The organism is Phytobacter sp. RSE-02, assembly GCF_040578655.1.
In the GTDB taxonomy this organism is placed as follows: Bacteria; Pseudomonadota; Gammaproteobacteria; order Enterobacterales; family Enterobacteriaceae; genus Phytobacter; species Phytobacter diazotrophicus.
Map to the genome: position 1 here is coordinate 57,672 of NZ_JBEULY010000003.1, position 112,989 is coordinate 170,660.

Sequence of the window (112,989 nt, forward strand, 5' to 3'; positions counted from 1 at the left end):
GTGGTTTGTTATTACGCTTACTGGCACGCCACTCTTTCTCAATGCACAGATCGAAATAGCGACGGTTCCCCACGGACGTCAGTCCGTCGGATAACGATTGTGAGAGCAGCACATGTGCCTGTTCGCGTAACAGCGACTCCCGGCGAACGGCCATGCTGACATCGACAATCTGAATGAGGCAGTAACGCTCCACATCGCCCAGCGGGACGATAGTGATCGCCTGGCTTAAACGCTCACCGGGCTGTGCGGGTTCCGCAAACAGCGGGAAAGGCGAACGATGCAGCGATTGCGACAACAGAGCCGGTAAGTTGTGGCATATCGCTTGTTTAATCGCTACGCCAACCCGATGGTTACGCAAATCCGGAAAAACCGCGAAAAAATCCTGACCTTTGGCTTCGCTTGCCGCACGACCTGTATGTGCTTCTAGCCACGCGTTCCACAACGTAATCTTGTAGTTCGCATCAACAACAATCACGCCCAGACTCAGGGCGGAAAATGCATCCAGTAGCAGCTTGTCATTCATGGTTATCAGAGCCCGTCGGAAGCAAAACCAGATTCAACGCGTTCAATATAGAGGCTGATTTGTTCGCGCAAATCACGCAACGCCGACATGTCCAGGATAAAAGCCAGATACCCTTCAATTTCCTGACGTTCCAGCGAAAAATCGATGCGCAACATTAGCACCGACGGGTCGCTGGGGTCGTGCGACGGGTTCAGGATCTGCTCACTGGTCCCCACACGAAACACGGGCAATGAACCCTGTAACTCTTTTTGAAACATATTCGCCAGCGTGCCCACACAGGCATTGAGCACAATGTTGCCGATTTCGCTCATCGCTTCGCGTTCCATCTCACCCAGTTCATGGGCAGGGATGAGATCCCCTACCATCATGCGGACGATTTCAAAGCTGGCGGTCTCCGGAAACATCAGAATAGCTTCGGTGGCGTACGCCCCTTTGTATTGCTGGCTGATGCCACACAATGAGAGACCGGCCCCGAGCTCATCGGCCGCTTCCGAACGGGTGGTAATGCGCACCGACGGGACAGACATGCGGACTTCTTCATTAACGATGTCACTCATCGCGGCAGCCGCGTGACCCACACCGATATTGAAGATCTCCATCAGGCTGTCTGCTTCGATTTCGCTCATATCCGTCAAATCGATCATCAGTTCGACTCCAGGTTTTGCAGCATGGCGCGAATTTGCGGTTCTTTAATCGGTTTGGATAAAAAGCCCAGACCAAGCTGGTCGGCCTGCGCCTGCACGGAGTTCTGCACGTTAGCCGTCAGCAGTACGATGTGCATATCCGGGTGCGTCTCACGCAGGATAGCCGCCGCCGCAAGACCGCCCATTCCTGGCATATTGACATCCAACAGGATCAGATACGGTTTTTTGATGGCCGCCATCTCAATAGCCTGCTCGCCCGTCATCGCCTCTTCAATCTGCCACTCAGGATGCTGGCTGAGCACATACTGCTTTGAGATCATGCGTGACAACCGGCTGTCATCCACGATGAGAATATGTCTGGACATAATTTTACTTTCTCTTTTATTTATTCAACTGGCATAAAAATCACCCGACTAGCTGTGTCGGTCTTTGCACGCAGTACCGCTTATTCTCACCCTGATTGCGCAATATTTCCGTTAGGTAACACTATTCATCGGCAACAATGACGAATTAATTAGTGCCAGATTGTAAGAAGTTGCATATTGCGTGCAGCTTAGTCTGCTAATTGATGTTTTATTCGCCACAACGCCATTCTAGTGCGAAAACAGGCGGGCAATGCGCAGAAAAAAGAGGCATATGTGCAAGGCGGAAATACATTACGCAGGGTACCTCGCCGTTAAAAAGAGAAAAGCGGAGCATGGCGGCCCCGCTTTTCCCCGATGTTGACGCAATAGACGCGGTATTAGTAGAAGCCCATCGCCTTACCGCTGTAGCTCACCAGCAAGTTTTTAATCTGTTGATAGTGGCTCAGCGCGAGTTTATGGGTCTCACGCCCTACGCCGGAGTTTTTATAGCCACCAAATGCCGCATGGGCCGGATAGAGATGGTAGCAGTTGGTCCACACGCGACCGGCTTTAATGTTGCGCCCCATGCGCCATGCACGATTAATATCCAGCGTCCACAGCCCGGCCCCCAGTCCATATTCCGTGTCGTTCGCGATGCGCAGCGCTTCCGCTTCATCTTTAAAGGTGGTGATCCCGATAACCGGCCCGAAGATCTCCTCCTGGAAGCAGCGCATATGATTCTCGCCTTTGATCAATGTCGGCTGGATATAGAAGCCATTTTGCAGATGGTTATCGTGCGCAACGTGCGCGCCGCCGGTGATGATTTCGCCCCCTTCCTCTCTGGCGATATTGATATAAGAGAGGATCTTGTCGTACTGCTCGCGGGAGGCCTGCGCGCCGATCATGGTGTCGGTGTCAAAGGGGTCGCCTTTGCGGATGTTTTCCATACGCGCCACGACTTTTTCAACAAACTGCGGGTAGATAGATTCTTGTACCAGCACGCGTGACGGACAGGTACAGACTTCACCCTGGTTAAAGAAGCCCAGCACCACCCCTTCGATGGCTTTATCGATATACTCTTCGTCGCCATTGAGTACATCTTCAAAGTAGATGTTCGGCGATTTACCGCCCAGTTCGACGGTGCTCGGAATGATGTTGTCTGCGGCACAAGAGAGGATATGGCGGCCGATAGGCGTTGAGCCGGTAAAGGCGATTTTTTCAATACGCTTGCTGCGCGCCAGTGGTTCACCCGCTTCGGTACCGTAGCCGTGCACCACGTTCAGCACCCCTTTCGGCAGCAAATCACCAATTAACTCCATCAGCACGCAAATGCCGAGCGGGGTCTGTTCTGCCGGTTTCAGTACGATACAGTTACCTGCCGCCAGCGCTGGCGCCAGTTTCCAGGCGGCCATCAATAGTGGAAAGTTCCACGGGATAATCTGACCGACCACCCCCAGCGGTTCATAAATGTGATAGGCGACGGTATTGCTGTCAATTTCTGCTGCGGTCCCTTCCTGTGCGCGAATACAGCCCGCAAAGTAGCGGAAGTGATCCACCGCCAGCGGCAAGTCGGCATTCAGGGTTTCGCGGATCGGTTTACCGTTATCCCAGGTTTCCGTCAGCGCCAGCAACTCCAGATTCTGCTCAATGCGATCGGCGATCGCCAGCAGCACGTTGGAACGATCCTGCGCGCTGGTTTTGCCCCACGCGTCTGCGGCGGCATGGGCGGCGTCGAGCGCCTTTTCAATGTCTGCGGCACCTGAACGCGGGAACTCAGCAATCACTTCCCCGGTCACCGGCGTGGTGTTGGTAAACCAGCGCCCTTCTACAGGATCGACAAATTCACCGCCAATGTAGTTGCCATAACGTTTTTTAAAGGAGACTTTAGCGCCAGTCTGGCCAGGGTGAATGTATTTCATAAGATGTTCCTCTATTTTTATGGGTACAGGTGAGGCGTCGCGCCCTGTGCGGACATCTCTTCATAAGCAGCTCTTATGCCAAAACCTGCGCCGAACAGAGAAATTCTTTTATCTTTTTCTAAAACAACGCGTTACGAAATTAAAATTTTTATCATTGCTGTCGGGCAGGATAAAAAAATCGCACCGCCCTTCGCGAACTGTGTCGTCCATCGCTACACGCGGGACACTTTTATGCTACACAATTGTAACATCTCAGTTCTCCGGAGTGTGCCATGCCGCATCGCGTACCGTCTTTTACTCTCGCCCCGCAGACCACTGGCCTTCCCTGCCAACTGGAAGACTCCTGGCAGCGTAGCCTCAATTACGGGCTTCACCGCGACGACGACACCCAGCCGTGGGTGGCCAGGTCGATGCTGAAAGACGCGCGGGCGGAAAACGCCTGGATAAGCAAGTTAGTTGCGCCGCTTCTTGCCAGGCTGCAACCGGAATTGTCCAGCCATCCGTCTATTATGGTGATGTCGGATGCCACCGGCCTGGTACTGGAAACCCACGGCAATGCCGATTTCCTGCATAAAGCGCAGCGTTATGCGCTGGCGCCGGGCAATTTGTGGGGTGAACATGCACGGGGAACCAACGCCATTGGCACCGCGCTGGCTATGCAGCGCCACTGCGAGGTCTCCGGCGGTGAACACTACCTTAACCGCAATGCCGGGCTGTTCTGTTCCGCTTCACCGGTATTTCGCCCGGACGGCACCGTGGCCGGCGTACTGGACATCTCCACCCCGGCGCAACTGCCGAAACACGATGCGGCCGCCCTGATTCGCCGGGCAGTCTGCCAGATTGAGCATGCGTGGGCCGCCAGCACCGTCAGTGCCGATCGCTGGTTGCTGAGCCTGCACAGTGACGCCAGCGTGCTGGGAAGCGCTCAGGAGCTGCTGCTGATTTTTGAGCAGAACACGTTGCTGGGAGCAAACAAGCTGGCGATAGACGAGTTCTGTCTCACACCGGGACACTTTGGTGCGACAGCGATCGAGACACTGTTTCCCGGCATCACTCTTAATGCGGGTGAAACCACCCTGGAAGCCAGCAATCGTCAGCGTTATTACGCCCGCCAGACCACACCCACCCGCCGCTATATGGGGCGTGGCGTCGCCCACACGCCGGTTACGGTTGACCCGGAAAAAGAGAAAGCGCTGCGGATTATCAATGCCGGGATTGCCCTGTGTATCACCGGCGAGACAGGAAGCGGTAAAGAGCATTGCGCCCGCGAGTTACACAGCCGCAGCCAGTGGCGGGAGGGTAATTTTGTCGCCATTAACTGCGCGGCCCTGCCCGAGAATCTGATTGAATCGGAGCTGTTTGGCTATGCCCCAGGCGCATTTACCGGGGCCAACCCGAAAGGCTATAGCGGGAAATTCCGCGAAGCCCATGGCGGTGTTCTGTTTCTTGATGAAATCGGCGATATGCCACCGGGTCTGCAAACCCGATTACTTCGGGTATTGCAGGAGAAAAAAGTGACGCCGCTCGGCTCAAATACCGCCTACAGCGTCAATTTTGCGCTGATCTGCGCCACCCATCAGGATCTTACCGCACAGGTGGCCTCAGGGGCATTTCGTGAAGACCTGCTGTACCGCATTCAGGAGTTTCATCTGCGCATCCCGCCGCTGCGCGAATGGCCCGACACTCGCCAGTTTATCCATAAATTGTGGCAGGAGCTGGGCGCCAGCGCGCGTGATATTACCCTGAGCGAAGAGGCTATCCACGCCCTTGCCGCCCGCCCCTGGCCGGGCAATGTGCGTCAGTTGTTAAGCCAGTTGCGGGTATTACTGGCACTGGCGGATGACCATTCGGTGGTCCGGCTGGCGGATCTGCCCGGCGATCCCACTCCCGCCCCGGCGCCCGTTATGTTGTCTGCCCCTGCCGATGAGCAAATCGCCATCCGTGAGGCCCAGGGGAATATGAGCCTGGCGGCAAAAAAACTGGGAATTTCACGCAGTACGCTTTACCGGCGACTGGAAAAACGCCAGAGCGTCGGCAGCGTCTGAATTGCGCTTACAGGGGTGTTTCCCTTGCTCAGAACAGAGATTAGCTTTCCCTGACTGTCGGGTTATTAGAGAGGATGAATCGGTGAGCCCTGATGTGAATTGATACCTCAGGGCTCACCGTTGTGCTTAGCGTAGCGGTATCCGGTGGTGATAAACGAAAATCGTCATATCGGCGTAGACCAGCGTCTCGTCAGGTTTGCCCAACTGCGCTCTCACCGCCTCCAGGCGCGGATGGGGCGCCGTTTCCGTTTCGACTGCGGGGATCGCCACGAACTGGCGCTCCGGCGAGGTTTGCACGTAAGCATCGGTCAACCACGATCTCAGCGTCTGGGAACGGGTGCTGTCAAACTGAATATGGAAATCAACTTTATCAAACATCACCGGGGAAATATGGATTTCACCAAACGATAGCCAGTTAACGTTGTTAGATAATTTCCAGTAATCACCGTAACCGAAAGTCAGATTATTCTTTTTCAGGAAGGAGATGTAGTCGTACGTCTGGTTTTCCTGGTCGTACAACGGCTTAGTAGTAACCTGATAAGAATAGAGAGAAGAGGCAATATAAAGCGGGAATACCAGCGCAATCACGGCCTTCTTCGTGAAGGAAAAGGCCAGAACGACCATCACAATAGCAAAACAGACCGCGCTGACAAAAAAGCGGGCGCTGATATCAGCGGGAAAATCGTAGCTGATGATAAATGATGAAATAATGCCGGAGACGGTAAAGAAGCTGAACAGTGAGACAAAAATCGCCTCAGTGCCTTTCCTTAAACAAATAATAACGGCGCACAGGAACAGGGCCATCCAGATAACAAAAGAGGCGATATAGGCCAGCGGCGTGTGAACAAAAAAGAGATTCAGGCTCTTTCCTAAAAGCTGAACGACCCACGCGGCATTATCTGGCCATTGCCCCACAGGCATTAGTTTAAAACGCTGAATCGGCAAGCCCATCAGTCTTTGCAGAGCGTGGGACATGCTGATAATAAAACTCACACCCAATATGATACTGAACTTCTTAGGAAGAAGGCGTCGCCAGCTAAAATAGCCACAGGTCAGCAGTAACGGGAGAAAATACGTGGCCAAAAACCACGGGTCAGAAATAGAGGCAAAAAGCGCAATAAAGGTCGTCAGCCAGAGTACAGGTTGGGATTTTTTCTGGATATTGAAGAACGCCAGCGCAAAAACCAGCACCCCAAAGAAATTGGTAGAGTAATGCGAAAAAGGATGTGCAGCGAAACCAAAGGTGTAAACGTAAGCCGGGAGCAGAATCAGGCAAATAGCCACAAGCAGTGCGTGCCAGGCTTTCGACATCGTATAAACGACAGATGCCAGAATAAAAGCGCTTAACCCCACAAATGCTGACGTAGACAGAACCAGCGGATGAATGCCGTCGCTCCCCATCAGCGCAAAAAAGAGGAAATTGACGGGATAGGTGGTGAAATACCAGTTATCCGGCGTGGGTGCCCAGTCTTTAAAAGCGGAAAACCCCTCGGTAAGAAACGCCCGCCAGACCAGAGGACTATTGGCAGAGTCCGGGTCCAGGGAAAAATAACGCATTGTCAAAAAGTAAGAACCACCAAGGGCAATAATTAACAACAACAGAAAGAATCCGACTTCTTTCAGGCTAAACTTAAACATTACTTATCCTTTTTCGCGCCTTTTACAATATAGCGAGGCCTTTTTTTGGTCTCGATATAAATCCGACCAATATACTCACCCAAAACCCCAATACCAATGAGTTGCACACCGCCCAGGAACAGGATCGATACAAGTAACGACGGATAACCGGCCACCGCATTTCCCCATATCAGCTTATCGATAATCATCCAGGTTCCATAAAGGAATGAGAGCGCGGCGACCAAAAAGCCAAGATAGGTCCAGACCCTGAGCGGTAAGGTAGAAAAGCTGGTAAAACCTTCCAGCGCCAGGTTCCATAATTTCCAGCCGTTAAATTTCGACTCTCCGCGAACCCGTTTTGAGCGGGTATACTCGACCACCGCTACCTCGCCCTCAACCCAACTCAATAAGCCCTTCATGAACAAATTGCGTTCCTGTAGCAGCTTGATATTTTCGACCGTTTCACGTGACAACAGACGAAAATCCCCTACGTTCTCTTCAATCTTCGGTGAACTTATTTTGTTGTGGATCCGGTAAAACCAGCCGGCAGTTTTACGTTTGAAATGGCTGTCACTGCTTCTGTCGCTACGCTTGGCAAGGACCACGGACCAGCCTTCCTGCCATTTGTTAATAAGTTCAGGAATAACTTCTAACGGGTCCTGAAGATCCACATCAATTGGGATAACCGCATCCCCCGTGGCATATTCGAGCCCTGCCAGCAATGCGGGTTCCTTACCAAAGTTACGGATGAAGTTAATCGCGTTAACGCCAGGATCTGCCTTCGCAAGCGCATTGATAATCTGCTCCGTGGCATCTGTACTGCCATCATTAATAAAGACAATTTCAAGATCGTATTCAGAAAGCGTCTCTTTCGCCGCCTGATAGAAAACAGGAATGGCGTCTTCTTCGTTAAAGACGGGAACAACCAAAGAAATCTTCACTTTTTCACCCTGAAGACAATGAATCTGGAGTAGATAAAACCGAAAACCAGACTGATAGCAGAAAACGCTACGAGTGTAATCACGGGGTTAATATGCGCATGATCGGCCAGCTTACCGACGCCCGCCGCCATAGCCCCCATAAAAATGACATACAACACGTAGCGAACGGTCGTCGCCTGGGCTTTGAATGTCCAACGGGCGTTAACAAAAAATGAAAACGTCACGGCGACACAAAAGGCAGCAAGATTGGCTATCGTCTGGCTGGCACCTGCAAAGAACAGAATGGCGAACACCAGCCAGTGGAGAAGCGTATTGATCACGCCCACGGAGGTGTATCGGACGAACAGTTTTAGCATAAGAATAGCCAGGGTTACCCTGGGCCAGGTCAGGTCGCTGTTTGGGCAGGGATTTTAGCAGTTGCCGCCATAGAGTGAAAGCCAGGATCAGGTAGCACGCAGTATGACGAGGCGAGGAAATTCGTCGGGGATGGATGGTTTTGTGGGGTATAGAGGGTTCACAAAATGCTGCACTGTGTTATTCGCGATGGTCGATCATAACAGCGCTTAGATACGCCGGATTAATTTCAAGAGTCCCTCACAGATTTGCCGCTTACATACATCTTTCAAACAAATGTAAATCCAGGCTTGAACCGGTATTTCTTTTAAAAAGCGCATTTTTTTAATAAGTTATAAACTTACAAACATTTACACAAAATCGTTTTCACACAATTTTTGTGCGTGTAATAGTCAGCGGGCACAAGATGCTGACGCCAAACAAGAGGGATTTTATGTTAAGCATCAGAGCATTAACTTTTTTTGAAATAGCTCAGGTGAGTGGTGGTGGCAATGCGGCTGTATCAAACATTGGTGCGACCTGTGATTTCGATTCTCATTCCAGCTCACGCTCAGGAGTACCGTTTAGGTGATGAGCAAAATGAATTTTAATTTAACTGACTCGCTTACTTATCTGGCAAAAATCATTCTGGTTTTGCTGTTGAGTTACACTGTTTATAATCAGCTTAATAATGGATTGCAATGCAGTAACAGTCACAGCATTGCAAATATACTAATTTATATGTGCCTGGTTAGCGGTATTATTTCGGTATCAAATACAGTAATTAATACAGTAGCAATGCTATTCAACAAAAAATCGATCAAAGCACCTCCTCAGTAACAGATTTACCATAACATACGAAAAGCGCCCACATCATACGGACAAGTTCCCGCCGCTCCCTGATAGTCCCTTTATCTGCACCGGGCCACTCTAAAGCAGAACCCGCCACATAAACAGCAAAACCCGCATGACCACGTACTACTCACAACATTCCAGCTTTTATCTCAAAGGCGACGGGTTGAAAGAGGCGGGATTTGAGACCGGGCGCAGCGTAACCGTGAAGATCTCACAGGGGTGCATTATGCTGATGGTGAACTGTAACGAGGTACAGGAGTTGCGCGAGCAATTTTATCAGGTTAAACAGGTCGTTAAGGGGATTAAGAACGTGATTGTTTAGTGAATTAAACCAAAGCTAGCTAATTAAAGAACCGGGTAGATTTTATAATCTTCCCGGCTTTGGTTACTTATGGCATCAGTTTTTTAATATCTTCAACAGTCAAACTAAAATTATCCATAGTATTTTCATTCAATCCCAAACTAAATTTATTATCTATTTTTTTCAACCAACAATAAAACCCAATAAATATACTCTCATTTTCCCCTGTCAACTCCATAAAACCAGAATCAGTATGTGACAACTCTAATGATCTTATTATGGATTTAAAAACATCTTTGTTTTCTGTTAAGTCATCAGATTCAACGGTCATTAAAAAACTAATTATCAATAGCTCATCCGATATATCCATTACTGTAGGAAGAGATGAGACTTTATCCTTTATTTCTTGTAATTTCATATTAATATTTCAATAAGATGAACCATCAAGAGGAATATGGGCACCATTAGGATCTGATTTAAACGTTCCCCATGTACCATAAGTTCTAAAGACCTCTCCAGCTGAAGTATTTTTCATACTTACTGTTGGTCCATTTGCAGCATTGAAGTTAGGGAATTTGGCTGCCGCTAATGGATTAGCGCCACGACCATGTACGGTATAACTACCTGCATCGTATTTAAATCCAGCACTAGGGAATTTTACTGGATCATGTCCCCATGTATTAGGAATACAGACTTGACTTGCCCAGGCATCAATATCGGATTTATTAATTCTACCATTATTTACTAATTCAGAAGGATCGTTTGGTCGTTTAGTAAAAGGTCCAGTCTCATTATTTCGCTAACGATTTGATTTACTGTCAAAAGAACAACTTAATCCAAGCGGTTCGATCCAACTAAGCGGATTAGGCGCATCCGGCGCATACCGGTAAAGGTTTATCCCCCGCCAGCCCTGCCGGGTCCTGCCGGATAAACCTGACGCTCTCCGGGTCATAATAACGGATAACAACGAAGCATAGGAACTGCGCAGGTAACTTTTTTCAGTTTAAACAATTATTTAAGAGGATGTGGAACGAAACGTTTAGTGTGCCGAACGAGAGTTAAAAAAATAAAATCCGGGAGGTTTAATTTATTTCCCGGCTTTTATTTTAATATTATTTGTTTTATCCATGAATTAAATTCCTTTACTAAATAAGGATCTTGCTTTTCTAATAATATTTCTTGCAGATATAGACACGTATCTTTATTTCCCATCTCAATCACGTATAAAGCAATAGAGTCAACAATGTCGTTGTCAAAAGAATCAATAGCCACACAATATATTTTTATTAAATCTCTCAAACCATCATTAACATCAGCTTCTAGCTTATTTAAAGCTTCATTATATTCATGTCTGATATTCATAAAATCTCACATTAATTATACGGGAGGTATCCCAAAAATCTTGGAATGTGAGCATCCGCGTTATGTATTGATTATCTTGAATTAAAAGGCCTGCAGTTTACCATAGAACTTTACAAGCTAATAAGTTTCGCAACAATCATACCCCATTAGATAATGGGGTGAAATGTTTTTCAAAAAATCTTTTAAGTAATATCCACTTCCTTTACCAATCCATTAATAAAGTTTCCAAATGAATTTGTCAGAAACCTTTGAAGGTTTATGTGATTCTCTTGCACAGTCAAATCTTCATCAAAAGAATCGGTTGCATAATATATAATAGAGTAATTATCTAAATCTAAACAGAAGAAATTCCCACCCCAGTCATTTGCGAAAGGAAATAGATTTTTAGGGATGACATTTCTTTCCAACATAATGATGTAGCAACCATCGATTAAAGATTTTGGATCGTCATTTGTCTGATTATTATAAACAAATGGTTTAAAACTTGCCACTTCTATCGGCTCAAAGTCATCATCACTATCCCACCAATTTTTATCTGGAACACCACCATTAAATTGTAAATAATGTAAAACAAAATCTTCAGGAAGGATGATAGATAGTTTCTCCTCAACTTTGCAAATATCCGTGCGTCCAATTTTCTTTTCACATTTACTGAAATGATTCATAATTCTATACCTCAATTGTGGCCGCTTGTTCGTAATTTTTCGGAACACGTTCTTTCAACCGGCTCTTGGAGTGAGAGACATCAATAGCTTCCTGGGAACCATATTTAACACCAAAACGTTTTTCGAATTGTGAGACTGAAGCTTTATGTGAGAAAGTAGCTTGATGTGCAAATGTTTTCACTATTTGCATGGTTGTCTTTCGTGTGACCGGATCAAAATCATCGATATGATGCCATGTATATCCGGTCGCTTCACTTTTAGAAATACCAGCCAACTTGAAAGCTTCGGTGAAATCTCTATCTCGCGTTCCTTGCATTGCAATAGTTACAATATTCTGTTTTGTTCCATTAATTGGGAAGAGATCTGGGCTCCCTGTAAAGTCGCCCCCTTTAATGCCAACCCCCACGGATCGATCCAGCTCAACGCATTCGGCGCATACTGATAAAGGTTTATCCCCCCCGCCAGCCCTATCGGATCAGAACATACAATCTAACTAAGGTTTGGATCATACCGCCAGTTTCGGTCGTACATCCCTGAAATCACCACGTTATAGTTCATACGCTAACACCATACCCCGATAAATTGAACTATGTGAACAATGCTTATTTTACTATCTAATCAACATGTTAAATACAAAAATATCATACCCAAAACACAGCGCTGTCTTAAAGTCGGTTATGTCAGCATTTGCCGCACCAACCGTAAAACCAAAGTCCCTACCGGATATTCGCGCAGTCCCAGCCTGCACCTTAAAGGTGACTGGCTGAAAGAGGCGGGATTTGACACCGGGCGGGGCGTGACGGTGAAGATCTCGGAGGGGTGTATTGTGCTGATGGCAGAAGGTAACGAGGTGCAGGAGTTGAGGGAACAACTTTACCAGGCTGAACAGGTGGTTAAGGGAATTAAGGACGGGATGTTTAGTGTATTAAACGAGAGTTAAATAATAAAAGCCGGGAAGATTTAATTTTCTACCCGGCTTTTATTATGTTATTACCTCCATCTTGCTAGAGGAGAGTTGTTACAATATTTCTCCAGTGATTTATCATCGAGAATATTTTTTTCAAATAATGGTGAAATTATTTCATCCAATATTTCAAAATCTTCCTGACAACCTGTGTTGTCAAAAAGGAGAAGTAACGCATCCTGCACAAGACAAAACTCACTTGAGTCATTTGATTTTATAATAAACTCAATAAGTTCAGATTTTATCTCTTTATTTGCAAGATATTCATCCTCTTCAGATAGATATTCTTCACTATAAAAATCATTCAGTTTTTTTGATAAGTTTTTTAATTGAGAAAATAATTCTTCGTTCATTTAATAATCTCATACGAACCAGATGGGATACCGTTAGTCAGGATTACTTCTTTATCTTTCCTGGCATATCGAGAAGCCTTACCAGATAATCCTTGTCCATTACTAACATCAATAATTTCATTATCTGGTATTTTTGATAAATCTATTTTTACTTTACTGTCATTTTTATTATAAAAATCTGCGGTGCTTTCTTTTTTCGTAGTAGATATCAGTTGAGTTGATAGCTTTCCATTTTCAATATGCTCCTGTACAGAATAGTTGGCATGAGGATCTTTTGGCGGAATCTTCCCCCCTCCCTGCGCACATTTTTTCTGTCCTTTAGTCAACGCACGAAAAACATATCCAATATGAATTTTACTAAGACCTAGCGGATCGATCCACGATAACGCATTCGGCGCATACGCATAAAGGTTTATCCCCCCCGCCAGCCCTATCGGGTCTGGATGCGTAATCTATCCATTTTAAGGATCGTACCGTCAACTTCGTATATAAATCACCAAAACTTTTTCATCATAGTTCATAAATTATTTCCGTACCCTTATAGATTTTTCTATCGTACTCAACTATGGCGATCAAGCAGCACCACTAATGTATGAGAATCAGCGCATTAAATATGAATAATCATGCACTATTTAACCCAAAGTCGCATAATATTAGCTTTTCCATTTTTCACCTCTAACATAAGCTATCAGTTCATCTTTGTTTTGTGGTTCATCAGGAAACTTCATAAAAGAATCATAACTACAATGACCAATAATAGATAACTCTATATCTCCCAAATAGTCAAAAGCGGCCTCAGATATTTCTTTATAATCCAAATCAGACAGATTGTTTTTTATATATAAAAATGTAAAATTATAAATCCGTTCTCTATTCCATTTAGAGCATATTAATCTCTCAAAAAAAGAGTCCATCAGTTTTTGCGAGTCAAGGACATTATTCATGCCCCACGAATAAATTATTTTTTTAAAAGTAGAAAATGCTTCTTTCTCATCAATAATAAGCTTATTCATTTATACACTAATCCCATTCAATTTGGTTGAGTAGTTTTTGGTATTCACCAAATGTCATATCTCTGGATGGGTATATAGATATATGAGAACCATGATCGTTAATAGCTCCTAATCCATCTGGTAATTTATCCAAATCTGTTACAGCATTCACAGTGCCTCGTTTAGGATCAACAGGTAAAGGAACTTGACTACCACTTAAGCCCTGTTTTCCAGTATAACTTGGACCAACCATATCATCTGCACTATTTACGCCAGAAAAATCATGAAACTTAGGATTACTACCTTCTGTTCTGGCTCCTTTTTGGGTACCATTAGGAGCCCCATCTAACGGACTATTAACATAATTCCCATTATTATCTTTCTTCATTGTTCTAAAACATGCTGTCAACCCTAATGGGTCAATCCATGATAGCGGATTCGGCGCATATTGATATAAATTCAGGCCGCCTTTCAGCCCTATCGGGTCCTGCTGGGTAAACCTGGCGCTATCCGGGTCGTAATAACGGAACAAATTGTAGTGCAACCCGGTCTCCCGATCCAGGTATTGCCCCTGCATACGCAGGTTCTGCGCATAGCCCATCTCCTGCGGTATCGACTCGTGCAGCAGTTTACCCCACGCGCTGTTCTGCCCTTCCCAGCGGATATGTCCTTCACGGTCCGTCATCCGTTCCGGCGTACCGTTTGGCTGACAGTGGAACCAGAAGATATCCGGATCCTTCGTGCCATCGATACGCGCCAGCGGTTCATAACTTTCCGCGTCGCTATAAACATAAGTCAGGGGCACATCGTCGTGAATTTCCTGCAACAGGCGAAAACCTTCCCACAGGAAACGTGTCGTCACCTGCTTTCCTACAGGCCTGCCACCACATCGGTTAACCAGTGCTCGCCGTCGTAACGATAGTGCCAGCGCGTCAGACCATTATTCTTCTACACGGCGCGGTTGTGAATGTCGTAACGCCAGCGAATGCCGCTCTGGTTCACCAAGCGTTTATTGGCATAGCCTCCGACGCCGGGCACCAACGAAAGGTCACATGGCACTTTTGGTTAAGCGAAAGATCCGCACGATTAAGACAGGCATCCATTCATGCTCTGCATGAGTTTTTTTCAATATTGAATACCGTAAAGTTCTTTATTAACCATGCCTTCCCCTTTGAACAGCAAGGCCTCTTCACCTGCTTCAACGTTGAAATGATGACACCCCTTATTGCTGTCGAATATTAATATATTAAAGCGAGTATGTTAAATCGAATAAATTAAATTAAACAACATCCCCCCATCCCTTTTAGGAATAACCCTACATTCCTCACCAATTAATTTAAATATTTCATCTTCATCAACAAAAAAACCTCTATATATTATAGCCGAAATAATTTTTTGAAACACTTCAGAAGGAACGTTTCTTCTTAAAAATTTAAGATCAGCCGGATTATTCCTAATGATGTAATATGAGTAGTTCATCAGTATGAAATTTGATATTAATAAATTCCCTGTAGACTGATATTTATCAAAGCACTGCCCCAGGGCTTTATATATGGTTTTATGAGATTTTTTATAAGTATATACAAAACCATTAGGATCGCTAAGATAGCAATTTGTATCATTGAAATGTAGATAATTATCCCGACCATCCTCAATGAATAAGAAATTCAATACCGATATTTGATAATTCTTTATTAATTTAATATCGCCGTGGTTTTTCTCTTTTGCAACCAGTTCATAAAAGTGCTCTATCAAAGGCAATACTGGTACATTATCATTGCGAGTAGTATTTATACAGAACCCGTCACTGGTAACGCATAGTTTGTCATAAGCATCATAATCCATTCCCATTTCAAAACATAAAAATCTCAAAAAGAAATTTTTTGCTTTTATTGCGTAATCTTCATTGTTATTTTTTAAAGAAACGAGTTGGTATATATAAAATAAGATAAAAATATCTTTATCTATACGCTGTCGGTTATCAATTTGAAACAGATAACCTAGTCGCGAGAGGAAAACTTCGAACGCGTAGCTTTCATCTTCACTTAAACCTAATCCCTTCAACGCACGCTGGGGCATTCCTTTGGGAAAACAAGTTTGCCAATGGCTCAATTCTGCGAGTTTTCCATTTTCTTTTTTAAAAAAAACAGGAAACAAATTTGGCTCGTCCTGTACATAAACATACTCGCCAAAGCTTTTCATCTCGGCTCTCGCATTGATAAAATGTTCAATCTTATGCAAATACATTTCAAAACTCATCAAATAATCCTCTTACCGCATTACTTCCAATTTCCTTTAGCATCTTTGCTTTCAATCTGGAATGAAGTAATTTTATCATTAAATTTGGCAAGAATATTTTACCAACACCCTTTGCTCCAGGTTCATTTCTCTTCGAGAGAACGCCGTCTTTTAATCCTGTTTCTTTATAATCAACTTTAGATATATCATCTGTGCTGATTAAAAAGTTCTACTCCAGAGTCATTAACCGTTATAACTGCTCGATATTTTTCATTTCCGGGGTTAAATCCAGGTCGACTATCATGGTTAACCCATATGGCTTTATCACCACGATTATTAGGAACTAATCCACCTTTACCACCGCGTTCCGAGGCTGATGCAATAGCTTCGTCTTTACTCATATAACGTATAACTTCTTCTTGTTTTAATCCGAGGGGGTCTCTTCTAGAGAGCCCATTTACGCCATACTGATAAAGATTTATCCCCCCCGCCAGCCCTATCGGATCCTGCTGGATAAACCTGGCGCTATCCGGGTCTAACGGAGTCCCCGTCGGTTATTCATTCAGCCACAGCCAGCTTCTCAAATAAATTGGCCAAAAGCGGCAGGACTTGAGACCGGGTGGACCGTCATCATAGTAGTTTCTGAGAAACGTACTATCCCTTGGAGGATAACAACAAGATACAAGAACTGCGCGAGCAGCTTTATCAGGCTAAAGAGGGGGATTAAGGATGTGCTGGTTTAGTGTACCGAACGGGTATTAGATAATAAAAAAGCCGGGAAGAATTTATTTCTTTCCCGGCTTTCGTTTTAAATAGTTTCGAACTTGATAACATCAGGAGGGAAGCTATCGGGAAATGATTTATATTTAACCCTGTTTGCTAATAAACTTTCTAAAAAAGCAGTCAGCCCATTGTCAGAATACTCAACTTCAGGCGATCTTGATGGAATAATAGCGGTCCCCCATAAATCACTATTCACTTTAGAATTTACAACCCAAAAAATATAATCACCATTATCAGTAACCCCCACTGGAATCAGTCCATTATCTTTTGGATATAATTGATATTTATAATAATCGCTATCTGACTCGATCAGATAATTAAGATCTTCTAAAATGAATTTATATTGTTCAAAAAAATTCACATCTTCATTTTGGCTAAATGGGTTAAATATAACAATAAATTCTGCAATACGACCCGAGCCATATGTATTTATAAAATCAACATAATCAGACGGAAAAGATAAATTATCCTCAATCAAAGGCCATTTCATCCCCTTGCCCGATTCTGAAGGGGAAACTGGTGGTGTTAGTATCGAAATTAGATTATTTATTGGCGTATTTACATTCCCGGTGGATTAAGTACTGTGACGTGTTCGAAGAATCCTCCTGATCCTTCTGCTTTTATTGTAATACCAGCTGGTATTCTGGAAGGGCCATGATAAATAGGAGTTATGTTTAGATCAACAACTTCCCCTTGTTCCAAGGCCTTCCTTATTCGACCTTCTATTCCACTCATCACTGGTGTATTGGCAGGTCGTTGTTGAATAGTAATTAGATTGCGAACATCATCACCAGAGCCACCTAACTGACGACCAAGCAAGTGTCCTCTTGCCCGATTACAACCAGATCCGGTAATAAATCCGGGAGGTTGAATATTGGTATTTGCGTGCGTTTCAGTATTTATATGGCTTGCATTTAATCGAGCCTTCACACCTGTTGGCCGACTAAGCTATCCAGTTCACCATATTTGATACCACAATTCATTAACCCCAGCGGATCTATCCAAATAAGAAGGTTAGGCGCAACTGATAAAGGTTTACCCCCCCGCCAACCCTATCGGATCATGCTGCGTAAACCGTCCGCTGTCCGGGTCGTAGGACCTGAACAGGTTATAATGTTACTCCATTTCACAGTCAAGATACCCCCCATGAAAATACTAAATAGCTGCGTCTAATACCGCTACACTTGCCATTTATTAACATGTGGCAGCTACGCAAGAGCAAAACATAGCAAGCCCGGCGTAGCTCCGCTTAGCGGAGAGAAAAGCCCCAATTCCTTGTCCTGCAAGGGCTTGCAAAAAGTGTAGCCCTATTCCGCGCAGTTATTTAGAGTTAGTGTTTTCTAATTGTCTATATTCCTTAAGGATTTAATTTTACTAATAGATAATCATATAATGCTTCAGCAATAAATTCAGCATGCTCACTCTTTACTATCAAATTAAAAAAATAATATTGTTCATATAAATCATCAATAATTTGATGTTCGCACATAAAGAATTTGGCATAACTTATATATATACCTCTAATATCCTCGGATAGTTTTTCCAAATTAACTTGGGAGTTTGTAACATCATAAAATATATTCGCATACTCCCGATCAACTTGACTAATCTCTATAAAAGGAGCATTCAATTTCTCGCACTGCTTCCAGTGATAAGTTTTTTGATTACTATCTTTATAGATAAATTTCATGTTTAATCCTTAATCTTATAATCAGTCACATGAGTCATTCTTCCACGCTTATCAAATTTCGCCATATAATGAACAATTACGCCATTGATTTTTTGCTCCACTTTAGACCATCCTTTACCTTTAAAGTGAGGATCTCCAATTTGATCCGCTTTAATAATTACCGTACCGTTTTCAGGATGTTTTATTACATGATCTAAAGCAAATTCTTCATTTTTGTTCCTGGGCCTCGTTCTGCCTGTCGATTTTGATTTTACCTTTTCAGGTTTACGTGATGATGAACATTTTCTCAATCCAAGAGGATCGATCCACCCCAACGCATTCGGCGCATACGCATAAAAGTTTATCCCCCCCGCCAGCCCTATCGGGTCCTGCCGGGTGAACCTGGCGCTATCCGGGTCGTAATAACGGAACAAATTGTAGTGCAACCCGGTCTCCCGATCCAGGTATTGCCCCTGCATACGCAGGTTCTGCGCATAGCCCGTCTCCTGCGGTATCGACTCGTGCAGCAGTTTCCCCCACGCGCTGTTCTGCCCTTCCCAGCGGATATGTCCTTCGCGGTCCGTCATCCGTTCCGGCGTACCGTTTGGCTGACAGTGGAACCAGAAGATATCCGGATCCTTCGTGCCATCGATACGCGCCAGCGGTTCATAACTTTCCGCGTCGCTATAAACATAAGTCAGGGGCACATCGTCGTGAATTTCCTGCAACAGGCGAAAACCTTCCCACAGGAAACGTGTCGTCACCTGCTTTCCTACAGGCCTGCCCCCCAGCGTCTGCTGGCGTGTTTTGCTGATACGCCGGCCGAGCGGGTCATAGCGGAAACTGACCTGCGTTTGTGGTTTGTTGCGATCCCTCGGGACGGCCACCACATCGGTTAACCGGTGCTCGCCGTCGTAACGATAGTGCCAGCGCGTCTGCCCGTTGTCTTTTTCGGTGGTCCGCCCATGAATGTCATAGCTCCACTGAATGCCATTTAAACGGGTGAGACGGTTATGACGAACAGACTGCTGCAGGCTGTTATCCAGCGGATTGCCTGCCGCATCCCAGCGCCATTGCTCTTTTCCGGGGGACGTGCCGTCCTGTTCCAGCAAACGCCCGGCGCTGTCATATTTCCAGTTACACCAGTTGAACGGATCATCATCACGCTCTTCGCGCACCGGGTTGTTGCGGTAGTCGTAATCCCAGCGGCGTGACCAGCGTGCGGGTGCCGGGCGCTGCGCATTGCCGGTGAACACATCCCGGCGATGGATGCGTCCGAGACGATCGTATTCATTGCGGCTTGTCAGCAAGCCCTGCGTACGGCCAACTTCCCGGTGTAACTCATCGCGGGTAAAGTCGCTTATCGGCAGATTATCGAGAGCCAGGCTCAGCAGATGCCCGCTTCCGTAATAGAAATATTTCAGATGACGCCCGTCGGGTAACTCCACCGATGTACGGTTGTTCAGCGCATCATAAGTCCAGCCCAGCCTGCCGTTTTCACCCTCTTCACTGATAACACGTCCCAACGCGTCATAGGTAAAGATCAGCTCCTGTTCAGCTTCCTGACTCCATACGTCATCACCCAGTGGGGGATGTAACGCCACTCGCGTAACCTGCCCATTCGCAGAGTAGTGATAACGGGTCTGCCCTTCCGGCGTGCTGCGGGCAAGCAGTTGGCCCGCCTTGCCCCAGCGAAATGCATGCGTTAAAGCCTGTGAATGCCCGGCGGCGAAAGTACGACGCACAGTGCGTCGGCAGGCATCATATTCATACTGTGTTGCGACACCGTCCAGCCCTGTTTCAGCAAGCAGCAGCGAATCCGCACCCCACTCAAAGTGGTACGCTTCCCCGTTTTCATTTTGTAATGCCGTTAATCTGTCGCGGCTGTCCCAGCGACGGCGCACCTCTTCCCCTAGCGCGTTACGGGTTGCCACCAGCCGGCCTGCGTCATCCCAGCTAAACTCGTGGCGCTTACCGTCCGGGGTAATATGGTATTCCGGTAGTCCACGTGAGTTCCAGCCAATAGACTCCTGCCAGCCCTCCGCCCGCTCCAGTTGCAGTGGGCGACCTGCGGCATCATAGTGATAGCGGGTTTCTTCACCGTCCGGCGCTTTCACCGACTGCAACCAACCGAGCGGGTAAAAGCGATAACGGGTAATACGCCCCGAACAGTCCGTCTCGCGGATAATCTGCCCGGCCTCGTTATACTCCTGGCGACGCGTATTGCCTGCCGCATCCACCTCTTCCACCACCAGGCCAAAAGCGTCACGCTTGAGCAATGTGCTCTGCCCCAATGGATCGACGATGCGCGCCAGCCCGTGGTGTTCATCATAATAAAAACGGGTGGTGGCGCCATCGGCCATGGTGATAGCCGTCGGCAGCGCGCGCTGCACCAGCCACTGGGTCGCCTGAATATTGCCGTCCGGATCGATTTCCTGGATACGGTTGCCCATATCATCGTAGACAAAGGTCGTGGCATGGCCGAGGGGATCAACGCGCCGGGTCAGTTGCTCGTCGTCATTCCACTCGAATTCCCAGCGTTCACCACGTTCATCGACAAATGCGGTGATTAATGCCTGCGCATTCCAGTAATGTTGACGCTTGTGTCCGTCATACTGTTCAACGGTGGTTAATCCCGCGGCCAGATCGTAGGTGAAGCGGCAGCCATCTCCGCTACTGGTACGGTTTTCCACGACTCGCCAGTGGTCAAATTTCTGCCAGCGATACTCACTCTCCAGCCCGCCAGGCATACGGTGCCAGACCATGAGTCCGTCATCGTTATAACGAAATTCACGCGTCACCACGCCCGTCGCATCTTCGACAGCAGCCAGTTGACCACGATGATCATAGCGCCAGCGTGTCAGCAGCCAGGATTGCTGACCATCCGAATGGCGGGCCTCGGTAACCCGGGTCGGGAAACGTTCATCGCCATAAAACAGCGAGACATCAATGGCACAGGGGGCATCATGAATACGCACCAGCCGCCCATGCTCATCCCAGCCGGTTTCCAGCATGTTGCCATACTCATCGCTGAGCGATGCCAGTCGCAATATTGATGGGTCAGAGCGTGTTGGTTTGAACACTCGCCACACAGCACCATCGTCATCGGCAATAGCAACATCACCCTGCTCGTTACGGCGGATGATTAACCCTTCACTGATGCTGTAAAGCGCTTCGTTAAGGGCAGGCAGCGTAAAGCTGAGCTCACGCCCGGTGTCGTCAAACCAGGTGGCGTTGTCGCCTTCCCGTTGTAAGTAGCCGTCGAAAGCGGTAGCCCAGCCCAGGCCAAAAAGGCCTTCGCGGCGGGTAAGACTGTTGTAACTACGTTGCCAGACCAGTGGAAAGCGCCCTGGCAAGCTAAAGTCCTGTTCTGCCTCATCGTTCAGGACTTTCACGCCGGTTGCAGCATGGACCGGATGTGATGACCCAAAGACGGCGTTAATCGCCATATCCGTCAACATGCCCCCGGCGGCGGAAGCCAGCGCACAAGGCATTGATTTGAGGATGGTACCGAAACGTCCACGGAAAAGGGCTGTCGCCGCCATAATGACCGCCAGGCCCGGAAACTTGCCGCTTTTAATATCCCGGACGGTGAGTGTTTCACCGCCAATGATGACATTGGGTGAGACCTCTTCTGAGATGGTGGCTTCACAGGTGGTTCGGTCTTTGGCGCGTGCGGCGGGTTGGTTATTGATGAAGACGCTTTTTGACCCCTCCGCCAGATACTGCTGTGGTGAGTGTTTCTCGCACTTCACCTTGTCCTCTTCCAGCGCCGTGGTGCCTTCGGCAGCGGATGCAACCGGCGGTTGCCACATGTTGCTGCCAAACTGTGCGGCCATCGACAGCAGCATGCCGCCATAATCGGCAAAACTTTCCGGTGGCTGCGGTTCCGGTGGCGGTGACGTACCGGCAGGCGTGAGCATACCGGCGGCGCGCGCAGCGGGCAGCTTATTGGTCAGGACGTTGTGCGAACCGTTGTCAATTTTTCCGGCGGGAGAAGGAGGGAAAATCCAGTCCCCCAGTTTATTGGCCGCATTGGAGATATCATCCGCCTTACCCAGCACGTTGGTAAGAATCCCCCCGATAATGCCGCCAAGCACGCAACTGGAACCGACGGCAGCCAGCCCTGCCGCCGCCAGACCCGCCCCGGCAAAGGGTGCCGCAACCGCCGCGATCCCGGCTACCGCCGACCCAATCGCAGCATAAGCGACCCCTTCGGCCACAATACTGGTGATATCAGCGAAGATACTTGAATGGATGATATCGTCACCCTTACGGGCTGCGTGCTTGTCACTCATCGCTTATACATTCCGATTGTTATTCAGCGTCAGACTTTGTTTGAGGGCATTCCAGTGTTCTGCATCCTGTTCGGTAAAAGGACGCAATGCAGAGAAGGTAAAAATAAGCAGCATGGGTTTATCAACCGCCTGCATCGCCAGTTGCTTCTGCCAGATGCGGGTGTCAGCGCGTAAGAAGGCGGTTTCAACCTCAACGGCACGAATATTTTGTTGTGGGCCGACAAGCACGCGGGTAAACGCGCTCTGCTGCACTTCGCCCATTTGTGCGCGCAGTTGATCCCACTGGCGATGAAATTCTTTCTCGGCATCGCTGCCTTCGGGAATGGGGCCACGGCTGACAACAACCGATAACCCACTTTCGTCATCGCGCAGAAGCGTCATGCTGGTGTCCTGCCATGCGGCCGGGAAAAGCTGAAAGGAACCTTCCTGGAGGTGATATTTCATCATTTGCCTTTTAATGAAAATAATTCGCCTGCAATCGCTGAGATGAATGCAAGGGGCATTCACTTAAAAACAGCAATCCAGATAAAATGAGGGATGTTAAACGTGCATAAACAACAAAAGGATTTCAGGCTGCGCAGATGTCAGCCTGAATCACACGTTATTTCTCGCGGGTAATCACCACACTGCTTAAACAGTCCGGATTCGTTTCGGCGAAACTAAAGGTGACTTCCTGGCCGTCGCCAATTGCAGCGGTATGACTGGTGACTTCATGAACCGAATGTCCACGCGGCGTATCGGTAATGTCCATTTTCGCATAGTGCTGACGTACCTCGCCCAGCGAGACACATTGCCCTGCATAATCGAACGCAAACAACACTTTACTGTTTGTTTTTTTATTCACCCGCAGGTCGAATGCCGACAGCGTTGCACCGCTGGCCAGTTTTACTGCATCACTGGTATAGAAGACAAAATTATCGTTTTGTGACACCTCAGTAACCGGCAAGGCGAAGCGGTTAATGGTATTCACGTTAACGGTTTTAACAGATGTGCTGAGATGAGAAATAAATTGCCAGAGATCTTCGTTTTGCATTTTTGCCTCGACAACTCCTGTCATGAGTAAATTAGCGAATATGATGGCACAGGCTTTATTTAGCCGGGTAATTTTTGTCATACCATCCTCCATAATAATCTTCGTAGTCCTGGCCGGTCACCGATGTCTGTTCGCCTCGTCCGAAGATTCGGCCGATTTTCGACTGCGCTTCCGTTTCTGTCATCTTTCCGCTCTTAACTGAATCGTAAATCGAATTATAGCTTTTTTGGTTGGCCGGATTGCCCGAAATGCCGATATCCGGCCCCCCGTTGGCGAGGATTTCTCGCTGAACTTTAATATTGTTCAGTGTAGCCGCCCCCTCATCACTTAATTTACTGTTGAGGTAAGCATCACGGGAAGAGAAATCATCTTTGGGCGTATACATTGCGTGGCCGCTCTCATGCGACAGCAGTTGTACCGTTCGTGCCGGGTCGTTCAACGCGCCCTTATCTACCGTGATCGTTTGGGTCTTACGGTTAGCCATCGTCCCCCATCCCTCATTACCCTCTTTTAGGGTCCAGCCATCGTCCTTCAATTTTTTCAGATCATTCGTTAGCGTCGGGGATTTTGATGCCAGTTGGTCAACATCATCACCGAACCCCGTCGTTACGGCGGGTTTGGAGACCGGTTTCGCACTGTTTTTGGGGGCGCCAGCCGCCGCACCGGGAACCGCCCCTCCCGCTTTATTTTCCTTACCTGGCGTGAAATACTCCTCAACCGCCTTATCGATATCTCCTTTCAGGCGTTCACCCGGCGCGTCGACCCCGGCTTTGCCATCATCCGCATTCAGGTACAACTTCCCTTTGGTCGTGATATGCCCGTCGCCTTTTACAAAAAAGTTAAAGTCATTACCAATCAGGTTGATCGTACCGTTAGCCAGTAGTTCGATAGCGCTTTCGCCGGATGCCAGTAGTAGCCGTGTACCCGAACTGACCACATACTGTTCAGATACCGCCTCCAGCTTATCTTTGCCCGTTAATACCAGAGACTTCCCTTTGGTGACCAGTGTCTGGTTGGTCTCCACACGTAATAGCTCGTTTTTACGGACATAGTGGCTGTTATTGCCGTTGATGGTGCTCGTGGCGTCATTCTTAACGTTGGTGTCCATATTCCGTTCGGCCTGGATCCACACCTGCTCCTCCCCCGCTTTATCTTCAAAACGCAGGGCGTTGGCGGTGTCAGAAGAACCATCTTTCGAACGGCTGAGGAACCCCATCTGGGTGGCGGCGGCGGGGAGCGCCCACGGCGGCATGCTGGCTTCGTTATAGACACGCCCGGTGATGATCGGTCTGTCCGGGTCACCGTTAATAAAATCAACCACCACTTCATCGCCGACGCGTGGCACCTGTACGCCGCCGAAACCCTGCCCCGCCCAGGCGCTGGAGACACGCACCCAGCAGGAACTGGTATCGTCGCCTTTCGCCAGTCTGTCCCAGTGGAACTTCACCTTCACCCGGCCATAGCGATCGGTCCAGATGCTTTCCCCCTGCGGGCCGACGACTCTTGCGGTCTGTGGCCCATAGGTACGCGGCCAGGCCGATTTTTGCGCCGGACGGTATGTAACGGTGGAGGGGATCACCGTGAAATCAATGCGGTGCATCGTTTGCGAGCCACTACCGCTGGCATAATTGTTCTCTTCCAGCCAGTAGTTGGCCTCGGTGGTCAGGTATTCCGCGTTATCGCTGAAAAAGGGGGCGTTATAGAGGGTAAACGTGTTACCCGGCGCGATACCGAGTGCCGTGGCGCTACCATGAATCTGTTGATGCTCCACCTGCCAGCGCTCCTGGCGGATGCGGGCATAGAAATCCGCATGATCGTGTTCGACAAAGCGCCCCGGCCAGTCGTACACATCAATACTGCCCGGTTGTGGTGAGACCGGGTTCTGCCGGGCCTGAAACAGCCAGGCATTCGGCTTGCGGAAATCATAATCGTCCAGGCTGTAGATCCCCGGTGTCACGCTGTCGGTCAGCGCCCACTGGCTGATCCCCTCTTCATCCGTACTGCCACCGGACGGTGTCACGTGATAAGGAATGGTTTCGTAACCGGCAAACGGCTGATGCTGGGTCGCCGCATCGGTCAGTACCAGAACATGCCGCTCCGCCTCGTGGCGGAAGAAGTAGCTGATGCCCTCCAGTTCCATCAGGCGGCTGATAAAGTCGAAGCTGCTCTCCTGATACTGTACGCAGTAGTCCCAGACGCGATAGCTGCCGGTCAGCTTGTCTTCGACATTGACCTGGTTTTCAGAAAGCAGCGTTTTGACGATTTGCGGTACCGTCTGCCCCTGGAAAATACGCAGGTTACGGTCACGCTGCATTGGCCATAAGTCGGATTCAACGCTGAGTTGATAGACCGCGTAGCGGGTGCCGGACAGCTCCACGGCGCTCACCGCAACGCGGGTCACTTTGCCGTTAAAGTAGCGCGGCGATGTTATATCCTGCGTCGGGATAGTCACGGTGACGGCCTTTCCCAGTAGCTGGCTGCGATCCATGCGCGCATCGGTGCCCAGCAGCGTCAGGCCAAGTGCATAAGGTTCTGACAGCGCTTCACGCCCTGACAGTTTCCAGAACAGCAGCCCTTCGACCGGAAGCTGCACGGTAATACGGTTGAGCATAAGGTTCATTCCGTTAAAAGTAGCAACGCGCTGAAATCGTCAGCGCAAATGCCATTCGATAGAGAAAATCCACCCGCTAAGATTGCGGTATTTTTACTAAATTTTGATGTCTGGCGAGGTAAATTGTATTTGCCACTCTGTACTGGCCGTTATATTTATCGCTCTGTATCGGGCACAATATAAGACCGTGTTCCTGGCTGTCTGCCGAGGTTATTATCAACCTCAGTCATGCCACTATTTATTCCGTCGGTGTTTCCTCATCCGGCGCCTGGTCAAATAACGCCGCGGCCATAGAGACAATGCGGTCATGCTGCACCAGCTTCTCTTTCCATTCCTGCGGAATCCCCGACCAGCCATATAAAGCACCGGCAAGTTGTCCGGCCGTCGCCGCCACGCTGTCGGCATCATCGGCAAGGTTCGCCGCCAGCAAGATGGCATCACGGAAATTGTCGGTGTGCCATACCGCCCACATGGCCGCTTCCAGCGTATCGATAACATAGCCACTGGAGCGGATCTGGTCGCGGCTTTTTTCTTTATATTCACCAGCGTTGATGATCAGCACGCGCGGCTCTAACGGCATCATTTGCGGGGAAAATACACGTTCTTTGTCGTACCCATTAATCAGCAGAAGCAGTAAGCAGCTCAGATAATGTGCGGAACTTACAGCCTCGGTCGCGCAATGGGTGGCCTGACTTTGAATTTTCGCGTTATAGAATGTCTGAGCGAAATTGCGACGAAAATAGATCGGTACAGGCGCTAATCGAATAATGGATGCATTTCCCGCTGTTTCCGGGGCCGTATTACCAAACCAGTCCGCTCCGTTAATCTCATATTGTTCCAGGGCATAACGGGTCGCATTGCCAATATCAAAACAGACACCGTTAACGCTGTTATAGCCCTCGCGATACCACTTCACCAGCTTGTCCCTGAAACATTGCCTGCTGGCATATTTGCGCTCCAGCATTGTTTCAGCCAGACACAGGGCCATAGAGGTGTCGTCGGTCCACTCGCCGGGTTTCAGGCGAAATGGCCCACCACCCACCATATCCGTCACGGTATGATGGTCACGAGGCATAAATTCCAGCGTGGTGCCCACGGCATCGCCCACGGCGAGCCCGACAAGCGCGCCTATGGCCCTGTCGCGACAGATATCCAGCGGTTTGACCTGATCAGGCGTGTCATACCATTTTGTCGACTCGGCTTCTTGCGGGTCATCTACCAGTGGATGCGCAATGTAGTCATACAGCATGCGGTGCTGCGTCCGCGCATTAGTAAACGGAATATAGTGCTCATACTGTTTTGCATAACGCTCTATTTCCCGAATATCAGAATGTAAATCGATCACGATTGTCCCTTCCCTGCCTTTCTTTACTGCTGTATCGCAGGCAGCGGTTTGCCGCTACCGTCTTTTACAAAGACCAGGCTCTTGTCATTTTGCCCCAGCTTACCCTGATAAACATTCCCCACCTGATAAGCCGCAACGGCGATTAGCCACGCCGTTTCATTATGTTTTTCGACCAACCAGCTTTTATTAAACTGTGGTTGTTCTACCCGTAATGACATTTCAATCACCGGGTTGTTATTAATAAACAACCCGCTTTGCTTCATGGATAAAATGGTGATATTGACATCGCTGCCATTAGTCAGAATGTCCTGCTCTTTGCGCTCAAGGTTACGCGCTACTCTTTTTGCCAGCCCGAAAAAGAGACATATCAGCACAATCGTTACAACAACATTCACAATTTCAAATGTCGAGATATTCATCCCTTAATACAATCCTGTTCCGTTATTACGGAGCAAGCATCAGCACTTTGAACTGGCTCGGCACGATACGCATACCAATCGCATTGGTGGAGTTTTGCAGGCTCACGCTGGTCAATCGCGTGGCGGGAGTGCCTTTTAACAGCACGGTAAACGCACCGGTTAAATGCCGGGATGGCCCCATCACGGTCCCAGAGGCCACGCCTGTTGCCACGCCGGGGTTATCGCCGTTGGTCAGTGGCGTGATGGTCGCCATATTGTGGGCAGGCATCCCCATAAACAGGATATTAAAAGCATTGGGAATTGCCGTCGGCCCCAGCGCAATATCCGGATAGGGAATGGGCGTAGGGGCTGGCATGGGCGTCAGGCAGACATCCGGAAAGGCCAAATCAACCCCGAAAAGCTGGCAGTTCGCAAACATGACGGTTCCTTATCCCATATGAATCTGTTCAGAATCGACTTTGGTGATCGCTTTGGACGTAATCACCGTGTTGTGGGCATGCAGGCGCGCATAGTCCTCAGCCTTCATGTCCAGTTGCCCCGCGCGAACCTGCTCGGTCTGTCTGGTCGTGCGAAACAGGTTGTGGCTGATTTGGGTGACGGTCTGCCAGACAGATTCTGCCCGCTTGCCGACAACGCGCGACAGGCTGACCCACGCCGAGAGTTTCTCGCCGCTGTATTTCATTTCGTCGATATGGCAGTCACCCTGCCCGGCGGTGACACGGAGCGCCTCGCTACTCAGGCTTAGCTCCCCCGCGCTACGAATATGCAGATCGCCCGGTACGCTGAGTTCCGCAACCTGCGGGTTGGCCCGTTCCAGTACCGCCAGCAGCCAGATTTGGCGCTCTACGCTGGCAATCAACACTGTATCGCCGGTCTGCGGTGCGATAACACAACTCGCAGCCCGGCGACAATGCCAGCCACGCCCTTCGCTTTCTACCGTCAGGCTGCCGTCAGCAAAGCAGTGGGTCACCACCGCCGATGCCTGTACGGGCGGCAGTATGGGTTGGGCCATCAGATGGTTGACTTTACTCATTATCTCTCCTCAACGGCGGCTCTGGCGCTGCAGGCTCCAGGCCTCAGCAGCCAATAATTCTTCGTCATATTCGAGAATGCCCTGACGTCCGGTGAACTGGGCATTCTCCTGATTCGCCCGGTGCATCCGGGTGCGGGAAAAGGTCGCGCCGCGCAGGTCGGCCAGACGCAGGTCGGCACCGGTAAAATCGCTGTAGGTCAGGTCACAAAGTGTAAAACGCACACCGACAGCATTCACCTGCTGCAGGATACTTTGAAACAGGCGGCTCTTGCTGAAATCGGCCTGCTCAAGCGTGGCGCCGACAAAAATAGCCTGATCAAAGAGACTGCCACGACACTGCGCGCCGCGCAGATTCGCTTCCATAAACAGCGCCTGGGTTGCATTGACCTGATTTAACCGCGCGGTCTGTAACGACGCCCCTTTAAAATTGCACTGGGTAAGCTGCGCGCCGCTAAAATCCGCGCCGTCTAACTGGTTGTCGGTAAACTGGCAGCCGGTAAAGCCGTGCCGGGCGTAATCTTTCCCGCGCTGATCGCAGTCGAAAAAGACCACCCGTTCAAACTGACTGCCTTCAAGCACCGTTGTACGCAGATCAATGCCATAAAAGGTGGTCAGCAGAAAACGGCACCCGGCAAAGCGGGCATGAGCCAGCGGTGATTCAAAAAAGACGCTGCGTTCAGGTGTTGCCCGATCAAAGTGACTGTCTGCCAGCGCACAGTGCATAAATTGTACGGTCTGTAGCGAGCAGCCCGTAAAATAGCTACCCGTCAGCGTGCAGTGGTTGAAGATACATCCATCAAGCGGCGTTTCCTCCACCCGCAGGTTTGCCATTTCGCACTGATTAAACACCGTCTGGGTTAACCGGGCTCCCCGCAGGTTTACTCCGTTTAGCGCACATTCGGTGAACGCCGTTTCATGTAAATTGGCCCCTTGCAGGTTCACGCCCTCCAGAGAGACCTCCTGAAAAATACCGCCGGAGAGATCGCAGCCCCGCAAATCCAGCCCGTCGAGGGAGATTTCGCTGACCGGCTCGCCGCCTTTCACCCGCTGTTGCAATTGTGCTGCGGTGAGCATCGTCATATCACTTCTCCATCGCGCTTCGGCAGCGTTTTGATGCGTTTCGTCCATGCCCCATCAAGGCGGGTGGTATCGCTGATGAACGCCTGCGAGAGATCGGCGCGAAAAAGATTCGCCCCGCTAAAATTGGCCCCGCCAAGCTGACTTTTTTGCAGCAACGCCCCCATCAGGTTGGCATCGGTGAAATCGGTATCGCGAAAATCGGTGCGCACAAACAGGCTTCCCATCAGGTTTGCCTGACCAAAGTGGCTGGCGCGGCAATCCGCTTCGCTGAGATCGCAATTCTCCAGCTTCGCCAGGGTGAATTGCGCGCCGGCGAGCGGCGTCTGACGCAGGTTGCACTGGATGAGCGAAGCCTGGCGGAAGTCGGCGCCCGCTAAGGTACTTTCGGCCGCTATCGCGGTAGCGATTAAAGTGGCCCCGGCAAAACTCACCTGTTCCGCCTGAGTCTGGACAAAGGAGCAGCTATCCAGCCGCGCGTCGCTAAACACTGCGGCCACCAGCACCGATTGCATAAACGCGCATTTATGCAGCCGCGCACCGTGAAAATCGGGTTCTGCCAGGGTGAGTTCCATGAAGATGCAGCCGTCCAGCGAGGCGTGGTGGAAACGGCAGCGGCTCAGCCCGGTTTCGCGTAACAGCAGTCCATCCAGGCTGGCGTTATCGAAGATGCACGCCTCGAATAAGGCATTTTGTGTCTGCGTCTCTTTAAAGCGTGCACCGCTAAAATCGCTCTCCTGACACTGAGCAAGCGCCAGGCTTGCCCCGGTAAAATCACATCGTTGTAATGAGGCGTGCCCAAATTGCGTACGGGCAAGCATCGCCCCGGCAAAACAGGCGTCATCCAGTTTGCTGTTGCGGAAATCAGCACATTCCAGCAGCGCCTTTGTGAAATTAGCACCACTGAGATCCATACCGGAAAAGTCAGCGCCGGTGAGATCCATACCGCTAAAATCGCCCCCTTGCGCGAATGTGCGCCCGGCGCGCTGGCGGATGATCTGTGCAAGGTCACCCGTCAGGCGTACGGCGGGAGGTTGTTGGGCCACAGCCGCCAGATACATCTGATGCAGCGCCTCGCTCGCCTGCTCGCGCTTTTTCTCACTCATCAGGTCGCTGTTGCGGTGGAGCATTTCCTGCATCCGATGCAGTGATTCCGGCCCGCGCGGCATTTGGTCATCCCTGTGCGGATATTTTGCTTCCATTTCGCGTTTGCGCTGCTCCGCATCGGCCTGTATCTGCTGCGCCTGACGCTCCATTTTTTCCATAAACTCAGGCAATTCATCGAGGGCAGGCATCTCAGGCTCTTCGATGTTGCCGAGCAGGTCGCCAATGTCGCTCCCGTTTGCTTCCAGCCTTTCCCGGTACTGTTCACGCAGCAGCTTTTCGCGATTCTTTATGTTGTCGCGCATCGGGCTCGGCGTCTGCTGCACCTCACTGTCAAGCCACGGGCCGATAAGCGATTCCGGCAGCAGATCCTTTTCGCGAAACGCGAACAACGCCCCTTTTTCTTTATCCAGGCGCTGGCTGAGGACTTTGCGATAGTGGTTGAGCGAACGCCCGGCACCGTTTTTTTCGAGCGCGGGCATTAAGTGCAAAACATCCGCCGCGTCGTCTTCATTAATGCGGATATGCCCCTGCCAGATAAGTACCATCTGCTCCAGATGCGGGAAAAACCAGACGGTGGTTGCGCGCAGGGTTATCTCTTCAAACAGGGTCTCTTCCTGGCGCAACCGGCTGATAAAGCAGCGCGCATGCCAGGGTGGCAAGGTGCCTTCCTGCACAGGTTTTTGCGGGTGCATGTTCCAGATACGCCACGACGCCTGTTCCGGCAGGGTGTCTCTGTCCCACCACTGATCGGGGCTGGCGGCATTAAACACCGTCCAGTCGATGTCGCGGGCAAAGCCGGGAAAATCGTTCTGCAACCAACCGGCGTCATAGTTTTTGCCCATCCGGCGAAAGCGGCGCGGCCAGGTGAGATCAAGCGGCCCAAAGCTCGCAGGCTCCGGCCTCTGTTTTGGCGAGGTCATGCGCCCGTGGAGGGGCTCAATGTTCGGCAGGCGGTGGAGGCTTTGTCCCTGATGATTTTCCGGGCAAAACCCCACCCCATGCGGGTTTTCTTCACAGCCTGCACCACCCCAGGCGCGCGTCCAGTCCAGACGCATGTCGCCAAAAGGCTGCGGTGGGGTCATTTTGCTGCCCGACCAGAAACGGTCGCCAAACACCACCAGTGATTTACTGAGATTGTCGATATCCACCCGCGTCATCACCGCCGTTTTTTCCTGCTGGTGGTGAGTATAGGCATAGCCGGTGGCCAGGAATTCTGCACGGGTTTTCGGCATCGCCATATCAATAACGCCACCGCTGGTTTGCAGTTCACTGGCGGCAAGCTGCCAGAGCTCCATCTCCGGACGCAGTGTTGGGGCCTCCCCCATATCGGTCAGCGCCATCACCGACACGCCAAGATGGTTTTTACCCTGCCAGCGGAAAGGGCGATGGAGCACGCTCAGGCGCAAAGGTTTAATAATCTTCATCCGTAATACCTTATTCGCCTAAGATGAGTGGCCGATCGTATAACGCAATTCTTTTCGGGTCTTTGGGGTCATATTTGATGGTGGTGCCATTACCGGCTTTAAAGCGTTCTCTCTCTTCAAAGCTCATAGATGTATAGAAGCTTGCCTGTACTTCCTGCCCCTCACGGGTTTTAAAGTTCACCGTCAGTAAATAGACAGGGTTTTCTGCATCCCACATCCCCGTTTGCCTGGCGAAAATAATATCCGCATTGGCACCAATACCGGTTTTAAGTACTGATGCTTGCCTAAAGGAGTCTTTAATATAAACAATAAGGTTATCGCGCAAGCTAAGGTAGATAATATAAAAGACGGCTGAAAATATCCCAATGGGCAGCAGATACCAGTAAGTGTCAAAAAATTCCATTAATTTGGACCTTTCGTGTATACGCAGAGTTATTTCCAGAATAAACGCAGCCAGAAAAGCTTAGTCAAACACGTTCATTACTGCAATCCGTGGCAGTTTGTCATCACTGTATTTTACCGTCAGGGTTAACCCTTTTTTCAGTTTATGAATATCATTGGGTTTAACAGCGGCCCTGGCACGGTATTTCTTTCTCTTTTTAGCGAAATCCGCAAAGAAATAGCATTCGTAAAGATAATACTCGCCACGCTTCGTACCGGTACGCTGCCAGGACTCCAGAGGAACATGAATGGTTTTCCCGGCCCATTCTTCGCGTGATACCCAGTCGCGCAATAACCGCGCTTGTACCCCAAACTGCTTAAAAAAAACAACGGCAGACCACAGTCCCGCAAGGGTGATAATCAAACCAGAAATAAAGAAAGGGTCACTCATGACATTGATAAGAATGTTCATATGAACCCTTTTTAAAGTTAATTTGTGGGTAAGCCACGTAGCTAACCATAGCTTTTCCCACTATGACAATCAGCGACGCTTGAGAAGAGGGTTTGGAATATCCACAATAACTTTTTCGGGTTCTTTTCTTGAGTATCTTAAAGAAATGGTTTCACCGGGCTGGTATTTATTGATATTCATTACATCAATTACCGCATCAGCTTTACCACTGATTTTTTTACCCGTCTCAATCTCATAGTCAAAACTTACCGTGATGTTAATAAACCCGGAGTTCCCACCAGAGCGACTGGATACATCAGTGATAATCCCCGTAGTATTCACGCCATCCGCCGCTATCCCATCTTTGATCTTCTTATTTTTGGCATCCCTGATGAGCAAAGACACAATAACATAGGCAAAAAAAGCCAGGACGGCGAACACGATGACATCTGTAACATATCTCATATTTATCATCAATGCTCAGCTTGCATGCTCAGTACTGCCATTTTCTTTGGCGGAACACCTTGATATTTAATCACAATGGGCATCCCTTTTTTAAGCTGGGGGATTTCAGATACTTTTAGCGCGGCAGCCGCTTTATATTGTTTCACCCCACCCTCCAGATTTGCATCAAAGGTAACAATAAAGAAATAATCAAAATTATGCGTAGTGGAAGTCTGTTTCCACTCGCGCAATGTTGCCGTCGTCACCTCGCCCTGCCATTTATCTCTCGATAACCAGTACCTTATTTCTGTAACATCTTCTTTTTGCCCCTTCAATCCCTTAAGGCAGATAAAAATAAAAACCAGTATAACGCTCAACGCTATTAAATTTGAATGTTCTGATAAAAAACTCATACTTTCCCCTTTACATAAACATATGCAGAAACCCAATAGCGACATTCTGTATTGATGATTCTATTTTAGTTAAAGATCTTACTGTATTCATTGGAGCATGCACTACGCTGGTCAGGGAAGTAGAAATACTTAATGGCGTCCAGCTAAAACTTGTTCCATTTGTTGATGAGCTTAGCCCATTAAATGACAGTGAAGCTCCGTACACTGATAGATTTGAACCTTTACTGGTATAAAAGCTTTCGGGTGAATCTATTTCGACCTTCGTTTTACTTTCAATTCGGATGAGGTTTGGTGAGGAGATCTGTGTCGTTCCACTCTCAATTGTTTGAACCCAGTTGCCTTTGATTTTTTTCGTGACGTCGCCAGTGATTGTTTCCTCTTGCCCGCCAGCGCTGATTGTCAACTTTTCCCCTTTAGAGATAGTGACATTGCGGATACCATCCAAATTTGTAGTTTGATCACCAGTGATATTGCTTTCATCCCCACCGCTGACAATATCTAACTGTCGACCATTCTTGATGGTTGTTTTTTCTCCGTTGTTAAAGGTCGCGGTCTCAACATCATCCACCGTGGTCGTCCTTTTCTTCCGGTAGTAGAACGTGGCATCGCCCGTCACATCATCTTTCTGCTCTTTTTTGATCGTCGTTGTCCGGTTACCGTCGATATTGACCGTCTTATCATTCTCGACCGACACCATCATGTCTTTCTCGGAATGCATCTGCACCGATTCATTACCCGGACTGTCTTCAAAAAACAGGAAGCTGGCATTATCGACACTGCCATCCTTGCTGCGGGTCATAAAGCCCATCCGGGTGGCATCACCAGGCAGGTCCCACGGCGGCATACTGGCTTCGTTATAAACACGCCCGGTGATAATCGGCCTGTCCGGGTCACCGTTAATAAAGTCGACCACCACTTCATCACCAACACGCGGGATCTGCACGCCGCCAAAGCCTTGCCCTGCCCAGGCGCTGGAAACACGCACCCAGCAGGAGCTGGTATCGTCGCCTTTTGCCTGCCTGTCCCAGTGAAACTTCACTTTCACCCGGCCATAGCGATCGGTCCAGATACTCTCTCCCTGCGGACCGACGACTTTCGCGGTCTGTGGCCCATAGGTACGCGGCCAGGCCGTTTTTTGCGCCGGACGGTACGTGACAGAAGAAGGAATGACGGTGAAATCAATGCGGTGCATCGTTTGCGAGCTCCCGCCGCTGGCGTAGGCATTCTCTTCCAGCCAGTAGTTAGCTTCGGTGGTCAGGTATTCTGCGTTATCGCTGAAAAAGGGGGCGTTATAGAGGGTAAAGGTATGCCCAGGGGTGATGCCCAGCGCGGTGGCGCTGCCCTGTATCTGCTGGTGCTCAACCTGCCAACGTTCCTGATGAATGCGGGCATAGAATTCACCGTGTCCATGGTCAACAAAGCGCCCCGGCCAGTCATAAACGTTAATGCTGCCGGGCTCCGGCGAGTTTGGATTCTGGCGCGCCTGAAACAGCCAGGCATTCGGCTTACGGAAATCATAATCGTCCAGGCTGTAGATCCCCGGCGTCACGCTGTCCGTTAACGCCCACTGGCTGATCCCCTCTTCGTCGGTACTGCCGCCGGACGGTGTCACGTGATAAGGAATGGTTTCGTAACCGGCAAACGGCTGATGCTGGCTGGCGGCATCGGTCAACACCATGACGTGGCGCCCGGATTCGTGGCGGAAGAAGTAGCTGATGCCCTCCAGTTCCATCAGGCGGCTGATAAAGTCGAAGCTGCTCTCCTGATACTGTACGCAGTAATCCCAGACGCGGTAACTCTCGCTCAACTTGTCTTCAACGTTAACCTTGCTTTCAGAGAGTAGCGTTTTGACAATTTGCGGTACCGTCTGCCCCTGGAAAATACGCAGGTTACGGTCGCGCTGCATTGGCCATAAGTCGGATTCAACGCTGAGCTGATAGACCGCGTAGCGAGTGCCGGACAGCTCCACGGCGCTCACCGCCACACGGGTCACTTTGCCGTTAAAATAGCGCGGCGATGTCATATCCTGCGTCGGGACAGTCACAGTGACGGATTTGCCCAGCAACTGGCTGCGGTCTATGCGCGCATCGGTGCCCAGCAACGTCAGGCCAAGTGTATAAGGTTCTGACAGCGCTTCACGCCCTGACAGTTTCCAGAATAATAGCCCGTCTACGGGGAGCTGTACGGTAATACGATTGAGCATAAGGTTAATTCCGTTACAAAAATCATGAAGAACCAGGTGCAATCATTAAATTATCGTGCCCGAACGACAAATATAATCAACCAGCAGTCAGTGAGGATATTACAAAAACGGGCAATGGCGTCCGTTTTATCTATTCATTGATATCGAGAACGGGGGCCAGTCATTTCTTTTCAGAAAATTCCTGGCAATATGCAGTTTAGCGAAACAGCAATTAAACGAAATGGATCACCCTATGTGAACCTGCTGTTTTTGCCATCGCCTCATCGATATACTTCTGTTTTATTTCATCCGTGAGCGGTGTTTTTTCATGCGGCGGTTCAAACTGCTGCATGCTTTTCATCACAGCGTAAAAACCGCCGATAACCCTCTCACCTTGTGCTTTAATCTTCCAGCCATCAATATCCAAAATAATAGAAGCGCTCGTGCCGGTAATTTTCATTATCAGGTTACTTTGCCGTTCAAATATTCTGGCTAAGCCACACCCCGTGTTCCCCTGCTTTAGCGCAAAACAGCACGGTAAAGTGCAGCATGTTCTACTTCCCACGATGAAACTTAATACTCTGAATAATTTCCTGATATTGCTGCTGATGACGTTCGTTAAATTCCCCCGGACAGGTCGCCACATAGCTCACCAGTTTTTTTCCGGCAGGCGCTACGTCCAGTAAAATAATGGTCTGACGCTGGAAGATAACGCGATTATCATTTTTGAACTGATAGAAAAGCTCAACGGCCGGGTAGCCATCAACCGTCAACATTTGCGTCGACTCAAGATAAAAATCGGTCAGCGTATCTTTTAGTTCGCGAAGCGTTCTGGCGGCGACAGCATGTACTTTATCGTCGGCATTTGCACTGGCGCGAGACACGACAAACGTAAATTCATTGCCACCATCAACAGTGTGTGTAAATGCATTCATAGTTCGGTCTTTGGCTGTATAGGGCATTGCCACATTTATTTTATGCAACCGATACACTGCCGGAACGATATTGCGCACCGGCAGCGAAGAGATTACGGTTGCGGATTTACCAGCCAGGTACCGGCACTGGTGATATTTAACGTCTGGTGACGGGTCTGACCGTTACCCTGCAACACCAGCGCATACTGGCCCGGCTGCAGTTTCAGGGTCGCGAAACCATTGCTGGCCGGTGTTATCGACTGCGATTCCCCGTTGAGGGTCAGTTTTTCTCCCTCATTCATGCGCACATAGACCTGTGCAATCGCCGCAGGCGGCGTGGTTGCCGCGGGTTTATCCACCGCCACAGGCGCGGTTTGTGCCGGGGCAGTCGACGCCGTATCACGTGCTGGCGCTGCGGTGGTGGACGTAGCTGCTGGCGGCGTCGAAACCGGCGCACTGTTTTGCGCAGGCGGAGCGGCCGGTGTGGCTGGCGCGACGGGGGTATCGGCAGGCCCGGTGCTTGCCGTCTGATTCGCATTCTCCTGCGGCGCATTGCCCTGATGGAACAGCACGCCGCCGGCGATCAGGCCAACCAGCACCCCGGCCGCCACCAGGCCTGGCACTTTGTAACGCCGCCAGTCCAGGACACCAGGTTTGGTTTCAACCTCTTCAATGGGAACCAGCATGGTGCCCGGCTTTTTCACGTTCAGCACATCGTCGAGTCCGGCGACCGGCATTTCGATCAGCGCCGCAAATTCATCGATAGTTTGCGGACGGTCTTCCATTTTCAGCGCCAGCGCCTTGTCCACCGCCTGCAACAAGGACGGGGAGTAACCGGGCAGATGGCGATGGGCCAGCGGCTGATAACCATCCTGAATGCTGCGCACCACACTCACCGGCGGCGGTGAGCCCACGATCAGCGTATGGATTACGGCACCCAGAGCGTAGATATCTGTCCACGGTCCCTGCTCGCTTTCATTATCGTCAGTGTATTGCTCAATCGGCGCATAGCCTGGGCGCAGCATGGTTTCGGTCTCGTCGGAGACCGAGCCAATACTGCGGCGGGCAGAGCCGAAATCCAGCAGGACGGGCAGGCCGTTATCCTGAATCTGGATGTTATCCAGCGAGATATCGCGGTGCAGATAGCCTTCGTCGTGGATGGTTTTAATTGCCCCAAGCAGCATCGGCAGGGTGCGGCGGATCCACGCTTCGTTGATCATCTGCGGGTTCTTTTCGCGCAAGCGGGAGAGCGTGGTGCCGCTGTAAAAGACCGTCCCCATATAGGCGGTGTCGTTTTGCACCCAGAAACGCAACACGTGCAGCAAGTTCGGGTGATTAAAACGCGCCAGCAGACGCGCTTCCTGAATAAAGCTGTTCAGTCCGGCGGAAAAGGCCTTACCAAAGCGCTCGCTACGCAACACCAGCGTCATGTCGTCATTGCGTACCGCAAGCGTTGAGGGCATGAACTCTTTAATGGCTATAGTGCGTTCGAGCTGATGATCCCAGGCACGGTAGACAATGCCGAAACCGCCACCGCCAATCACCTCTTTGATTTCGAACTCATTAAAGCGGTATCCCGTCGGCAGTGCGTTCGGTACAGTCCGGTTGTTTTCGTGATCCGTCATAATGGAAAACTCTCTTGATAATGGCATTACGCCGCAAACTGACAGTGAAACTCGCCCTGTGCAAAGGTAACGTGTAAACGTCGGTACTTCTCGTCGCGCGCGCTGGCGTCAAGCAAAAGCTGACTCATTTGAGGCAACAGCGTATTGGTCAGAATCGCATCGACCATTCGGCCACCCGATTCAACCTCCGTACAGCGCTGGACGATTTGCGTGATGACGCTTTCATCCACCTCAGAGACAATGCCATGGTTCTCCTCAAGACGACGCTGAATGCGCTTGATTTGCAGACGCACGATCAACGCGAGCATCGCTTCGCTTAAGGGGTAATACGGCACCACCAGCAGACGGCCTAATAGCGCAGGGGGAAAAACTTTAAGTAACGGAGGACGCAGCGCATCACGCAGCGCGTCGGGATCCGGCAACAGTTCCGGGTCGGCGCACATACCGCTGATCAGTTCAGTCCCCACATTCGACGTCAGGATAATAATAGTGTTACGGAAATCGATATGTCGCCCTTCGCCATCTTCCATCCAGCCTTTATCAAATACCTGGAAGAAGATTTCATGGACATCCGGGTGCGCTTTTTCGATTTCATCAAGCAGCACCACGCTATACGGACGACGGCGCACCGCTTCGGTTAGCACGCCCCCTTCACCGTAACCCACATAGCCCGGAGGCGCGCCTTTCAGGGTAGAGACGGTATGCGCCTCCTGGAATTCACTCATATTAATGGTGATCACATTCTGTTCACCACCGTAAAGCGACTCCGCCAGCGCCAGTGCGGTTTCGGTTTTCCCGACACCAGAGGGACCGCACAACATAAACACGCCAACCGGTTTATTCGGATCATCCAGCCGCGCGCGGGAGGTGCGCACCCGGCGGGCTATGGCCTCCAGACCGTGGCGTTGACCAATGACCCGCTCATTGAGGGTATCCGCCAGTTTCAGTACCGCATCGATTTCATTTTTCACCATCCGGCCCAGCGGGATGCCGGTCCAGTCGGAGACCACCGCCGCAACGATATTGGCATCGACAGCGGCAAACAGCAGCGGCGCATCCCCCTGAACCTCGCGCAGCGCTTGCTGCTGCTGTTCCAGTTCATTGCGCAGCGCCGGGTGTTCCTCCTCCGCCGCCTGGCTGAGCGCACGACGCAGGCGGATAATTTCATCCACGTGCCCCTGCTCCTGCTGCCAGCGCCGTGTCAGGGCATCACGCATCTCACCAAGACGCTCGCGTTCGACCTGTAGCGTTGCCACGCGGCTTTCGTCACCGGCCGCCATTCGCGCCTCGCGCCCGGCGATCTCTATCTCCACATCCAGCCCGGCAATGCGGTGCAGGCAATCTTCCAGTTGCGGCGGCGGCGCGCTGAGGCTCACCGCGACACGCGCACAGGCGGTATCGAGCAGCGCCACGGCTTTATCGGGCAACTGGCGCGCCGGAATATAACGATGGGAGAGCTTCACCGCCGCGACCACCGCTTCATCTAACAGCAGCACCCGATGGTGTGTTTCCAGCGCTGAGACGGTGCTGCGCAGCATCAGTACCGCTTTTTCTTCATCCGGCTCGGCCACTTGTACCGTCTGGAAGCGACGGGTCAGCGCCGGGTCTTTTTCGATGTATTTTTTGTACTCAGCCCAGGTCGTTGCGCCAATGGTACGCAACTGGCCGCGCGCCAACGCCGGTTTGAGCAGGTTAGCGGCATCGCCCGTTCCTTGCTGCCCACCCGCGCCAATCAGGGTGTGGATCTCATCAATAAACAGCATGATCGGCACAGGGCTGGACTGCACTTCGTTGATCAACGCCTGCAGACGGGCCTCAAACTCCCCTTTCATGCTCGCGCCGGCCTGCAACATGCCGATATCCAGCAACCACAACTGCACATCACGCAGCGGTTCCGGCACATCGCCTGCGGCAATGCGCAGCGCCAGCCCTTCCACCACCGCCGTTTTACCAACCCCGGCTTCACCGGTGAGCAGCGGGTTGTTCTGGCGGCGGCGCATCAGGATATCCACCATCTGGCGGATCTCCTCATCGCGCCCGACCACCGGGTCGATTTTGCCGTCCCGCGCCCGTGCGGTGAGATCCTGCCCGTACTGCGCAAGGCTCCCCTGACGTGCGGGTGCGGCGGCTGCGTTTTCCGGCACAGCAACAGACTGCGCGGCTTCTTTGCTGTCGGCAAAAATGGCGTCAAAATCATCGAGCAACGCGTCAACGCGCACCCGTTCAAACTGCGACGAGATACCTTTTAAGACCGTTGCCAGGCTCCAGGTTTTTAATAAGCCAATCAGCAGGTGGCCGCCGCGAATGCGGTTTACGCCAAATTTCAGCGAACCGTAGACCCAGGCGCGTTCGACCGCGTTATCAATATGCTCAGACAGATCGGAGACGGAGCTTGCACCGCGCGGCAGACTATCCAGCGCGTGGACGATATCCTTCGTTAAGGCTTCCTCGCTCAATGAAAAATGACGAATCACCTGCTGAAGATCGCCCTGGTCTTGTTGCATTAACGCATGCAGCCAGTGAACCAGTTCCACATACGGATTACCGCGCAGTTTGCAAAAGGCGGTGGCGCTTTCCAGCGAGGAAAATAACAGCGTATCCAGTTTGCCGAAGAGCACGGCACGGCTAATTTCTGACATGATCGATTCCGTGAATGTAAGAGATAACGCCTGGGAGACGGTGAGGGATCACCGCTCCGGACTGAAAACCAAATCACCGCGAGCAAGCGGCTGCGGCTGCATACCCAGCCAGGCGCTGTAGCCCAGGCGCCCTGAGCCGCCCAGCGCCGCGCCGTTCACATCCTGACTCTGTAACAACACGCGCAGGGACCATTGATACTCAATGCCGAGATACTGACGAACCCAGTCGCGAAGCCGGGTTACCCAGGCCTCTCCGGGCAAAAAATGGCGGTAGGTTTCAGCATCCAGCGGCCCCAGCTCGATGCGAAAGTTATGGGCGACATCGCGTACCGCCGCCCCCAGAAAGGCCGATTCCCCCAGACGCGGCGCACGACGCCCGCCCTGTAACCGCGCCCTTTCTCGCTCACCCAGAGGCATCCATTGTGGAACATTCGCCACCACCTTCACCGGCACGTTGAAGTAGGCACGCAGGATCTTCTCCAGCCCTTCCGGGTCACGGCCATTACGCGTTAAATGTCCGGCCAGGGCGAAACGGGCATGCGGGCTAAGAGACCCCTTTTCCAGTTGCCCCGGTTGCCCCATGCCGATAAGCGAAGCGATATACCGCTCGAAGCGTTTGTTGTCCGGGCGATCCAGTGAAACCGTCGGTTGCGCATCGGCCCAGGCGCGATAAAACAACAGCGTCAGGCGGTGATGAAACAGGTCGGCAAACGCCGTCAGGCTCTCATCCTGATGGTGATCCAGCCGCTCGCGCGCATACTCTGTCAGGTGCAGCGGCAGTGGCCCGTTCGGCCCGAACAGACCAAAACTTAAAATCGACACATCATACAGAGATGACTGATCGCGCTGACGCACCTCTGCCAGGGTCGAAGGGGCAAAACCGAGCGACGGTTTCTGACCAATACGCAGAGGTTCAAAGCGCGGCAGCGGCGCGCGACCCAGCGGATAACGCTCGCCGCCCTGGGCATCAACACGGCGCAACAGGGTGAACAGGTCGTAACGCCAGGGGGCCGCCATCACGTTCTGCCAGAACGACGGCGGCATGGCGGTTGCCCGCGTCACGGGCGAAAGACGGGTCAGCGTTTCGCTCATATCAGTGCCCTTTTGCCCATCCGCGGTGGCCAGTAGCCCACTTCGCCGCGCTGCTGGCTGTAGAGCGTGAACTCGGTAAAGCTGTTCATCGCCACCAGCCGGGCAAAGACACGCTCCAGTACACTCCCGAACAGCCACGGGCTAAAACCGGAAAACGCCTGTTCGTCCACCGTCAGCGAGATACTCACGCCACGGGCAAAGACAATCGGCCCCGGCTCAGGTACCCGGCGGTGTACCGGCTGCAACACGCATTTGCGCACGCCGTCAATCTGTCTGGCCACCGGAGCTTCCGCCAGCCGGGTGTAAAGGCCCAGTAATTGGCGAAGCGCCGCCGCCCCTTGCCCTTCTTCGCCGTCCATCAGGCTCAGGTAATTCATCTGTAGCTGGCTCACCAGTTGCCAGGTACTGAACCCTTCCGCCAGCGCCGGACGCGGTGGCGTTGGCCCTTTGCGCAGATGCGGATTTTTAACCGGCAGTGAGTCCGGCAGCACAAATTTGCCCATCTCCTGCTGGAGCATCAGCGGCAGGTCGCGACTGGTACAGAGCACTTCGGCGGTGATGTAACGCAGATCATCGCGCCAGGGCGCGTGCTGTTCATCCACCAGCGAGGCAAACACCTCCGAGCCGATATACCCGGTACGCGTACCGTAGCGCTGGGCATGTTCGGACAGGCCGCGCTGTTCGCGGCGCAGTGAAAAGTAGGCGCCGTAGTTGCCGTTATCCTGGCTCTGGCTGCGCCAGAACGGACGAAACTCTTGATCATCACGCTGCCCGTCAACGCTGGCATGAATCCGGGTAACGGCGTAAATCTCGTAATCCATCGGACGAATGTTATCGACCACCAGATGGTATTCGTGCTGGCTGTCGCTCAGTTTTTGCCGTTCCGCCACTTTGGCGAACAGGTTCACCACCGGGGTGCAGTGCAGCGCCAGATGGTTTTTATCCACCACACGCTCAAGCTGGTCATCGGCTTTATCCAGCAGGATGATGATGTCAAAGGTGGTGGCATCACCGCTCTGCGCCAGCAGTGGACGCAGCCCTTTCAGGCTGAAAAAGAGGAAGCGCGACGGAAAAGCAAAATACTCTTGTAGCAGACGGTAACCGTCAAAGTTACGCAAGTCGTCCGGCAACAGCGCCTGGTCGGACTCGAACCCTTCCTGACGTAGTGCGTCTTCCGGCAGAACCAGCGGCGCGGTTGAGGTACCGGGAATCAGCGCCAGCGCCCCGACCTGGTGCGCCATCAGCAGCTCCAGCAGTTGCAGTGCCTGCATATCCGGGCCACTTAAAAAGAACTCCACGCGGTCAAAATCAAGGTGTGAGAGTTTCACCGGTCCGTCACAGCGCAGCCGGATCCGCAGTGCGCTGACCGCCCCGCTCTGGCCGAGCCCAATACGCAGCAGCGGCAGGTCGGCGGGTACGCCGCCCAGTTCGACGGCGCTAATGCTCAGCGGCAGTAACGTCACATCATGTGCGGTGGTATAACTGCAGGTGACGCCATTTTTCTTGAGCGTCTGGCTGTCCATCATGGTGCCGCGCGGCACCACAAAGCCTTTACTTAAATCGCCTTTTGCCGGGTCAGGTTGCAGTTCGGCAATCGCCATTGACGGGGTGGGCGCAAGGTAGTTTGGCGCGATCATCTCCAGCAGACGCTGAGAGAACCGGGGAAATTCGGCGTCCATCTTGAGCTGCACGCGGGAGGTCAAAAAGGCGAACCCTTCCATCAGACGCTCGACATACGGGTCGGCAACGTCCATGCCCTGCATTCCCAGCCGCCCCGCCACTTTCGGATAGCGGCCCGCAAACTCCTGACCCATTTCCCGCAGCCAGGCCAGTTCGCGGTTGTAATACTCGAGTAATTTACTCTCCACGCTTACCCCACATCTTTTAACTCGAAATGGCCATTTTCCAGGTCGACATCGGTGCGAAACAAAAAGGATAACGGATACGGCACGCACCACAGGCGGCCTTTGATTTCAATCGACAAGACGTTGTGCAGATCCAGCGACTTTGTATCGGAGATGCAGCGCACCATCAGCCCCTGAGGCAAAATACGCGGTTCGAAATGCAAAATCGCGTCGGTAAGCTTGCGCTGGATATCCTGCCATTCAATGTCGGACATGCGCTGACCGGCCAGTGGCGCCACGCCAAAATTGGCGACCGAGCGGCGCACGTGACTCAATTTTGAGAGATCGTTTTGCGCCTCGTTATTGATGGTGTTGAACAGCCACTGCAGGTCACGCAGTACGTGGCGACGCAGCGCATTGTGCGAGACCAGATTGCTGTTGAGCGGCTCCTGCTTTTTGTCCGGCGCGTCATCGGTCAGGCGGTCCAGCAATGACGGCTGCATTTTGTCGCGCGCCCCCGGCGACTCTTTGCCGGTTCTGGCGCGCCAGCCGCTACGCAGCAGATCGCGGTCGTCCTGAGGCTGACTACTCATGCGCATCGCCTTTCGCAAAACGCAGGCTGGCTAAATCGAGCAGCGGAAATTCCGCCGTATCGTTAAGCCACACTTTTTGGCCGCGCCCCAGGTAATGGGGCTCCTCGCCTGGCAGCGGCTGCCACTCGGTGGTGCGTGAGAGCAAGAAGCGGTCTTCAACCTGATTGTCCAGCGGATAGCGCGCCGGGATCTGGCACACCTGCTCGCTGCCGTCATGCAGACGAATGCGGGTGTGTCGCCAGACCAGGTCGATGACGCTCGCCGGGGCTTGAAACTCCATCTCTTCAATCGCGCTGAACGGCAGCCAGAAGTAGCGTCCGTTGACGATGGCCTCGCAGACCGGGCCAAAGCGGCAGTCGCCATCCATCAGCCAGTCGAAGCTGTGGGTGGTGCCATCCTGTAAGGTCAGTTCGCCGGGGATGGCCTCGGCCTGTTCCAGCGCCCCAATGCGATGTGAGCAGGCTTCGGTAGCGGAGAGATCGAGGGCGGCAACCATTGCCGCCAGCCACGGCCATTGTTTGTCCGGCATCGCAGGACGCGCCCGTCCTGCCATCACTTCTGCGCGCTGACGTTCACCATTGATGGTCTGTTCAAGCAGGGTGATGGTCGGCTGCGCCTGTGGCGTCAGCGCCAGCCAGCTTTTGAGCTGTGCCAGGGCGCGTGGCCAGTTGCCCTCAAGGCAGAGCATTTGCGTAAAGGCCGCACGCAGGTCGGCATCGGTGGGCTGCGTGCGAATGCGGTTTTCCAGTTGCCCCAGACTCTCCCGGAGGGATTCTCCCGCGAGTTGTTGCTCTAGTGTGTTCATCACCGCTCCTCTGTGTAAAACGAATGAAATTGTGGTTTTTTGCGCTCAGCGCATACCCTCGTACCGTAGCCCCGGTGGCGCGATCGGTCCCCTCTTGAGGATTAGGGGGAAAACTAGTGCACAGCCTTATACGTACCGACCGCCGGGTCGCGCAGTTGCGGACGCAGAGAGTCAATCAGCAAAATGTTGAGGGTCGTACCGGGAGCGAACCACGGGGTCCAGACCTTACGCACCTCGTCAAGCCGTGCCTGCAGCCGGGCCTGATCGTTGACCAGCTCGCGAGAAACTTCGACGGCGACGGTGCCGTTCGCCTGCCAGCCGCTCAGGGAAGGCACATAAGGCAGGATCATCCAGCTCTGAGCGAGACTGCCTTCGCTGGCCACCATTCGCTCGTTGTTCACTGTGGTTATCAACAGACGGTCGGCGTCCGCACTCTCGCTCAGACCGCTTACCGGGAAACCGTGGACAAAGGTCATGGTGGTTTTACGCTCAATGCCATTGGTGATTTGGCTAACATCACTGCGACCATTAAGCCAGCCGCCCTTCTCACATTTGCCGTCGTCTTTGGCCGGGATAAACAGCGCCGGACTGCTGCTATCACCCTGCCAGAATGTCCGCAGATGGCAGCCATCCTGGAGAGTAAACTCCTGCCACGGCGTACGGTTCGCCGCCGGGGAGTTATCTTCCGGGCGACCTTCCGGCAGTTGTAAGCCACTGGCGGTATTGGTCGCAGGCGGCGTACTTGTCGCCGCAGCCGCCGGAGTGACAACCGGCGCCCAGTCTTTCGCTTTGCTTGCGGTCCCCTGGGCCAGCGTGTTGTTTTGCGCATCGGTCAATTTCCAGCGCACCAGCGCCAGCGTGCCGCACTGGTTCTCGAGCAGCGCGCCCAGACGCGGCATAAAACTGTCGAGCACGGTGACTTTTTTATCGCCATTCGCCACGATACGCAGCGGTAATTCCCGCGCACACCAGCTTTTCGGCGAGTTATCCGCGATGTCGTCGATCCAGATATCCAGTTTTTGTGTAGGAGACTGCACGATACGGTAGTTTTCAGCCTGAGCGCCAAAACAGACCGCGAACAGCGCCAGCCCCGGAAGCCAAAGTTTCATAAAATTCCTTGTAAGCCTGTATCAATCACGAAGAGGGAAAAACTGCGACGCCTGCGCCAGCGAGTGCAGAAGCGTGGTGTCCTGTGGAGCACCGACCCATACCGCTACGGCGCTGTAATTGTCCTGCTGATCATGACTTTCCACGTTGGTGCGCAGCAGTATCTGATTCATTAATGTCAGCCATTCATGGGGTGTATTGACCATATGCAGGGACTGTTTCATCTGCTCTTCGCTCACCCCGTGCCAGAAACCGTCGGTGCAGAGCAAAAACACATCGCCATCTTCAATCGGTACCACATCGCTGTAGCTGGCTTCGCGCTCATCGTCACCCAGCCCTAACGCGAAATAGAGCAGGTTGCTGTTAATACCCTCGGTCTGGTGTCCGGCGTCTTTCATCTGCTGTACCAGGCTGTGATCGGTGGTGACGTGGTACAGCCACCCGCGGCGAAACAGGTAAAGTCGGCTGTCTCCCGCATGTACCCAGTAGGCAAGATGGTAATCACGGTCAATAAACAGACTCACCATGGTGGTGCCCATACGCTGAAACTGCTCAGCCGCTTTTTGTTCGGTGCGAATGGCGTTGTTGGCTTCGTTGATATACTCGCGAATGTATTGCGCATTCAGATGCTGGTCGCCATCGAAGCGGGTGATGATGGCATTGCGGGCGAGCTCGGCCGCCACATCGCCGCCGGGAAGCCCGGCAATACCGTCGCATACCACGAAACATGCGGCGCGCTCGCCAATGCTTTCACCGGTTTGATCCTGGTTACTCGCACGCGCGCCCTGTCGGGACATTGAGGCGGTGCTGATATTCATTGTTGTTCTTCCGATGCGCTTTGTGAATCTTTGTACTGGTTTACTTCCATGTCGTAGGCGTGCAGGAACGCCTCGCCAAACAGCGTGTGGAAGTCGTCATCGATTTCACCGGCCGTTTCAGCGTAAGAACGCACAAAATAGTCCCACAGCGCCGCTTTACGATTGGAGAGCATGCCAAGACGCGCAGTGGCGCCGTCGCGTTTAGCGTCCTCTTCCAGCAGTTCCGGGTTAAAGGATTGCAGCATAGCGGCGATAATGGCGCGAATGCCGGAGATCATCCCTAACTGGTGGGCCTGTAAGTCGATCAACGCATCGCGCACCGACTTTTTCGGCGGCATAAAGCCGGGCATACGGGTACCGAACATCTGCATCAACACGGTTTTGCCGGAAGGCAGCAATTTAAACGGGTTGTTGGCGTCATCAAGCACCATTGTCATGTCCGCTTTTACCCCACGTTTAAGGATTGAGCGTGATGACAACAGCGCCACTGTCCCTTGCGAAAACATGCTCAGCATCTGTCCGAGCTGACGCATGTTTTCCCGATCAAACTGCGGCGTGGGCTGCATATCACTGAGTCCCATCCCTTCAAGCAGCGCATCCAGCAGTTCGCCTTTAAGGACATCACCGCTGCTCTCACCGCTGCTGGTCGTTGCAGATTGCGCGCTTTCGCTCTGTACCGGGTCAATACGCAAGCGGCCTTTTGGCGTCTGGGCGGCGGCACGCTGTACGGTTTGCGGCGTGGGTAACGTGATGGGGACATATTCCGGCATCTCGCTGTTGGCTTCCGGCGCCACGGGTTCCGGCGCAACAAACAGCGGCTGCACATCCTCTGGCTCGGTGTGCGGCACGATATCGTCATGCGGCACCACCGGTTCAGGCTGCGGCGGGACAGGTGCCTGCCAGGCCGGTTCCGCTTTCTTCGGCTCAGACGGGGCAACATCATCTACATGACTTAGCGGCACGGCGCCGCTGAGTAGCCCCAGCGGGTCGTCATCACGTGCCTGTTGCGTGCTCGCCCCGGCACCGCCAAAGAGAGCTAACGGATCCAGTTCATCCGGCGCGGGTGCGTCCTGTTTAGCCGTGGGTTCTACAGGCGGCACCAGCGTTGACGGCGTGACATCGGCGAAAATGCTGTCGTTTTTAAACAGCGGTTCGTCGTTAAACAGCTTGTCCGTGTCGATGGTACGCGGCGCGGCAGCGGATTCGTTTTTACTCAATAAGGCCAGCGGGTCTTCCGGGTTGCGTTCCGGCTCTTTCGGCGCGGCAAACGGATTGAGCGCCTGGGGCTCTGGTTTCGCACGGTTACTGGAGATGCTGTCGGAGATGGAAAACTCCTGCATCAGACTGTCCCAGATCTCCGTTGGCACGGCGGTGGTGGCGTTCTCTTTTTTCTCCACCGGGGCCGGATCGGGCGTAAGTCCTGCCTGCACATTCGCCGCCATACGGCTGACCGGCTGGGTGTCCAGGATCAAATCGGTCACTTCAATGCGGTATTCGTCAATATCCAGGATATCGCCATCCTGCAGTTCAACCTGGCGGCCCCGCTCCAGCGGAATGTCGTTGAGTACGACTCGGGTCACATTGCCACGGTTAGTAATGCGGCATTCACCGTTCCCGGCGATATGTACGATCGCCTGCAGGCGCGAAATGGCGCGCTCATTGTCCGGCAGCACCAGGTTATTGTCCGTTCCGCGTCCAATGGTGCCTCCCGGCGGATAGAAATCGCAGCGGCTTTGCGGAGGTTGATGGCCGGGTTTATTGGTAACTATTGTGAATCGCATAGCGTATTCCTGCTGGAGTTATTAGCGTTCCGAAAAGGGTCAGTTCTGATAACGCTGGTGCTGGAAAATAAAAATGCCAGTGAAGCCTCAGTGCTTAATTAATGGGTTGCAAATCATTAAGTTTAATATATCCCCGCGCCTCGCCCAGCAGACCGGGTTTATTTTCATCACGTACCGCAACCTGAATCCAGTTAGCGTTGATTGTTTTTATTTTTACCAGTGGCGTTCCGGGAGTGACAGGCTGTAAATCTTTCGCCCCGTCATCGGGTTGTTGCTTGAAGTGTTTATTCTCTACCCCTGATTTTAGGGTATAGGTCATCATCCAGGGGAAGGCTTCACAACCCGCGTTTTTTTCAAGTTTATCGGTATCAATAGCCTTGCTATCCGCAGTTTTGAAATGCTTCAACTCGCCAGTAAAGTAACGATGGTCGCACTCTGTCGATCCGGTAAGTTTATCAACCGTAATAGCACCAGCACGCTCAATGTGCCCCTCTTTCCAGGTCAAAAACTCAGATGGAATATGGGGAAAGTAACGCTTGAGTTGCTCAGGTTCAGCGTCTTTTTTATCAACATTTAGGTTGATGACTTTCTCGACATTGTCGCCATCTTTAGTGACGAAATAACGGTATTTAAGTTCTGGTGTATTTCGCTGACCATCGTCGCTCCATACGGGCAGCCAGTAGACCTGAAGAATACCCTGGTGCAGGGTCTGTTCTGCGGCTGTGGAAAGTGAAGCAAAAAACAACGTGCTGATAACAATAAATGTCTTGAGCATGACCCGTCCCTTTCTAATTACTGCAATTTACATAACATGATGTAATCGTTACTGTAAAATTCTCAATACCTTCTTGTGTCAGGAAATCTTTCAGCTCATTCAATTTCGTTACGCTGTTGCCGACAAAGTTATCACCTTTTGTTGCACCAATAAGCAGGCAGCCATCTGTATTGTCAGGGTAATTCCCATTATGAATTAAGATATAACGTGAGACTGGAACGGATGAGTTATAAAGCAAAGGAACAGGATTATGTGATTGTACAGTGGGAATATTACTATTATGCCACTGCAATCTATAAGATCCTTCCGGAATCCTTTTTCTTAACCCGGATTCCGTCGTATCAGGTCCGGGGCGTTCAAGGATATAACCACTTATCGTACTGCCGGAAATATCATACGTACTGATCGTTGAACTGTCAGTTTGCCAGAGACGCTTTATGGAGATGAGATAATTTGCCATACACTCCCCTTAACGCTTTCAGCGATCCCTTTCGGGATCGCTGCAAAAGACCTTACGCTTCTTTGTTTTCTTTGATATTCCAGCCGGCACTGGTTTCAGCGCCTTTACCGCCAGAAGAAGACTGCTCCCAGTACTGCTGTTTCACTTTTGCAGCCTGGAATGCGTAAGTTACGCCAACGGTGTCGCCATTATCCGCACCGGTGTACTGCACGGAAGTTACTAACACTTCTTCCAGCGTAATGCGCGCATATTCAACCTGCTGACCGCCCGCTTTGCAGACAGAAAGCTCAACTTTGGTTAAGTGCTTGCCGCTGGCGCAGTGTTTCAGGATTGCCGTTGTGGATTTGTCAATTAATGCGTTTACATGCAGGTCATTGAAATTAACTTTACCGGCACCACCGCCGCCGCCGACGCTCATATTCCCTGGCTGTGAAGCGCCCCAGGAAAAAGAAGTAATATCAGTCCAGCCGGTGTGGTTAGAATCTTTCGACTCACCCGTAACGCCATCGACCTTCAGAAACATATCAATAGCCATAATATTTACTCTTCGTTAATGATGATTATTGCTTTCGAAAAAGCGTGTATATACCAGTCATCGCTGATGGTATAGAACTAATGGGTAAATATGGGGCCAGCTAAAACCGTCCATATTTTACCTCTCCCTCATATCCGCCATCATGACCCTGGCGGATATGCTTTGCACCCTCTGAACAACAAGGGTCGCGAAGATTAACGCTGTGAATTGTCTAATAAAATAATTCTAAAACTAGATTATATTGTGTTCCCGGAACCCGTTTTCCGGGTAGCCTGGGAATAGTTTAATTTACATAACATTATTGTGATGGGCAGTTCCAGATATATCACTACATATATCACTACGCGGGCGCTCTTTTACGCCGTGCCAAAGAATAATGATGCTATTTTAACGTTTTATAAAAAAAGCTCATTTTTTCTTCTCTTTTTTACAGGGAAAAACAGCAGACAGTGATTCAACAATAAGGGTTGATGCCCGGGTTCTACGCTCCTGCGGTGTTAAATTCGCAAAACGGGATGAGAGATGTTCATGGGCTGAGGAGGGAAGTAGCCGTTGATAACTGCACCAGGTTTTTCCTTCCGTCGCATCCATCACGCCAAGAAAATACATTTCAGCCTTGATCCGCTCCCGTTCGTTGATTTTCGAGAACCAGGCTTGCGCAAAACGCTCACTGCTCATATTGACGTCAAACCCTGTCAACAACCCGGTATCACGCAGAAAATTCGCGGTATCATCCTGGGGTAGCGGCTCTGCTCGCGGGTATTCATAGGTCTCAGCGTTTGCCAGTCCCGTCGCGAGACAACACAGCAGGCTAAGTGCGATGTAACGTTTTTTCATGTCCTGTTCCCTGTTCCCGGATGCGGCAAACATCACCGAACCTGTTCCTTACGTAGCCCCGGTAAGCGCTGCGCAACCGGGGGAAATATGACCGTCGTCCTTAAAAAACATATCAATAACCATACTGTCTTTTTTCGTTAATGGTGATTATTGTTTTCGAAAAGTACTTATATGGCAGCAGCATCGCATGAGTCCGAATAACAGTTTTCGTATTGTACACTGGTTTTTACTACAGCGAATGACATGCTATTATTCTTTCACTCCCTGCCCTTTCAAATTTAAGGATTGAAAATGAAAAAATTCCTCGCGCTGACTGCAATGTTTATTTTACTGCTTGCCGGAGCGTATACCCTTGTGGATATCATTCAATCGCTCTGGTTGGTTCTTAAATATGAATCGCTCAATCCCTACTCCACCGGCGCATTAACAGGAAAAGTGCTGTTTCTCCTGGTTGTCTGCGGTTTGTTTTTTCTTGTTCGTCGGATTTATAAGAATAAACTTACCCATCGTTAAGATCCAGCCAACCTGCTCCAGCGGTGCCTGAGGCCTACCGATGAAAATACCGTTTGCTGTATTCTTCACGCCTTTGGCGCCCTGGCAACAAAATGGTCAATGATCTGCTCGGTGAACATTCTGTTGGTACTGAGATAATTAATCGCCTCAATCCACGGTTCCAGTACGTCCTCTACCATAAAATAAAGCAAATCCAGATCGCCCGCCTCGCGCAAGGCATAGTAAATAGATTCATTAAGCTCTTTCAGATCCCTCGAGCTATAAATGGACCGTGAAATCATTGCCCCGACACCCAGCACACCGGTTATTTTGGCAGAAAGTAAAAAGCGCGGGATGATGTATGTGCCGAACCAGGAGGCCAGTTCACTGGCAAAAACCGTTTTAAAGGCCAACTTACCTAATTGAGAGCCAGCCACTTTTAGCATTATTTTTTCCAACTGCTCGTGATTTAAGCCGTGGACATAGCGATTGATGACAATATAGATAAGTTGCCAGAAGTCTTTGGACGTCACCCCACGTTTCGTTAGCTCGCCCAGACGAATGCGCTCCCTCTCATTGAGGCCACTGTTCTCGGTATCAAACATGTCCTTTGCCAGAGTCCACATATCCTGTGGTAAAGAGACAAAGCTATCGATGGCCGCCTGTAAGACGATATCCGCTGCGCTTTGCTTCTCGGGATTTAAAATCTTTAACATCCCCTCCGCTATCTGAACGGGTGAACCAGACATAATGGTGTGCTCCTTGCTGACCAATGGATTAAACAATATGTATGATGCACGGTGCCGCAGGCACGTTCACAGCCAGCCTGCGGCGTCTCCGCTCTTATGCCTCTTTGGTTTTCAGCGACGGCAGTTTTGATACCAGACGCAGTGAGACAGTCAGTCCTTCCAGTTGATAATGCGGACGCAGGAAGAATTTCGCGGTGTAGTAACCGGGGTTATCTTCAATCTCCTGCACCTGCACTTCGGCGGCGGCCAGCGGTTTGCGCGCTTTGGTCTCCTGAGAGGAGTTTGCCGGGTCGCCATCGACATAGTTCATCACCCAGTCGTTCAGCCAGCGCTCCATTTCATCACGCTCGCGGAAAGAGCCGATTTTGTCGCGCACAATGCACTTGAGATAGTGTGCAAAGCGGCAGCAGGCGAAGAGGTACGGCAAACGCGAGGCCAGACGCGCGTTAGCGGTCGCATCGGCGTCATGGTATTCCGTCGGTTTTTGCAGCGACTGGGCACCGATAAAGGCGGCAAAGTCAGAGTTTTTGCGGTGAATCAGTGGCATAAAGCCATTTTTCGCCAGCTCGGCTTCACGACGGTCACTGATGGCGATTTCAGTCGGGCACTTCATGTCCACGCCGCCGTCATCGCTCGGGAAGGTGTGGCATGGCAGGTTTTCCACCGCCCCGCCGGATTCGACACCGCGAATCGAGGTACACCAGCCGTACTCTTTGAAAGAGCGGTTGATGTTCGTCGCCATCGCATACGCCGCGTTCGCCCACGAGTAGTTGCTGTGGTTAGCGCCATCGGTCTCTTCTTCAAAGTCGAAGCTATCAACCGGGTTAGTGCGAATACCGTACGGCAGGCGTGACAGGAAGCGCGGCATCACCAGCCCCAGGTAGCGGGAGTCTTCCGATTCACGCAGCGAACGCCAGGCGGCGTACTCGGTGTTCTGGAAAATTTTGGTCAGGTCGCGCGGGTTCGCCAGCTCCTGCCAGGATTCCATCTGCATCACACTCGGTGCGGTACCGGTAATAAACGGACAGTGTGCCGCCGCGCCGATACGCGCCATTTCGCCCAGCAGTTCCACATCCTGCGGACTGTGATCGAAATAGTAGTCGCCAACCAGGCAGCCAAACGGTTCGCCACCGAACTGACCGTACTCTTCTTCGTAGATTTTTTTGAAGATAGGACTCTGGTCCCAGCCGACACCTTTGTAGCGTTTCAGGACACGCCCCAGTTCCGGCTTCGAAATGCTCATAAAGCGGATTTTCAGCATTTCGTCCGTTTCAGTGTTGTTGACCAGATAGCTCAGCCCACGCCAGGCGCTTTCCAGTTTCTGAAACTCTTCGTGGTGAATGATCTCATTGACCTGTTGAGAGAGTTTTTCATCAATCCCGGCAATCAGATTCTGAATCGTGCGATAAGTGTCCGAAGAGAAGGTAACGGTGTTAGCCAGCGCCTGCTGGGCCAGCGTCTGTACCGCAGACTCGACCGCTGAACGCGCCTGTTCCGTTTTCGGGCGAAACTCTTTGCTGAGCAGCGCGCTAAACTCGTCCTGGCTGAATGTTTCGCCCTGCGGCAAGTCTTGCTGTTGGGTTACATTGCTCATGATTTACTCCTCTTTACCTGACGTGCTATCGCGGTTGTCCGGCATCTGGCTCAGCGATTTCAGCAGTGTCGGATCTTTCAGGATTTTAGCAATCAGCTCTTCCGCGCCGTTTTTACCGTCCATATAGGTCAGCAGGTTGGAGAGCTGAGTACGGGCTTCAAGCAGTGAATTCAGCGGCTCGACTTTGCGTGCCACCGCATCCGGCAGGAAATCTTCCATGCTGTCGAAGGTCAGATCGACGTTCAATTTGCCTTCCCCGGTCAGCGTGTTGTCCACCTGGAAAGCCACGCGCGGTTTCAGCGCTTTCATGCGTTCATCGAAGTTGTCGATATCGATATCAAGGAACTTACGTTCGTCAACAGAAGGCAGATTATCAACCGGCTTACCCACCAGGTCGGCCATCACCCCCATCACAAACGGAAGCTGAATTTTGCGCTCCGCGCCATACACTTCCACGTCGTATTCAATCTGAACGCGTGGCGCGCGGTTACGCGCGATAAATTTTTGTCCACTGTTACTCGTTGCCATGATGTTCTCCATCGAAGATGCGCGGTGACGCTATCGGGATTGTTTCACCCTGTCGTCAAAGGTTATGGGTGACGCCCAAATATGTTTTCCAGTTGCTGCACGCCATCCGGCGCCAGATCGCGAACGATCGCCATAAAATCCAGTTCGATCAGCCGCTGTACGCGGTCAATCATCAGCGGGGCGGGATGGCTTGGCTCATGCTGAGCAAAATAGAGTTTCACTTTTTCCAGCATCAGTTGCGCATCAGCGCGGCTGTTAAGCTGCACGCTCCGCCAGTCCGTATGATTGGCAGGCGCTGCGGCGGGTGTCGTCGCCGACGCCTGAGGAATAGACGTTGTCGCTGTCTCGTCGGGCTGCGCCTCGTCGCCTGCGCGACCTGCGCGGTTAATCAAGGTTGCGGTCTTAATGAGTTGTTCCATTTCCGGCGCACCACTCTCCCCAAGACGTTCCACCAGCCAGCTACGGATGGTGAGCAACCGTCCCTCGATTTGCATCATGACGCTGGTGGCCTCTTTTCCGGCGCGGGCCAGTTCGTCAACCAGCCGTACGCGTCCGCCCGGAAAATTGGGGCACTCTGTTTTGCTACCGTCCAGTAGCGCCTGTGCGTCGCGAACTGTCAGCTCATCGCCATTGCTACGCAGTAAAATCGACTGGCGCAGTGTGGCGGTGAGTGTGGATTTATCACTGAGTTCTGCCAGCGCGTTAATACGGTAAAACGGATCTTCTTCACCGTTTTCTGTCAACGCGGGCCACAGATCATCCCAGTAGAGGGCCAGTGCCTGGCCGATAAGTGAAAGCCCGTCTGCATACCCTTCCAGACCACGGCGACGCGTCCAGGCATGGGTCAGCGCCAGCATGACGCGCAGATCTTTGGTGCGTGACAGCAGCGCGGTGGCCAGCTTTTCAACACGCGTCCAGTCTGCCGGCTCTGCGGGAATAATGGTGTCACCAAATTGCTGTTCCGCTTTGCCCTGGCTTGCCTGTTCCAGCGCCTGAAACTCAGCGTCATACTCCAGGTTTTCACCACAGGGCTGCGTCGGGCTGATGGGTTCAAGTAAGGTTTCAAGAGTCATACACAGATTCGCTTAATCAAACATCGGAGGATAAAGACCATGGCGCCCCGGTCGTGCACCGCCTGCCGGATCGAACAGCATGGTAAAAAGCTGCCCGGTAAAATTGCCGCTGTGCACATGCGTATAGAGCGGATAGCCATCGCTACGGTTGGTCCACCAGAAACTGGTCTGGCGCAGCGGGTCAAAACATTCCGCTGCCTGACGCCAGCTCAACGTCGGCGCCGCGTCGCCTTCGTAACCGATAACATCGAGAATTTCCGAGCGGTTTTCTTCTACCACGGGCTGCGGCGTGGGAATCGACAGCAGCGCCTGATCAAGTTGTTCGGCGGAGTAACTGTTGCGGATCGCATGCAGCAGGGTTCGCCCCAGTTGCTCATACCAGTCCCCCGACTGCGCCAGTTGGCGTGGAGACCACTCCAGCGGGTTTATCGCCAGCAGTGCGCACAGCGGATATTGCCGCCCGACGCTGTCGCGACCGGGTAACAGACAGCCCATCTGCACCTGCTGACCACCTAACATTGGCGGCACGACAAAATTCCATATCGGCGCATTGCCGAATTGCCTGTCCGCCGCACGCTCTTGCTCTTTTTGCCAGTTCAGTAGCCCCACCTGAAACCAGTGGGACCATTGACGCTGGAGCGCGTCCGGGAAACGTCGCTGTAAGAAGTCGCCGGCACTGGGCAATTTTCCATACCAGCTAATTGCACTCGTCGTAGTCATTCGACTTTCCTTGCGGTTAAGGGCATGCGAAACGGGGAAGCTGAAACGGGTTGCGAATGCTGCCAGGGATGAACTCAAGCGTGACCTGGTGTCCATCAACGTTATAGGTTGCCTGGCGGCTCAGGCTACTGCTGCCCGGTGTCACACGCGCCTTGTCAACAAAGCGGTTCAGCGCCCATGCTCCATTGGTCACCAGCGTCGAGGTGGTGCCGTTCGTCAGCCCAAGCTGCATCCGTACCTGGTTGGTTCCGCCCGGCCCTGGCCAGTTCACCAGTTGCACCGCCTGTGGACCGTGGCTGTAACGGAGAATCTGCCCATCCACATCCAGCGTCAGGTTTAAAATCGCGTTGTCCATGCTCACGGTACGCACCGTCACACGATAAGAGGGCGTCGTACTCCCCCCGGCAAAAAACGCATCGCGAATAGATTGCGCCTGTTGAAACGGCGCCAGTAATCCTTCGCTACCTGGCAAGGTCTTACCATCAATGCCCGGCATAAAGCGCCAGGGTGACTGGGTGGTATCCACTTTGCTGGTCAGGTTGTCACGAAAGAAACTGTCCATCAGGCCGGTGCCCGGGGCAAACATGCGCGCCAGGTCGTCTGGCGTTACTTCACTGCTGGCGTTACGAACCAGCGGGTAACGACCGGCGATGGCCTGACGGCAAAAACCGCCCACTTCGACGCTGATGCGCTTGCGGACATTTTCCAGCTCGCGGCTTTGCGTATCGCTGCTGGCGCCCACCGCCATATTGCTGAACATGGACTGCAACCCGCCGGGCAGACGCCCTGCGCTGGCCTGCAGCCGACTGATGGCTTCACCGCCGGGGGCAGGCATGCCGCTGTTGGCCGCATCCTGTACCGCTGTCAGATAGCGATAAAGTTCATCAATCTGCTTTAAAAAATCATCAAACACGATGGTTTTGCCGCCTTTTTCCAGCGGCTGAGCCAGTTCGATAATCGGCGCGTAGTGTTCCGTTACCCGCTGTTCCGGCGTCTGCGCCGTAGCGGCGGCAGGCGCAGTGTTCGCGTTATCACGATTGCCAAACAGCACGTTGAGTGTGCGGCTGGTGCTGTTGCCCTCCTCCGGCTTTTTTTCGCCCTCTTCCGGGGTGTCACGGGTCAGCGTCAATACCTGGCTTAAGTTGACCACCAACTGACGCAGCGGCGAACTGTTGCCCGAGAGCAGACGTGCTGTATTAATACGCTGTGAAAGATTAGCACTGTTGTTGAGCGCAATATCACTAAGGAAGCTGTCCCACTGGCTGATAAAATCCCGGGCGTAAAGCTGGCGTACCGCGTTATCCGTCTGCTGCTGATCTTCTTGTTTGACGGTGGAACCGAGTACCCAGGCATCATCGGTATGCAGCGCGTTGGTCACAGTACCAATCTGCTTATCGAAATGCTGCCAGTATCCGTCCGGGGTATATAAACCGGGGATACCGTCATTGAGCGACTTACCGCTCTTGCGCGAGAACACCAGCTCGCTTTGCGGGCCACCCAGCGAGGCCAGCGAAACCGGCTTGAGGTTTTCATCCGCCGCGAGCAGACGTTTCAGGCGTCCGTAGACGCGCGCCGCGAGCGGTTGCTGGTTGATTAACGCCTGCTCCCTGGCAATCAATGCTTCATCTTTGGCAAACGGCGAGGACTGAATTTGCGGCTCCAGCAGTTGGGTCAAATGCCATTCCAGACGACGAAGCTGGGCCTGTGTCATGTTCTGCGGCAGATTGCGCTCCAGGTTGAGCATGACCCACTGATGCAGGAACTTGCCGTCATAATGTTTCGGCTGGTAGAGCATCTGATACGCTTTTAACGCTTCGTAGCTGTATTCCACATCGCTACCGTTATCATTTCGCAGCCAGGTGGTGATGCGTGACGCCACATCCGGTAACAGCAACTCCTGCAACGCTTTTTGGTACAACGCCTGCGATGCGTCAGAGACGTCATAGCCACGATACAGCCCCATACGGCGGGTCAGTGGCGGGCTGTTAACGTCAAAGTCCTCACTTTGCGGCAGCGCCGCGAGGCTGTTTAGCAGCGGCAGTAAGGCAAAGACATCGCCTTGCGGACGCTCGCGCAGCGCTTTAATCTCCTGGCTGATACCAGGCACTTTGGCTTCGACTTCCTGCAGATAGGTTTTGTTGTTGCTGTAACTTGTCAGCCACAGACCGCTAATCACCACCAGCAGAACCAGCAGCGCGGCATAACCGGCCCACATGACCGCCCGGTTGCGCATTTCCCACCAGCGATTCTGTCCGGCAATACCGGCTTCCTGAAAAATAACGTTTTGCAGCAGGTTTTTGATAAAGAAGCTTTGTCCTTTACCGCCGGGTACCGGCTCCTCTTTGCTGACGCTATCCCAACTGTCACCGGTATTACCGCGAGGAAGCGAGAGCGAACGTCCCAGTTCTCCCATCACCCGGTCAAACGGCAACCCTTCCTGGGTACCGCTCGCCAGATAGATACCGCGTGGTGAAAATTCGGTTTCGAAGTTCGAGCGGGCAAACAGCGTTTGCAGATAATCGGCCAGTAGCGGACGCAGCGCGGCAAACTCCTGAGGGAACAGGTAGCTTTCGGCTCTCGCTTTCGGATCGCTCTCGTGCAGCAAAATATCCGGTAAGGCCGCATCAAGGCGCTGTTGCAGTAACGCGTACTCCTGGGTAAAACGCCCCATCAGGTCAAAATCGGCCTGCTTGCCCTCCTGCCAGGGGAAGGTAAAACCCCAGATCTGGTCACGCTGGGCTTTATCGAACCCGGCAAAATAGGCACGAAAGCCTTTCAGGAGATCCGCTTTCGTCACCAACACATAGACCGGAAAACGGATGCCCAGTTGTTCATGCAGTTCGGTCAGGCGTTTGCGTAGATTAAGCGCCTGTTCGCGTGAAGCATCGCCTGACTGGGTGAGCAGATCGGCGACGCTCACGGTGACAATCACCCCGTTGATGGGCTGACGGCGACGGTATTTTTGCAGCAGACCGAGGAATTTCAGCCATTCGCTGGCATCCTGCGCCTGCTCGCTCTCCTGGGTGCTGTAACGTCCGGCGGTGTCCAGCAGAACGGCTTCATTGGTAAACCACCAGTCACAGTTGCGCGTACCGCCAATCCCTCGCAGCGCCGTTTTGCCAAATTTGTCGGCCAGCGGAAATTGCAGCCCGGAGTTGACCAGCGCGGTGGTTTTCCCGGCGCCCGGCGCACCAATGACGACATACCAGGGCAACTGATACAGGTACTGCGTGCTGAAACGCTGGGTCCATTGCCCGCCACGCTGACCTGGTTGGTTGAAATGCGCTTTTTTCAGCACCTGAGACGCTTCTTCAAAACGGTCAGCCAGGATTTGCTCTTCGCTGTTCAACCGTTTGTGATCCGCCGTCTCTTTCGGCGCATTATCGCTTTTCAGGTTGTCCATCAGTTTGCGGTTCAGCCACGCGTTGTAAAGACGCGGAATAATGTGGCTTTGCACCCAGATGAAATACATCACCGCGATGGTGATAATCCGGTTTTGTTCAGACTCCAGCGGGCGTGAATCAACGACAGAGAGCAGCGGACCTATCATCCATATCACCGCTGCCAGCGCTGTCATCCCAAGAAAACCCCACAATATGCGGTTCGTCAGAATTGAAAGCAGACTATTCATCCTTAGTTTCCTTGTGGCAATCCGTTCAGTTCGGCTGCCGTATTACCCGGCGAAACCAGTAACGTTATCTCCACGCGGCGGTTGCGGGCGCGGTTTTCCGCCGTATTGTTCGGCGCGATGGGGTTCATTTCACCCCGCCCTTCCGCTTTCACGCGATCCGGCTGACTTAAATGTTTTTGCAACAGCGACTGTACGGAGCGCGCGCGTTCGAGGGACAGTTCATAGTTGGAAGCAAAGCGTGCGCTGCGGATCGGCACGTTATCGCTATAGCCCACCACCAGAATTTTGCCGCTGACGTTGTTCATGGCCTGCGCGACACGGTCAATCACCGGTGCGTAGTTTTCACGTGCCACCGTTGAACCCGACGCAAACAGCCCGTCGCCTTTCAGGGTGACAACGCTGCGATCCGTTTCATCGCGCACCGCGACAAGCCCGGCGTCGATTTCCGGTTTCAGGAAGCCGCGCAGGTTAAGCACGGGAGGCAACGATGGCGCCGGTTGGGCAATGGACGCTTCTGGCAATGTGGTCTGGTAAATTTTTGCCAGTACCGGGTTCGTGTTATCGCCAAGTCGCCAGTTAAGAACGATATAAAACAGGCAGGCAAGAAACCCGGCCAGCGCCACACAGGCCCACAGCGGGATCATTGGGCGCCAGAGTTTGCGCAGCACCGGCTGATCTTCCGGATGCGGCGACAACGACGGCGGATAATTTCCCCGTACGCCGCGAATCATCTGCCACAAACGCTGCTTGATGGTTTCAAGCTGGGTTCGCCCATTGTCCATGACCCGATAGCGACCTTCGAAGCCCAGCAACAGGCAAAAATTAATCAGCTCCAGCAGGACGATATGCTCACGCGGGTTTTGCGACAGGCGCGCCAGCAACTGGAAAAATTTCTCGCCACCCCAGGTTTCGTTGTGAAAGGTCACCAGCAGACCGCTGCCGGACCAGACGCCACGGCTTCCCCAGGGTGTCAGCGCCGCCGCTTCATCCAGAGCGGTACACAGGCAATAACGCGCCCCGACAATCACTTCATACGCAAGACCCGATTGCTGGCAGCGCACTTCAAAACGGCGAATTTCATCAATCAGTTGCTGGCGCAGACCGGCCTGGTCGTCGTGAGAAACAGAGTGGCGAATCTGCGGTATCGCGTTAAGCAGCGGGTTAGCGGCGGTCACCAGAGGGTTGTTACCGCCCGCGCCCGCAACATCGGCATCACGGCCGTTAGCGTGTTGTTCCTGCATATCTTGCGCTCGCTATTAATCTTTCGGGCTACGGACGGCCCAAAATTCCATGTCCAGTCCTGGAAATTCACCTGCCAGATGCAGCGCAAAGGCGCCGGATTTCTCCATTTCGCTCCAGAGCTCGCCCCCTTTTTCCAGTTCGAAGTAGTTGTAGCCCGCATGCCAGGGAATTTGCGGCGGCGCGACGGGCATTGCCCGCAGCTTCATACCGGGAAGCTGGAGTTGCACCAGGTCGCGGATTTTGGTGACCGGGGCGACTTTCATCTGCGCCGGGAAATGGGTTTGCAGCATCTCGCCTGGCACATTGGCTTTCACCGCCAGGACAAAACCAAACTCGCGCGCCATGCTGGTGGACGGCAGCGTCGCGACATTGAGGCCGTGGGTGCGTTCGGTAAGCGGCAGTTGAATGGCATGCTCTTCCAGCACCAGCGACAGCCCCTGACGTAACATCAGCACCAGACGGCTAAAGCAGCCGGCGAGGTTGTCGTGGTCATAAACCGGCAACACCTCTTCCGGCGCACGCGCGGATGTCCAGGTGGTTAGTTCGGTGGCAAATGCCAGCCATTCGCGCCACAGCTCTTCCGGGTGCAGCAGCGGCAAGGTTTTCAGATGCGAAATCAAGCCGACGTGATGATTGATCAATGCCAGCAGAGAGAATTCGACCATTTCCGTGGTATTGAAGCGGCCAGGCTGGCGCAGACGCTGGGCAAACTGCTGGCTACGCTGGGATAACAGGCTTTGCAGGTCGTTAATCATCGCGTACAGCGGCGCGCTGTTGGTGGCGTTGAGCATCGGTGGAATATAGGCCGAATCATGACGAATGTGATTATCGTTTCGCTTTTCCAGTATCTGAACCACACCCATCGCCGTCCACTCGGCGGTCAGATCTTTTTCCAGCATCAGTTTCAGGCGTAAACGACCAAACTGCACGGCTGCCGGACCAACGGAAATGGCGTTGTCATCATCCACTTCGGCTTCCCAGGCCACGTAGCGCGCCAGTGACTCTTTATCTTCGCTGAAGATAACCTCTTCACGCCCACCCCGGCGGGCAGGTAAGGCCAGCACGACACGCTCATTGGTTACGTTATCCCCAATGGCTAATGGCGCGGGCGCATGACGCGGATCGTGAAAGGAAAAAAAGGTGCCATCCGGTAGCAGACCGCTGGCATAACTCAGCGCGATACAGCCCTGGCGCAACATTGCGTCATCCAGTTCAAGGTCCAGAAAGCCCCATAGCCAGGGCCGTTGTAACGCCCCCCATTCACGAATGTGGCTATGCAGGTGGCTTTCCGCACGTTGAAAATGATGAGGACGCAGAAACATACCCTCGGTCCAGACGACCTTTTCTGCTTTGTTCATGCTGTTTTCCTGTTAAGACTGGGCGCTATCTGGAAACGACGCGGATCCCGTTCACGTCGAGAAAAACGCTGGCTTCAAGTGAGTCAGACGACCATTTCCAGAATTCATAAAAGCGACTTTCACCCTGCACGGGAAGCGGAATGGAGATCCGCCATTTTTTGCCATCCAGCGCCTGATACTCCGCCATCACGCCGATATAGCGTGCTTCCGGGGTAGCCTGGCCGGTGAGTGTTTTTGTCAGTTGACCGGGCAGTAAGAAGAACTCATCGCTGTTGAGCAGGTTACCCCCAAGGGTGCTTCCCGCATTGTTTTGTAGCGACCAGAAATCGGCGGACATAAATGTCGCGTCGGATTTCAACAGCAAAACCCTGACTTTGAGCGGCGCGGATGCGTTGACCTGCGGGTGCGCCTGGAACTGAAGGGTGTAACTGGCAGGTACGCTATGTGAAGTCGATCCACAACCGCTGACCAGGGTGGTCAGCGTAAGGAAAAACGCCAGGATGAGCTGGCGTACCACGAAGTTAGTTTTCATATCCATCGCTCATGATGGCGAATTAATTGAGAATCCACGTACCTGAGTTGCTGTTTTTACACGCTTTGCTGCTACCATCAACCGACACACAGGTCTGTTTCTGACGGGCTCTCAGGCGCGGGGTTTGCTTGCGTACCGTTTCGTCGTACAACTCGCTTTTCACTACAGCACGCATCGGAACATAACCAATCAACTCTTCCTGACCTTCATCGGCCAGAGCCATCCAGAAGTGCTCAACCTGGCCCAGTACAACGTAGGTTTTACCGGTTTGCAGTTGACGGATCATTTTGCCGCCGTAATCCGGCGTGCTCATCAGCGACGCAGGATAGAGTGCACGGTAGTTCTCTTTGATGGGTTGAAACTCTTTCGGTGGTTTTACCGCATAGCGGTGGGTAAGCGTGGTGCCATTCACCTCGCTGGTCACAATCGTGTCGTCTGTGGGCGTCGCCGGCGGTGGTGCTTTACATGCGGAGAGTGCAAAAACAAACAGAAGGGCTAATACATTTCGCATTTTCATAACGGTGATTTCCATTGCAAATATATTACTGTGTGGAACTGGAACGTTTAGGAAAGAACTTTTTCATTCTTTCAAAATAAGTCTCTCCCTTACCCTGCAAACCGATCAAATAATGAATTAAAGGCATAGCTACCGCACGAGCCGTTGCACCAGCAAGGCAGCGAAATATGACTTCATCAATGATAATCGTGTCTAAATTTTACAGACGAGACGATACAATTCAATATCATCTCAGCCTTAATGAAAAATGAATATTTAAAATTTATCTAAATTAAGATAATTCTCAAGAAATAATTTCACTTAGGTCTTATGACGGTAGGAATCACAACCAGGCAGAGCTTAGAACCCCTTCAAATGAAGATCAACCTACTGTATTTAATGATTTTATCTATCAACGCACAGCAAGAACACATCACGCCACCTTCGTTATCAGATAAATCCTAAAAAGATATTTTTGCATATTTAACCCCTCATTATTAGTAGCCTCAAAACCACATTTACTGTGCGGAGTATTGAATGACGCCTGATAAGTCAAGACCTGTCAGGTCGACAAAGTGAAATATCAAAGCTGTGCAAAGTGAATATTATTCACCTGGTCTGACCATAGCGAAATAATCAACAGCGAAAATATTTTATCCCAGCTAAATAAATTGTTTTCAGTGCGACACTATTTAGCACCGCTAACTCAATGTGAACGGACAGTAAATGAATCAATTCAGCTTATTTGATGCAAAACAAATATAACAATTAGTTTTCAATAAGAAAAACTGATCAATCACCGTTATTTTATTTGACGAAAATCTTATTTATTTGCGGAAATACCTGTTTCCTACCTAATTTGAGTTAAATAAATGATCAAAATGCGTGCAAAGAACTTTTAAGTCATAACTTTTACTTATAGGTATGGGCGGCAAGGTAAATTGTCTGGAAGGGCGGAAAATGCCACACAGTGCACGCCGTTCGGCTGATATTCGACTAAGGTTTTCACAAGGTTGGCTACTGCGGCCTCGCTTTTCACCCGCTAAGGAGAACATTTAATGACAAGACCTGATTTGCGCCGTCAGCGCACCTTGTATCTTGCTATGCACATCGCACTGGGCGGCGCCCTGCTGTCGCTTATCCCGTCGGCACTGGCGGCGGACGCGCCCAACACGCCACAGTCACCGGATATCCTGCTCGGCCCTTTGTTTAGCGATGTGCAAAGCGCCAAACTCTTTCCCGATCAAAAAACCTTCGCTGATGCCGTTCCCAAGGGTGACCCCTTGATGATCCTTGCGGACTACCGGATGCAGCGAAACCAGACCAGCTTTGATCTACGCCACTTTGTTAACGTCAACTTTGATCTGCCAAAAGAAGGGGAAAAGTATGTTCCCCCGGAAGGGCAAAACCTGCGTGAGCATATTGATGGCCTGTGGCCCGTGCTGACGCGCACGACGGACAAAGCCGGTAAATGGGACTCTCTGCTCCCTCTGCCGAAGCCTTATGTGGTGCCGGGAGGCCGTTTTCGCGAGGTCTACTACTGGGACAGTTATTTCACCATGCTGGGCCTGGCGGAGAGCGGACACTGGGACAAAATTGAAGATATGGTGGCTAACTTCGCCTATGAAATTGATACCTGGGGCCACATTCCCAACGGCAACCGTAGTTACTATCTGAGCCGCTCCCAACCGCCGTTCTTTGCATTTATGGTTGAATTACTGGCATCCCATGACGGTGATGACGTGCTCAAGACCTACCTGCCAGAGATGGAAAAAGAGTACCACTACTGGATGGACGGGCTGGAGGGGCTGCAAAACGGTCAGGCCAGCAAGCGGGTCGTTAAGCTTGATGACGGTTCGGTGCTGAACCGCTACTGGGATGATAAAGACACCCCGCGCCCGGAATCCTGGCTGGATGATGTCACCACCGCGAAGAACAACCCCAATCGTCCGGCAACAGAGATCTACCGGGATCTGCGCTCCGCTGCGGCATCGGGCTGGGATTTCAGCTCACGCTGGATGGATAACCCCGAACAACTGGGGACCATCCGCACCACCAGCATCGTACCAGTGGATTTGAATGCGCTGATGTTCAAACTGGAAAAAATGATCGCCCGCGCCAGCCAGGCGTCCGGTGACAGCGCTAAAGCGAGCCAGTATGAAGCGCTGGCCTCGGCCCGCCAGAAAGCCATTGAAGCCAACTTGTGGAATGATAAAGAGGGCTGGTATGCCGATTACGACCTGAAAACCAAAAAGGTTCGTAATCAGTTAACGGCGGCCGCCCTCTTCCCACTGTATGTGAATGCGGCGGCAAAAGATCGCGCGACAAAAGTAGCGGCAGCCACGCAGTCGCGGCTGTTGAAGCCCGGTGGGATTTCCACAACCACCGTCAACAGTGGTCAACAATGGGATGCACCGAATGGCTGGGCGCCCCTGCAATGGGTGGCGGTCGCCGGTTTGCAAAACTACGACCAGAAAAAACTGTCGATGGATGTCACCTGGCGCTTCCTGTCAAACGTGCAACATACCTATGACCGCGAGAAGAAGCTGGTGGAAAAATATGATGTCAGCAGCACCGGGACAGGTGGCGGCGGCGGAGAATACCCGTTGCAGGATGGTTTCGGCTGGACAAACGGCGTGACGCTGAAAATGCTCGATCTGGTTTGTCCGAAAGAGCAGCCTTGTGACAGTCTGCCTGCCAGTCAGCCAGTTGCCCAGACGGCAACCGAACCGCAAAAAGCGGCGGCACAGTAACACAATAAAAGCATAATAAAAGAAAAGGCCGGTGAGTTTGTTCACCGGCCTTATTCATTTATAGAAACAATTAACCCCGCCGTAACAGCCTAAAGACTGCCAGTACAATGATGGCACCCACCACCGCAACCAGGAAGCTATGAAGGTTGAAACCCGTTACATCGCCGCCAAAATTAAAGCGGGTCGCCAGCCAACCACCGACTACCGCCCCCACGATCCCAAGTAGACAGGTCAAAATGAATCCGCCGCCATCCCGGCCAGGCATGATTAATTTTGCGATAACCCCTGCAATCAGACCAAAAACAATCCACGCGATGATGCCCATTTACTTTTCTCCTGCTACAACGTCATATGTACGTATCGTGCATAATTCCCGCACGTTGACTAGAGTATAGGCGATAGTGTGAAAAGCATTTTCATCTCACGGACTTAATTGCAATTCCTCAGAAAATTTTTATGAATTTGTATTAAGAATTCTCCGGAATTGCCGATAGTGCATCAAGACTGTCTGTCAGTGATCAAGGAGCCTTTCGGCGTGAGTAAGTACAGTGAGCAGTTCCTGAAAAATAGTCCATTAGCCGTACTCGGCGTCTTACGCGATTTGCAAAAGAGCCAGGTACCTGTGTGCATTGCATGGTCGAGCGGGCAATTCATCAGTAAGATCCTCGAAGTGAACCCCGAAGAGCTGATCATGGACTTTGGTAGTCAGGAGTTTGATAACACAGCAGTGCAACGCGCCACAAAAGTGACCATCACCGCCGAAACCCAGGGTGCCAAAGTCGAATTTACCCTTCCCACACTGCACAGCGGCGATTATCAGGCTTTGCCCGCTTTTATTTCTGAACTGCCAGAAAGTCTCTATTTCATTCAGCGTCGCGAATACTTTCGCATCAACGCCCCGCTACACCCTGCCTATTTCTGTAAAGCCAAAATGCCGGACAAAAAGACGGAGCTGCGTTTCCGCCTGTTCGACCTTTCACTCGGCGGTATGGGCGCGTTACTGGATGGCACCGTTCCGGAAGGATTGCAGGCAGGTATGCGCTTTTCCCAGATAGAACTGGATATGGCTTCATGGGGACAGTTCTATTTTGACGCACAGCTTATCGCCATCGGTGAGCGAAAAGTGGTAGACGGCAAAAACGAAACCATCACCACGCCGCGTCTGAGTTTTCGCTTTCTTAACGTAAGCCCCGGCGTTGAGCGTGAACTCCAGCGTATTATTTTTGCGCTTGAGCGCGAGGCCCGCGAACGCGCCAGCCGCGTACGCTAAAAAAAGACCCGCTCATCCAGGCGGGTCTTTTCACATTGATATGGCGTTTACATGGCGTTCATTGCTTTCTGTACTTTCCAGATGTAGCGCGGCGCCTGTGGTGCCGGGTGGTTTTCTACCACGTGTTCAAAAAAGCCATCAGCGCTCAGGTCGTTAATCTTGTCGATCGCTTTTTTCCGGTCGGATGAGAATGTCCGCAGCAGCGCGCCTGCGCCGTTCACATAGGAGACCACCAGCGCATATTGCATCACTTGCGGATCTTTTATTCCCGCCAGTACACCGTGCTCCATAATGCTCAAATACGCTGCCCCCATGGAGATATTGCGCTCCGGGTTTTTCAGCTCGCTGGTTGAAGGCTCACCGCTCCAGCCCATATAGCGATATACTTCGCGCCCGGAGGTGGAGGCTTTTAACTGCATCAGCCCAACGGCGTTTGATTTACTGACAAGGTTGGGGTTGCCGCCTGACTCAACCGCAATCATCGCGGTAATCAGACGCGGACTGACGCCCCACGCCGCCCCCGCTTTTTCACTGACTGGCATCCACTGCATGGCCCGTTTTACCGGGACTTCCGGGTTCCAGTCCGGGTTACGGTAGTCCGTGCGTTTCGAGCTACAACCCGCCAGAAGCACAATTAAAAAAGCAAACCATCTCAATTTCACACGCAATCCTTCTTTGGTGAACGCATCACTATGGATGACAACAAACAGGGTTAGCGGCATGATAACCGTTTCCAATTAGATGTCAGCAAGGAATTGCCATGTCGAGGTTTCATTTGATTGCGCCCTCCGGTTACTGCATTAATCAGCAGGCCGCAGCGCTTGGGGTTCAACGGCTGGAGTTACAGGGACATCAGGTGGGTAACCGTGGTGTCATTACCCGCCGCGACCAACGCTTTGCGGGTCAGGAGAGCGAACGTCTCCATGATCTCAACGCCCTGGTCGCGCTCGAAGGTGCGGATATTATCGTTCTCCCCGTTCGCGGCGGCTATGGCGCCAGCCGCCTGCTGGAAGATATCGACTGGCCGGGCCTTATTCGCCGACAACAATCCCAGCCGTTGTTTATCTGTGGACACAGCGATTTTACGGTCGTGCAGATGGGCTTATTAGCCCGTGGCGGCGTGATCACCTTTAGCGGCCCGATGTTGGCCGGCAATTTCGGCGCACCAACACTGAATGAATTTACCGGGCGCCATTTCTGGCAGGCGCTGCGCCAGCCTGAACTGACCGTCGAGTGGCGCGGCGAAGGCCCACGTTGTCACACCCAGGGCACGTTATGGGGGGGAAATCTGGCGATGCTGGTTTCGCTTATCGGCACGCCGTGGCTGCCGGATATTGAGGATGGCATTCTGGTGGTTGAGGATATCAATGAGCATCCTTTCCGCGTGGAACGTATGCTGTTGCAGTTGCTGCATTGCGGCATTCTCGCGCGTCAGAAAGCGCTGGTACTGGGCAGTTTCACCAGCGCCGATCCCAATGAATACGATGCAGGCTACAATCTTAATACGATGGTGGAATACCTGCGAAGCAGGCTCTCGATCCCGGTGATAACGGGGCTTGCATTTGGTCACGAGCAAGAGACCGTCACGCTGCCTCTCGGCGCGCATGCGGTATTAGAGCATGATGAGCGCTCACGACTGACTATGTCCGGTCATCCCGTATTGGGCGCATAAAAAAACGTTTAACCGACTGATTAAATCTGTATTTCTGCCGTTAATATATATCGGGTTTTTAAACTATAACTGCTCAGCGTATTCAGGCACTGAGCGGTTATGGGTTTCACCATTTTTCGGGTAAGAGGAGAAGCACAACATTGGATGCAGCGGCGGTAATTAGTCTGTTTATTTTGGGTTCAGTACTTGTAACCTGCAGTATTTTATTAAGTTCTTTCTCCTCCCGTCTCGGTATCCCGATCCTCGTTATCTTTCTCGCCATTGGCATGCTGGCAGGCATTGACGGTATTGGCGGCATTCCATTCGACAATTATCCGTTCGCCTATATGGTCAGTAACCTCGCGCTGGCGGTGATTTTGCTTGATGGCGGGATGCGAACCCAGGCGAGTTCCTTTCGCGTGGCGCTGTGGCCCGCCCTCTCTCTGGCGACGGTGGGAGTGCTTATCACGTCCGGGCTGACCGGGATGATGGCGGCCTGGTTGTTCCACCTCGATATCATGGAAGGGTTGCTGATCGGCGCGATTGTTGGCTCGACGGACGCGGCTGCGGTGTTCTCACTGCTTGGCGGGAAAGGGCTGAACGAGCGTGTCGGTTCAACGCTGGAAATTGAGTCCGGCAGCAACGATCCGATGGCGGTCTTTTTGACCATCACACTGATTGAGATGATTCAGCAGCATCATGCGGGCTTGAGCTGGATGTTTGTCGTGCACATTATTCAGCAGTTTGGGCTGGGTATCGTGTTAGGTCTCGCGGGCGGCTATTTGCTGCAACAGATGATCAATCGCATCTCCCTGCCCGCCGGGCTCTATCCTCTGCTGGCGCTGAGCGGCGGCATTCTGGTGTTCGCGGTGACCACCGCCATTGAAGGCAGCGGGATACTGGCGGTCTATCTGTGTGGTTTTGTGCTGGGCAATCGTCCGATACGCAATCGTTACGCCATTCAGCAAAACTTCGATGGTCTGGCCTGGCTGGCGCAAATCGGCATGTTCCTTGTCCTGGGGCTGCTGGTCACACCATCTGATTTGCTGCCGATTGCCATTCCGGCGCTGATCCTCTCGGCGTGGATGATCTTTTTCGCCCGTCCGCTGTCAGTATTCGCCGGGCTGCTGCCGTTTCGCGGTTTCAATCTGCGCGAGCGCATTTTCATCAGTTGGGTGGGGCTGCGGGGCGCGGTGCCGATCATTCTTGCCGTCTTCCCGATGATGGCCGGTCTGGACAATGCGCGGCTGTTTTTTAATGTCGCCTTCTTTGTGGTGCTGATTTCGCTGCTATTCCAGGGGACCTCGCTGTCGTGGGCGGCGAAAAAAGCCAGAGTCGTGGTACCGCCCGTGGGCTGGCCGGTTTCCCGCGTCGGGCTGGATATCCATCCGGAAAATCCGTGGGAGCAGTTTGTCTACCAGTTGAGCGCCGATAAATGGTGCGTGGGCGCTGCCCTTCGCGACCTGCACATGCCTTCCGAAACGCGTATTGCCGCCCTGTTTCGTGATAATTCGCTGCTCCATCCGACCGGCAGTACGCGGCTGCGTGAAGGTGACGTGCTGTGCGTGATTGGTCGTGAACGCGACCTGCCCGCGTTGGGTAAGCTGTTTAGTCACTCGCCTCCCGTCTCGCTGGATCAGCGTTTCTTTGGCGATTTTATTCTCGAAGCTGATGCGAAGTTTGCCGATGTGGCGCTGATTTATGGTCTGGAAGAGGGACTGGAGTATCGTGATAAACAACAAACACTCGGTGAGATTGTTCAGCAACTGCTCGGGGCAGCGCCCGTGGTAGGCGATCAGGTCGAATTTGCCGGCATGATCTGGACGGTTGCAGAGAAAGAAGAGGACGCGGTGCGTAAGGTCGGCGTCCGGGTCGCGGATGACGAGGCGGAGTGACCGCCTCACCATAGTTACACTGTCACAACGGGGACGCGCGGTGCGAGTGCGCACATTAATTCATAGCCAACCGTCCCTGCGCAAGCGGCCACTTCATCGATTTTGATCTCGTTACCCCAAAGTTCAACTGGCGTACCGATGCCCGCTTGCGGGCACGGCGTCAGGTCAACCGTCAGCATGTCCATCGAAATGGCTCCTACCGTCCCCGTGCGAATACCGTCCACCAGCACGGGTGTACCGGTTCGGGCGAGACGCGGGTAACCGTCCGCATAACCGCAGGCTACGATGCCGATACGCTGCTCCTGTGAGGCACGATAGCGGCTGCCATAGCCCACACAGTCCCCCGCACGCAACGTTTGCACGGCAATAATCTGGCTTGTCAGGCTCATGACCGGTTTGATGCCACTGCCAGCCACATCCTGCCACTCCCCGGACGGGGACGCGCCATACAGCACGATGCCGGGGCGCACCCAGTCGCCGTGGGCTTCCGGGTGCCACAGCGTGGCGGCGGAGTTGGACAGCGAACGCGGGCAATCAAGCCCCTCCGACGCATGGTTAATGCGTATCATCGCCCCGGCAATCCCGTCCGGTTTTTCCGCATCGGCAAAATGGGCCATCAGAGTGATATCACCCACATTGCTCAACTCCCGCAGTTGCCGCCAGAGGGTTTGCACACGCTCAGGCTGAAAGCCCAGCCGGTTCATGCCACTGTTCATTTTCAGGTAAACATCCAGCGGCGCGTGAAGCCGGGCATCCTGCAAGGCTTTAATCTGCCAGTTGCTGTGCACGCTGGTGGTCAGGCGATATTTATCAAACAGCGGCAGCTCGTCGGCGTGGAAAAAGCCCTCCAGCATCAGAATCGGCCCTTTCCAGCCGCGCTCGCGCAGGAGGATCGCCTCCTCCAGATTAAGCAGTGCGAAACCGTCGGTGCCTTCCAGCGCACGCCAGATACGATCGATTCCATGACCGTAGGCGTTAGCCTTCACCACTGACCAGACGCGGCAGTGTGGTGCGGCACGCCTGACTACCTGCAGGTTCTGCCGAAGTGCGTGTAAGTCGACAGTCGCCTGGACAGGACGAGACATACGTTCTCCTTGTTTTAAGTGGACGGTTTAGTTGTGAGCACCGTGCAAATGTTGCGGCCGCGATGGGGTAAAACCCGGCTGGTAGCGCGCCACACTCAAATCCTCAAAGGGAATGGCTGGCGTGCGGCCGGAAATCAGGTCGCTCAACAGTTGCCCTGAGCCACAGGCCATCGTCCAGCCCAGCGTGCCATGCCCGGTATTCAGCCATAAGTTTTTAAACGGAGCACGCCCCACTACCGGCGTACCGTCTGGCGTCATCGGACGCAGCCCGGTCCAGAAGGTTGCCTGCTCCACATGTCCGCCGCGCGGAAAGAGATCTTTGACCACCATCTCCAGCGTGGCGCGGCGTGGTTTAAGGAGCTCGGTATTAAAGCCGACGATCTCCGCCATTCCACCGACACGAATACGGTTATCAAAACGGGTAATCGCAATCTTGTAGGTTTCATCGAGGATAGTCGAAACCGGCGCGCCCGCCTCCTCCGCAATGGGTATAGTCAGTGAATAACCTTTCAGGGGGTAGACAGGGATATCGACAATTCCTTTTAGCATCGCCGTGGAATAGGAACCAAACGCCATGACGTAAGCATCGGCTTTCACCACTTCATCGCCACATTTGACGCCATAAATTTGCTCGCCCTCGTACAGGAGCCTGTCGACCGGGGTGTTGAAGCGGAATGTGACGCCCGCCTGCGCCGCCATCTGCGCCAGTTGCTGAGTAAAGAGCTGGCAGTCGCCGGTTTCATCGTTTGGCAAACGCAGACCACCACTGAGCTTGTGCGCAACCTGCGCCAGTGCCGGTTCCACTTCTGCCAGCCGGGCTGACTCCAGCAGTTGATAAGGCACCCCGGCGTCTTCCAGTACGGCAATATCCCGGGTGGCGTTTTCGTACTGCTCTGGGGTGCGGAACAGTTGTAGCGTCCCGCCCTGACGCCCTTCGTACTGAATTTGGGTGGTTTCACGCAACAGCTTTAAACAGTCGCGGCTGTACTCTGCAAGCCGCACCATGCGGCCTTTGTTTTCCATATAATGGCGGGTGTCGCAGTTACGCAGCATCTGCCACATCCATTTGAGTTGAGTGGAGGTGCCATCGAGACTAATTGCCAGCGGCGCATGGCGCTGGAACATCCATTTAATCGCTTTCAACGGCACGCCTGGTGCCGCCCAGGGCGCTGCGTAGCCAGGCGAGATTTGCCCTGCGTTCGCCGCACTGGTCTCCAGCGCCGGGCCAGATTCCCTGTCAATGACCGTCACCTCATGTCCCGCCTGACTCAGATACCAGGCACTGGTAACCCCCACCACGCCACTTCCCAGTACAACGACTCGCATAACCTGCTCCCATGTGTAAAGCACAATCATCTGATTACAAATTGATAACTCAGATGAAAATGTTATTCAACATATGGCTTTTTTATGGTGACACCCCTCACACCTTTCCGTAAATAAAGGCGTCAGAATATTTAGAATCTCCTGCTGCGCGACATTTCGTCGCAGAATAAAATTCTACCAAAGAGGCTTTTTACCCCTCTCTTGCAAGGTGTTATCGCGAAGAAAAAAAGCGACGTCACGTACAGTTTTTATTGTGTGTTCTATGCTTGAAATGAGACTCTCCATACAGAGAGAGTTGCTAACAACGAGGGCGCGCTAATGGCTACGATTGATTCCATGAATAAGGACACCATACGTCTCAGTGATGGACCTGACTGGACCTTCGATCTACTGGATGTGTATCTCGCAGAGATCGACCGGGTGGCGAAACTTTACCGCCTGGATACCTACCCGCACCAAATCGAAGTCATCACCTCCGAACAGATGATGGACGCCTACTCAAGTGTCGGGATGCCCATTAACTACCCCCACTGGTCATTCGGTAAAAAATTTATTGAAACCGAGCGACTTTATAAGCATGGACAGCAAGGTCTGGCCTACGAGATTGTCATTAACTCCAATCCCTGTATCGCCTATCTGATGGAAGAGAACACCATCACCATGCAAGCGTTGGTCATGGCGCATGCCTGCTATGGGCATAACTCTTTCTTTAAGAATAACTATTTGTTCCGTAGCTGGACGGATGCCAGCTCGATTGTCGATTACCTGATTTTCGCCCGTAACTACATCACCGATTGTGAAGAGCGCTACGGTGTGGAAGAGGTGGAAAAACTGCTCGATTCCTGCCACGCGCTGATGAATTACGGCGTTGACCGTTATAAACGTCCGCAAAAGATCTCCCTGCAGGAGGAGAAAGCCCGCCAGAAAAGCCGTGAGGAGTACCTGCAAAGTCAGGTCAATACGCTATGGCGCACCCTGCCAAAACGTGAAGAAGAGAAAGCCGTTGTCGAAGCGCGCCGTTACCCTTCTGAGCCGCAGGAAAACCTGCTCTATTTTATGGAGAAAAACGCCCCGCTGCTGGAGCCATGGCAGCGTGAGATTTTGCGCATCGTGCGTAAAGTTAGCCAGTATTTTTATCCGCAGAAACAGACTCAGGTGATGAACGAAGGCTGGGCCACTTTCTGGCACTATACCATTCTCAATCATCTGTACGACGAAGGGAAAGTGACAGACCGCTTTATGCTGGAATTCCTGCACAGCCACACTAACGTGGTGTTCCAGCCGCCTTACAACAGCCCGTGGTATAGCGGCATTAACCCGTATGCCCTTGGGTTTGCGATGTTCCAGGATATTAAACGGATTTGTCAGTCACCGACGGAGGAAGACAAATACTGGTTCCCGGACATTGCCGGTTCCGACTGGCTGGAAACACTGCACTTCGCCATGCGCGATTTTAAAGATGAAAGCTTTATCAGCCAGTTTATGTCGCCAAAAATCATGCGTGATTTCCGCTTCTTTACCGTGCTGGATGACGATCGCAATAATTATCTGGAAATTGCGGCGATTCATAACGAAGAGGGCTATCGTGAGATCCGCTCGAAATTGTCATCCCAGTATAACCTGAGCAACCTGGAGCCCAATATCCAGGTGTGGAATGTGGATTTGCGCGGCGATCGTTCTCTGACGCTACGTTATATTCCGCACAATCGCGCCCCGCTGGACAAAGGCCGCCGGGAAGTGCTCAAACATGTGCATCGGCTGTGGGGGTTTGATGTACTGCTGGAACAGCAAAACGAAGATGGCAGTGTAGAACTGCTGGACCGCTGCCCTGCCCGCGGCAATACCCTCTGATAGCAAAAAGCCCCTCCGCCGGAGGGGCTTCGCTTTGCTTATCGCCCGTTGATGGACAAATCCCCAGGCAGTGTTTTATGCATCCGCTGCCAGATCTCACCACTGTCATGCCCATAACGACGCACGGTTTCGTACACCTGGTCATGCAGACCTTGCTCACAGATTTCTGCCAGACGGTGATAAAAACCGAGCGCCAGGCTGCGTGCTTCCGGGCTTGCGAAGTAATGGCGACCAATGCGGGTATACAACCCTTTCATACCGTTGAGGATCAGGCCGTAAATCGGGTTGCCCGAGGCAAAAGCCAGTCCGCGGAAAATGTTGTAATCCAGTTCAGCAAACGCATCACCGTGATCTTCCACTTCGCGCGCGCTGGCCAGCACGGCTAACGCGTCTTCTGGATGCTGGCGGAATGCGGTACGGATGAAGATGGTCGCGATATTGGTACGCACCGACAGGAGGTTATCGATGAGTTGTGGAACGCTCTCATGGTCCAGACGCGCCAGTGTTTCCAGAATATTGAGCCCGGACGTTTCCCAAAAGTTGTTTACTTTTGTGGGTTTACCGTGCTGAATAGTGAGCCAGCCATCGCGGGCCAGACGCTGTAACACTTCACGCAATGTAGTACGAGTGACGCCAATCAGTTCGGAGAGTTCGCGCTCTGCTGGAAGTATCGACCCCGGAGGGAAACGGTTATTCCAGATACTTTCAATGATGTATTCTTCCGCGAAACCCGCCGGGCTCTGCGCCTTTATAACCATAGTGAGATTTCCATTATACAACTAAGCAAAGATCACTCATCATACCAGACCACTTCGGGGGCAGATAGCAGGCGAAATGAAGAAAAAGGGGATCGCCGATCCAATTTGAAAGATTCACCCGATGTACGGTTTACTCCCCATTTTATTCACGACAATTCCCTCTTTATTGAAAGTCATTTACCACATTTATCATAAATGCTTTTCCTGTTAGCGCTTTGCTTACATTACTGACAGCAAGATTTGACTTTTCGCATGATAAACATCCGATTACGTATTATTTTCTTATGCAATAGTGGCTTGCCAGGTGATTTCGTTTACACTGCTGTGTCTACGCATGTCCCAGGGAAATGATTATGTTGCGATATTTAAACAAGTGCTCTCGCGGGCGCGGCGCCTGGCTATTAATGGCGTTCACCGCACTGGCACTTGAATTAGTGGCGTTGTGGTTCCAGCACGTCATGCTGCTGAAACCCTGTGTCCTGTGTATTTATGAGCGTTCTGCCCTTTTTGGTGTGATGGGTGCGGGTATTGTCGGTGCGATTGCGCCGAAGACGCCGCTGCGCTACGTCGCCATCATAATTTGGTTGTACAGCGCCTGGCGTGGTATCCAACTGGCGTATGAACACACCATGATCCAGCTTCACCCTTCTCCTTTTATGACCTGCGACTTTGCTGCGCGTTTCCCTTCGTGGCTGCCACTGGATAAGTGGCTTCCGCAGGTCTTTGTTGCTTCGGGCGATTGTGCTGAAAAACAGTGGCAGTTCCTGTCGCTGGAAATGCCGCAATGGCTGTTAGGTATCTTTGTCGCTTACTTTGTTGTGGCGGCGCTGGTGCTCATCGCACAGCCCTTCAAACCGAAAAAACGCGACCTCTTCGGTCGTTAACAGAACGCTCCTTCGGGAGCGTTTTTTTATTGCCGCGAAATTGTTCCCGTAAAGGCGATAGCGTGCCGTTGTGGAGAGGGTTTAGACGCCGTACATCCTGCGAGCAGAACACCTGCCGCTACCAGCACAATGAATTTATTCATGACAGACCCCATTGATGTTTTAGCTTATTTAAGACATGCAAACATTTTAGGATCTTGTTTTAAATCACTTTTTAATCATCTCAGGCAAGTCGCGGTATAACAGAAGAGATTATTGCGCCCAATCTGGCTTGTTGAGGATATGATCCTGCCAGTCGCGGACTTCGGACTCTTTTACCGCAATATGGCGAACCGTGATGCGCTGTTTGTGCATCATCTCCTTCGAACCGGTACGCAGCGGATGCCACACCGGCAGCGCCTTCCCTTCGGCCAGCAGACGATAGGCGCAAGTGGGCGGCAACCATTCAAAGGTGGGTAAATTATCGCGCGTCAGCTTGATGCAGTCCGGCTCATACTCAAAGCGACGCTCGTAGTTACGACACTGGCAGGTTTTGATGTTCAACTGGCGGCAGGCCACATTGGTGAAATAGATCTCGTCGGAATCTTCATCCATTAGCTTATGCAGGCAGCACTGACCGCAGCCGTCACACAGCGATTCCCACTCCGCGTCCGTCATTTGTTCAAGAGTTTTGCTTTGCCAGAAAGGTGTGTCGCTCATAAATCAGTTCGCCATTTAAAACCAGGGAGCACCTTATAACCAGTCTGGCTTGGGGATGCAAGTTTTGCCGCCGTTCAGGCGGCAAATCGACTTATAATACGCGGGTCTTTAACGAGAGGCCGTTGAAGGTCACTTCCAGTTCGTCCCCGCCGTGCAGCGGACCAACACCTTCCGGCGTACCGGTCAGAATGACATCCCCGGCTTTGAGCGTGAAGAAGCGGCTCATGTAAGCAATCAGCGGCACAATTTTGTGGATCATATCGGCAGTGGTTCCCTGCTGGCGGACCTCACCATTGATGCTGAGCCCAAGCGTCGTGTTCTGCGGATCGCTGGTAAACTCTGCCGCCGGAATAAAACCGGAAATCGGGCAGGAATTATCAAAGCCTTTCGCTTTTTCCCACGGCTGACCCGCCTTTTTCATTTTGGCCTGCAGATCGCGAAGCGTGAGATCCAGCGCCACACCATAACCGGCAATGGCTTTTCGTACATGCTCTTCGGTCGCCTGACGCAGCGTTGCCCCAATGAGCACGGCCAGTTCAACTTCGTGATGCACGGAACCGAAATCCTGTGGCAGCGCCAGCGGCTGGCGAATATCGCACAGTGCGGTTTCCGGTTTAATAAACAGCACCGGCTCTTCCGGCGTGGCGCTGCCCATTTCTTTAATATGTTTCGCATAGTTACTGCCAACGCACACGACTTTACTCACCGGGTAATCCAGGAGTGCGCCCTGCCAGTTATGATGTTGGTACATGTCTTTCCCCTAAGTAACACATTGAACAAGTGCGAAAAATGACTATCCGCGCCACGTGGCGGTTTGTCAAATAGCAAACTTTGTCATTCAATGTGTATGCAGGAGGAAAGCAAATGGCGGAATCGATCCGCCACTTTGCCTGGCGGGGATGGCTATCTTTCGCTGTCTAAATGTTGTTTCAGCAAATTTTCTGGCGGCGGTGGAATCTGTAAATAATATCCCTGCGTACGTAACGCCTCTTTTACTTTTTCCAGATCCGCACTGGCCAGTTTTTTACGTCCGTCGAGGGGCAATAACATGGCTAACTGAGGCTGGCCAAAGCTTTTCATTAATTCTTCCGGCACGCGTGAAAAATCGTCTTTTTTTTCGACATACAGATAAGTCTGTTCACGTCGGGAACTTCGGTAGATCACACAAAACATACTTTTGCTCTTTTTGACGCCAAATTTTGGCATAAGCTAACATCAATCAAACCCGCGCCACAAGCCAGCCATAGCATTTTGGATTTGCGGATTTTTGTCGTTTCCTGCATCTGTGTGTCAATTTTCTGGCACAAACCTGTCACATCACCGGGCGGTTTCCCACCCGGCGTAATTCCAGAATCAAATCGGATCGACGAAATCACATTCCGGGCAAATCCAGCACAGCAACCCGTAACGCATCCCCTGATACATCTGCGATCCACAAATAGGGCAGAATTTTACTATCTGCGCCTGAGCATTGCTTTCCTCGACTACCGGGCTTTCTTGAGTCGTAGTCGTGGTGGTTTTATCTGCCATTATGAGATCCTTATTTTAAACGGGATATTGCGCAATCACTGCCGCGCGATCTGATGCGTACTGCGTTTTTCGTGCTGCAATCTGAGAAACAACAGCGCTTTTTTTGGAGCTTTCGGTTGTGCCATCGGCAACCGCAGCAGCCAGCCACGCGCGATTTAGCGATTCAATATCGGCCTGATACTGAATGGTCAGGTTTTGCAGGGCTATTTTCAGAAGCTCTGAGTTTGGCGGTTGCGGAATATCTACCCAAGCCGGTTCGCCATCAACCGCACCGAGTTGCTTACCCTCTGGTGGTAGTTGTTTCCAGAACGTCTGAGCCACTTCGTCCGTTACCAGTACCGCATCTGCAGGCCAGGTCTCAGTTGTGTAAGTGCCGTCGTCTTTCCATCTGGCAGGAATAAATGACAGTAATGACGGCGAAAAATAAACGCTTTCCATATTAATACCCCAGAACAAAGTAGCGGATTTGAGCTGATGCGGCCGCCGCACCAGACACAGCGGATGATGCGAAGAGTTGGATCGTGGTCTGCGTGATTGATGCAACCTGCGTTGTAATGGCGTTACGGGTGCCGTTGTAATACGCACAGACCGCACAAATGCCGTTTCCGTTCGGGAAGGTTGTCGGCAGGGTTGCAGTAATCAGGCCGTCAGAACCTGTGCCGGCAGTCGTGCCCCACTGCAAAATTAATCCACCAGGAACATCCGGGATGCGAATAAAATCGCTACCTGCAAATGATCGCTTAGGCAGAAATGCAGTCAGAGCCGCAGCCACAAAAGCGGTTGTGGCCAGCAATGTCGAGCTGTTACCTGCGGCTGCTGTCGGTGCGGTGGGCGTTCCTGTCAGCGCCGGACTGGCAACGGGCGCTTTTGTTGCTAAAGCAGCATTTACGTTGGCTGAATAAGTGGGATCATTGCCAATGGCAGAAGCCAGTTTGTTCAGCGTGTTAAGGGTGGTCGGTGCGCCATCAAGCAATGCAGTAATGATGGACTGAATAAACTGAGTCGTAGCAATTTGCGTGGTATTGGTTCCCGCCGCTGCCGTTGGGGCGGTTGGTGTACCGGTAAGGGCCGGGCTTGCCAGATTCGCTTTAAGATTGAGCGCGGCATTGACGTTCTGATAGTATGCAGGGTCATCACCAATAGCGTCCGCCAGCTTTTTCAGGGTATTCAGGTTTGTAGGAGCCCCACCAAGCAACGCAGTAGCTACAGCCTGAACAAAAGCTGTCGTTGCGATACTGGTATCATTGTCTCCGGGTGCTGGCGTCGGCGCTCTCGGATCGCCGGTGAAAGTTGGGCTATAGTTCAGTGCGTTATCAAAATCCGTTACAAACCCCAGCAAATCTCCGTCATCCAGCACATCGATGGACAATTTATTGAGGATAAACTGAGCAACGCCAGCGGCAATAAACGTTGACTGCCGGATGGCCTTGTTGACCTGCGCAGAGCTGGCCTTTCCGGACTGAAAGCCCGTCGCTAACGCAGTCAGCGCTTCATAGTCCGCCTGGGGCGTTACGTTTGCCCCGGTTCCTGTCGCAAATGGTTTAAAGTTATTTGTTGCCATTACAGTAAAGTCCCCCATGCGCCGGTATCGAAACCCGCTATATATTCGTTATCCATGTCAAAACCAAAAAAGCGGTTTCCATCGGATGGTGTTTCAATCGTGGGTATCTGAATTGATCCGCCCCATACCCCCGCCGCCTTAATCGTCAGGTATCCCTGCTTGATGGCAGCAATGAGTTCCAGAGAGACGCTGGCGATATCCACTTCCGGGAAAACCCAGATAGAGATAGTCATGTCCTGGTTATCAACGATCTGCATCGTCAGACCGGAACCGGCCAGGGCGGCATCAAGGATGGGCGGTAACGTATCGTTTGAGCCATCCCAGTTATTGATGGCAATTTTCGCTTTGAGGATGATTCGATAGGTTTCATCACTCAGTGCGGTATACCCTGAATCCGGGTCGTATGGCCCTTGCCAGACGCCCTGGTCGTAGCCGAGCCCGTCCGTATCCCAGGAAAAGAAAATGCCTGAGATGGGAACAGCCACATAGCGGCTACGCCCGATCCATTCCCCCAGAATGTCGAGTTGCACTCCCACCGCAGTATCAATATCGAATGCGGTAATAAACGAATTCAGCGCGGTGCTGGTATCCAGAAGCGGACGTGTTGACAAATCGACGTGCTGGAAGAAAAGGGGCTTTGTGGCGTGATAATTGGTAATCAGGTCGGTGTATTTGCTCATGACGTCACCGTTAGAGCGATATTTGCAGTTAAGCAACTGGCCGCTTCCGCATAACCGATATCGATATTGGCAGCCGCCACGCTGCCCGCTGATTTCCCGATCTGCAGGCTGGTTATATCGTAATAGCGGGAATTGCCGCCGCTCACGACGCCGAGGTTAGCGGGCGAGTAAACACGGCTCAGAAGTACATCATCACCAATTTTTAGCGAGTTGATGTAGTCAGTAATGGCCGCTTTGATCTGATCACCAATCAGCGACGTATAGCCTGCAAATACATGGATAGTGATAGCGACATAAATCGGCACGTTAACGGGACGGGAAAACGATGTCGGGTGTGGGTTTCCCCATGCATCCGGGACAACGATAGTGGTGGTGCCGTAGGTTGCGACGCCCTGCCCTTTTTTACCCCGGATTGTCTGAGCAATCGTGGTTGCGTCTCCGCCGTCGACAATGGCCGAAATGGAGTGAGCGGGCAGCCCGTTAATATCCACCGAACCCGTATCGTTTTCGTACAGCTTGTGACGGGTCACGCCGGAAATATTCGCCAGCGCGCCATCAACCGCATCAAACGGCGTAAGAGATGGGAGCGCCACGCTTTGCCCCTGGCGCACCCGCAATTCGGCATCGGTTTCTGCCGCGGCGCCCACGGTAGCCGCTAATGGGTTTGTCACTGTCAGCCAGCCGCGCGTCGGTGTGTTAATACCCGTTATGCTGCCCGCGACCGCTGCTACTGCGCCGCTGGTCGCGCAAATGGCCGTAACGGTTACCGTACTGTCAACGTCAATAGACACCGATGCCGGGAGATTCCAGATAATGCCGTTAGTATCCTTCGCTGAACCGTTGGTAATGGTGGTTCCGGGAGTGCAGGTCAGAAGCAGATCAACCGTGGAGCGCGTCTCCCCCTTACGCGCGATACCGTTAATTTTTACATTCCGTGTCAGCGCGTCGCTGAGGGCTGTAGACGGAGAAAAGCTGTTGTAGACATTAATGGCCGTCGTATTGGCGTCGTGAATTGCTAGTGCCACCAGCGCGACCATCTGCCCGTCTTTGCTGTCGGGTTCCAGATACGCATCAGTACCGTAAATCTGCTGAAAATACCCGGTTACGGTATCGAGTATTGTCTGGTAATCAGGCGCACTAATCCCCTGGGCGGTTACCGTTGCCGATAACCCCAGCGTGTCGAGGTTCAAAGCCATTTATGCCTCGCTGGTGACTGTTGTTGTTCCGTAGAGTGTTTCGACCGTAGCGGTGAATGACACGCGCCGGGTTGAGGTATTCACTGTGGTATCAAATGCGGTAATTGAGCTGACGCCCTTCGTTTCAAGAATGCGCTGGCGTATGGCGAGGTTGTAGACTTCGGGTCGCTGCTTACCGAGCACAGACTGGATCCACGGCGTGCCCTCGGTGGTGTCAAGGAACCACTGACCGTACCATAATTCGAAGCGTGTTTTGATGGCCTGCGCCACCGCTTCCGGTGAATTAATCAGCCAGGTGTCATCCCCCTGCCCAAAGGTATAATCACCGTTGTCATCTTCGCGCCGGTACGGCTGGTATAGTTCGCCTTGTACGTAGATGCGGCATGCTGGTTAGGCTGCTGCATCCCGACGCGGGCGACAAAGTTATCGTAAGAGTCCGCTGTGGCGACTCGTTTTGTTTGCTTCGCCATGCGTTATTCTCCGAGTTTTTTCCAGATATCGAATGCGGTATCCATTGGGGCGTAACAGATCATCACCGAGTCGGCGAGGTTTGGTGACTTCGTGCCGTCCGGCTGTTTATCGACGAGAATTTTACCCACGGCGTTTTTCGACCAGGTTGGCTGAGACAATTCCATCAGCAGCCGATCCTTATTTTTCATCGTGCTGCTTATAGATATGATTTCGTCAGGGTTGTAATCCATGCCGCTCAGGGCGCGAAAGGTATTACGAAAAAGCTTCCTCAGGTGCCACCAGCTTTGCGCTTTGGCATTAGCAAAGAAATCTTTGTTCAGGCGGGCCAGTTTGCCGTTGTCACCGGGCACAGCTTCATCATCAGGGTCAAAGACAGCGCCACTTCCACGAAACGGCGTTGCCGTGATTTGCGGTAACCTTTCGGCATATCGCTGTTCGTTGATAACACGGGCATCACCACGTGCACCGGCCCCCAGACCGTCCTCATCGAATCGGAATTCATCAATGCCGAAATCATCGCAGTAGCCAAATGCTTTAGCGACTGAGGCGAAAATATCACTTCCTTCGCCGGACCACTCTTCAACCTCTTGCAGCAGGAAGCCGTAACGTGCAGCGAAGCCGTTTTTATCTTTACCCTCGTCCGCAATATCCATCGCGCCGAGGCGCTGGCCTGTCGGCTCAATGCCGAGTTTGATATGGGCATCAACGGCAGCCTGCACCCATTCAGACGGAATGAGAATGCCCTCTGCTGATGCCTGATAGTTGAGGTCCAGCTCCTGAGCAACGATGACCGGGTTATCAATTTTCTCGCATTCTTTGCGGTACCACTCATCATCCTTACGCGGGTCGCTGCGCCAGTGGAAGGTAAAGACCGGGATTCTCCCGCTATGTCGCTTCTGAGCGAACGGGTTATTCATGCCATTTACCGATGAGAGATCGATACGGCAACGAGTGGTTTGTGATAATGCTGCGTCAATCAGCAATGGGCGCATCAGGAATGCAGCCTCATCCACGAAATAAAGCGTTGTTCGGTCACCGCGTCCGATGTTATCGCCTGCCTCCCCTTTCAGCACGGCCCCCGTTTCCGGGAACTCAACGCGCATGTATGGAGCGTGTTTTTTCTCATCCCACTGGCCGCGAAACTCTACCGGGAGTGTTTCAACAAATTTACGAGCTTTCCAGAAAAGGGCTTTCGGGTCGCCAGTGCTGTCAACGTATTCCTCTTTACGGGAACCGAAGCCAATCACCATTTCTTTGTTGAAAAGGCAGAGCGAGCAAGCCAGACCAATGGACGTCCAACTCAACCCCATTTCACGGCTTTTTTCAGTAAGTCCATGCTCAAGGTGAGACCTGCGGTCCATTATCCATTCGATCCACTCTTCCTGGCGCGGGAACAGTAAAAATGGAATGGTGACGGGCAGACCATAGTCCAGGTTGCGCGGATCGGTCGTCATGCCCCAGTCGATAATGAACTGAGCCGGGTTATCACGGTAAAACTGCTTAAGTACGGGCAACATCTCAGGCTGCTGGCGGATGCGTTGCAACCGCTCCATTCGCCACTCAAAAACCTGGTTGTAGTCAGGATTTTTGAAATCAAAGGGAAAAGGTATTGGCATATTTAATACCTTCATCTTGTAAATTAATGAATTAAGTAACATATTGTAACAGCACACATAGTGCGTTAATTCAATAAGGAATTTTTTATGTCACAGCAATGGCAAGAAGGCGATGTGGTGCGCCTAAAATCAGGTGGTCCTGCAATGACTGTTAAAATTTATGATTCTTATAAAGGTGGCAATGTTTGTCAGTGGTTTGTGGGAACAGATCTTAAAGAAGGTGTGTTCGAGAGCGGTCAGTTAGTAAAAGTTGATGAAGACGAATATTAAGTAAAATGGGGCCAAACGGCCCCGATTTAACTTATGTTGTGTGAAAATCTAGTTCATAAGATAAATTTGCGACATCTAATTGTTTTTTATTTCGAAAGCACCATTTCTACACTTTTATCCCATCAGCTTTTTGTAAGCGTCAGCTGCCTCCTGCGGCGTCATCGATACCGTTTCGGTTTTGATGGGGCCGCCATCTTTCCCAGTGCTTTCTACTTTCAATTTATTGGTATATGCATCACCGACTTCTTTTGCAGCCTGCTCGAGCAACTGCGCCGTCATGCCGTAGTTGCGCATGGTTTCAGTCGTACTTGCCATCCGGTTCAGCACACGCAGCCGGTACGCCTTATTAGCGATTGGGATATCGGCTGTTTCATTCAGGAATCGTTCACGTGTCGCGATGAAGAGATCAACCCAACGTTTCGCCAGGCCTTTGCCGCTTACCTTCGTCGGGTCGTTCTGCTCTACCTGTTGCCGCGTAACCTGGATACCAAATTCTTTAAGGACAGCTTCGACAACCTGAGAGGGGGTGTCGTAACACGCAACTGATTGAACTATGAAGGCTTTAGTTTCTGGTTTTAATGCCGCCATATTTCACCATCCGTCCTATCCAGTCCTGAAATTATGCCAGCCTTAGCATGCATGTCCCGCATGCCCTGGCGATATCGATGTGAGCAACCTCCGCAGGTTGATTTGCTGCGTCCACCAATTCCTGTACGTCGCGGCTCGCGCCGTACCGACGAACCACGCCGACAAACTCTTCGACATCGTGGCCGCGCAGGCAGAGCTTCGGCTTCCCCGTCTCGCGGTAGAACGCCGGCGCGCCGAACTCGTCGGTCTTTTGGGCTATGTGATACAGCTCATGATCTATGAGCGCGCAGAATTCGAGGTCTGTGCATTGCAGGCAGAAATCTGCTGCGAGGGTGATGATGTAATCCGGCTGATGACCGAACCATTCATACATCTGCTGCTCCATGCGGGCCTTTTGCCAGCCACCGGCGCGGAAAGCTACCTCTTCGGCCTGACCGAGTACGGAGCGCCCCTTTTTAGCGAACGCACTCGACGCCCACATGAAGGCAATGTCAGCGTCTGTAAGGTGGAAGTGATCGGGGTTATGAAGATGACCGCCGTCAGCAATGATTTGCGCCTGCACCCATTCGTAAACGCCTTCGGCTGGCGTCAGACGTATGTGGGGTGAGAACTCTTCAACAAATGGCGCTGATGGCATAGGCCTCGTGAGTCCGTACATTTTCACTTCCTGATATAGGGGTTGACTAAGGCGTCATTGATTAAAAACATAACCTGTATCAATCTCAGTGAACTCCTTGTGCTGTATTTTAGTATGCAATTTTCGCGTTACACTCCGCCTAAATAGCTGATTTCGAGGCATTCAATCGATAAGGTGCTTGCGACAGAATTTTTCTTGTTTGTAAGTGAAATACTTTTCAATTCAAGTGAGGGTTAATGATGGAACTTATTGTTTTAAATGTAAAAGATGGTCAGAACATTAGCTTTACTGGTCAAGTTGCTGCAAGCGTTCTCGACCGTAGTGCTAATAATTACATTGCGGTGTATGAAACTAAAAAAGAGCATTGGTTAATTGCTTTCACCACTATCAGTGACATGTTGATACGACATGAAGTTATTGAGAATAAAGAAGTTGATAAGCTTATTGATTATCTTGGTTTTTCAGAAGCGACAAAGTCAATTTATCAACAACTTGGTATTGACACAACAAATAAGCTTGATATTTAGTGTGGTTTTATTCTTATAAATATTTCTAATCAAATCCTTGTTTAACGGGCCATATATGCATGGCCCTTATGGTTGATTTTTTTCATCACGAACTGCCGTAATGCGAATACGCCCAACAATACTTTATTCAAGACACTGCTCGCGCACATACGCCTGCAGCCCCGTTAGTTGCCTGGTGACTGTTTCGATTCGCTCGCGGAGGGTGAAATAATCTCATTCAGCGACGTCAGTAAGTCGAAGTGGGCACCCCAGGCCTGCATGCCTGGCAATGCCGAACTTTAATTCATGGTATAGTAATCGCAACGCTATCCGAGGACACGATTATGCACATAAATACCAAGATGAGAATTTTTGCATTTTGCTATTTGGTTTGTGCGTTCACGATTGCCTTGCCAGTTATTGCCCTGTTCTTCGATCTGGTGATAGGCGGCGGAATCATTGATATATTGAAAAAAGTCTACTCATTTACAGACCTACTGAGTATGCGTAAAAGTATATACCTTAAACTCGCCGGAATAGGTGCTATGACTGGTTTTCTAATCTGGCTAGTATCCTATAGCAAATACGTTTATCACGACCCGCTGGATAAATATTTTAAATAGTCAGTGACACTGTGTATTGATGTACTCCTGTAACATTCTCAGCGCTGTTTGGTCTCTGATGATGCCGGACCTGATACCGAGAACGTTTCGTCCAGCAACATCAGAGAGTTCGATGGTGGCATCATTGCCCAGGCCGGAGGTGCTGGCGGTTTCGGTTGAGGCTGACACTGGACACTTCCCTTTGACGAGCACCCGACCACCATTATCAAGCTTGCGCTGCAGAGCATCATTTTCAGATTTCGCATCCGCTAATTCCTTCGAGTATTTGGCATCGAGCGCAGCAACGTCGCGCTGACGCGTCTGCATGTCTGTGATGGTGTCGTTCGCCAGCGTCAGCTCAGTGGTCGCTCTGTCACGCTGTGCTTTGTAGTTCAGCGCATTGTCGCGGTAGTGATTCACGGCCCAGGCCAGCGCGACAATCAGCAGGATGATTAACGAGGCGGCTATTGCGGTGATGCGGCTCACTGGTCTATCCCCCAGCACGCCAGCGCGCTTTCCTGGTCCCGGCGTTCGACCTGACCGTAGCAGCCGTTTTTCTGGCCCTGCGTCAGCCGACAGTCGCGGCCACCGTCTTTAATCCACCAGCGAATCGCTTCACATGCGCCTTTGCGATCACCTGCATTCATGCGCTGATAGAACGTCGAGGGGAAACACTTACCGGGGCCGATGTTGTACGGGCAAAACGAGGCAATCCCGGCCTTCTGCGGTTCGGTCAGCTTCACATGGATGTTTTTATCCACCCATGCCAGCGCCGCATCGCGCTCTTTCGCATTCACCTGGTCACATTTTGCCTGCGTCAGCTTCATGCCCTGCACCACCGGCTTACCATCCACCAGCGTGGCACCACGGCAAATAGTCCAGATGCCGGAGCCGTCACGATAAGCCGTCAGGCTGTTGCCTTCTTTCTCGTTGAGGAACTGATCGAGGATGACCGTTGCTGGCGCACCAGCAAGGACCAGGCCCAGTACTGCAGCACTTAACTTTGCCTTCGCTCCCATTACTGGCCCCTGGCGGCTTTTCGCCGATCCTCTTTGATTTTGAAATACAGGTTGGTCAGGTATGTCAGCAGACCAAAAAGAATACTCGCGAGAACACCAATCGCAGCCCATTGCGAGGGCGAGACTTTATCCAGTAGCTGGAGCACCCAGAATCCCCCATTTGCTCCAGCAAAGCCGTAGCTCACACCGGTTGTTAGTTTGTCCATTCGATACATGCTCCACCTCCGCTCAAGGGAAGTGCTGTGTGGATGAAAGGGGATAAAAAAAGCCTGCACGGAGAGGTGCAGGCTAAGGGCTTTGGCAAAACTAATTATTGTGTGTGTGGTGCCGGGTGCCTCCCGGTGAAACGCTGACTGGCTACAACGTTTCGCATGCATCTAAAACTCAAAGACTGCCAGTAATGCCCCACCGCAAAGGGGGATTCACCACGCACGCAATGTAAATTCTTGAGGTTGCTGCGTCAATAACAACACTCTGACAAAGGCCACTCACCCCTGTAAAGGCTCTGCGTTTTGATGTTGCGTCGGCACAGACGCGGGATGGCTTCGGCCGCCGGAGCAATCACAACCAGACCAGTAGAGGGAACGATCCAGCGACCAAAGAAGGCGGCCTCAGCGCAAGCGCCTGGCGGATTGGGGAATGAGCCGTCCGACAGTGAGGCCTGTATACGAAAAAGCCCCGCGAAAATTCGCAGGGCTTCTGTGTGTACTGTATTTTCTTTGCCGCCATCTACAACTTAGGCAGCATATCAAAGCAGAATCAAATATGGCTTATTTAGTTCGGTTTTGCAAGACTTGCATGTAAATTTGTTGCCTTTTGTTGTGAACGTGATCGGCAAATTGAAATCAGCGACTGCTTATCCAATGCGAAGAATATGCGGGCCATAGCCAGCCAGTGCGGCTTATACGTCTCTGTCCACGTCGAATCAACAACACCTACAAGCGCGGCAAGGTCAGCAAACTGATAGCTCTCACGCCGAGCCAGCTGTTCTTTAACGTCCTGAGCTGCCAGCCAGATAAGCGCTTTGAGCTTTTCTTTGGTCTTCCCTGCTATGCGGCGGCCTTTAATTGTCTCGCTAAATAGTTGCCATCCATGCTGCACAATCACGGTCTGCAAACTGAAATCGGTGTCATGCAGGTAGCTCCATTTCACCCAGGCGCTTTCAGTGTCTTCCAGCTTTGAGATAGCGCGGCGCCAGCTTGCCGTTGAAAACTCAACTGGGATGACCTGCGGGATAGAGGTGCCTTTTGCGTGTGATTGTTTGCCCGGTATCGGGGGATTACGCAGCATGATTTTCTTCCCCGTCACCTCATCCGTGATGAACTGGCGTTTGCGCGGGTACCGTTCGTGTGTGAACTGGAGCTGCTCCACCAGCGCCACTAATTGCCCCTTCGTGCGGCCGCTAAAATCAGCAGTGGCCAGCGCGATTTCTTCCCGGACGTATTGCAGATATTGTTCGTTCATGCGGCGGCCTCTGATGTTTGTTTTTGCTGTGTGGTTTTAACTGGTTTACTGTGGCGCTTTACGGCGGGCATGTTCGCCCGCGCTACGCACTCGGCCTGATACTGGGTGTATTCTGGTTTCACGCGGCCTCCTGCTTTTTCATTTCACGGAGCTTCGTCCTGTATTCGTCGCGGATGTGGATAAAGTCTTCCCGGCGATAATTAGTCATGGGGTGTGGACCGTTCAGCCAGTCGACATAGTCCTGGCCATATCGCTCTACTAATCCGGCCTCGTATTGCTTTGAGACGGTGGCCTCTTTAGCTGTGAAGTTACCGGCCCCGCCATTACATGATTTGCACTGCTTATGGGCATTACGCTCTTCAAAACGCAATTCAGGATTAGCGCCTACTGATTTAAAATGCCCACAATCCCACTGTCCGCCATGTAGCTCCGGCGGGTTTAGTTCGTTGCAACTGATGCAGGGGAGATCACGATCCCGATAGCGAATGAAGTTATTGAAAGCCTGCTGTGCTTGTGACTTGAAATATGACATTGGGCGCAACTCTTCGCGCCTGGCTTTTCTGCGCTTACGCCCTGCCTTTTCTTCCTCCAGGCGGAGCTTTTGCTCTTTCCGTTGCTTTTCAGCTTTGGCGGCATCGTTCGCAACTTTTCCGTGGGCGCTGGCGCATTCGAACGAACAAACAAACTGACCGTCACGCGTTGGGTGAAACCATTCACGGCATACGGTGCATTTGCGGCGTGGTTTACGCATGTGATTCCCCCCAGCGCTTGGCCCATTCAATCTCAATGAGGGATTTTTCGCTGAATGCGACGTTCTGCTGGGTACCGAACCAGTAAATTGCCTCAATGACCTCAACCATCTGCGGAATGGTCATCTTGCTGGTTCGCTGGCCGAACATCACAACGCCGCCGTCGAGGCCGGGTGCCATGCGCTGTTCCTGCTTCTTGGATTTGGCGACCATCGCAGTGATGAGGTCTTTCCAGTCGTCGGAGTCGTACCGATTACCAAACCAGATAACCTGGTCAGAGAGGTCTTTGAGCAGCGGCCACATCTTGCGGTTTTGCTCGAGCGTGCGGGTTGTCTCTTTGATGTCGAGCACCAGCGGTCGCTTACCATCTACCGGCAGTTGACGGATAAAGTTGATGGCGTTCTGTTTAACGGTGTCGTTAACGAGGTGGAATTGTTGGGATTTCACGCGCCACCTCCGCAGAGGTAAAACGCCGGATAAACGTAGTCGCTGGCGTAGCAAAACGTCAGTGACTGAGGATGTTTCGAGTTGTGGTGCGCCATAATGTCCCCATCGTGGCGCAAATGGACTGCCGGGTGTTCAGGCCGACAGCACTGGTATTATGGACAGGTGATTATGGAAAATCAAAGACTCAAAAAACAATTTGTCTAAAGATATCTTTTTGATATCATGGGGCACGGTTAAAACTTAGGAAGCGAGTTCAATCATGATTTCTATTGATCTGACAGCGTTACAGCGCCATAGATCTAGGGATGAAGCCTCTACTCTAATGGATGAGATTAATAAAATCCTTGAGGAGGCTGCTAAGTACCGATCTTCCTTTTTCGATTTTTTGAAAGATTTCAGTCCTAAAGACTTTACACAAAATCTTTCAATCAAAAACGAAAAATTCAGAATCAGTATCCCTCTGATAACACTGATACTTTTAATCGCCCGCTTAATCGTGTTCAAAATTGCGATTATGTATAAGGTGATGCAGCATAAAACTCTGGAATTCAAAGTTGTTTCGCGCATGACTAAAAATCAGCATAGCGATCTTCTGTCTTTAAACAAAATTTTAGCATCTGGAATTGTGAAGGAGAATGCATGTCAAGCATAAAAAAGTCTGATAGCTTCCTCCTAAGATTCAAAGAAGAAGATGGTATCAATGGTATCAGTTCTGAATCCTTTGAAAAATTAATGAAAGCTACCGGCATGAGCAAAACAGACCTCATGCATTTTGCTCTTGTAAGCCTAATGGATAAATACATTCCAGCTTATGAGCAAGATGATGGGCCTTTAACTGAGGCTCAATTCCGGATGTTAATTGAAAGGTCGAAAACCGATCAAGTACCGGATGAGAGTTTCGAAATGCTTTTGTAGGTATAGAAATGCATTCGAAGATAAAATTACCAAATCCGGGTGATATTGTCTGGTTTCGTCATCCCGATGATTCAAAAAAGAGACCAGGCGTCGTATTGGGTGTGTCAAAACTCAAACATGAAGTCATTGTTGCGTTCGGTACGAGCCAAAAGACACATAAGCTGTATCCGTCTGAATTTCTCATAGCGGAGACTGATGGCGCTGAGGCTTTTGCCTTGTCCGGGCTAAGCCACGATACTAAATTCGACTTAGCCAGAACATGTATACTGCCCTTCACTACTGAGTTCTTTGCTAAGGCGCCTAAGAAAAATAATATTCCATTCCCCAAAATGGGGAGCGTTCATATTATGTACTACAACGCGATGAGCAAAGCGAAAGCTAAAAGTAATAAGTGACACCCCTAGGGCTGCAGCATTGTGCTACAGCCCTTTTGTTAAGCGTCCTGATCCTACCCCCTACCCCCTCCCACTTTCAGGGTGATGCCAGCGGCGGCGCAGGCGTCTTGGATTTCGAAAATTGAATAAACCGGATAGCGCTCTGAACCATCGCAGCAACGGTCTTTCTCGCTATGCGATACGGCCACTTCATCCCAATAGTCATCCGGTCCATGTCCAGCCTGAATCCAGATGAGGTGCGCGTGAGGTTTTGGCAGCTTAACGGTGAGCATCGGCGAATTGGCTAACGCAGCTTTCGACGCATCAATATTCCACTCTGCGCCACCGCATTTGATAATTCCCGTCGCCGCTTCGCCACCAAACGCCTCGGTGTTTTCAATGAAAGCGTGCGCATTGCGAAGATGGGCGCTAAGCTCAGCAATCAGCGCCTTATCCGCTTCATGGGCTGCCAGCAGGGCGATTACGTCAGGGTCTCCCAGGTTGTAAACTGTCTCGCGAGACTGTTCGTAGTGCTTATCAGCAAAATCACGACCTTCCTTGAATGCATAACCATCGCCTTCAACGCGACCATCGCAGCCGTATACGACCGAACCGCCGCCAGCACGTGTGATGTGCATTTTCTCACCGCAGATACGACAATTTGGCACCTCTGGCTCTGCGTAACGCGCTTTGAGTGCCTGAATATGTTCGCTGGTCATGCTGCACGCTCCTGTTTCTGCTGCGCTGCCGGGTTAATCCAGAGACATTCGGTGCGAACTTTGGTACCGCGCCCTGCGCTGATGCGTGATTCTTTTTCGGTTTTAGTCCAGCCGATCAGCATGTCGTTATAAACGTCGTGGTCGTAACCGCTGATCATCACCATGCCCTGCATAGTTCTGGCCACTGCGAGCAATTGCTCATGGCCCTGAGTTGTCATTTCATGGCTGTAGTAGCGGTTACCCTGGACGCGTGTCTCTGGCAAATATGGCGGGTCGATGTAGTGCAAAGTGGTTTCTGCATCGTGGGCGCGCATCACCTCCAAAGCGTCTTTGTTTTCGATAATGACACCCTGCAGACGCTGGCAAATAACAGCCAGATTTGACGGGTAACGCTCCCAGAGGTGGGAAGCCGTGGCGTATTTGCGCTTGCTGTCGCTGCGAAAACCTGACGTGCCACCGATGCCGGCCGCCGAACCAAAACCCATACAGGCACGAACAACCATGCGGCGGGCGCGTTCTACCGGGTCGGAAGATTCTTCTCGCGCTGCGCAAAACTCATCGCGGGAATATGGCGTGAGGGCACAGGCATCCTGCAGGCGTTGGTTTGTTTCAGGGTCGCGCAGTACCCGGAAGAGGTTCACCACTTCACCATCCAGGTCGTTATAAACCTCGGCATAACTGCGCGGTTTTTGCAGTAGTACACCAGCGGCACCGCCAAACGGCTCAACGTAGCAAACGTGATCCGGCATCTGCTCGATGATCCATGATGCCAGGCGGAACTTACCGCCGTGGTACCGGATAGCCGGGTGTTTGATTTTGGTTTCCGTGCTCATGACCGCGCTCCTTTGCTCTCGACTGCGCGCTGATTCCACTCGTCGCGAACCTCTGAGTAGAAGATTTGGCAATCATTACCTGGCGATGCGTATTTGCTACCTGACTGCGCCCGACAAGAAGGGCATTTGACGTAGTAGAAGCGCCCACCGGATCCATATTCTGGATGATCAGGCTCACTGGTCAGGTAAGGCGCTTTGTGTCCGCAAAACGGGCATGGAAGCAGATTACTCATGGTTAGCTCCTTTGCTCTCGCGAAGCTGGCGGAAGTTGTACAGAGACAAACGGAAGTCCTCAGCATATGAGCGCTCAGATTCGTAGCAGATGGTTTCTAAATCTCCGCTATCAATGATTTCTGCGATGTTTGGCGGCAACACTTCTGCTCGCAGTGCGGCGATTGCTGAGGATGTGACGGGGGTTTCTGGAAGTGCGTCAGGAATAACCTCGGAGTAGACGCGCTCCATAGCCGACTCCCAGCCATAGGAGCAAGCAGCGTACCCGTTGCGTTGGTAGCCATGGTCTTCAACCCCACACCCCATACCCTGATCGTGGTATTCGGGCTGATTATCTGGATTGATGACGTATTCAAGAGCATCTTTCAGCGCCAAACTCTCCATCACCACCGCGTCGCGCTGCTCAGTCAGCAGGCGGACCTGCTCGGCGAGCTGCTCTTCGCGCGCAGTTGATTCACGCAGCGCTTTTACCAGTCGATTGATGTAATCAACCCCGGCAGTGGGTAAATATCGGGATACCGGCTCAGCGGCTTTTAACATTTCGTCGATAGTCATACTCTCACCCCGTAAACTGACAGAACGCGCTGCATAGCGGCACTGTTGCGGCATTCTGCAAATATTCCATTTCCCGCTGTCGCTGATTCCTGCGGTAACTCGACACCCGGCGCCAGGCTGTAAAATGACTTACCCATGTTCCTGGTTCTGATAACCTGCCCACGCGTAACCATGGTGCTTAGCTGGCCGGAAAGCGTGTTGTAAGGGACGCCAAGAAAACGGGCAATATCGACTGCGCGAAGGGTGCCGTGAGTGCGGAGTACGGCGATCGTTCTGCTGGGGATGGTGTTGTTGCGTCTGCACTTCGACAAATTGCTACGGGAAGCTGCGGCACGACCACGGCAAGCCAGGAACTCTTTGCCGCCACTTTCCAGCCACGTCTGATACGCGAATTCACTGGAGAAATGGCCCACCGGGATTTTCGTGAAGATACGGCCAGCAGCGCGCAGGTTTGCCAGGCCATCAAGCACTTTGCGTTTTGAGCAGCCAATTTTATGCACCAGTTGCGCCGTGTTCACTGGCGCGAACGCCGGGATACTTTTCAGTATTTCTACGTTGATATCGTCCATCATGCTCTCCCGCCTTTGAAACCAAACTTCGCCCGGATTTCCTGGACCTTCGACATGCTCTGCTCACGTGTCAGCGGTTTGGCCCCTAACACTGGCAAACGAGCAATCGGTTCGGGGATAACCTCGCCGTTGCGGACGCGTTTAACCATTTTCTCCAGTTCCTCTCCAGCCTTGCGGTTCAGTTCCGGGTCACTCAGGCCCTGAGAGCGCATAGCCTGATTCAGCACCGTAACCATCCAGTAAGGCGCATTCACCACCACGGCGACTCTGCGCACCTATATTGATGAGTACAATAACGGCCTGCCGGTGCTGCTGAGCGCTGATGATATAAAAAGATTCCTTGAAGAGTACAACGCCACCCTGACACCACCTTTCAGCAGTGACGATATCAAGGCGTTATTGGAAAAGCACAATGCCACCCTTCCCGCACCGATAGCACTGGGTGTATCCATCGAAGAAACTGGACAGAGCTATATGTCTCTGCCAGCGGAATTCCAGCGCATCGATGCAGACCAGAAACAGACAGCGGCAGCCATGAAGGCATGCATCAAAGAATTCAACTCAACGCTACCTACTCCGCTGAAAACCAGCGGCAGCCGTGATGCGTTGCTTGAACAACTGGCTGTTATTAATCCCAACATGGTTGAGTTTGAAGCGCAAAAACCAACCCCGGTAAAAACCAGCGGCAGCCGCGACGCACTGCTCGAACAACTGGCACTCATCAATCCTGACCTGGTAGCGCAGGAAGCGCAGAAGCCCGCGCCGTTGAAAGTGTCCGGTACCAAAGCGGACCTGATTCAGTCCATTAAATCAGTAAACCCTACGGCGGTATTCGCTGACGAACTGCTGGACGCCTGGCGCGCGAACCCGGATGACAAAATCCTGGTTACCCGTGCGCAACTGGCGACCGCAACGGCAATTCAGTCAGCGCTGTTAGGACATAAGCGCGCTGGTAAGTTCCTGACGCATCCGAAACGAGCCGTTGAAGTGAGCTACTTCGGTTTCGACGATGAGACCGGGCTGGAGATCCGTGTTCGCCCTGACCTCGAAATTGATATGGATGGCATCCGCATCGGTGTTGATCTGAAAACCATCAGCATGTGGAACATCAAGCAGTCTGCTCTCAAGGCCCGCCTGCGCCGTGAAATTATCGAACGTGATTATCACCTGAGTGCGGCCATGTACATGAACACAGCAGCGCTGGATCAGTTCTTCTGGATTTTCGTCAACAAAGATGAGGGATACCACTGGGTTTCCATCGTGGAAGCAGGCCCGCGCCTGCTTGAACTTGGTCAACTGGAATACCGGGAAACCATGAGTTCCATTGCTAACGCCTTCGATACCGATGAATGGCCTGCGCCGATTACCGACGATTACACCGAAGATCTCAGCGACTACGAAATGCGCCGCCTTGAAGCGTTGCGTGAAACGGCATAAGGGGGAATGAATATGTCTACAGCAATTTCGACCAGCGAAAACAAAACTCAGATGATCGATAACGTTTCCATCCTGACCAATGGGGAGCTATTCAATCGCCTTCTGAAAATATCTGAGGTAATGGCTAACAGCGGAAACTTTGTCCCTGAGCACTACCGTGGAAAACCTGATGCCTGCATGGCTGTTGTGATGCAGGCAGCGCGCTGGGGTATGGACCCGTTCGCTGTCGCGCAAAAGACCTTCATCGTAGGGAATTCTGGTGTGCTCGGTTATGAGGCTCAGTTGGTTAATGCAGTGGTCAACAGAATGGCCCCAACAAAGGACCGGCTTCATTTTGACTGGTTTGGGCCGTGGGAAAACATTGTTGGACGTTTTGTTAAAAAAACAAGCAGTCAAAACAAGGAATACATTGCACCAGGCTGGGATATGAAGGATGAGGCGGGCGTTGGTGTGCGCGTATGGGCAACCCTCAAAGGCGAGGACGAAGCGCGCGAACTGGTGCTGATGCTGTCACAAGCTCAGGTACGTAACTCAACACTTTGGGCCAGTGACCCGCGCCAGCAGCTCGCATATCTTGCGGTGAAGCGTTGGGCTCGTTTGTACTGCCCTGATGTGATTCTGGGTGTTTACAGCCCCGATGAGGTGGAAGAACGCACTGAGAAAGAGATCAACCCGGTTTCTGGTGCGAGAAAGACCGTGCAGGAGATTACGGGGGAAGTTGAGACCACCACCAGCGCGCGGGAATCCGCAGCGAATATCTATGTTATGGCCGATGACTTCCGAGACCGCATTGATGCCGCTGAGGACGTCGACAGCGCCAAAGCTGTGCGCGTGGATATCGAAGCGCAGAAGGCCACTCTTGGAACAGCACTCTTTACCGAGCTGAAAAACAAAGCGGTCAAACGCTATTACCTGGTCGATGCCCGCAACAAAGTGGAAGCGGCGATCAACTCCCTGCCACAGCCAGATGAACCGGATGCCGAAGCCCGTTTTCTTGATGTTGAGAAATCACTGGCGGCGGCCAGGCGGCACCTCGGCGATGAGCTGTACGAAAAATACAGCGTAACGCTTCTGGATATGAAACCGGAATATGTGTGCTAAGCAACGTCGGGAGGGGAAACCCTCCCACACAGGAGGATTTATGGAGTGGAGTATTGAGGAACTTGCTTTGCTGGCCCGTCACAGTAACCCGGTTGTTTCAGAACTGACTGGCCGCAGCGTGGAAGAAGTCGCGGAACGTCGCCTGCAGCGGAATATCGAAATCAACTGCTGGGACAAATTCGATCCGGAGCGTGAAGCATGAAAGAACGCGGACTGATTTTTAACGCTGAGATGGTTCGCGCCATTCTCGACGGACGTAAGACGCAGACGCGGCGTATCGCAAAACTGTCCCACGAACGCGGGATGAAAAACCCTGTAGTGCGCGGTAAGAACGGCCAGGCCAGCTATGTTGGATGCCACCTGGCGGCAATGCTTTGCCCTTTTGGTCAGCCCGGCGATCGCATTTGGGTGCGCGAGACATGGGCGCTGCTGGGCAATGAAGACGGTTGCTGCATCGACTGGAACGGAAAACTTTGCAAAGGGGATGAAAGAGAGGCAGCAAGAATTTATCGCGCCAGTTGCGAGCAAAAGCCAGGTGATTATGGTCTGTGGTCAATTCCCGACGATGCCGACTGGAAGACGTACACAGAGAATGAAAAATTTGAAGGTGCATGGCGTCCATCAATCCACATGCCGCGCTGGGCCAGCCGCATCACGCTGGAGATTACTGGCGTGCGGGTGGAGCGGTTGAACGCTATCAGCGAAGAGGATGCACGAGCAGAGGGTGTTGTGCTCCCTGAATGCTGCCACGCCTATTGCCACGGATTCAGCCTTCTTTGGCAGTCCATCTACGGTGAAGAAAGTTGGCAGGCTAACCCCTGGGTGTGGGTGATTTCGTTCAAACGCGTTGAAGGGGGTGCAGCATGAGACCAGACGATATCGACGCCGCCAGCGAGCTTGAAGAACTCCAGCGACAGGCAGCCATTCAGGCGCACCGTATCGACCGAAACGCGGTATCAGCGACTCACTGTGACGAATGCGGTGATGCGATTGAAGAGGCGCGGCGCCGGGCAATGCCAGGCTGCCGGATGTGTGCGAGTTGCCAGGCTGACGCAGAAAAGCGCGGCAAGCACTTACGTTGAATTTACTGGCCCCGGTTGGGGCCAAAAGAGTGGATCCATGGAAAAATTAATGAAGGTGTCAGAGCTGGCAGCGCGGCTACAGATTTCCCCTTCCACGATTTACCGGAACCCTGCCCGCTACAACATGTTTAAAGTCGGCGGCGCATGGCGAGCTAACGAAGAAAGCGTGGCAAATTTTTCTCAGGCAACTAACAATGTCATCCGGCTGGCTGTGGTCGGTAAGGAGTATACAGAATGCCGATCTACAAAAGAGGGAAAAACTACTGGGTTGATATCTCGGCTCCAGACGGAGAAAGAATTAGACGCTCTGCTGGCACCGAAGACAAGAAGAAAGCGCAGCAATACCATGACAAGATAAAGCATGAGCTGTGGAACATTAACAAGCTGGATAAGCGCCCGGATCACTCATTCGATGACATCATTATCCTGGCGATGAAGGATGCAGAAGACCAGGCGCTTTATGAAACCAAGAAGGGGTATGCAAAATACTGGCGATCAGTTTTCAAAGGGCGCTCGCTTTCTTCCATTAAGGGTGACGAGATAGCAAGGATGATGCCTACCCATTCACTTCACAAATCACGCAAGCCATTGGCTAACGGAACGGTGAACAGGTACAGGGCTTTTATCGTGCGGGCCTTATCCCTGGCATTTAAGCATGGATGGATAGAGCACAGACCATACGTACCATCACTGAGGGAGCCAAAGGTGCGTGTGCGCTGGATCAGGAAGTGGCAGGCGAGAGAGCTTATTGACGGGCTGTCTACAGATATCATGAGGCGAATCGTCTCCTTCGCCCTGCTTACCGGAGCGCGGCGAGGAGAGATTCTTTCACTGACATGGGAAAACGTGGACATCGAAAACAGGAATGCGGTTGTCACAGCGGAAAATGCGAAATCAGGTCGTGCCCGCGCATTACCGCTGAATGATGAGGCAATCAGCATATTACGTGAGTGCGAAAAAACGTGCGATTTTGTTTTCTCTGTAAACGGTGAAAAACTCAGCGACATCGACAGGAAGGATTTTGAAAAAGCAACTACCAGGGCAAATCTGACTGATTTCAGATTTCACGACTTGCGACACACCTGGGCAAGCTGGCATGTGCAGAATGGAACACCGTTGATGATGCTAAAAGAAATGGGCGGATGGGAAACGCTGGAAATGGTGAAAAAGTACGCCCACCTCAGCGCCGAACATTTAAACAAATTCGTTGGTTCTGTCACGTTTTTGGCACAGGAAAATGAAATTGAAGCGTTAAGGAACAGAAAGAATGCTGCAAATTACTGATTAGATGTGTATTTTTATTTAAGCAAAAGCAGGTTAATTATTTCAGGAATAGACTTTTGCTCTGAATTAAGGGGTGGTTACTTGCCTGAATATAATAGTGACTATAACATGCTTGATAGTCTTCGGAATATCGCTCACTCATGAGTGATAATAGCAAAATGAGTAAGGTCAGGATGTCAAACACGCCCATCGAGCTAAAAGGCAGTAGTTTTACCTTATCTGTGGTTCACTTGCATGATGCAAAACCCGAGGTTATTCGCCAGGCGTTAGAAGACAAAATCGCTCAGGCTCCCGCTTTTTTAAAACATGCTCCTGTTGTTATTAATGTTTCTGACCTTGAGGGCCCGGTCAACTGGTCGCCGATTCAACAGACTATTCTGGCGACGGGGTTACGGGTTGTCGGTATCAGCGGCTGTAAAGACAGCGAACTGAAAGCCGACATTGAACGTGCCGGGTTGCCGCTTCTGACCGAAGGCAAAGAAAAGCCGCAACGTCAGGTTGCTGTTCCTGTCCCCGAGGCCCCCATTGTTACTCCGGTCACAAAAACACGCTTGATTGATCTTCCTGTTCGTTCCGGGCAGCGTGTTTATGCGCCAAACTGTGATCTGATTGTCACCAGTCACGTCAGCGCAGGCGCAGAGTTGATTGCCGACGGCAATATCCATGTTTACGGCATGATGCGTGGCCGCGCGCTGGCTGGCGCAAGCGGCGACAAGGATGCGCAAATATTTTGTACTCACCTCACGGCGGAGCTGGTATCCATCGCAGGGGAATACTGGCTGAGCGATCGAATCCCGGCCGATTTTTATGGCAAAGCGGCGCGCTTACGTTTAGCGAATAACGCTTTGACTATTCAACCGTTAGATTAAGCCCTTTTAACAAGGAACTCCTATGGCACGCATTATTGTTGTTACTTCGGGTAAAGGGGGCGTGGGTAAGACCACCTCCAGCGCGGCCATCGCAACCGGTTTGGCCCAGAAGGGAAAGAAAACCGTCGTTATTGATTTTGATATCGGCCTGCGTAACCTCGACCTCATCATGGGCTGTGAACGTCGCGTCGTGTACGACTTCGTGAACGTCATTCAGGGCGATGCGACGCTGAATCAGGCGCTGATTAAAGATAAACGTACGGAAAATCTTTATATTCTCCCGGCTTCGCAGACGCGCGACAAAGACGCGTTAACGCGTGAAGGCGTAGAGAAGGTGCTTGATGAGCTGCAGAAAATGGAGTTCGACTTTGTTATTTGCGACTCACCGGCGGGGATTGAAACCGGCGCGCTGATGGCCCTCTATTTCGCGGATGAAGCGATCATCACCACCAACCCGGAAGTCTCTTCCGTCCGTGACTCTGACCGTATCCTCGGCATCCTGGCGTCCAAATCGCGCCGCGCCGAAAACGGCCAGGAACCAATTAAAGAACACCTGTTGTTGACCCGCTACAACCCGGGGCGCGTTAATAAAGGTGATATGCTCAGCATGGAAGACGTGCTGGAGATCCTGCGCATTAAGCTGGTTGGCGTGATCCCCGAAGATCAGTCAGTCCTTCGCGCATCCAACCAGGGGGAACCGGTTATTCTGGATACCACTGCCGATGCAGGCAAAGCGTACGCAGATACCGTTGAACGTCTACTGGGAGAAGATCGTCCTTTCCGCTTCATTGATGAAGAGAAGAAAGGTTTCCTCAAACGCCTGTTCGGAGGATAAGTTATGGCATTACTCGACTTTTTTCTCTCCAGAAAAAAGAACACCGCCAGCATCGCAAAAGAGCGTCTGCAAATTATTGTTGCGGAACGCCGTCGCAGTGACGCTGAACCACATTATTTACCGCAGCTAAAGCGGGATATTCTGGAGGTGATTTGTAAATATGTTCAAATCGATCCGGAAATGGTTTCAGTTCAACTGGAACAACGGGGTGACGATATTTCCATTCTGGAACTCAACGTTACCTTGCCAGAACCAGAAGAGACGAAATAATCCGGCAGTTGATCGCTGCGCCAGGAGTAATAAAAAAGGCAGAAACCCTCTGCCTTTTTTCTTTTTATTACGCTTAACCCCTGTCTTTATATACAGGGATTAACGCGGATATTCCGTTAATAATGCGTTGAGTCGCTCAGCCATCAATTCCGCACGCCAGCCACTGATTAATTCCGGTAAATTTGTCTGCGGTTTTAATTGCCAGTGCCAGTTAAGTAACTGATTAATTTGCCGACGAGAAGCAATTAATTCTGCGCTCAGTCCTTTGCTTTCGCTAACGTCCTGCACCAGTGCTTTGATAGCTTTAAAGGCTTTGCGATAGCCGGGCATATCCACCAGGTTCAACAGCGGCTCTGGCAGCGCGTCTTCCGGCAATGCCTGCGCCTGTGCAACCAGGGACAGCAGCGTTTTACCGTGAAAACGGATTTCGCTGCCAGAGAGGCCAATGCTGTCCAGCTCGCCCATGCTGCCCGGCATATAACGCGCCACGGCCCACAGATTCTCTTCACGAACAACGAAATTGACCGCCAGGTCACGCTCGCGGGCTTTACGCAGACGCCAGTCCGCCAGCAAACGCAGGCATGCCAGTTGGCGGGTACGTAACTGCCAGGCGTTGCTGATGTCACGCCATGCCTCTTCCGGCGCCAGAATTTCGCCACGCCGTTGCATCATCAGGCGACATTCGTCCAGCGCGGCATTGAGCCACCCTGCTTCTTCGGTTTCAGCCAGCAATTTTCGCGCGATAGGCAGCAGATACCAGACATCGGCCGCCGCATAATCGCACTGACGTGTCGTTAACGGACGCGCCAGCCAGTCAGTGCGCGACTCGCTTTTATCCAGCGCCACGCCGGTGTACTGCTCCACCATTGCCGCAAAACCCCAGGAGAGCGCACGCCCGGAGAAGGCCGCAAGAATTTGAGTATCGATCATCGGCTGCGGCATGGCGCCGAAAGCGTTGAGGAAGACTTCGAGGTCTTCACTACCGGCGTGGAGGAATTTTGTTACCTGAGTATTGGTAATCAGATCGCGGAACGGTGCCCAGTCAGTGATGGTTAACGGGTCGATTAACGCCACATTCTCCCCGTCATAAAGCTGGATTAAACCAAGCTGGGGATAATAGGTACGGGTGCGGACAAATTCAGTATCAAGCGCAATAGCATCGGTGCCAGCCGCAGCTTCACACAGCGCTGCCAGCGCCTCGTTCGTCGTGATCATCTGGTAATTCAAATCGTCTTCTCTTTAGTTTGCGCCCACAAAAAACGCCGGATTAACCGGCGTTCTGGCGACTAACGCATAGCTCAGGCTTTATTGTCTACTTTGCCGCGCGCTTCGTCACGCAATTCTCGTCGTAAAATTTTACCGACGTTGGATTTCGGTAGCTCAGCGCGGAATTCCACCCGTTTCGGCACTTTGTACCCCGTTAACTGGCGGCGACAAAACGCGATAAGCGCTTCTTCGGTCAGCGAGTCGTCTTTTTTCACCACGAAAATTTTAACCGCTTCGCCGCTGGCATCGGAAGGCACGCCTACGGCCGCCACTTCCTTAACGCCTTCATGCTGCATTACGACATCTTCAATTTCGTTCGGATAGACGTTAAAGCCTGAGACCAGGATCATGTCTTTTTTGCGATCGACAATACGCATAAAGCCTTCGCCATCCATCACCGCAATATCGCCGGTGTACAACCAGCCATCTTTGATGATTTCATCGGTCGCCGCCGGGCGCTGCCAGTAACCCAGCATGACCTGCGGGCCTTTCACGCACAATTCACCCGGTTCACCCGGTGGAACTTCATTGCCGGCATCGTCCACCAGCTTCACTTCTGTCGACGGGACCGGCAAGCCGATGCTGCCACTGTGGTAGTCAATATCATGCGGGTTGACGCTCACCAACGGCGAGCATTCTGTCAGACCGTAGCCTTCCAGCAGGTATTCGCCGGTAAGTTTCACCCAACGCTCGGCAACGGCCTGCTGTACGGGCATGCCGCCACCCGCAGAGAGGTGCAGAGAGGAAAAATCGAGTTTGTGGAAATCGTCGTTGTTGAGCAATGCGTTAAACAGGGTGTTTACCCCGGTCATGGCGGTGAAAGGGTATTTCGCCAGCTCTTTCACCAGCCCCGGAATATCGCGCGGGTTGGTAATGAGCAGGTTCTGTCCGCCCAGTTCGATAAACAACAGGCAGTTCATGGTCAGGGCGAAAATGTGGTAGAGCGGCAACGCAGTGACCACCAGCTCTTTACCGCGATGCAGCAACGGACCGTAGGTTGCGTTCACCTGTTCCAGGTTGGCCAGCATATTGCGGTGCGTCAGCATCGCCCCTTTGGCTACACCCGTCGTCCCGCCGGTATATTGCAGAAACGCCAGATCGTCGGTCGTGACTTCCGGCTTGATATACTGCAAACGGTAGCCCGCCTGCAGCGCACGGCGAAACGAGATGGCATCCGGAAGATGGTATTTCGGCACCAGGCGCTTCACATATTTGACGACAAAGTTAACCAGCGTGCCCTTCGCCGGAGAGAGCTGATCCCCCATGCGGGTCAGGATCACATGGCGAACCTGCGTCTTGTCGACCACTTTTTCCAGCGTGTGGGCGAAGTTGGAGACAATCACAATGGCGGATGCGCCGCTGTCGTTAAGCTGATGTTCCAGTTCGCGCGGTGTGTACAGCGGGTTGACGTTCACGACTATCATGCCCGCACGCAGAATACCGAACAGCGCCACCGGATATTGCAGAAGATTCGGCATCATCAGCGCCACACGATCGCCCTTTTGCAACCCTAAGCCCTGTTGCAGGTATGCGGCAAAAGCGCGGCTACGCTCTTCCAGCTTGCGGAAGGTCATCACCTCCCCCATGTTGACGAACGCAGGTTGGTCGGCGTATCGCGCCGTCGCGTGTTCAAAGAGTTCAACCAGGGATTGATAACGATCGGGATTAATATCCGCAGGTACATCGGCGGGATAACGGTTTAGCCAAACCTTCTTCAATGCATCACCTCTAAACTGTGTATTTGTCGTCATCACAACCCCTGTTAATAAACAAGTCGTTAACATTATATTAACTCAGCGTACCAGTTTATTAATTGTTCGAATTGAAGGTTGCGAAGCGCATCACTAATTATTTTTGTTATGGTTTTTCAAAATAAAGAAACAGCGGACCAGCCGCTGTTTCGTTTTTCATGCAGAACAGAGCGTTACTCTGTTACAACACTTTGTTCATAGGCGGGGCCGGGATTATACCAGCCCCAACCGCCGTACCCACGATGCCACGGGTGTGGCCCCATCATCCACGGATCCATCGGTTGCGGCGGCAGTACGACCTGCTTTGTGATATGCCAGCGTTTATAGCCATCAGCACGGATCACCGCGAATTTATAGGCAGCGCCGCCCACCTGACCGTCATAGATGCCGGTAATCGGCCCGACGACGGTCACCAGTTGGTTCTGGAAGTCCACCGGGTCTAGGAAACCATTCACGTCGGCCATAATGCGCCCGACAGAGGTTGCGCCCAGAATCGGTCTCGCCCCGTCATCTAACGGCACGGTGGCTATCTCAAGGCGGGTTTTCCCTTGCTGATTCTCAATTTTCACCACTTTGCCGCCGAAACGGGCTTCCTGACCGATATAGAGATTTGGCGCATTCATCACGCGCACCAGATCATCCTGCGGCGTCGGACTGGTTCCTTTGATCGCGTCAGGCACAGAAACACACCCACTTAACGCTGCGGCGACCACACCCACCAGTAACCAGCGCATACCTCTTTTTTGACTCGCCATGATGCGACTCCTTCACTCAGCCTTGTAATTACTGAGATTCATTCCCGGCCCGGAAGTTTCTTCCAGGCCACTTCGTTACGCAAATAAACCGGCTCGGCATGCTCAACGGCAACGGTATGCCCCAGCGAAAGCTGATGGTGCGCGATAGGCAGCATATCTTGTGCTTCCGGCAACGATACGCCGCCGTCTGTCAGCGTCAGGCCGGTATCTTTTGCCATATCTGGCCACGCTTGCCAGCCGGTGCCGACGGTTGCCCACTCGCCGGAGAGCGCGTTGAGGCGCGCGGTCACCGCGTCGGGTTTGAGGACCGCTTCGGTCTCTTCACCGTGCCAGACGCCGTCGGCATCACGCTGATATTCCGCCCAGTAGACTTCGCCCATACGGGCATCAATAGCGGCCAGAACACGGGTGGCCCCCGACTTACGCCAGGCGCCTTCTGCCATCGTCGCAAGCGTAGAGACGCCAATCATTGGCAACTCCGCGCCCAGCGCCAGCCCTTGTGCAATACCAATACCAATGCGCACGCCGGTAAAGCTCCCCGGACCACGGCCAAAGGCCAGCGCATCCAGTTCAGACAGCGCAACGCCGCCCTCGGTGAGAACATCCTTCACCAGCGGCAGAATACGTTGCGTGTGTTCACGTGGGCAGAGTTCGAAATGAGCAAAGAGGGTTCCGTCGTTATTCAGCGCGACGGAACAGGCTTCTGTGGCGGTATCAATGGCCAGAATTCGCATGGGTAATCGCAGTCCCGGTAAAACAAAATGGCGCGCATATTAACACAGTCTGCGCCAAATTACTCCGTCACAGAGGCCGCAAGAAAGGCAACCGCGCGGCGAATATCCCGCGTACGCGGTGCGGGCGGCAGGCTTGCGAGGAACACCGCGCCGTAAGGGCGCATCACCAGACGGTTATCGCAAATGACCAGCACGCCCCGGTCATCAACGTCACGAATCAGGCGCCCCACCCCCTGTTTGAGGGTAATAACCGCATCCGGAAGCTGGACTTCATCAAACGGATCGCCACCGCGCAGGCGGCAATCTTCCATCCGGGCTTTGAGCAGCGGATCGTCCGGCGAGGTAAACGGCAGTTTGTCGATAATGACCAGCGACAGCGTGTCGCCACGCACATCCACCCCTTCCCAGAAACTGCTGGTCGCAACCAGCAAGGCATTTCCTGCGGTGATGAATTGCTGCAACAACTGCCCTTTGCTGGTCTCTCCCTGCAGCAAAACGGGCAACGTCATGGTGGCACGGAACTGCTCCGCGAGATCACGCATCATGGCGTGGGAAGTACAGAGCATAAAGCAGCGACCATTGTTCGCTTCTATGATCGGTTTGAGCATTGCCGCCAGTTGACGGGCCGCTCCTGGCTGATTAGCCTGCGGCAGGTTTCGTGGCACACAAAGCAGTGTCTGGCGGGCGTAATCGAACGGGCTTGGCAACAGCAGCGTTTGCGCTTCTTCGATGCCGAGCCGCGCAGTAAAGTGATGCAGATCATCGTTCACCGAGAGCGTCGCCGAGGTAAAAATCCAGCTACCGCTTTTCTGCGCCATCACCTCTTTGAATTTGTCCGCCACGGTGAGCGGCGTCAGCGCCAGGGTAAAATGGCGCGAGGTGCACTCATACCAGTAACTAAAACCGGGCTGATTGATCTCTTTCAGCCGTTTGAGCCGTGCGCGGTACAACGTTGCGCGCTCAAACGCCGCGTCGAGGAGGGCCGAACGTCCAAGCGACAGTTTTGCCACGTCATAACAGAGTTCCAGCGCGTCATCGAGTAGCAGCAGCGCCCGCTGGATATGGGCATCGGCCAGCAGTTCCCGCAGGTTGCCGCGATATCCCGGTTCACCCAATTGCAGGCGGAAATCCTGTGCGCTCTGCGCCAGCCTGTCGGCGCATTTTTGCAACTGCTGGGTATCACGTAACTCGGTGCGGTAGGCAATGGTGAAATCTTTGGCTAAATCCAGTAACTGGCGGCTGGAGATAGACTGGCCAAAATACTGGCTGGCGATATCCGGAAGCTGATGCGCTTCATCGAAGATCATCACTTCGGCTTGCGGGATAAGCTCGCCAAAACCGCTCTCTTTCACCACCATGTCTGCCAGGAACAGGTGATGGTTGACCACCACCACATCGGCATCCATCGCTTTTTTGCGCGCTTTTACCACGAAGCAGTCTTTGTACATCGGACAGTCGCTGCCCAGACAGTTGTCATTGGTGCTGGTCACCAGCGGCCAGACGGCAGAATCTTCCGCCACGCTGACACAGGTGCTGATGTCGCCATCTTTGGTCTGATTTGACCAGGAGCGTAATAAAATGACGTCACTGAGGGTTTGCACCGGCAGATCGCCCCCCGCCAGCGCCTGCTGTTCCAGTCGCTCAATACAGAGGTAGTTTGAACGTCCTTTAAGCAACGCGGTATGGCCGGTGAATTTGAGCGCGTTTGCCACCGTGGGTAAATCACGGCTGTATAGCTGATCCTGTAGGGCTTTGGATCCCGTTGAGATGATCACTTTTTTGCCGGCGCGCAACGCCGGAGCCAGATAGGCATAAGTTTTCCCGGTCCCGGTGCCCGCCTCTACCACCAGCGGCTGTGTGCGGGCAATTGCGTCACTGACGGCATGGGCCATCTGACGTTGTGGTTCACGGGGTTTAAAACCCGGTATCGCTTTGGCCAACTGACCGTCTGTTGCAAAATCGTCCGTCACACTGCCCCCACACTGGATAAATCGCCAGCGATTATGTCAGGGCATTGGGTTTTGCGCCAGTCTGTGGCAGTCTTGCCCGCAATCATAAGGAAAACCATGAGGAATAAAATATGACCATTACCCGCATTGATGCCGACGCCCGCTGGTCAGACGCAGTCATCCATAACCAGACGCTCTACTACACGGGTGTGCCGGAAAACCTTGATGCCGACGCCTTTGAACAAACCGCCAACACCCTGGCGCAGATTGACGCCGTGCTGGCCAGACAGGGTAGCGATAAGACGCGTATTCTGGATGCGACAATTTTTCTGGTGGATAAAAGTGATTTCGCGGCAATGAACAAAGCCTGGGACGCGTGGGTTGTCGCCGGTCATGCGCCTGTACGCTGCACCGTTCAGGCCGGCTTGATGAACCCGAAGTACAAAGTCGAAATTAAAATTGTTGCCGCCGTCTGACAGGACACAATCCGGCGCGCATCCCGCGCCGGCATTTATTCCATATCCAGAAAGTCGTCGTACTCAAGGTAATGGTTGAGAGCGCGGATAATTTCACTGTCGCGGGCGTCAGGCTTTTGCTGAATCGCCAGTTCTACGACGGACTGAAAATGCTCGCCCATACAGGCAAAGTGGTGGTATCGCCCCGTCGCTGCCGCGGCTTCGGCGTCATCGCTGGCAACCACATAAAGCGCATCGCCCGCCTGAAAAGCCCCGTCGTGTGTTGAATACACATCATAGTAGAGCGATTTCCCCTGCCCGGCCTTCACGCAGGCAATCAGCGCGTCGATGCCAAGCGCCATATTTAACCGCAGAGTTTCCAGCACCGGGCCCGCAGGCACAAAGGTAACGCGTGCGCCAGTGGCCTGCAACTCGCGCTCCAGTGGGCGCAAGCGCAGGCGAAAATCCTCACCCACACAAATCGGCGGGCTGGCGACAAAACTCAGCGCATCAGCCAGCGGTAAATTCAGCGCTTTTCTGAGGACGTGAACCACTTTGAGTTTCTGCGGGCCAATATCGGTAATGAGCAGATGCCCCGCCTGCCAGTCCTGCGGATCTACGTCAGGGACGTTATCGTCGTCGCCATCGTCTGCCTGGCGCGCTTCGCGAAGCTCAAGCCAGAATGGACTGTCCGCTTCGGTATGCGCGTCAAGTAACGCCAGCGTGGTCGCTTCATCGGCATGGCATAGCTGACGTAAAAGGGACTGGAAGGCGTGCAAACCGGGTGCGATGCATTCTGCCTGCCAGCGGCCCGCGCCGTGTGCGGCATAATAGACCGGGTAGCCGTTTGCCGCTTCGTTCAAATCGATAAAGAATGGATCGTCCAGGCCATTAAGGGCTATCAAATACCAGCCGGGTTGCCACATCCCGGCTGTGTCAGCCACCAGGCTTTCCCCGGTGACGCCGTGCCAGCGAAAACCGCAATGCCACGCGTGCCATTGCTCTGGCTGTGGGTAGTGAAAAGGAAGCGTGAGATCGCCGGGGATAACGGCCTCGGTGATAAACGCAAGGATCGCATCCGGTACTGTCTCAGGCATCACGTTTTCCATTCACCGCCTCCGCACTCAGGGTTTACTCGTCTTCATCTTCGTCTTCAAAGCGCGCCACAATACGTTCGCCCTTATGGCTGGCGCGTAATTCATCCGCCACCTGCGAGATGGCCTGACCACTGCTCATGCCCTGTGACATTAATTCCTGAATACGCTCGACGGCTTTTTGCTGCTGTTCGTGGCTGAGGGAAGGTAAACCTGCAAACATCGTGAACTCCTGCTAAATTATTCGCGCTAATTATTTCATGCGCCGTGGCTATGCGCCAGCGATCGCGTAAAGAGCCAGGACTGATGAAGACGTTTTCCCCCGCTGTCATACCATTACCGTGGCATCCCGATGCCGCAGAGCACTATTTTTCTCTGATTCATCATCTGCCGTGGGCGATGATGCTGCACTCTGGTCACGCGGACCATGCCTGCAACCGTTTTGATATTCTGGTCGCCGATCCTCTCTCAACACTTGTCACCCGGGGTGAACAGACCACCATCGCCGATGCGGATGGCGCGCGCGAGTCCACAGAGGATCCGTTTAGCCTGGTGAAGCAGGCCATCGACAAGGCCGGGATCCGCCCACAGGCTAACAACGATCTGCCGTTTCAGGGCGGGGCACTCGGACTGTTCGGTTATGATTTAGGGCGTCGCTTTGAAAAACTGCCCGCATTCGCGCAAAAAGACATTTTGCTGCCGGATATGGCGATAGGTATTTATGACTGGGCCGTGGTGGTGGATCACCATAAACAGCATGTCACGCTGCTGAGCTACCGGGAGCCGCAGACGCGTCTGGCCTGGCTTAACGCCCAAACGCCGCCGTCCGTCGTCCCGTTTAGCCTGGCCTCCCCCTGGCAGGCAAATATGACGCGCTCTGAATATGGTGCGAAATTTCGTCAGGTACAGGCCTGGCTGCATAGCGGCGATTGTTATCAGGTTAACCTTGCACAGCGCTTTCAGGCGCATTATGTCGGTGATGAATGGCAGGCTTTTTGCCGCCTGAACCGCTCGAATCGCGCTCCGTTCAGTGCTTTTTTGCGCCTGGAAGAAGGTGCGATTTTAAGCCTGTCGCCGGAGCGGTTTATTCAGCTTCAGGATGATGTTATCGAGACGCGTCCCATTAAGGGCACGCTCCCGCGCCTGCCTGACGCCTGGGACGATGCGCAACAGGCGCAAAAACTGGCCGCATCAACGAAAGACCGGGCCGAGAATCTGATGATTGTCGACCTGATGCGCAATGATATTGGTCGGGTGGCCGTGCCCGGCTCCGTACGCGTGCCGACGCTGTTTGCCGTAGAGCCCTTTCCGGCAGTTCACCATCTGGTCAGTACCGTGACAGCAAAGCTGCCTGCCACATTGCATGCCAGTGATGTGCTACGCGCCGCGTTTCCGGG

At 52.2% G+C, this 112,989-nt stretch carries 119 protein-coding genes and 6 pseudogenes (2 of these 125 running past the window's edge); 26 read left to right on the plus strand and 99 right to left on the minus strand.

Annotated features, from left to right (window positions below; all coding sequences use genetic code 11):
* From ABU190_RS07020 to ABU190_RS07035, 4 genes are all read right to left on the minus strand, one after another.
* On the minus strand, window positions 1-523 hold the 5' portion of the coding sequence (locus ABU190_RS07020) for a diguanylate cyclase (RefSeq protein WP_354690855.1). Its footprint begins 422 nt before the window's first position; 523 of the gene's 945 nt are visible here — the first part of the coding sequence; its start codon is at window positions 521-523; its stop codon lies off the left edge, out of view.
* Between the two features lie 5 nt (window positions 524-528).
* Window positions 529-1,167 (minus strand): chemotaxis protein CheC, encoded by a 639-nt coding sequence (locus ABU190_RS07025; RefSeq protein WP_039079419.1) that lies wholly within the window; start codon window positions 1,165-1,167, stop codon window positions 529-531.
* Window positions 1,167-1,532, minus strand: coding sequence for a response regulator (locus ABU190_RS07030; protein ID WP_223878705.1), 366 nt, complete (start codon window positions 1,530-1,532; stop codon window positions 1,167-1,169). Before ABU190_RS07030 ends, ABU190_RS07025 begins: the two co-directional genes overlap by 1 nt.
* A gap of 377 nt (window positions 1,533-1,909) precedes the next feature.
* Window positions 1,910-3,430: an aldehyde dehydrogenase family protein gene (locus ABU190_RS07035; protein ID WP_039079421.1), complete on the minus strand. Its 1,521-nt coding sequence runs from the start codon at window positions 3,428-3,430 to the stop codon at window positions 1,910-1,912.
* Between the two features lie 272 nt (window positions 3,431-3,702).
* Between ABU190_RS07035 and ABU190_RS07040 the strand changes: the two genes are divergently transcribed.
* Window positions 3,703-5,475: a sigma-54-dependent Fis family transcriptional regulator gene (locus tag ABU190_RS07040; protein WP_354690856.1), complete on the plus strand. Its 1,773-nt coding sequence runs from the start codon at window positions 3,703-3,705 to the stop codon at window positions 5,473-5,475.
* Between the two features lie 126 nt (window positions 5,476-5,601).
* On the opposite strand, the gene ABU190_RS07045 is transcribed toward ABU190_RS07040, so the two are convergent.
* The 3 genes from ABU190_RS07045 to ABU190_RS07055 are packed head-to-tail and all read right to left on the minus strand — an operon-like array spanning window position 5,602 to window position 8,389.
* Entirely contained in the window at window positions 5,602-7,113 is a 1,512-nt protein-coding gene (locus ABU190_RS07045; protein ID WP_354690857.1) for a hypothetical protein, read from the minus strand.
* Window positions 7,113-8,033: a glycosyltransferase family 2 protein gene (locus tag ABU190_RS07050; RefSeq protein WP_039079423.1), complete on the minus strand. Its 921-nt coding sequence runs from the start codon at window positions 8,031-8,033 to the stop codon at window positions 7,113-7,115. Before ABU190_RS07050 ends, ABU190_RS07045 begins: the two co-directional genes overlap by 1 nt.
* Window positions 8,030-8,389, minus strand: coding sequence for a GtrA family protein (locus tag ABU190_RS07055; protein ID WP_354690858.1), 360 nt, complete (start codon window positions 8,387-8,389; stop codon window positions 8,030-8,032). The genes ABU190_RS07050 and ABU190_RS07055 overlap by 4 nt, the downstream gene beginning before the upstream one ends.
* Window positions 8,390-9,333: 944 nt before the next feature.
* Here ABU190_RS07055 and ABU190_RS07060 point away from each other — a divergent pair.
* A complete protein-coding gene (locus ABU190_RS07060) occupies window positions 9,334-9,543 on the plus strand; it encodes a SymE family type I addiction module toxin (protein ID WP_354690859.1) in 210 nt (69 codons plus the stop codon).
* A gap of 67 nt (window positions 9,544-9,610) precedes the next feature.
* Here ABU190_RS07060 and ABU190_RS07065 read toward each other — a convergent pair whose 3' ends face one another.
* From ABU190_RS07065 to ABU190_RS07080, 4 genes are all read right to left on the minus strand, one after another.
* Window positions 9,611-9,940: a hypothetical protein gene (locus ABU190_RS07065; protein ID WP_143348904.1), complete on the minus strand. Its 330-nt coding sequence runs from the start codon at window positions 9,938-9,940 to the stop codon at window positions 9,611-9,613.
* Between the two features lie 683 nt (window positions 9,941-10,623).
* Window positions 10,624-10,884, minus strand: a complete 261-nt coding sequence (locus tag ABU190_RS07070; RefSeq protein ID WP_317087583.1) for a hypothetical protein — start codon at window positions 10,882-10,884, stop codon at window positions 10,624-10,626.
* Between the two features lie 182 nt (window positions 10,885-11,066).
* The gene (locus ABU190_RS07075) at window positions 11,067-11,549 is read right to left on the minus strand and encodes an SMI1/KNR4 family protein (protein WP_354690860.1); all 483 of its coding nucleotides are present in this window, start codon (window positions 11,547-11,549) and stop codon (window positions 11,067-11,069) included.
* A 4-nt stretch (window positions 11,550-11,553) separates the two neighbouring features.
* Window positions 11,554-11,955, minus strand: a complete 402-nt coding sequence (locus tag ABU190_RS07080; RefSeq protein WP_354690861.1) for an HNH endonuclease — start codon at window positions 11,953-11,955, stop codon at window positions 11,554-11,556.
* Window positions 11,956-12,147: 192 nt separating this feature from the next.
* Here ABU190_RS07080 and ABU190_RS07085 point away from each other — a divergent pair, with 192 nt between their 5' ends.
* The gene (locus ABU190_RS07085) at window positions 12,148-12,489 is read left to right on the plus strand and encodes a SymE family type I addiction module toxin (RefSeq protein ID WP_354690862.1); all 342 of its coding nucleotides are present in this window, start codon (window positions 12,148-12,150) and stop codon (window positions 12,487-12,489) included.
* Window positions 12,490-12,539: 50 nt separating this feature from the next.
* On the opposite strand, the gene ABU190_RS07090 is transcribed toward ABU190_RS07085, so the two are convergent.
* The 40 genes and pseudogenes from ABU190_RS07090 to ABU190_RS07285 form a co-directional block, all read right to left on the minus strand.
* On the minus strand, window positions 12,540-12,866 hold the full coding sequence (locus ABU190_RS07090) for a hypothetical protein (protein ID WP_354690863.1): 327 nt from the start codon (window positions 12,864-12,866) through the stop codon (window positions 12,540-12,542).
* Window positions 12,863-13,192 (minus strand): hypothetical protein, encoded by a 330-nt coding sequence (locus ABU190_RS07095; protein ID WP_354690864.1) that lies wholly within the window; start codon window positions 13,190-13,192, stop codon window positions 12,863-12,865. Before ABU190_RS07095 ends, ABU190_RS07090 begins: the two co-directional genes overlap by 4 nt.
* 327 nt (window positions 13,193-13,519) lie before the next feature.
* Window positions 13,520-13,879: a hypothetical protein gene (locus ABU190_RS07100; protein WP_354690865.1), complete on the minus strand. Its 360-nt coding sequence runs from the start codon at window positions 13,877-13,879 to the stop codon at window positions 13,520-13,522.
* Between the two features lie 382 nt (window positions 13,880-14,261).
* A pseudogene (locus ABU190_RS07105) lies at window positions 14,262-14,851 on the minus strand (RHS repeat-associated core domain-containing protein); the annotation flags it as partial.
* Window positions 14,852-15,118: 267 nt separating this feature from the next.
* The gene (locus tag ABU190_RS07110) at window positions 15,119-16,117 is read right to left on the minus strand and encodes a hypothetical protein (protein WP_354690866.1); all 999 of its coding nucleotides are present in this window, start codon (window positions 16,115-16,117) and stop codon (window positions 15,119-15,121) included.
* A 185-nt stretch (window positions 16,118-16,302) separates the two neighbouring features.
* Window positions 16,303-16,497: a hypothetical protein gene (locus tag ABU190_RS07115; RefSeq protein WP_296433447.1), complete on the minus strand. Its 195-nt coding sequence runs from the start codon at window positions 16,495-16,497 to the stop codon at window positions 16,303-16,305.
* A gap of 36 nt (window positions 16,498-16,533) precedes the next feature.
* Window positions 16,534-16,620, minus strand: a pseudogene (locus tag ABU190_RS07120) (hypothetical protein); the annotation flags it as partial.
* A 284-nt stretch (window positions 16,621-16,904) separates the two neighbouring features.
* Window positions 16,905-17,369: an SMI1/KNR4 family protein gene (locus ABU190_RS07125; RefSeq protein WP_354690867.1), complete on the minus strand. Its 465-nt coding sequence runs from the start codon at window positions 17,367-17,369 to the stop codon at window positions 16,905-16,907.
* Window positions 17,370-17,437: 68 nt separating this feature from the next.
* Window positions 17,438-17,815, minus strand: a pseudogene (locus tag ABU190_RS07130) (DNA/RNA non-specific endonuclease); the annotation flags it as partial.
* A 421-nt stretch (window positions 17,816-18,236) separates the two neighbouring features.
* On the minus strand, window positions 18,237-18,569 hold the full coding sequence (locus ABU190_RS07135; protein ID WP_110294805.1) for a hypothetical protein: 333 nt from the start codon (window positions 18,567-18,569) through the stop codon (window positions 18,237-18,239).
* A gap of 2 nt (window positions 18,570-18,571) precedes the next feature.
* Entirely contained in the window at window positions 18,572-22,846 is a 4,275-nt protein-coding gene (locus ABU190_RS07140; protein ID WP_354690868.1) for an RHS repeat-associated core domain-containing protein, read from the minus strand.
* 3 nt (window positions 22,847-22,849) lie between these two features.
* Window positions 22,850-23,290 (minus strand): DcrB-related protein, encoded by a 441-nt coding sequence (locus ABU190_RS07145; RefSeq protein WP_039079427.1) that lies wholly within the window; start codon window positions 23,288-23,290, stop codon window positions 22,850-22,852.
* Window positions 23,291-23,447: 157 nt separating this feature from the next.
* Window positions 23,448-23,960, minus strand: coding sequence for a hypothetical protein (locus ABU190_RS07150; protein WP_354690869.1), 513 nt, complete (start codon window positions 23,958-23,960; stop codon window positions 23,448-23,450).
* Entirely contained in the window at window positions 23,935-26,490 is a 2,556-nt protein-coding gene (gene tssI, locus ABU190_RS07155; RefSeq protein WP_354690870.1) for a type VI secretion system tip protein TssI/VgrG, read from the minus strand. The genes ABU190_RS07150 and tssI (ABU190_RS07155) overlap by 26 nt, the downstream gene beginning before the upstream one ends.
* 238 nt (window positions 26,491-26,728) lie before the next feature.
* Window positions 26,729-27,835: an ADP-ribosylarginine hydrolase Tri1 gene (gene tri1, locus ABU190_RS07160; RefSeq protein WP_354690871.1), complete on the minus strand. Its 1,107-nt coding sequence runs from the start codon at window positions 27,833-27,835 to the stop codon at window positions 26,729-26,731.
* Window positions 27,836-27,858: 23 nt separating this feature from the next.
* On the minus strand, window positions 27,859-28,254 hold the full coding sequence (locus tag ABU190_RS07165) for a hypothetical protein (RefSeq protein ID WP_223886922.1): 396 nt from the start codon (window positions 28,252-28,254) through the stop codon (window positions 27,859-27,861).
* A gap of 25 nt (window positions 28,255-28,279) precedes the next feature.
* Window positions 28,280-28,672, minus strand: a complete 393-nt coding sequence (locus ABU190_RS07170; protein WP_107223419.1) for a DUF4150 domain-containing protein — start codon at window positions 28,670-28,672, stop codon at window positions 28,280-28,282.
* Between the two features lie 9 nt (window positions 28,673-28,681).
* Window positions 28,682-29,287 carry a DUF3540 domain-containing protein gene (locus tag ABU190_RS07175; protein WP_354690872.1) on the minus strand — a complete coding sequence of 202 codons (606 nt, stop codon included), beginning with the start codon at window positions 29,285-29,287 and terminating at the stop codon, window positions 28,682-28,684.
* Between the two features lie 9 nt (window positions 29,288-29,296).
* Window positions 29,297-30,367 (minus strand): pentapeptide repeat-containing protein, encoded by a 1,071-nt coding sequence (locus ABU190_RS07180; protein ID WP_354690873.1) that lies wholly within the window; start codon window positions 30,365-30,367, stop codon window positions 29,297-29,299.
* Window positions 30,364-32,895: a DUF2169 domain-containing protein gene (locus tag ABU190_RS07185; RefSeq protein WP_354690874.1), complete on the minus strand. Its 2,532-nt coding sequence runs from the start codon at window positions 32,893-32,895 to the stop codon at window positions 30,364-30,366. Before ABU190_RS07185 ends, ABU190_RS07180 begins: the two co-directional genes overlap by 4 nt.
* 10 nt (window positions 32,896-32,905) lie before the next feature.
* Window positions 32,906-33,298, minus strand: coding sequence for a DUF3592 domain-containing protein (locus tag ABU190_RS07190; RefSeq protein ID WP_354690875.1), 393 nt, complete (start codon window positions 33,296-33,298; stop codon window positions 32,906-32,908).
* Window positions 33,299-33,358: 60 nt separating this feature from the next.
* Window positions 33,359-33,748 (minus strand): hypothetical protein, encoded by a 390-nt coding sequence (locus ABU190_RS07195; protein WP_354690876.1) that lies wholly within the window; start codon window positions 33,746-33,748, stop codon window positions 33,359-33,361.
* A gap of 69 nt (window positions 33,749-33,817) precedes the next feature.
* Window positions 33,818-34,168, minus strand: coding sequence for a DUF3592 domain-containing protein (locus ABU190_RS07200; RefSeq protein ID WP_296439259.1), 351 nt, complete (start codon window positions 34,166-34,168; stop codon window positions 33,818-33,820).
* Window positions 34,169-34,200: 32 nt separating this feature from the next.
* On the minus strand, window positions 34,201-34,584 hold the full coding sequence (locus tag ABU190_RS07205) for a hypothetical protein (RefSeq protein WP_354690877.1): 384 nt from the start codon (window positions 34,582-34,584) through the stop codon (window positions 34,201-34,203).
* Between the two features lie 10 nt (window positions 34,585-34,594).
* Window positions 34,595-36,787 carry a type VI secretion system tip protein TssI/VgrG gene (gene tssI / locus ABU190_RS07210; RefSeq protein WP_354690878.1) on the minus strand — a complete coding sequence of 731 codons (2,193 nt, stop codon included), beginning with the start codon at window positions 36,785-36,787 and terminating at the stop codon, window positions 34,595-34,597.
* A gap of 211 nt (window positions 36,788-36,998) precedes the next feature.
* The gene (locus tag ABU190_RS07215; protein ID WP_354690879.1) at window positions 36,999-37,226 is read right to left on the minus strand and encodes a hypothetical protein; all 228 of its coding nucleotides are present in this window, start codon (window positions 37,224-37,226) and stop codon (window positions 36,999-37,001) included.
* Window positions 37,227-37,320: 94 nt separating this feature from the next.
* Window positions 37,321-37,728, minus strand: a complete 408-nt coding sequence (locus tag ABU190_RS07220; protein WP_354690880.1) for a DcrB-related protein — start codon at window positions 37,726-37,728, stop codon at window positions 37,321-37,323.
* A gap of 65 nt (window positions 37,729-37,793) precedes the next feature.
* The gene (locus tag ABU190_RS07225) at window positions 37,794-39,305 is read right to left on the minus strand and encodes a serine/threonine-protein kinase (RefSeq protein WP_354690881.1); all 1,512 of its coding nucleotides are present in this window, start codon (window positions 39,303-39,305) and stop codon (window positions 37,794-37,796) included.
* Between the two features lie 26 nt (window positions 39,306-39,331).
* A complete protein-coding gene (tssH, locus tag ABU190_RS07230; protein WP_354690882.1) occupies window positions 39,332-41,944 on the minus strand; it encodes a type VI secretion system ATPase TssH in 2,613 nt (870 codons plus the stop codon).
* A gap of 48 nt (window positions 41,945-41,992) precedes the next feature.
* Entirely contained in the window at window positions 41,993-43,036 is a 1,044-nt protein-coding gene (tssG, locus tag ABU190_RS07235; RefSeq protein ID WP_039079474.1) for a type VI secretion system baseplate subunit TssG, read from the minus strand.
* Entirely contained in the window at window positions 43,033-44,904 is a 1,872-nt protein-coding gene (gene tssF, locus ABU190_RS07240) for a type VI secretion system baseplate subunit TssF (protein ID WP_039079475.1), read from the minus strand. Before tssF ends, tssG begins: the two co-directional genes overlap by 4 nt.
* Before the next feature lie 2 nt (window positions 44,905-44,906).
* Entirely contained in the window at window positions 44,907-45,473 is a 567-nt protein-coding gene (gene tssE / locus ABU190_RS07245) for a type VI secretion system baseplate subunit TssE (protein ID WP_071195232.1), read from the minus strand.
* Window positions 45,466-46,278: a type VI secretion system accessory protein TagJ gene (locus ABU190_RS07250; RefSeq protein WP_039079477.1), complete on the minus strand. Its 813-nt coding sequence runs from the start codon at window positions 46,276-46,278 to the stop codon at window positions 45,466-45,468. The genes tssE and ABU190_RS07250 overlap by 8 nt, the downstream gene beginning before the upstream one ends.
* Window positions 46,279-46,391: 113 nt before the next feature.
* The gene (locus ABU190_RS07255; RefSeq protein ID WP_354690883.1) at window positions 46,392-47,387 is read right to left on the minus strand and encodes a hypothetical protein; all 996 of its coding nucleotides are present in this window, start codon (window positions 47,385-47,387) and stop codon (window positions 46,392-46,394) included.
* A 21-nt stretch (window positions 47,388-47,408) separates the two neighbouring features.
* On the minus strand, window positions 47,409-48,203 hold the full coding sequence (locus tag ABU190_RS07260) for a protein phosphatase 2C domain-containing protein (RefSeq protein WP_039079479.1): 795 nt from the start codon (window positions 48,201-48,203) through the stop codon (window positions 47,409-47,411).
* Window positions 48,200-49,984 (minus strand): type VI secretion system-associated FHA domain protein TagH, encoded by a 1,785-nt coding sequence (gene tagH, locus ABU190_RS07265; RefSeq protein WP_071195230.1) that lies wholly within the window; start codon window positions 49,982-49,984, stop codon window positions 48,200-48,202. The genes ABU190_RS07260 and tagH overlap by 4 nt, the downstream gene beginning before the upstream one ends.
* A 94-nt stretch (window positions 49,985-50,078) precedes the next feature.
* Window positions 50,079-50,759, minus strand: coding sequence for a hypothetical protein (locus ABU190_RS07270; protein ID WP_354690884.1), 681 nt, complete (start codon window positions 50,757-50,759; stop codon window positions 50,079-50,081).
* Window positions 50,760-50,772: 13 nt separating this feature from the next.
* The gene (locus tag ABU190_RS07275) at window positions 50,773-51,219 is read right to left on the minus strand and encodes a DUF5675 family protein (RefSeq protein ID WP_354690885.1); all 447 of its coding nucleotides are present in this window, start codon (window positions 51,217-51,219) and stop codon (window positions 50,773-50,775) included.
* 52 nt (window positions 51,220-51,271) lie between these two features.
* Window positions 51,272-51,754, minus strand: coding sequence for a type VI secretion system tube protein Hcp (locus tag ABU190_RS07280; RefSeq protein WP_039079483.1), 483 nt, complete (start codon window positions 51,752-51,754; stop codon window positions 51,272-51,274).
* A gap of 408 nt (window positions 51,755-52,162) precedes the next feature.
* A complete protein-coding gene (locus ABU190_RS07285) occupies window positions 52,163-52,591 on the minus strand; it encodes a Rap1a/Tai family immunity protein (RefSeq protein WP_354690886.1) in 429 nt (142 codons plus the stop codon).
* Window positions 52,592-52,882: 291 nt separating this feature from the next.
* On the opposite strand from ABU190_RS07285, the gene ABU190_RS07290 reads away from it, so the two are divergent.
* Window positions 52,883-53,104 carry a hypothetical protein gene (locus tag ABU190_RS07290; protein WP_071195227.1) on the plus strand — a complete coding sequence of 74 codons (222 nt, stop codon included), beginning with the start codon at window positions 52,883-52,885 and terminating at the stop codon, window positions 53,102-53,104.
* 65 nt (window positions 53,105-53,169) lie between these two features.
* Here ABU190_RS07290 and ABU190_RS07295 read toward each other — a convergent pair whose 3' ends face one another.
* The 10 genes from ABU190_RS07295 to ABU190_RS07340 form a co-directional block, all read right to left on the minus strand.
* The gene (locus tag ABU190_RS07295) at window positions 53,170-53,832 is read right to left on the minus strand and encodes a hypothetical protein (protein ID WP_052249280.1); all 663 of its coding nucleotides are present in this window, start codon (window positions 53,830-53,832) and stop codon (window positions 53,170-53,172) included.
* A gap of 94 nt (window positions 53,833-53,926) precedes the next feature.
* Window positions 53,927-55,426 carry a type VI secretion system contractile sheath large subunit gene (tssC, locus tag ABU190_RS07300; RefSeq protein ID WP_039079486.1) on the minus strand — a complete coding sequence of 500 codons (1,500 nt, stop codon included), beginning with the start codon at window positions 55,424-55,426 and terminating at the stop codon, window positions 53,927-53,929.
* Between the two features lie 3 nt (window positions 55,427-55,429).
* Window positions 55,430-55,954 (minus strand): type VI secretion system contractile sheath small subunit, encoded by a 525-nt coding sequence (tssB, locus tag ABU190_RS07305; protein ID WP_354690887.1) that lies wholly within the window; start codon window positions 55,952-55,954, stop codon window positions 55,430-55,432.
* Window positions 55,955-56,016: 62 nt separating this feature from the next.
* Window positions 56,017-57,027, minus strand: coding sequence for a type VI secretion system protein TssA (gene tssA, locus ABU190_RS07310; RefSeq protein WP_354690888.1), 1,011 nt, complete (start codon window positions 57,025-57,027; stop codon window positions 56,017-56,019).
* A 12-nt stretch (window positions 57,028-57,039) separates the two neighbouring features.
* A complete protein-coding gene (tagF, locus tag ABU190_RS07315; protein WP_039079489.1) occupies window positions 57,040-57,747 on the minus strand; it encodes a type VI secretion system-associated protein TagF in 708 nt (235 codons plus the stop codon).
* 16 nt (window positions 57,748-57,763) lie between these two features.
* On the minus strand, window positions 57,764-61,378 hold the full coding sequence (tssM, locus tag ABU190_RS07320; protein ID WP_354690889.1) for a type VI secretion system membrane subunit TssM: 3,615 nt from the start codon (window positions 61,376-61,378) through the stop codon (window positions 57,764-57,766).
* Window positions 61,379-61,380: 2 nt separating this feature from the next.
* Window positions 61,381-62,619 carry a DotU family type VI secretion system protein gene (locus ABU190_RS07325; RefSeq protein ID WP_354690890.1) on the minus strand — a complete coding sequence of 413 codons (1,239 nt, stop codon included), beginning with the start codon at window positions 62,617-62,619 and terminating at the stop codon, window positions 61,381-61,383.
* Between the two features lie 15 nt (window positions 62,620-62,634).
* Window positions 62,635-63,978, minus strand: a complete 1,344-nt coding sequence (gene tssK / locus ABU190_RS07330; RefSeq protein WP_039079492.1) for a type VI secretion system baseplate subunit TssK — start codon at window positions 63,976-63,978, stop codon at window positions 62,635-62,637.
* 25 nt (window positions 63,979-64,003) lie between these two features.
* Window positions 64,004-64,510: a type VI secretion system lipoprotein TssJ gene (gene tssJ, locus ABU190_RS07335; RefSeq protein WP_296439189.1), complete on the minus strand. Its 507-nt coding sequence runs from the start codon at window positions 64,508-64,510 to the stop codon at window positions 64,004-64,006.
* Window positions 64,511-64,532: 22 nt separating this feature from the next.
* Entirely contained in the window at window positions 64,533-65,027 is a 495-nt protein-coding gene (locus tag ABU190_RS07340) for a hypothetical protein (RefSeq protein ID WP_047370836.1), read from the minus strand.
* A gap of 1,037 nt (window positions 65,028-66,064) precedes the next feature.
* Between ABU190_RS07340 and ABU190_RS07345 the strand changes: the two genes are divergently transcribed.
* Window positions 66,065-67,759, plus strand: a complete 1,695-nt coding sequence (locus ABU190_RS07345; protein WP_354690891.1) for an alpha,alpha-trehalase — start codon at window positions 66,065-66,067, stop codon at window positions 67,757-67,759.
* Window positions 67,760-67,829: 70 nt separating this feature from the next.
* Here the strand turns inward: ABU190_RS07345 and ABU190_RS07350 are convergent, their stop codons facing one another.
* The gene (locus ABU190_RS07350; RefSeq protein WP_039079496.1) at window positions 67,830-68,084 is read right to left on the minus strand and encodes a GlsB/YeaQ/YmgE family stress response membrane protein; all 255 of its coding nucleotides are present in this window, start codon (window positions 68,082-68,084) and stop codon (window positions 67,830-67,832) included.
* Between the two features lie 210 nt (window positions 68,085-68,294).
* On the opposite strand from ABU190_RS07350, the gene ABU190_RS07355 reads away from it, so the two are divergent.
* The gene (locus tag ABU190_RS07355) at window positions 68,295-69,029 is read left to right on the plus strand and encodes a flagellar brake protein (protein WP_039079497.1); all 735 of its coding nucleotides are present in this window, start codon (window positions 68,295-68,297) and stop codon (window positions 69,027-69,029) included.
* Between the two features lie 47 nt (window positions 69,030-69,076).
* Here ABU190_RS07355 and emtA read toward each other — a convergent pair whose 3' ends face one another.
* Complete coding sequence (gene emtA, locus ABU190_RS07360) at window positions 69,077-69,691, minus strand: membrane-bound lytic murein transglycosylase EmtA (protein ID WP_090086066.1); 615 nt, start codon at window positions 69,689-69,691, stop codon at window positions 69,077-69,079.
* 98 nt (window positions 69,692-69,789) lie between these two features.
* Between emtA and ldcA the strand changes: the two genes are divergently transcribed.
* Together ldcA and ABU190_RS07370 are read left to right on the plus strand one after the other, a co-directional pair.
* Entirely contained in the window at window positions 69,790-70,701 is a 912-nt protein-coding gene (gene ldcA / locus ABU190_RS07365) for a muramoyltetrapeptide carboxypeptidase (protein ID WP_354690892.1), read from the plus strand.
* A gap of 140 nt (window positions 70,702-70,841) precedes the next feature.
* Entirely contained in the window at window positions 70,842-72,575 is a 1,734-nt protein-coding gene (locus ABU190_RS07370; RefSeq protein ID WP_354690893.1) for a potassium/proton antiporter, read from the plus strand.
* Between the two features lie 14 nt (window positions 72,576-72,589).
* Here the strand turns inward: ABU190_RS07370 and dadX are convergent, their stop codons facing one another.
* Window positions 72,590-73,660, minus strand: a complete 1,071-nt coding sequence (gene dadX / locus ABU190_RS07375; RefSeq protein ID WP_271851146.1) for a catabolic alanine racemase DadX — start codon at window positions 73,658-73,660, stop codon at window positions 72,590-72,592.
* 27 nt (window positions 73,661-73,687) lie between these two features.
* On the minus strand, window positions 73,688-74,986 hold the full coding sequence (locus tag ABU190_RS07380; RefSeq protein ID WP_132438864.1) for a D-amino acid dehydrogenase: 1,299 nt from the start codon (window positions 74,984-74,986) through the stop codon (window positions 73,688-73,690).
* A 318-nt stretch (window positions 74,987-75,304) separates the two neighbouring features.
* Here ABU190_RS07380 and ABU190_RS07385 point away from each other — a divergent pair, with 318 nt between their 5' ends.
* Window positions 75,305-76,837: a SpoVR family protein gene (locus ABU190_RS07385; RefSeq protein ID WP_107223399.1), complete on the plus strand. Its 1,533-nt coding sequence runs from the start codon at window positions 75,305-75,307 to the stop codon at window positions 76,835-76,837.
* 38 nt (window positions 76,838-76,875) lie between these two features.
* Here ABU190_RS07385 and fadR read toward each other — a convergent pair whose 3' ends face one another.
* Window positions 76,876-77,595, minus strand: coding sequence for a fatty acid metabolism transcriptional regulator FadR (gene fadR / locus ABU190_RS07390; RefSeq protein WP_071195219.1), 720 nt, complete (start codon window positions 77,593-77,595; stop codon window positions 76,876-76,878).
* 353 nt (window positions 77,596-77,948) lie between these two features.
* Between fadR and dsbB the strand changes: the two genes are divergently transcribed.
* Complete coding sequence (gene dsbB / locus ABU190_RS07395; RefSeq protein WP_354690894.1) at window positions 77,949-78,479, plus strand: disulfide bond formation protein DsbB; 531 nt, start codon at window positions 77,949-77,951, stop codon at window positions 78,477-78,479.
* A gap of 252 nt (window positions 78,480-78,731) precedes the next feature.
* On the opposite strand, the gene ABU190_RS07400 is transcribed toward dsbB, so the two are convergent.
* From ABU190_RS07400 to ABU190_RS07450, 11 genes and pseudogenes are all read right to left on the minus strand, one after another.
* Window positions 78,732-79,178, minus strand: coding sequence for a YcgN family cysteine cluster protein (locus ABU190_RS07400; protein WP_039079506.1), 447 nt, complete (start codon window positions 79,176-79,178; stop codon window positions 78,732-78,734).
* 91 nt (window positions 79,179-79,269) lie between these two features.
* Window positions 79,270-79,929: a fumarylacetoacetate hydrolase family protein gene (locus ABU190_RS07405; protein ID WP_354690895.1), complete on the minus strand. Its 660-nt coding sequence runs from the start codon at window positions 79,927-79,929 to the stop codon at window positions 79,270-79,272.
* Window positions 79,930-80,081: 152 nt separating this feature from the next.
* Complete coding sequence (locus ABU190_RS07410) at window positions 80,082-80,351, minus strand: YcgL domain-containing protein (RefSeq protein WP_039079508.1); 270 nt, start codon at window positions 80,349-80,351, stop codon at window positions 80,082-80,084.
* A 180-nt stretch (window positions 80,352-80,531) separates the two neighbouring features.
* On the minus strand, window positions 80,532-80,708 hold the full coding sequence (locus ABU190_RS07415; protein ID WP_354690896.1) for a hypothetical protein: 177 nt from the start codon (window positions 80,706-80,708) through the stop codon (window positions 80,532-80,534).
* A gap of 15 nt (window positions 80,709-80,723) precedes the next feature.
* Window positions 80,724-81,146, minus strand: coding sequence for a tail assembly chaperone (locus tag ABU190_RS07420; protein ID WP_354690897.1), 423 nt, complete (start codon window positions 81,144-81,146; stop codon window positions 80,724-80,726).
* Between the two features lies 1 nt (window position 81,147).
* Window positions 81,148-82,269, minus strand: a complete 1,122-nt coding sequence (locus ABU190_RS07425) for a hypothetical protein (protein WP_354690898.1) — start codon at window positions 82,267-82,269, stop codon at window positions 81,148-81,150.
* Entirely contained in the window at window positions 82,269-82,949 is a 681-nt protein-coding gene (locus ABU190_RS07430; protein ID WP_354690899.1) for a DUF2612 domain-containing protein, read from the minus strand. The genes ABU190_RS07425 and ABU190_RS07430 overlap by 1 nt, the downstream gene beginning before the upstream one ends.
* Entirely contained in the window at window positions 82,946-84,145 is a 1,200-nt protein-coding gene (locus ABU190_RS07435; protein WP_354690900.1) for a baseplate J/gp47 family protein, read from the minus strand. The genes ABU190_RS07430 and ABU190_RS07435 overlap by 4 nt, the downstream gene beginning before the upstream one ends.
* The gene (locus tag ABU190_RS07440; RefSeq protein WP_354691196.1) at window positions 84,146-84,523 is read right to left on the minus strand and encodes a hypothetical protein; all 378 of its coding nucleotides are present in this window, start codon (window positions 84,521-84,523) and stop codon (window positions 84,146-84,148) included. It lies immediately after the preceding gene.
* Window positions 84,493-84,615: pseudogene (locus tag ABU190_RS07445) on the minus strand (hypothetical protein); the annotation flags it as partial. The gene ABU190_RS07440 and the pseudogene ABU190_RS07445, both read right to left, overlap by 31 nt.
* A gap of 3 nt (window positions 84,616-84,618) precedes the next feature.
* Complete coding sequence (locus ABU190_RS07450) at window positions 84,619-86,232, minus strand: TerL protein (RefSeq protein WP_354690901.1); 1,614 nt, start codon at window positions 86,230-86,232, stop codon at window positions 84,619-84,621.
* Between the two features lie 87 nt (window positions 86,233-86,319).
* On the opposite strand from ABU190_RS07450, the gene ABU190_RS07455 reads away from it, so the two are divergent.
* Complete coding sequence (locus ABU190_RS07455; RefSeq protein ID WP_354690902.1) at window positions 86,320-86,502, plus strand: DUF2158 domain-containing protein; 183 nt, start codon at window positions 86,320-86,322, stop codon at window positions 86,500-86,502.
* Between the two features lie 114 nt (window positions 86,503-86,616).
* On the opposite strand, the gene ABU190_RS07460 is transcribed toward ABU190_RS07455, so the two are convergent.
* Complete coding sequence (locus tag ABU190_RS07460; RefSeq protein ID WP_354690903.1) at window positions 86,617-87,090, minus strand: DUF2280 domain-containing protein; 474 nt, start codon at window positions 87,088-87,090, stop codon at window positions 86,617-86,619.
* A gap of 31 nt (window positions 87,091-87,121) precedes the next feature.
* Window positions 87,122-87,748 carry a putative metallopeptidase gene (locus tag ABU190_RS07465; RefSeq protein WP_354690904.1) on the minus strand — a complete coding sequence of 209 codons (627 nt, stop codon included), beginning with the start codon at window positions 87,746-87,748 and terminating at the stop codon, window positions 87,122-87,124.
* Between the two features lie 215 nt (window positions 87,749-87,963).
* Between ABU190_RS07465 and ABU190_RS07470 the strand changes: the two genes are divergently transcribed.
* Window positions 87,964-88,254, plus strand: coding sequence for a hypothetical protein (locus ABU190_RS07470; RefSeq protein WP_354690905.1), 291 nt, complete (start codon window positions 87,964-87,966; stop codon window positions 88,252-88,254).
* Window positions 88,255-88,377: 123 nt separating this feature from the next.
* Here the strand turns inward: ABU190_RS07470 and ABU190_RS07475 are convergent.
* The 7 genes and pseudogenes from ABU190_RS07475 to ABU190_RS07505 form a co-directional block, all read right to left on the minus strand.
* Window positions 88,378-88,491 (minus strand): annotated as a pseudogene (locus ABU190_RS07475) (lysis system i-spanin subunit Rz); the annotation flags it as partial.
* A gap of 365 nt (window positions 88,492-88,856) precedes the next feature.
* Window positions 88,857-89,321 carry a lysis protein gene (locus ABU190_RS07480; RefSeq protein ID WP_354690906.1) on the minus strand — a complete coding sequence of 155 codons (465 nt, stop codon included), beginning with the start codon at window positions 89,319-89,321 and terminating at the stop codon, window positions 88,857-88,859.
* Window positions 89,318-89,854: a lysozyme gene (locus ABU190_RS07485; protein WP_354690907.1), complete on the minus strand. Its 537-nt coding sequence runs from the start codon at window positions 89,852-89,854 to the stop codon at window positions 89,318-89,320. Before ABU190_RS07485 ends, ABU190_RS07480 begins: the two co-directional genes overlap by 4 nt.
* Window positions 89,854-90,069, minus strand: a complete 216-nt coding sequence (locus ABU190_RS07490; RefSeq protein WP_061495163.1) for a class II holin family protein — start codon at window positions 90,067-90,069, stop codon at window positions 89,854-89,856. Before ABU190_RS07490 ends, ABU190_RS07485 begins: the two co-directional genes overlap by 1 nt.
* 559 nt (window positions 90,070-90,628) lie before the next feature.
* Entirely contained in the window at window positions 90,629-91,318 is a 690-nt protein-coding gene (locus ABU190_RS07495; RefSeq protein WP_354690908.1) for a bacteriophage antitermination protein Q, read from the minus strand.
* A gap of 118 nt (window positions 91,319-91,436) precedes the next feature.
* Complete coding sequence (locus tag ABU190_RS07500; RefSeq protein ID WP_354690909.1) at window positions 91,437-92,069, minus strand: recombination protein NinG; 633 nt, start codon at window positions 92,067-92,069, stop codon at window positions 91,437-91,439.
* Entirely contained in the window at window positions 92,062-92,514 is a 453-nt protein-coding gene (locus ABU190_RS07505; protein ID WP_354690910.1) for a recombination protein NinB, read from the minus strand. Before ABU190_RS07505 ends, ABU190_RS07500 begins: the two co-directional genes overlap by 8 nt.
* A 259-nt stretch (window positions 92,515-92,773) precedes the next feature.
* Between ABU190_RS07505 and ABU190_RS07510 the strand changes: the two genes are divergently transcribed.
* The 3 genes from ABU190_RS07510 to ABU190_RS07520 are packed head-to-tail and all read left to right on the plus strand — an operon-like array spanning window position 92,774 to window position 93,824.
* The gene (locus ABU190_RS07510) at window positions 92,774-93,166 is read left to right on the plus strand and encodes a hypothetical protein (protein WP_354690911.1); all 393 of its coding nucleotides are present in this window, start codon (window positions 92,774-92,776) and stop codon (window positions 93,164-93,166) included.
* The gene (locus ABU190_RS07515) at window positions 93,154-93,429 is read left to right on the plus strand and encodes a hypothetical protein (RefSeq protein WP_354690912.1); all 276 of its coding nucleotides are present in this window, start codon (window positions 93,154-93,156) and stop codon (window positions 93,427-93,429) included. Before ABU190_RS07510 ends, ABU190_RS07515 begins: the two co-directional genes overlap by 13 nt.
* 8 nt (window positions 93,430-93,437) lie before the next feature.
* Window positions 93,438-93,824: a hypothetical protein gene (locus ABU190_RS07520; RefSeq protein WP_354690913.1), complete on the plus strand. Its 387-nt coding sequence runs from the start codon at window positions 93,438-93,440 to the stop codon at window positions 93,822-93,824.
* Between the two features lie 53 nt (window positions 93,825-93,877).
* Here the strand turns inward: ABU190_RS07520 and ABU190_RS07525 are convergent, their stop codons facing one another.
* From ABU190_RS07525 to ABU190_RS07550, 6 genes are read right to left on the minus strand one after another with little or no spacing between them, the layout of a single operon-like run.
* Window positions 93,878-94,522 (minus strand): ead/Ea22-like family protein, encoded by a 645-nt coding sequence (locus tag ABU190_RS07525; RefSeq protein WP_354690914.1) that lies wholly within the window; start codon window positions 94,520-94,522, stop codon window positions 93,878-93,880.
* Complete coding sequence (locus ABU190_RS07530) at window positions 94,519-95,355, minus strand: DNA adenine methylase (RefSeq protein WP_354690915.1); 837 nt, start codon at window positions 95,353-95,355, stop codon at window positions 94,519-94,521. Before ABU190_RS07530 ends, ABU190_RS07525 begins: the two co-directional genes overlap by 4 nt.
* Window positions 95,352-95,654, minus strand: a complete 303-nt coding sequence (locus ABU190_RS07535) for a Lar family restriction alleviation protein (RefSeq protein WP_354690916.1) — start codon at window positions 95,652-95,654, stop codon at window positions 95,352-95,354. The genes ABU190_RS07530 and ABU190_RS07535 overlap by 4 nt, the downstream gene beginning before the upstream one ends.
* The gene (locus ABU190_RS07540; RefSeq protein ID WP_354690917.1) at window positions 95,581-96,141 is read right to left on the minus strand and encodes a hypothetical protein; all 561 of its coding nucleotides are present in this window, start codon (window positions 96,139-96,141) and stop codon (window positions 95,581-95,583) included. Before ABU190_RS07540 ends, ABU190_RS07535 begins: the two co-directional genes overlap by 74 nt.
* Window positions 96,138-96,713: a hypothetical protein gene (locus ABU190_RS07545; protein WP_354690918.1), complete on the minus strand. Its 576-nt coding sequence runs from the start codon at window positions 96,711-96,713 to the stop codon at window positions 96,138-96,140. Before ABU190_RS07545 ends, ABU190_RS07540 begins: the two co-directional genes overlap by 4 nt.
* Entirely contained in the window at window positions 96,710-96,946 is a 237-nt protein-coding gene (locus ABU190_RS07550; RefSeq protein WP_354691197.1) for a replication protein P, read from the minus strand. The genes ABU190_RS07545 and ABU190_RS07550 overlap by 4 nt, the downstream gene beginning before the upstream one ends.
* 7 nt (window positions 96,947-96,953) lie before the next feature.
* Here ABU190_RS07550 and ABU190_RS07555 point away from each other — a divergent pair.
* The 9 genes and pseudogenes from ABU190_RS07555 to minE all read left to right on the plus strand — a co-directional run.
* Window positions 96,954-98,147 (plus strand): annotated as a pseudogene (locus ABU190_RS07555) (exodeoxyribonuclease); the annotation flags it as partial.
* A gap of 12 nt (window positions 98,148-98,159) precedes the next feature.
* Window positions 98,160-99,248, plus strand: a complete 1,089-nt coding sequence (locus ABU190_RS07560; protein ID WP_354690919.1) for a RecT family recombinase — start codon at window positions 98,160-98,162, stop codon at window positions 99,246-99,248.
* 40 nt (window positions 99,249-99,288) lie between these two features.
* On the plus strand, window positions 99,289-99,450 hold the full coding sequence (locus ABU190_RS07565) for a hypothetical protein (protein WP_172399107.1): 162 nt from the start codon (window positions 99,289-99,291) through the stop codon (window positions 99,448-99,450).
* Complete coding sequence (locus ABU190_RS07570; protein WP_354690920.1) at window positions 99,447-100,115, plus strand: hypothetical protein; 669 nt, start codon at window positions 99,447-99,449, stop codon at window positions 100,113-100,115. Before ABU190_RS07565 ends, ABU190_RS07570 begins: the two co-directional genes overlap by 4 nt.
* Window positions 100,112-100,330, plus strand: coding sequence for a TraR/DksA family transcriptional regulator (locus ABU190_RS07575; RefSeq protein WP_354690921.1), 219 nt, complete (start codon window positions 100,112-100,114; stop codon window positions 100,328-100,330). Before ABU190_RS07570 ends, ABU190_RS07575 begins: the two co-directional genes overlap by 4 nt.
* A gap of 234 nt (window positions 100,331-100,564) precedes the next feature.
* Complete coding sequence (locus ABU190_RS07580) at window positions 100,565-101,614, plus strand: site-specific integrase (protein ID WP_354690922.1); 1,050 nt, start codon at window positions 100,565-100,567, stop codon at window positions 101,612-101,614.
* Between the two features lie 173 nt (window positions 101,615-101,787).
* Window positions 101,788-102,483 (plus strand): septum site-determining protein MinC, encoded by a 696-nt coding sequence (gene minC, locus ABU190_RS07585; protein WP_039079509.1) that lies wholly within the window; start codon window positions 101,788-101,790, stop codon window positions 102,481-102,483.
* A 22-nt stretch (window positions 102,484-102,505) separates the two neighbouring features.
* A complete protein-coding gene (minD, locus tag ABU190_RS07590; RefSeq protein WP_039079510.1) occupies window positions 102,506-103,318 on the plus strand; it encodes a septum site-determining protein MinD in 813 nt (270 codons plus the stop codon).
* A 3-nt stretch (window positions 103,319-103,321) separates the two neighbouring features.
* Window positions 103,322-103,588: a cell division topological specificity factor MinE gene (minE, locus tag ABU190_RS07595; protein ID WP_039079511.1), complete on the plus strand. Its 267-nt coding sequence runs from the start codon at window positions 103,322-103,324 to the stop codon at window positions 103,586-103,588.
* Window positions 103,589-103,687: 99 nt separating this feature from the next.
* On the opposite strand, the gene rnd is transcribed toward minE, so the two are convergent.
* The 5 genes from rnd to ABU190_RS07620 all read right to left on the minus strand — a co-directional run bounded on the left by rnd (window position 103,688) and on the right by ABU190_RS07620 (window position 110,064).
* Window positions 103,688-104,815: a ribonuclease D gene (gene rnd, locus ABU190_RS07600; RefSeq protein WP_103245689.1), complete on the minus strand. Its 1,128-nt coding sequence runs from the start codon at window positions 104,813-104,815 to the stop codon at window positions 103,688-103,690.
* 71 nt (window positions 104,816-104,886) lie between these two features.
* A complete protein-coding gene (gene fadD / locus ABU190_RS07605) occupies window positions 104,887-106,572 on the minus strand; it encodes a long-chain-fatty-acid--CoA ligase FadD (protein WP_125125698.1) in 1,686 nt (561 codons plus the stop codon).
* A 206-nt stretch (window positions 106,573-106,778) separates the two neighbouring features.
* Window positions 106,779-107,360 (minus strand): Slp family lipoprotein, encoded by a 582-nt coding sequence (locus ABU190_RS07610; RefSeq protein ID WP_107223342.1) that lies wholly within the window; start codon window positions 107,358-107,360, stop codon window positions 106,779-106,781.
* Window positions 107,361-107,398: 38 nt separating this feature from the next.
* Window positions 107,399-108,094: a tRNA (adenosine(37)-N6)-threonylcarbamoyltransferase complex dimerization subunit type 1 TsaB gene (tsaB, locus tag ABU190_RS07615; protein WP_354690923.1), complete on the minus strand. Its 696-nt coding sequence runs from the start codon at window positions 108,092-108,094 to the stop codon at window positions 107,399-107,401.
* A 59-nt stretch (window positions 108,095-108,153) separates the two neighbouring features.
* Window positions 108,154-110,064 carry an ATP-dependent DNA helicase gene (locus ABU190_RS07620; protein ID WP_039079522.1) on the minus strand — a complete coding sequence of 637 codons (1,911 nt, stop codon included), beginning with the start codon at window positions 110,062-110,064 and terminating at the stop codon, window positions 108,154-108,156.
* A gap of 110 nt (window positions 110,065-110,174) precedes the next feature.
* Between ABU190_RS07620 and ABU190_RS07625 the strand changes: the two genes are divergently transcribed.
* Entirely contained in the window at window positions 110,175-110,519 is a 345-nt protein-coding gene (locus ABU190_RS07625; protein ID WP_039079523.1) for a RidA family protein, read from the plus strand.
* A 35-nt stretch (window positions 110,520-110,554) separates the two neighbouring features.
* Here ABU190_RS07625 and ABU190_RS07630 read toward each other — a convergent pair whose 3' ends face one another.
* Both ABU190_RS07630 and ABU190_RS07635 read right to left on the minus strand, forming a co-directional pair.
* Window positions 110,555-111,595: a hypothetical protein gene (locus tag ABU190_RS07630; RefSeq protein ID WP_354690924.1), complete on the minus strand. Its 1,041-nt coding sequence runs from the start codon at window positions 111,593-111,595 to the stop codon at window positions 110,555-110,557.
* A 34-nt stretch (window positions 111,596-111,629) separates the two neighbouring features.
* Window positions 111,630-111,815 carry a YoaH family protein gene (locus ABU190_RS07635; RefSeq protein WP_110294782.1) on the minus strand — a complete coding sequence of 62 codons (186 nt, stop codon included), beginning with the start codon at window positions 111,813-111,815 and terminating at the stop codon, window positions 111,630-111,632.
* 83 nt (window positions 111,816-111,898) lie between these two features.
* Between ABU190_RS07635 and pabB the strand changes: the two genes are divergently transcribed.
* Window positions 111,899-112,989 carry the 5' portion of an aminodeoxychorismate synthase component 1 gene (pabB, locus tag ABU190_RS07640; protein ID WP_354690925.1) on the plus strand. It continues 271 nt past the right edge of the window, so 1,091 of the gene's 1,362 nt are visible here — the first part of the coding sequence; its start codon is at window positions 111,899-111,901; its stop codon lies off the right edge, out of view.

What these genes read in the sequence shown, in the direction of transcription:
- ABU190_RS07025 (WP_039079419.1), bottom strand. Translation starts at nt 1,167, where the DNA reads ATGATCGATTTGACGGATATGAGCGAAATCGAAGCAGACAGCCTGATG.
- ABU190_RS07030 (WP_223878705.1), bottom strand. Translation starts at nt 1,532, where the DNA reads ATGTCCAGACATATTCTCATCGTGGATGACAGCCGGTTGTCACGCATG.
- ABU190_RS07035 (WP_039079421.1), bottom strand. Translation starts at nt 3,430, where the DNA reads ATGAAATACATTCACCCTGGCCAGACTGGCGCTAAAGTCTCCTTTAAA.
- ABU190_RS07040 (WP_354690856.1), top strand. Translation starts at nt 3,703, where the DNA reads ATGCCGCATCGCGTACCGTCTTTTACTCTCGCCCCGCAGACCACTGGC.
- ABU190_RS07045 (WP_354690857.1), bottom strand. Translation starts at nt 7,113, where the DNA reads ATGTTTAAGTTTAGCCTGAAAGAAGTCGGATTCTTTCTGTTGTTGTTA.
- ABU190_RS07055 (WP_354690858.1), bottom strand. Translation starts at nt 8,389, where the DNA reads ATGCTAAAACTGTTCGTCCGATACACCTCCGTGGGCGTGATCAATACG.
- ABU190_RS07060 (WP_354690859.1), top strand. Translation starts at nt 9,334, where the DNA reads ATGACCACGTACTACTCACAACATTCCAGCTTTTATCTCAAAGGCGAC.
- ABU190_RS07065 (WP_143348904.1), bottom strand. Translation starts at nt 9,940, where the DNA reads ATGAAATTACAAGAAATAAAGGATAAAGTCTCATCTCTTCCTACAGTA.
- ABU190_RS07070 (WP_317087583.1), bottom strand. Translation starts at nt 10,884, where the DNA reads ATGAATATCAGACATGAATATAATGAAGCTTTAAATAAGCTAGAAGCT.
- ABU190_RS07075 (WP_354690860.1), bottom strand. Translation starts at nt 11,549, where the DNA reads ATGAATCATTTCAGTAAATGTGAAAAGAAAATTGGACGCACGGATATT.
- ABU190_RS07085 (WP_354690862.1), top strand. Translation starts at nt 12,148, where the DNA reads ATGCTTATTTTACTATCTAATCAACATGTTAAATACAAAAATATCATA.
- ABU190_RS07090 (WP_354690863.1), bottom strand. Translation starts at nt 12,866, where the DNA reads ATGAACGAAGAATTATTTTCTCAATTAAAAAACTTATCAAAAAAACTG.
- ABU190_RS07100 (WP_354690865.1), bottom strand. Translation starts at nt 13,879, where the DNA reads ATGAATAAGCTTATTATTGATGAGAAAGAAGCATTTTCTACTTTTAAA.
- ABU190_RS07110 (WP_354690866.1), bottom strand. Translation starts at nt 16,117, where the DNA reads ATGAGTTTTGAAATGTATTTGCATAAGATTGAACATTTTATCAATGCG.
- ABU190_RS07115 (WP_296433447.1), bottom strand. Translation starts at nt 16,497, where the DNA reads ATGAGTAAAGACGAAGCTATTGCATCAGCCTCGGAACGCGGTGGTAAA.
- ABU190_RS07125 (WP_354690867.1), bottom strand. Translation starts at nt 17,369, where the DNA reads ATGAAATGGCCTTTGATTGAGGATAATTTATCTTTTCCGTCTGATTAT.
- ABU190_RS07135 (WP_110294805.1), bottom strand. Translation starts at nt 18,569, where the DNA reads ATGAAATTTATCTATAAAGATAGTAATCAAAAAACTTATCACTGGAAG.
- ABU190_RS07140 (WP_354690868.1), bottom strand. Translation starts at nt 22,846, where the DNA reads ATGAGTGACAAGCACGCAGCCCGTAAGGGTGACGATATCATCCATTCA.
- ABU190_RS07145 (WP_039079427.1), bottom strand. Translation starts at nt 23,290, where the DNA reads ATGAAATATCACCTCCAGGAAGGTTCCTTTCAGCTTTTCCCGGCCGCA.
- ABU190_RS07150 (WP_354690869.1), bottom strand. Translation starts at nt 23,960, where the DNA reads ATGACAAAAATTACCCGGCTAAATAAAGCCTGTGCCATCATATTCGCT.
- tssI (WP_354690870.1), bottom strand. Translation starts at nt 26,490, where the DNA reads ATGCTCAACCGTATTACCGTGCAGCTTCCGGTCGAAGGGCTGCTGTTC.
- ABU190_RS07165 (WP_223886922.1), bottom strand. Translation starts at nt 28,254, where the DNA reads ATGAATATCTCGACATTTGAAATTGTGAATGTTGTTGTAACGATTGTG.
- ABU190_RS07170 (WP_107223419.1), bottom strand. Translation starts at nt 28,672, where the DNA reads ATGTTTGCGAACTGCCAGCTTTTCGGGGTTGATTTGGCCTTTCCGGAT.
- ABU190_RS07175 (WP_354690872.1), bottom strand. Translation starts at nt 29,287, where the DNA reads ATGAGTAAAGTCAACCATCTGATGGCCCAACCCATACTGCCGCCCGTA.
- ABU190_RS07180 (WP_354690873.1), bottom strand. Translation starts at nt 30,367, where the DNA reads ATGACGATGCTCACCGCAGCACAATTGCAACAGCGGGTGAAAGGCGGC.
- ABU190_RS07185 (WP_354690874.1), bottom strand. Translation starts at nt 32,895, where the DNA reads ATGAAGATTATTAAACCTTTGCGCCTGAGCGTGCTCCATCGCCCTTTC.
- ABU190_RS07190 (WP_354690875.1), bottom strand. Translation starts at nt 33,298, where the DNA reads ATGGAATTTTTTGACACTTACTGGTATCTGCTGCCCATTGGGATATTT.
- ABU190_RS07195 (WP_354690876.1), bottom strand. Translation starts at nt 33,748, where the DNA reads ATGAACATTCTTATCAATGTCATGAGTGACCCTTTCTTTATTTCTGGT.
- ABU190_RS07205 (WP_354690877.1), bottom strand. Translation starts at nt 34,584, where the DNA reads ATGAGTTTTTTATCAGAACATTCAAATTTAATAGCGTTGAGCGTTATA.
- tssI (WP_354690878.1), bottom strand. Translation starts at nt 36,787, where the DNA reads ATGCTCAATCGTATTACCGTACAGCTCCCCGTAGACGGGCTATTATTC.
- ABU190_RS07215 (WP_354690879.1), bottom strand. Translation starts at nt 37,226, where the DNA reads ATGAAAATTACCGGCACGAGCGCTTCTATTATTTTGGATATTGATGGC.
- ABU190_RS07220 (WP_354690880.1), bottom strand. Translation starts at nt 37,728, where the DNA reads ATGCCCTATACAGCCAAAGACCGAACTATGAATGCATTTACACACACT.
- ABU190_RS07225 (WP_354690881.1), bottom strand. Translation starts at nt 39,305, where the DNA reads ATGACGGATCACGAAAACAACCGGACTGTACCGAACGCACTGCCGACG.
- tssH (WP_354690882.1), bottom strand. Translation starts at nt 41,944, where the DNA reads ATGTCAGAAATTAGCCGTGCCGTGCTCTTCGGCAAACTGGATACGCTG.
- tssG (WP_039079474.1), bottom strand. Translation starts at nt 43,036, where the DNA reads ATGAGCGAAACGCTGACCCGTCTTTCGCCCGTGACGCGGGCAACCGCC.
- tssE (WP_071195232.1), bottom strand. Translation starts at nt 45,473, where the DNA reads ATGAGTAGTCAGCCTCAGGACGACCGCGATCTGCTGCGTAGCGGCTGG.
- ABU190_RS07250 (WP_039079477.1), bottom strand. Translation starts at nt 46,278, where the DNA reads ATGAACACACTAGAGCAACAACTCGCGGGAGAATCCCTCCGGGAGAGT.
- ABU190_RS07255 (WP_354690883.1), bottom strand. Translation starts at nt 47,387, where the DNA reads ATGAAACTTTGGCTTCCGGGGCTGGCGCTGTTCGCGGTCTGTTTTGGC.
- ABU190_RS07260 (WP_039079479.1), bottom strand. Translation starts at nt 48,203, where the DNA reads ATGAATATCAGCACCGCCTCAATGTCCCGACAGGGCGCGCGTGCGAGT.
- tagH (WP_071195230.1), bottom strand. Translation starts at nt 49,984, where the DNA reads ATGCGATTCACAATAGTTACCAATAAACCCGGCCATCAACCTCCGCAA.
- ABU190_RS07270 (WP_354690884.1), bottom strand. Translation starts at nt 50,759, where the DNA reads ATGCTCAAGACATTTATTGTTATCAGCACGTTGTTTTTTGCTTCACTT.
- ABU190_RS07275 (WP_354690885.1), bottom strand. Translation starts at nt 51,219, where the DNA reads ATGGCAAATTATCTCATCTCCATAAAGCGTCTCTGGCAAACTGACAGT.
- ABU190_RS07280 (WP_039079483.1), bottom strand. Translation starts at nt 51,754, where the DNA reads ATGGCTATTGATATGTTTCTGAAGGTCGATGGCGTTACGGGTGAGTCG.
- ABU190_RS07285 (WP_354690886.1), bottom strand. Translation starts at nt 52,591, where the DNA reads ATGAAAAAACGTTACATCGCACTTAGCCTGCTGTGTTGTCTCGCGACG.
- ABU190_RS07290 (WP_071195227.1), top strand. Translation starts at nt 52,883, where the DNA reads ATGAAAAAATTCCTCGCGCTGACTGCAATGTTTATTTTACTGCTTGCC.
- ABU190_RS07295 (WP_052249280.1), bottom strand. Translation starts at nt 53,832, where the DNA reads ATGTCTGGTTCACCCGTTCAGATAGCGGAGGGGATGTTAAAGATTTTA.
- tssC (WP_039079486.1), bottom strand. Translation starts at nt 55,426, where the DNA reads ATGAGCAATGTAACCCAACAGCAAGACTTGCCGCAGGGCGAAACATTC.
- tssB (WP_354690887.1), bottom strand. Translation starts at nt 55,954, where the DNA reads ATGGCAACGAGTAACAGTGGACAAAAATTTATCGCGCGTAACCGCGCG.
- tssA (WP_354690888.1), bottom strand. Translation starts at nt 57,027, where the DNA reads ATGACTCTTGAAACCTTACTTGAACCCATCAGCCCGACGCAGCCCTGT.
- tagF (WP_039079489.1), bottom strand. Translation starts at nt 57,747, where the DNA reads ATGACTACGACGAGTGCAATTAGCTGGTATGGAAAATTGCCCAGTGCC.
- tssM (WP_354690889.1), bottom strand. Translation starts at nt 61,378, where the DNA reads ATGAATAGTCTGCTTTCAATTCTGACGAACCGCATATTGTGGGGTTTT.
- ABU190_RS07325 (WP_354690890.1), bottom strand. Translation starts at nt 62,619, where the DNA reads ATGCAGGAACAACACGCTAACGGCCGTGATGCCGATGTTGCGGGCGCG.
- tssK (WP_039079492.1), bottom strand. Translation starts at nt 63,978, where the DNA reads ATGAACAAAGCAGAAAAGGTCGTCTGGACCGAGGGTATGTTTCTGCGT.
- tssJ (WP_296439189.1), bottom strand. Translation starts at nt 64,510, where the DNA reads ATGAAAACTAACTTCGTGGTACGCCAGCTCATCCTGGCGTTTTTCCTT.
- ABU190_RS07340 (WP_047370836.1), bottom strand. Translation starts at nt 65,027, where the DNA reads ATGAAAATGCGAAATGTATTAGCCCTTCTGTTTGTTTTTGCACTCTCC.
- ABU190_RS07345 (WP_354690891.1), top strand. Translation starts at nt 66,065, where the DNA reads ATGACAAGACCTGATTTGCGCCGTCAGCGCACCTTGTATCTTGCTATG.
- ABU190_RS07350 (WP_039079496.1), bottom strand. Translation starts at nt 68,084, where the DNA reads ATGGGCATCATCGCGTGGATTGTTTTTGGTCTGATTGCAGGGGTTATC.
- ldcA (WP_354690892.1), top strand. Translation starts at nt 69,790, where the DNA reads ATGTCGAGGTTTCATTTGATTGCGCCCTCCGGTTACTGCATTAATCAG.
- dadX (WP_271851146.1), bottom strand. Translation starts at nt 73,660, where the DNA reads ATGTCTCGTCCTGTCCAGGCGACTGTCGACTTACACGCACTTCGGCAG.
- ABU190_RS07380 (WP_132438864.1), bottom strand. Translation starts at nt 74,986, where the DNA reads ATGCGAGTCGTTGTACTGGGAAGTGGCGTGGTGGGGGTTACCAGTGCC.
- ABU190_RS07385 (WP_107223399.1), top strand. Translation starts at nt 75,305, where the DNA reads ATGGCTACGATTGATTCCATGAATAAGGACACCATACGTCTCAGTGAT.
- fadR (WP_071195219.1), bottom strand. Translation starts at nt 77,595, where the DNA reads ATGGTTATAAAGGCGCAGAGCCCGGCGGGTTTCGCGGAAGAATACATC.
- dsbB (WP_354690894.1), top strand. Translation starts at nt 77,949, where the DNA reads ATGTTGCGATATTTAAACAAGTGCTCTCGCGGGCGCGGCGCCTGGCTA.
- ABU190_RS07400 (WP_039079506.1), bottom strand. Translation starts at nt 79,178, where the DNA reads ATGAGCGACACACCTTTCTGGCAAAGCAAAACTCTTGAACAAATGACG.
- ABU190_RS07405 (WP_354690895.1), bottom strand. Translation starts at nt 79,929, where the DNA reads ATGTACCAACATCATAACTGGCAGGGCGCACTCCTGGATTACCCGGTG.
- ABU190_RS07410 (WP_039079508.1), bottom strand. Translation starts at nt 80,351, where the DNA reads ATGTTTTGTGTGATCTACCGAAGTTCCCGACGTGAACAGACTTATCTG.
- ABU190_RS07415 (WP_354690896.1), bottom strand. Translation starts at nt 80,708, where the DNA reads ATGGCAGATAAAACCACCACGACTACGACTCAAGAAAGCCCGGTAGTC.
- ABU190_RS07420 (WP_354690897.1), bottom strand. Translation starts at nt 81,146, where the DNA reads ATGGAAAGCGTTTATTTTTCGCCGTCATTACTGTCATTTATTCCTGCC.
- ABU190_RS07425 (WP_354690898.1), bottom strand. Translation starts at nt 82,269, where the DNA reads ATGGCAACAAATAACTTTAAACCATTTGCGACAGGAACCGGGGCAAAC.
- ABU190_RS07430 (WP_354690899.1), bottom strand. Translation starts at nt 82,949, where the DNA reads ATGAGCAAATACACCGACCTGATTACCAATTATCACGCCACAAAGCCC.
- ABU190_RS07435 (WP_354690900.1), bottom strand. Translation starts at nt 84,145, where the DNA reads ATGGCTTTGAACCTCGACACGCTGGGGTTATCGGCAACGGTAACCGCC.
- ABU190_RS07450 (WP_354690901.1), bottom strand. Translation starts at nt 86,232, where the DNA reads ATGCCAATACCTTTTCCCTTTGATTTCAAAAATCCTGACTACAACCAG.
- ABU190_RS07455 (WP_354690902.1), top strand. Translation starts at nt 86,320, where the DNA reads ATGTCACAGCAATGGCAAGAAGGCGATGTGGTGCGCCTAAAATCAGGT.
- ABU190_RS07460 (WP_354690903.1), bottom strand. Translation starts at nt 87,090, where the DNA reads ATGGCGGCATTAAAACCAGAAACTAAAGCCTTCATAGTTCAATCAGTT.
- ABU190_RS07465 (WP_354690904.1), bottom strand. Translation starts at nt 87,748, where the DNA reads ATGTACGGACTCACGAGGCCTATGCCATCAGCGCCATTTGTTGAAGAG.
- ABU190_RS07470 (WP_354690905.1), top strand. Translation starts at nt 87,964, where the DNA reads ATGATGGAACTTATTGTTTTAAATGTAAAAGATGGTCAGAACATTAGC.
- ABU190_RS07485 (WP_354690907.1), bottom strand. Translation starts at nt 89,854, where the DNA reads ATGGGAGCGAAGGCAAAGTTAAGTGCTGCAGTACTGGGCCTGGTCCTT.
- ABU190_RS07490 (WP_061495163.1), bottom strand. Translation starts at nt 90,069, where the DNA reads ATGTATCGAATGGACAAACTAACAACCGGTGTGAGCTACGGCTTTGCT.
- ABU190_RS07495 (WP_354690908.1), bottom strand. Translation starts at nt 91,318, where the DNA reads ATGAACGAACAATATCTGCAATACGTCCGGGAAGAAATCGCGCTGGCC.
- ABU190_RS07500 (WP_354690909.1), bottom strand. Translation starts at nt 92,069, where the DNA reads ATGCGTAAACCACGCCGCAAATGCACCGTATGCCGTGAATGGTTTCAC.
- ABU190_RS07510 (WP_354690911.1), top strand. Translation starts at nt 92,774, where the DNA reads ATGATTTCTATTGATCTGACAGCGTTACAGCGCCATAGATCTAGGGAT.
- ABU190_RS07515 (WP_354690912.1), top strand. Translation starts at nt 93,154, where the DNA reads ATGTCAAGCATAAAAAAGTCTGATAGCTTCCTCCTAAGATTCAAAGAA.
- ABU190_RS07520 (WP_354690913.1), top strand. Translation starts at nt 93,438, where the DNA reads ATGCATTCGAAGATAAAATTACCAAATCCGGGTGATATTGTCTGGTTT.
- ABU190_RS07525 (WP_354690914.1), bottom strand. Translation starts at nt 94,522, where the DNA reads ATGACCAGCGAACATATTCAGGCACTCAAAGCGCGTTACGCAGAGCCA.
- ABU190_RS07530 (WP_354690915.1), bottom strand. Translation starts at nt 95,355, where the DNA reads ATGAGCACGGAAACCAAAATCAAACACCCGGCTATCCGGTACCACGGC.
- ABU190_RS07535 (WP_354690916.1), bottom strand. Translation starts at nt 95,654, where the DNA reads ATGCTGAGGACTTCCGTTTGTCTCTGTACAACTTCCGCCAGCTTCGCG.
- ABU190_RS07540 (WP_354690917.1), bottom strand. Translation starts at nt 96,141, where the DNA reads ATGACTATCGACGAAATGTTAAAAGCCGCTGAGCCGGTATCCCGATAT.
- ABU190_RS07545 (WP_354690918.1), bottom strand. Translation starts at nt 96,713, where the DNA reads ATGATGGACGATATCAACGTAGAAATACTGAAAAGTATCCCGGCGTTC.
- ABU190_RS07550 (WP_354691197.1), bottom strand. Translation starts at nt 96,946, where the DNA reads ATGGTTACGGTGCTGAATCAGGCTATGCGCTCTCAGGGCCTGAGTGAC.
- ABU190_RS07560 (WP_354690919.1), top strand. Translation starts at nt 98,160, where the DNA reads ATGTCTACAGCAATTTCGACCAGCGAAAACAAAACTCAGATGATCGAT.
- ABU190_RS07565 (WP_172399107.1), top strand. Translation starts at nt 99,289, where the DNA reads ATGGAGTGGAGTATTGAGGAACTTGCTTTGCTGGCCCGTCACAGTAAC.
- ABU190_RS07570 (WP_354690920.1), top strand. Translation starts at nt 99,447, where the DNA reads ATGAAAGAACGCGGACTGATTTTTAACGCTGAGATGGTTCGCGCCATT.
- ABU190_RS07575 (WP_354690921.1), top strand. Translation starts at nt 100,112, where the DNA reads ATGAGACCAGACGATATCGACGCCGCCAGCGAGCTTGAAGAACTCCAG.
- ABU190_RS07580 (WP_354690922.1), top strand. Translation starts at nt 100,565, where the DNA reads ATGCCGATCTACAAAAGAGGGAAAAACTACTGGGTTGATATCTCGGCT.
- minC (WP_039079509.1), top strand. Translation starts at nt 101,788, where the DNA reads ATGTCAAACACGCCCATCGAGCTAAAAGGCAGTAGTTTTACCTTATCT.
- minD (WP_039079510.1), top strand. Translation starts at nt 102,506, where the DNA reads ATGGCACGCATTATTGTTGTTACTTCGGGTAAAGGGGGCGTGGGTAAG.
- minE (WP_039079511.1), top strand. Translation starts at nt 103,322, where the DNA reads ATGGCATTACTCGACTTTTTTCTCTCCAGAAAAAAGAACACCGCCAGC.
- ABU190_RS07610 (WP_107223342.1), bottom strand. Translation starts at nt 107,360, where the DNA reads ATGGCGAGTCAAAAAAGAGGTATGCGCTGGTTACTGGTGGGTGTGGTC.
- tsaB (WP_354690923.1), bottom strand. Translation starts at nt 108,094, where the DNA reads ATGCGAATTCTGGCCATTGATACCGCCACAGAAGCCTGTTCCGTCGCG.
- ABU190_RS07625 (WP_039079523.1), top strand. Translation starts at nt 110,175, where the DNA reads ATGACCATTACCCGCATTGATGCCGACGCCCGCTGGTCAGACGCAGTC.
- ABU190_RS07630 (WP_354690924.1), bottom strand. Translation starts at nt 111,595, where the DNA reads ATGCCTGAGACAGTACCGGATGCGATCCTTGCGTTTATCACCGAGGCC.
- ABU190_RS07635 (WP_110294782.1), bottom strand. Translation starts at nt 111,815, where the DNA reads ATGTTTGCAGGTTTACCTTCCCTCAGCCACGAACAGCAGCAAAAAGCC.